The organism is Synechococcus sp. WH 7805, from assembly GCF_000153285.1.
Lineage (GTDB): Bacteria > Cyanobacteriota > Cyanobacteriia > PCC-6307 > Cyanobiaceae > Synechococcus_C.
In genome coordinates this window covers 974,832-1,082,907 of record NZ_CH724168.1, presented here as the reverse complement: position 1 = coordinate 1,082,907, position 108,076 = coordinate 974,832, and the positions used below count along the sequence as shown (strand labels likewise).

The window sequence follows — 108,076 nt, the reverse complement described above, 5'->3', positions numbered from 1 at the left end:
CAGAAGCAGCCAGTGGATCTTGCTGGCGCTGAAATAGGGGTCGAGCATCAGGCCTGTGCGGGTCCGCCAGTCCCCTTCCAGTCCTGCCCGTTTCCAGGCTGCGCAGACATCGGCTGTGCGCCCGTCCTGCCAGACCAGAGCTGGACCGCAGGGAGAGCCGTCGCTGCGGCGCCAGAGGATGGTGGTTTCGCGCTGATTGGTGATGCCGCAGGCCACCACCGCTTGGCGTTGCTCTGCGGTGATCGTCTGCTCCAGACGTGCCATGGCCTGGCGCTGACTGGCCCAAATCTCCATGGGCTCCTGTTCGACCCAGCCATCAGCGGGGTAGTGGATATTCAGGGGCGCAGAGGCGCTGGCCACCGCCTGCCCCTGCGCATCAAATAGAACAGCGCGTGAGCTGCTGGTGCCTTGATCCAGTGCCAGCAGCAGAGGCGGGCTAACCATGGCGCTCCTGTTTATTAAGTGCTAGCGGTGGTAGTGCCCGGCTGCAAAGACCATGCTTCGGGATGTCTCAACGGCAAGCACTCCCGCTTGGGTGTCTGAAGCCGTGGTGTACCAGATTTTTCCCGATCGATTCCGGCGCAGCGGAAGGGTGAAGGCGCAATCCAGCCTCGCCCTGCAGCCCTGGGGCAACAGCCCTCAGGAGCAGGGGTTCCAGGGGGGTGATCTGCTTGGCGTGCTCGATGCTCTCGATCACCTGCAGGAGCTGGGTGTCACCTGTCTGTATCTCACCCCTGTGTTCAGTTCAGCCGCCAATCACCGTTATCACGCCTACGACTATTTCCAGGTGGATCCTCTGCTGGGGGGGGATGCTGCTCTGGATGCTGTGATTGAAGCGCTGCATGGCCGCGGCATGCGCCTCATCCTCGATGGCGTGTTCAATCATTGCGGCCGCGGCTTCTGGGCTTTTCACCACCTGCTGGAGAACGGTCCGTCATCTCCATATGTGGACTGGTTCACGGTGCATCAGTGGCCCCTGATCCCCTACCCCCGTAAGGGTCAGTCGTGCGGATACAGCTGCTGGTGGAATGATCCTGCGCTACCTAAGTTCAACCACGCCAATCCAGCAGTCCAAGATCATCTGCTAGCGGCGGGTCGGCACTGGCTTGAACGCGGCATCGACGGATGGCGCTTGGATGTCCCGGATGAGGTTCCCCATGCGTTCTGGGTCGATTTTCACCGCATGGTGAAGGACGTGAATCCGAACGCATGGATTGTTGGGGAGATCTGGGGAGACGCCCGTCCCTGGTTGCAGGGCGATCAGTTTGATGGCGTGATGAATTACCGCCTGGGCTGGAGCAGCTTGTGCTGGGCTGCTGGTGCCAGGTTGAGGTCGGGCTACCGCAATCCGATGTACCCGCTCAACCGTCTGGATGGGGAGGATTGGATCACCTGCGTGGACCAGACCTTGGGTTGGTATTCCTCTGCGGTGAACCGCAGCCAGCTCAACCTGCTCGACAGTCACGACGTTCCCAGGGCTCTGCACACCCTGCGGGGGGACGCCAACGCGCTTCGACTGGCTTTGCTTTTGTTGTGCCTCCAACCTGGAGCTCCCTGCCTCTACTACGGCACGGAGATGGGTTTAAGCGGAGGACCAGAGCCAGGGTGCCGTGAGGCCTACCCCTGGTCGGGACCTGTTCCTCAGGACCTCCGGCGGATGGTGAGGGACCTGTTCGGGCTGAGGCGTTCGCTCGCTGGCCGCATCGCTGACGGTTGGAGCTGGCATGCGGTAGGTGAGGACGGTTTGCTGGGGCGGTCTCGCCGCAGTCCAACTGTGTCGGTGTTCATCAACCGAAGCCGCCGCCGCCGCCTCAATTGTCCAGAGAAATTCGCACATGTTGTCTGGAGTGCCGGCAGCATCGACGCCAGTGATCAGATGCTGGGACCTCAGTCAGCTGTTGTGTTCTCCTCGGTGCCCGGAGAGGAGATTGAAGCCCTTGTCGAGACTTGAACTCGAGACCTCTCCCTTACCAAGGGAGTGCTCTACCGCTGAGCTACAAGGGCATGTGGTGGATGGGCCGGGTTGGATTTGAACCAACGTAGGCAGAGCCAGCGGATTTACAGTCCGCCCCCATTAACCACTCGGGCACCGACCCGAACCACACCGGAAGAACTTACCAGCTCACATGACAGGGGTGGTCGATACGATCAGGGGCCATCGTTCCTGCGAGTGATGCGTCTGCTTCTGCTCAACGGCCCCAACATCAATCTGCTGGGCCAGCGGGAACCTGGCCTTTACGGGCACCAGACGCTTGCTGACATCGAAACGTGCTTGAGGGATCGGGCCAGAGCGGCTGAGGTGCAACTCGAAACGTTTCAAAGCAATTTTGAGGGTGCTCTAGTGGAACGGGTCCATGAGGCGATGGGCTCAGTGGACGGGATCCTGATCAATGCCGGTGCCTACACCCACACCTCCATTGCGCTGCGCGATGCTCTTCTGGGGGTGGCGATTCCTTTCGTGGAAGTGCATTTGAGCAATACCCATGCGCGCGAGACGTTTCGTCATCACTCCTATCTCGCCGACTGTGCTTTGGGCGTGGTGTGTGGGTTCGGCGCCTTCAGTTACACCATGGCTTTTGACGGCTTGGTGAACTACCTCAGAGGAGCAAAGGCATGAGCATCACCAGTTCAACGATGGACCGCTCAGGCCCATCGATTGCCTCGATCCGCTGGTTGGCGGCTCCAACGAGTGTGCGCTGGGTTGAACAAGCCAATGCCAGGCCCATGGAGGTGTTGATTGACCATGCCCACTGCGAGCGCAAGGCAGCTGGATCAGCGGTTCAGTTGATGTTCCGTTATCTCTGTGAACCTGGTCTGGGCGAAGTTCTTAGCCCTTTGGCGCGGGAAGAGCTGGAGCATTTTGAGCAGGTGCTGGCGCTGCTCAAATCAAGAGGTCGTTATCTGGAGCCGCTCCGTTCTCCTGCCTATGGAGCCCTTCTTGCCAAGCAGGTTCGACGGGGAGAGCCCGAGCGCATGCTGGATTCCTTCCTGATCGCAGGATTGATTGAGGCCCGAAGCCACGAACGCATGGCGTTGCTGGCCCAAAACAGTCCTGACCCTGGGTTGAGAGAGCTTTACGGCGGCCTTTTGAAGAGTGAAGCGCGTCACTTCGGTCTCTACTGGGTGCTGTGTGAGCAGCGCTATCCGCGTGATGTGATCATTCCACGGTTGGAGCAGCTAGCAGCGGCAGAGGTTGATGCGCTCAGAGGAGACCTGAGCTGCCCTGAGGACGTGAGGATGCATTCCGTTGGTGTGATCTTTTGATCGTCTCGGTGATCCTTGGTTGGAACATTCAATCTGTTTCTGGAACCATGGTGCAGAGCTGAGTGATCAGCGAAGCGCTAATTTTTCTGTTGTGGCTTAAAAAAATGTGCCGCCGGTGATCCATGCCTGGAACGGTGCCCTGGTTCCTTCCAGAATTGCCAAATAGCTCGTGCTGAAGATGCCTGCAAAGGTGATGCAAATGCCGATTGCAATCAGAGCTTCATAGAGATTTTTAGGATTTCCAGCCTCAGGGTTTGAGAAGGCGCGACGACGAGCCATGGATTCTCCTATGCCTCTTGGTTATGAACATCATTCCTCGGTTGCGCCGATGCAACGAGTGAACGTCAACAAGTCATCACCTTGTGAAGGCATGTGAATCATCGATGCTTTGACTTTGCGAGACATGAAGATTGTTGTTGATTGTTGCTGCAATTGTTAAGAGTTTTTGGTGTTGGTGATTACCAAGTCAATGAAGATCTAAGCGTTCTTCTTCCTTCAGGACTGCTTGAGCCAGGGTCCTGTCTTGAAAGGTTTCGCTACGCGAGTCCAAAAGAAGTCTGAAGAGATGCGCCAGTAAGCGCGTGTCAGTTCTAGAATTGACCCAATTGCCGTTCGGTTTCGATGCCTGACCCCGTAACAGCTGTTGCCGATTCCCTCCAGGCGCTACGGAATGGCACCACTGATGAGCAATGGGATGGATTGAAAGCCAACCCATTGGTGCGCGACCTGATCAGTCGCTGTGCCGACCTCGAAGCAGCCTGGCTCCTGAGTGATCAACCTCCCGCGGATGCGGCCTGCACCCGTCGAAGCAAAGCGCTGAGGTCTCCAGTGGATGCCCGATTGCTTCTTGCCGCCTGAGGCCGATAAAGACAAACCACGAAGCCTCGAGGTGGCGATGGTGCCTTGAGGCGATTTGCTTCAAGAGCCATGGGACCGCAATGGCTTCAGGGAATTAAAGCGTTGGAAACCGCCTGGCGATTGGTTCTCCAGTGAAGTTGGCAACCCAGCCGCTGGGGTTGTTGAACAAACGGATGGCGCAGAACGATGGATTCGCGCCCATGTCGAACCAGTGACGGGTTCCAGCCGGCACGCTGATCCAGTCATTGGCTTCGCATCTCACTTGAAGCACTTCGTTGTCGATATGCAGGCAAAACAGGCCGCGTCCTTCCACGAACAGACGCACCTCGTCTTCAGCGTGGGTGTGTTCGCTTAGGAATTTCTGGCGTAGGGCTTCTCGATCCGGATGATCTGGATGCATCCGGATGGCATCAACGGCGGAGTAACCACCGAGGGCCTGGATCTGCTGGATCTCCTCGGCGTAGGTCGAGAGAATTGCGTTTTGATCGGCATCATGTGCAAGTTCCGCCCTGTTCGCGCACCGATCAAAAGCGATGCCACGCAGGCGTAGCTCCTGTTGGATGCGAGCTGGATCGACCGTGTTCAAGACCGGCTCGCCGGCTTGCTCGGAATAGATGCTCAGCTCACTCATGGCTTAAAACCTGGCTGGGGTGCTGTCGTCGATGTTGTTTCAGCATGCTGGATCGGTTGCTGCCACCTTTTCAACGTTGCTCAAACCTTCAGGGCCATCGTCGAATTCCCTCACGCTTGTGGGTGTAGGCCCCGGAGATCCGGAGCTGCTCACGATTGCTGCAGTGCGGGCCTTGGAGCTGGCGGATGTGGTGGCTTATCCCGTGGGCCGGGAGGGAGGGACTGGGATGGCGCTCACCATTGCTGAGCGTTGGCTGAAGCCTGAACAGCAGCGGTTGCCGCTGTTGTTCCCGATGGTGGCGGAAGCGGGCCCCAGGATTGCTGCATGGCGCAGTGCTGCCGATCAACTGGCCCAGGTGGTCGGCAAAGGTTCCAAGGTCGTTCTTCTCTGTGAGGGGGATGTCTCCCTGTTCGCGACTGGAAGTTACGTGCAGCTGGCCCTGCGAGAGCGGCATCCCGATCTTCCTTTTAGGCTTGTTCCTGGCATTCCAGCGGTGTGTGCAGCTGCTGCTGCAGCACCAGCGCTGGGATTGGATCTTCCGTTGGCTTTACAACAGGAAGGTTTTCTCATGCGTCCTTGTCCTGACTCCATCAGTCCACTAGAGCGTCTTCTGCAGATGGCGGACGACAGTCACACGGTGCTCGGCCTGATCAAAGTGGGGCAGCGCTGGCCCTGGGTCCGCACCGTTCTTCAACGGCGGAACCTACTTGAACAGGCTGTGTTTGCCCAGCGGGTGGGTTGGCCTGACCAGTGGATTGCCCGCGCTGCCGAGGTCTCTGAGGACACGAAACCCTATTTTTCTCTTCTGCTCATCCGACAGTCCTGGCCCCAGGTGTTGCCCTGACCGAATCCCTCCTTTTGCTGACTCCTCTGCAGTGGCTGGCGCTGGCGCATCCAGTGCTGATCATCTTGTTCGTGTATCCCGTGATCGGTGCCACCATCCGCCTCGGCATCCTGGCCAGGGAGCGGCGGCTTCAGATCAATCCCATCGCTGCCACGGTTCCCGTTGAGCATGCGGATCACGGCCGTTGGGCCACCGGTGGATTGCTGGTGGCCGTCTTGCTGGCGTTCACCCATGCCTTGGCCTCGGGGCAGGCGAGTTTGGCCCTTTGGGGCACGTCAGCCGCCGCGGCTTCTGTTGCTGTTGGTTCGTTTGTGGTTCTGTTGCGCTCCAGGCGTCTGGTGCCAAGGCTGATCGGTTCCTGGGGCTGCTGGCTGATGCTTCTTCTGATTGTTTTGCAAGCCCTCCCTGGAGCTGGCAAGGCGTACGGGGGGACCCTGATCTGGCAATCCCATACCTGGGGTGGACTGCTGCTCCTGGCGCTGTTGCTGCTCACCATGGCCGTGCAGAGGGAAATTGCTGCACGGCTCTGGCTGCGACGGATTCACGTGCTGGTCAATCTGTTGGTGGCCCTGCTCTTGGCCACCCAGGCCATCAGCGGCACCCGCGACCTTCTGTTGCGGTAGGGCGAGCTTCAACCAATACGGCTTCCTGACCCGTTGACTTCAGTTTGCTGCATGAGGCATCGGTCAAAGGGGCGTCTCGATGGTGCCGAGAACAGCTTTGTGAGCAGGGCTCCAAGGGCTTTCCATTCCGGGGGGGCCATGCGATCGCGCCAGCAGTTCGGGCGGCAGAACAGCCAGCGGATCAGCTGCTTTCGCTGCATAGGGCTCAAGGGGCCCCAGCGGACTGCCAATTGCAGTCCCCGGGCCGTCTCCAGTTGCACCGGTAGGGGGGGCACCTCTTTGCACCAGCCAAGGGTGGAGCTGGCCACTAGGGGTGTTCTTTCAGCGTGCAGTTCCAGCTCTGCTCCACATTCACTGATGGCCTTGAGGGTGCAGGCATGGCGATGGCCTCCATCATCTTGAAACCATGCCGGGGTTTCGATGGCTTGCCAGGGTGAGGGGTCCTGGGACGGGGGGTCCCAGCAGGCGCGCAGAGCGATGAAGAGGCTCAGCAGGTTGAGCACAGCCCACACAAGGCCGAGAGGGCGACCGTCGAATGCGGCGGAATCCAAAGCTGCTTGCGGTTTGAGCAGACCGTGGAGATTGAACAGGTTGAGGGCCAGCAGTGCCAACAGGGGTAGCGAGAGTTGCAAGCTCCAGCTGCCCCGGTCGCGCCGCTGGTGTTTTGGAGTCACCCTGAATCCACCGATGCGGCCCATCAAATTCGCCAGCACGGTCACTGTGAGCGGAACGGTGAGAACCCAGCCCGTGAGTTCGCTCAAGACAGCAGTGCGCGACCCCCGGTTCAACCAGCCCACTCCCATCAGAAGCGTCGCCCAGAGGGGTAATAGCAGTCCGACGGCATCGTCAGCGGTGATCAGGATCGGCAAAGTCCCGAGGAGGCCGTAGCTCAAAGGCATGAGGATCAGCACCAATCGCGGCACGTTGTTGATCCAGTGCACAACGCCCTCGAGATACGCCACCCTTTGCCAGGGCGTGAGGCCGCCTCCGCGTAGAGGACCCTCCGGTAGCCGCAGGCTCTGGAGCGTGCCGCTTGCCCAGCGCTGCCGTTGGCGCACGAAGTCCGCCATGGTCTCCGCTGCCAGACCAGCGCTCAGCTTCTGTTGCAGATAAAGGAGTCTCCATCCCTTGCGTCGGAGGTTGATTCCGGTGACGAAATCTTCTGAGATCGCCCGTTCCACAAAACCACCCACGGAGTCGAGAGCAGATCGGCGAGCCAGGAATGCCGTGCCGGCGCAGACCACCGCTCCCCAACTGTCACGCACAGGTTCGATCCAGCGGTAAAAGCTTTCCTCATCGGAGAGCAGCCAGCGTTCCATTCTCAGATTCCGCATCACAGGATCGGCGTTGATGAAGGTTTGGGGTGTCTGTAGAAGCCCTACCTCGGGATCCAGAAGAAAGCCGATGCTGTTCTCGAGAAACGTGGTCTGTGGGATGAAATCGGCGTCGAAGACGGCCACTAGCTCCCCTCGGCAACGACGCAGACCATGGTTCAGGTTCCCCGCTTTGGCGGAGGAGCGGACCGGTCGATGCACATAGGTGCAGCCGTGGCGAGAGGCCAGGGCTTTCACCTCCCGGCGACCGCTGTCATCCAAGACCCACACGTGAGTGTGGGGGTAGGTCTGGCTGCAGCAGCCAATCAACGTTCTTTCCAGAACATTGATGGGTTCGCCGTAGGTGGGCACGAGGATGTCCACCGATGGGGCCCAGTGGCTTTGCCGCCATTGCTCCCGCAGCTGATGCATGGCTGGACGGCGGTCGGGGAAGCGACGCCAAGCCAGCACAAATGGCACCATCCCGCTGAGAAGCAACCAGCCTTCGGCGGCCAGCAATAGAAGGCTCAGGGTTGTGCTCAGTGGGGTGCTCAGATTCAGGCTTGCGCTGACCCGCCAGAGCAGATAGCGCAGGGTGAGGACACCGATCAGAACGATCAGGCTTCGTCTGCGCCAGATCGGGCTCGACTGCTCCGGTGTTCGACTCAGCCAGGCCGGCCAGATCAGGGCAAGCAGCGGCAGCCAGCTCATGCCAGTTGGTCGTGCTGCCGGCGCAACAAACTGAGGGCTTGATCTGGAGTGGGTGCTCGCATCAGTTGCTGGCGAAATTGGGACGCTCCGTTGAATCCTGTGCAGGTCCAGCTCATGTGTTTCCTGGCGATCAGCAGACCGTGATCGCCGCGAGCCGCCACGAGCGCTTGAAGCTGGTCCGCAGCGATCATGAGGCGTTCGCTTGCCCCGGGCGTGGGAGGCACCGGCAACCCTTTCAGAGCGGCGTCAATCTGACCCACAAGCCAAGGAGCACCCATGGTTCCCCGGCCAACCATCACACCATCAGCGCCGGTGACCCCAAGGCATTCCCGGGCATCCTCCGGACTGAACACATCACCGTTAGCAATCACAGGAATCCTTAGGGCGCGTTTCACAGCAGCGATCGCTTCCCAGTCGGCGCGACCGCTGAAGCGTTGTTCCCGGGTGCGGCCATGCAAGGTGAGCAGCTGGGCCCCGGCGGCTTCAAGCCTGCGGCACCAAGCCATGGCCGCTGCGTGGCTGTCTCCGCCCTGAGGAACACTGCACCATCCAAGACGGGTCTTCACGGTGACAGGGATGCCGACGGCGGCAACCACGGCCTCCACGATTGTGCAGGCCAGGTCTGGATCACGAATGAGGCCGCTGCCGCCGCCTTTCCGGGCGATCTTCCGCACCGGGCATCCCATATTGATATCGATCAGAAAAGCGCCGGCATCCTCAGCTCGCCGCGCCGCATCCGCCATCGACTCAGGCCTGTGATCAAACAGTTGAACACCGATGGGTCCTGCTTCCTGCCGGAGCTCCTCCACTTTTCCGCGGCCATGACCCAGCTCGAGGCTGGTGGCATTGACCATTTCGGTGAAGAGCAGTGCATCGCGGCTCCAACGCCGCACCAAGGCCCGGAAAATTTTGTCACTGACGCCAGCAAGCGGTGATTGCAGCACCCTGCTTTTCAGAACACGCGTCTGGCTGCTTCCGTTCAGATGCAGATCCGCATGCAGTACCGAGGGCATCGGACCTGGCCTGATTGTGTTCATTCTGGCTAACCGACCAAGCCGATTGGCTCAGGCAGCGTGCTCATGCTGCTCCAGACGTTGACGGCTGCGATGTACCTGGGTCTCGATCGCATTCCGCAACCAAGCTTGCGTCGACCAGTCTTCTTGAGTCGCCAGCCGTTCAACTTCCTGCATGAGATCGAGGGGAAGCTGGAGGCTCACAGTCTGGATGCTGTGAGGGCTTGCTGGTCCTCCTTTGGGAATGGCGTCCAGATCGAGCACCTGAACCTTGAGCACCTGCAGTCGGCTGCCAGGACGAGGATGACGCCGCCGAACCTGCCGGACGGAGAGCCTCACTCTGCTGCCCAAGCGAATGCGCTGGATGGCGCTGCGGCTGAGGGGGTGATCGCGGCGGTCGGAGAACACCGGCGTGCTGCTCCCGGTTTCGGCGCTGAAGCTGAAGGTGACGAGCCCTTCGTCGTTCCAGGGCATGCCGTTGGCTTGATCGGAGTCAGTCGAGGCCAGCAGGCGGACACGATCGCGTTTGGCCGCTTTCATCACCTCTCTCGGCAGATGGAAAGCCAGCCGCTGAAGATGCGCGTTCCCATGAAGGGTCGTGGAGTCCTCTAGGGAGGTGTCGAACACATACATCTCCTGAAAGTAATGGAATCCTTAAGGGGGTGAAAGGTCGTTCGACCCCAGTTTGTGGAGGAGTTTTAGGCTCGAGTCCATGGAGACCCTGTCCTGGCCTCTGAGCCGACCGCTTCTGGAGGCCGTGCTTGCAGATCGTCTCAGTGACCGATTGGTTGCTGAGTTGGTCTGGGAGCGGCTGGGATATCGCCAGCAGTCCGAAGGGGATGGTCCCTGGTTGGCCGGGCCTCAAACGCCGGAGTCCTGGCGCGATGCATTCCCCGAAGCTCCGGAGGTCGTGGCCACCAGGCCGGCGTCGGTGGCCTTGACTCGGTCGATTCCGCGGGAGCACAAGCAGCTGCTCAAGGAGCAGCTCCACTTCGCTGGCTATCGCATCGGTGAGCTGTACCCCCGTAGAACACGACGGGCGACAGTCGTGAGCTGGTTGCTCGCTTGGCTCGCCGATCAGGGAGGTGAGTTGCCTTCGGTCGGTCCTGTCCCTGAACTGTGCGATCCCCCGGCGAACCCGGTGCAGGGGCATCCCGGAGATGCCCCTGTTGGCTGAACCTGGCGTGAGTTGGCTCGTTTGAGACGGCTCAGCCTTGGATGATTACCTTCGTGCCTTTGCGGGTGTTCTCAAAAAGCCATCGAGCTTGAGCCGTGGGCATGCGCACGCAGCCGTTGCTGCGGGGCACGCCGAAGGACTGGCCCGCATCCTCCTGCCAGGGGGCACCGTGCATGCAGATCAGTTCGTTGGCGGTGATGCACATGGCGTAGGGAACGCCTGGCGCCACGTAATTGCGCCCGCGCATGGTGACGGAGCGGTATTTCGTGACCACTGAGGCGTGGCCAGTGGGCGTGGGTGTGGAGGCTTTCCCGGTACTCACAGGGATCACCCGCACGATGTTGTCCTGGGTGTCGAGGACGGTGAGCTTCTGGTCGGAGAGATCCACAACCAGGGTGGCGATGAGGTCCAACATGGTGATGTGACAGCGGCAGCACTGCACCATCGGTAGCTGTCTTGTTTGAGACTCATTAGTCTTCCTTGGAAAGAATTCCCTTTCGCCCGGCGTCTGCGGAGCTCGTCAGGGTGCCTCTGTACTGTCAAGACAGTGTTTGCATTGGTCTGACTTGGCGCGTCCCGTCGTCGCGATCATCGGGCGCCCCAACGTTGGCAAGTCCACGCTGGTGAACCGCCTCTGCCACAGCAGGGAGGCGATTGTGCACGATGAGCCAGGTGTCACTCGTGATCGCACTTATCAGGACGGTTACTGGAGCGACCGTGAATTCAAAGTTGTAGACACCGGCGGGCTGGTCTTCGATGACGACAGCGAGTTCCTGCCTGAGATCCGCGAGCAGGCTGCTCTTGCCCTGGAAGAGGCCAGTGTCGCACTGGTGATTGTGGATGGTCAGCAGGGCGTGACAGCCTCCGATGAAGCTATCGCCGAATTTCTGCGCGGTCAGCGTTGCCCCGCTCTGCTCGCCGTGAATAAATGCGAGTCGCCGGAGCAGGGACTGGCGATGGCCGCCGAGTTCTGGAGTCTTGGTCTCGGAGAGCCCTACCCCATCTCTGCGATTCACGGGGCTGGGACCGCCGAACTGCTGGATCAGGTGCTCACCTACCTGCCACCAAAGTCTCAGGAGGGTGACAGCGAAGAGCCAATTCAGCTCGCCATCATCGGTCGTCCGAATGTGGGCAAGTCGAGCTTGCTCAATGCCATCTGCGGTGAGCAACGGGCGATCGTCAGCCCGATCCGCGGGACGACCCGCGACACCATCGATACCAGTCTCGTGCGCGAGAACAGGCCTTGGCGTCTGGTTGACACGGCGGGCATTCGTCGCCGTCGCAGCGTCAGTTACGGCCCAGAATTCTTCGGGATTAACCGCAGTTTCAAAGCGATCGAGCGCAGTGATGTTTGCGTCCTTGTGATCGATGCTCTTGACGGTGTCACAGAGCAGGATCAACGGCTTGCCGGTCGCATCGAGGAAGACGGGCGTGCCTGTGTGGTGGTGGTGAATAAGTGGGATGCCGTGGAGAAGGACAGCCACACCATGCCGGCCATGGAGAAGGGGCTCAGAGCCAAGCTCTATTTCTTGGACTGGGCTCCCATGCTGTTCACTTCTGCGCTGACAGGTCAGCGGGTGGACAGCATCTTTGCGTTGGCTGCTCTGGCTGTGGAGCAGCACCGCCGAAGGGTCAGCACCTCTGTGGTGAATGAGGTGTTGAAAGAGGCCTTGAGCTGGCGGAGCCCTCCCACCACCCGAGGCGGGCGCCAGGGCCGCCTTTATTACGGCACCCAGGTCGCTAGCCGTCCCCCCAGCTTCACGTTGTTCGTGAACGATCCCAAATTGTTTGGTGATACTTATCGCCGCTACGTGGAACGACAAATCCGAGAGGGTCTGGGCTTTGATGGCACCCCGCTGAAGTTGTTCTGGCGGGGCAAGCAGCAGCGCGATGCCGAACGTGACCTCGCCCGTCAGCAGAACCGCCAGGGCTGAAGGGCATGGACTGGCTACGACAGATTCCGATTGGGCAATACGTGGATGGGCAGGAGGGATGGCTGCGCTGTCTTGATTCCAGGCTCAAATTTGCTTGGGTGCTGATGTTTTTGCTGACCCCTGTGCTCGCGGGGCCCATCTGGCGAGTCGGTCTTGTCATCGGGTTGCTTCTCGTGACTGGGTTAAGCGGTTTGCCCCCAAGGCTCTGGTGGCGTTCTCTGCTGTTTCTGTCTGCGCTCGGATGTGCAATCGGTCTGTTGGCCATGGTGCTGCCCACCGGAGACCCAGGGGCCTCATTGAGTTTGAGGTCGGCTCGTGAGGTGCCGGGACTCGTGCTGCAAGCGCCGTCCTGGGAACTGCTCCGCCTTGGTCCGCTTCAGCTGGGACCGCTTCAGCTCGGTCCATTGGTCGTAGACCGGCGTTCAGCTGAACTCGGCTTGAACAGCGCAACGCTGATTGTGACGGTGGTTCACAGCGTGAATCTGATGCTGCTCTCGACCCCGAGTGAGGATTTGATGTGGGCTCTGAGTTGGTGGTTGGCGCCACTGGCTCGGCTGGGGGTTCCGATGGACAGGCTCAGTTTTCAGCTTTTGCTTGCTCTGCGGTTTCTACCGCTGGTTCAGGAGGAATTGCAAAACTTGCTGCGCTCCCTCGCAAGTCGTGCCGTTAATCTCCGCCGCCTCGGTTTCAAGGCATCTTTTGGTCTCGTTCTTGCTGTTGGTGAACGGCTGTTAGCCAACATCTTGCTGAGAGCCGAACAGGGCGCGGAGGCGCTGCTTGCAAGGGGTGGGGTCTGGTTGCCAGCGGAGGCTTTTCGGCCTGTTCCAGTGCCCTCGGCCATAGGCCAGCATGCTCTTAATTGGTTTTCTGCTCTGATGTTGCTTCTGGTGATCGGTCTGCGTGGCAGGTACGGTGCCCTCTAACCAATGCACTTGAGTCCTGTGAGCGCTGAGGGTTATCTGAACCACCCCACGTTCGGGATGCTGTACAGGGTGGCCCCGGCCGGAGATGGCCGTGATGTCTATGCAACGCTTTATGCCCAGAGAATGTTTTTTCTGGTCACGTTGCAGCCGCGGGGTGCGCAGTTTGAGGTGATCCCTTATCTGGATGCCCGACATCATGCTGAATTGAATCTGGCAAGGCGTCGCCGGGAACGGGCCGCAGATCTTGAGAGTTGGAAGCAATTGTTCGATCAGACCTTCATCTGAATCGCTTGAGGGAGCCGCACTGGTGACGTCTATCCAGAGCCGCTGGCAACAGCTAACAACGGCGTTGCCAAGTGAGGTGAAGCTTCTCGCTGTGAGCAAGGGCCATCCCGCCGACGCGATTCGAGATCTTGTGGCATGCGGTCAGCTTGATTTCGGCGAAAGTCGAGTGCAGGAGGCTCTTCCGAAGCAAGACGCTTTGCGTGATCTTCCTCAGATTCGTTGGCACTTCATCGGTCGACTCCAGGCCAACAAAGTGCGAGCTGTGGTGAAAGCCTTCAGCTGGATCCACTCCATTGATTCGCTTGCCCTGGCCCAGCGCGCTTCGCGCATTGCTCTTGAAGAGCAACAGCTGCCCACTGCGCTTCTCCAGGTGAAGCTGAGGGACGATCCAGCCAAGGGAGGCTGGGAGATTGAGGCCTTGCAGGATGCCTGGCCTGAGCTTCAAACGCTGCAGGGCCTTCAGATCTCTGGCCTAATGACGATGGCGCCCATGGGCGTTGCGGCCGAAGACCGCAGTGAGCTGTTCAGGGAGTGCCGTGAGCTGGCTAATTCCCTTGGGCTTCAGCATTGCTCAATGGGAATGAGTGGAGATTGGCACGAGGCCGCGGCAGCAGGGGCGACCTGGGTGCGTCTTGGCTCTGTGCTGTTCGGTCCTCGCCAGTCCTCGGTTTGAGGCAACAATCGGTCCGTACACGCTTGCTCACAACTCAACGGAGCGCTATTCAGGGTCAAGGTTCTGCAGTATCCCGGTGTCGCTGATTTCTCGCCTTCGTGCTGTTGTCGCAGGAGATGACTATCTCGACGGCGATTACGATGATCTTGACTACGATGCTGGCGAGCAGGAGGACGTTCCTCAAACGATGACGTCTCCATCCAGTGCCCTAGCTCCTATCGACTCGTCCAACCCTTTCGAGATGGACCAGACATTCACTGGATCCAATGTGATCGGCATGCCTGGAATCAGTTCCACCGCTGCGGAGGTTTCAGTGATGGAGCCCAGGAGTTTTGACGAAATGCCAAGGGCAATTCAAGCTTTGCGCGAACGCAAGACCGTGATCCTGAACCTCACGATGATGGAGCCCGATCAGGCGCAGCGTGCTGTTGATTTTGTGGCAGGAGGCACATTCGCCATCGACGGTCATCAGGAGCGTGTCGGTGAAAGCATTTTCCTCTTTGCACCGAGCTGCGTCACCGTGACCAACACAAGCCACGAAGAAGCTTCAACTCCAACTGTTGTCAAAAATGATATGGAGTCAACTTCAGTTGAATCCACTGTCGCGCCTTCACCTGCCTGGTCTGCAACCGCTACAGCTCTTTGATCCTTTGCAGTGAGCTTCTCAGTCGGTGTGATCGGCCTGGGGCGTATGGCCCAGGCTTTGGTTCGTCCTTTAGTTGAAAGCGGTTCCCTTCGGGGTTCTGATTTGATCGCGGTGGTTGGTCAGGAGCCGTCAGTGGCTCGTCTGAAACCTGAACTGCCCTCTGAAATTACATTGATTTCAGCTAGCGATCCTCGTGTTCATGAGGCATGGGAGGCACCAGTTCAGCTCCTGGCGGTCAAGCCTCAGCAGCTTGATCGGGTTGCTGAATCTGCCAGCACTCCACCTGCAGGACATGCACCGCTTCTGATTTCCGTGTTGGCTGGAGTCACCTTGGAACGCTTGCAGAGCACCTTCCCCAGCAGGGTTTGCGTGCGCGCCGTTCCCAACACTCCTTGCCTGGTGGCTGAAGGATTGTGCGGGCTCGCATGGGGGCGTGACGTCTCACCAGAGCAGAAAGCATGGGTGCGCCGGATGTTCGAGCCTGTGAGTGAAGTGCTCGAATTGCCGGAATCGCAACTTGATGCCTTCCTCGCGCTCACCTCATCCGGACCGGCTTATGTGGCGTTGATGGCCGAGGCGATGGCTGATGGAGCCGTGGCTGCCGGTCTGCCCCGTGTTCTTGCCCATCATCTGGCCCATCGCACCCTGGCGGGCACGGCGGCCCTTCTGCAGGAGCAGGAACTCCATCCCGGTCAGCTCAAAGACATGGTTGCCTCGCCGGGGGGCACGACGATGGCGGCCCTTCGGCGTCTGGAGCAGGCCGGTGTGCGGTCCGCCCTGATCGAAGCGGTGGTTGCAGCAGCAGAGCATGGGCGCGCGCTTCGTTAAGCGGCCATTGGTTCATGCCGTATCACATCGGCGTAGAGGCGTTCAAGTGCATCAATATTTCGATTCATGGTGTATCGCTCGAGGACCCTCTCTCGAGCGCGGCGTCCCAACTCTCTGGTGAGCACGGGTTGATCCCGGAGTACGGGGAGCAATGTGCGTAGTTGTGTAGTCACCCCCTGGGTGCTCAGTACGATTCCTGCTCCGTGATCAAGCACTTCGCCGTCAGCACCGGCATCCGTGGCCACACAGGCGCAACCGCTTGCCATTGCCTCCAGAAGGGCCAGGGACAGGCCTTCCACGAGGGAGGGGAGCACGAACACCTCGGCTGATTGCAGCAGTGCCACCCGGTTTGCCAGATCTGATTCGTAGCCCCACCACAGCACGTCGTTGCCGCTGTATGCGTTCTGAAGGGTTGTGCGTAAAGGACCATCACCGACGATCACCAAACGGCATCCCTCCGGTTTCACAAGCCTCCAAGCTCGCAGCAAGGCTTCCACGTTCTTCTCCGTGGCCACCCGCCCCATGTAGAGGAACATTCGCTGGTCTCCGATGCGTGCCCGCACGGATCGGAGAGGGCTGCCGATCGTGGAGAGATTCGTATCGTCTGGACGCCAGCAGTCAGGGTCCACCCCATTGGGAATTACAGCGATGCGTTCCTCGCGGACGCCCAGACGGGCCAGCAGCTCAGCCTGAAGATCGGAAAACACGATGACCCGGTCGAAACGGGCCAGTGCTGGGGCGTAAAGCTGATAAGTGAGCTGTTGGGTCCCAGCGGTGAGATTGCGCAGTCCGGCATCAAACGGAGGGTGGAAGGTGGCCACCAGTGGTACTTCCAGTTGCTGACAGAGATCTGGAAGCCGGAAGTCGAGTGGTGACAGCGTGAGGCTGGCATGCACCAGGTCGGGCTGCAGGCGCTCCAAAGATTCCCTCAGCTCCCGTTGCGCCCCCGGCGATGGGATGGTGTAAACCTGCGATTTGACGAGATACGGCAGGCTCACATCCGGATCGTTGGCAAGCAGTGAGGTGTCGCTACCAGGTACGCCGGGATTGGCGAAATGGATGAAGCTGATTTGGTGACCACGTTCCCTTAGGGCGTTCGTAGTGCTGAGGCCATAAGTGACGTTCCCGCAGAACGGAGATTTTTTGCCAAGCCAGGCGATATGCCCCACCGCACCGTTCCAGCGCTGGTTCTGAAGTTAGCAGCGTTCCCACGGACGCTCGATCACAGCGGCGATGAAGGCCAAACCTGCAAGTACCCAAAGAACTGGGAGTAGTCCGATGCTGCTCACCAGGGCTCCTGCCAGAACCAGAGGGAGGCTGAGGGCAATGTTGATCAGGTTGTTTTGCAGCCCGAACACCCGTCCCCGCTGCGATTCAGGGGTGTCTTCCTGAATGGTGGTCTGCGCGGGAATGGCAACGAGGGCCGCACCGAGTCCGAGAAGACTGCAAAGTCCCAGGGTGTAGCCAAGGTTTCCACGAAGCTGGCCAAGAAGCACCAGGCTCCAGGTGATTGCTCCCAGCCCTGCGGCCGCAAGGCGTCGACGGCTGAAGCCGTGGCCGACCTGAGCAACCAAGACCGCTCCGATAGCCATCCCAAGACCGCTCATCGCCAATAGGGTCCCGAAACCTGTCGGGCCCAGCCCCTGGATTGCGGAGGCCAGGCTGATTGCGAGCACGTAAAGCGCTGCCAACAAGCTGTACAGAAGGACAAGATGAACCAAGGCGGCTCTGACGGAGGGCCGTTCGCGCAACACCTGCACACCCGCGACGATTTCCTTCCATACGGAATCAACAGCTTCGAACCGGGGTTGCTCATGCAGTCGGATCGTGCTGAGGCAGAGCGCAGCCATGCCGTAACAGAACGGCAGGAGCAGAAATTCGCCGCCACGCAGCCCCACCAACTGAAACAGACTGTTTAGGCCGCGAAGGATGGGGTCGCCAAGGGCGAATCCCACGATCGTGGCCCCCATGCTTGTGGCCTGATAAAGCGAGTTAGCTGCCAGGAGATGTTCCTTGGGCACAAGCAGGGGAATGGCTGCCTGTTCCGCTGGCGCGAAGAACTGAGTAAGCACGGATTCCAGGAAGGTCATCACCAGCAGGGCCCAGTAGCCCCAGCTGAGGCCAAGCCAGTGGGGGCCAGGAAGCAAAAAGAGCGGGGTGAAGAGCACGAGTAGAGCGCGCAGTCCGTTGGAGGCAACCATCACGCGCCGTTTTGGCCAGCGGTCCACCCACACACCTGCCACTGATCCCAGAACCATTGCTGGAATGGTGTTGGCTACATAAACGCCGGTGGCCAGGAGGGTAATGCGTTGGGCCCGTGTCTCGAAATCCATGCGGATGGCCGTGGCGATTTCCGCAAGGGCCCCATTCTCCTGAGGGGTGCTCGTCACCCAGTACTGGGCGATGAGGTACACCATCAGCACGATGTAGAACTTGTCGGCGAGCTGGGAGAAGATCTGGCCGATCCAGAGCTGACGGAATCCGTCCAAGCGCACCACGGTCTGCAGACCACGGGGACCTTTGGGATTTCCTCCGGTAGGAAGCGTCGGTTCCGGGTTGTTCAGGGAGGATCCGCTCAAGGGGCCTGATCAAGTCGGCTCATGTTCGCTCAAAGAGGCTGCGCTCACGCAGTCACGAACCATCGTCAGGGATCGCACCGGGTGGGGCAGGTGGACTCGGCACCAGCACTCCAGCACCGCAAGCAGCTTCAGCCAGACCGGTCGCGGCCCGAGGAGGTCGCCATTGCTGCGGCGGGGCAACTCTGCCCTTGGCAGACGTTGCAGGAGAGCTAGCTCCGATGGATTCAGCTGGATGGTTGCTCCAGCCAAGGCTCCGAGGGCCAGTCCTTCCTCCGGCAGGACGCTGCATCGCCACTCCCACTGACCAATCGGCGGTGTCAAGGTCGCCCCGCTGCGACAGCAGGCCTGAAGTGGCAGCCCATACCCCCCAAGCGCGAGCAGGTGAACTCCAGCCTGCACCACGTGTGCCAGGCAGTGATCAACCTTTTCACCGGGGGCTCGGCTGAGGTTGTCCAGTCGCTCGAGATGGATTAGCACCGCATCCAGGAGGCCGGGCACGGGATCATCTGAGCTCACCAGTGCGATCGCCAGCTCTGCGAGTGCCTGGGCAGCTGCAAGGGTGTCCAGGCGCTGCCCGAGGCCGCTGTAGCTGCGCTGCACCTGAAGCTGACGGACCCGGGCCAGGCCGCGGCGACCGACGACCTGAAGGTCCAGGCAGGTCAGTGGCACGGCAGCGGCCAGGCTGCTGCGGGGTCTTCTGGCGCCAGGAACAGCCAGTCGAATCACGCCGACGTCGTCGCTCAGCAGTGTGAGCAGCCGGTCGTGCTCACCAAGGGGGCCCACCTTGAGGGCCAACCCTTGCAATCGTCTGTCGCCGCTCATCCCGGATGCCGCAGAGCCTGAACCAGGGCAGGGCCATGGCCTGTTCCAAGGGCTGTGGCACCGGCCTCGACCAGATCGAGCGCATGCTCCAGGGTTTTGATGCCACCGGCTGCCTTGAGGCCGCAACGCCCCCCTGTCAGCTGACGCAACTGCTTCACCTGTTCTGCCGTGACCGCGCCGCCGAAACCATTGCCCGCCTGCAGTGCGGCCGCTCCAGCATCGAGGGCCGCTTCGGCTCCAAGCGCCAACTGCTCTCGGGTGAGCTGATTCACGTCCAGAACAACGGTCATGGGTAGATCGAGAGAGGCGATCGCGGCCAACTCTTCGGCGTAGACGTTGGGTTGTCCGTTCACCAGCGCTGCCAGGTTGGGGGTGACATCGAGGGCGTCGGCACCTTCCGCGGCAGCCCATTCAGCCTCGGCTTGCTTTAAGTCGGCCGGAAGGGCACCGAATGGGAAGGCCACAGTGGCAATCAGCCTCACCGGCCCGCTTCCACCCAGACGTTGGCGGATGGTCTGAAGGTGAATCAGGCTGGCTCCCACGCCACCGAAGCTGTATTGACGGGACGCGTCACAAAGGCTGAGCAGGTCCTCCTCACGCAGCAGGGGGTTGAGGAGAGCCTGATGAATCAGGGGGGGCAGGTCCGGAAGGTCCTGCCGGCGCGCTGGCGCGGTCATCACAAGGGACAGGCAAAGCAGTCAGTGGTTCGTTGTTCAGCCGCGCGCTTCGATCACGCCATAACCACCGTGGTTACGGTGGTAGATCACCTGCAGCTCGCCGCTATCGCTGTCGCGGAAAACATAAAAGTCGTGATCGATCAGATCAAGCTGCTGCCTGGCCTGTTCCAGGGTCATCGGTGGCATGGCGAAATATTTGCGGCGCACGCCTGGGCTGGGCAATTGCACCTCCTTCCCGTCGAGGAGTGACTCGACGACGGCTTCGTTGTCGAGCACAGCTTCCGTTGTGGGGGTTTCGCTGGCTTTGTGGCCGTGGCTGTGGTGATGGTCGCTGTGGCGATCTTTGTAACGTCTCAGCTGGCGAGCGAGTTTGCTGGCCACGAGGTCGATGCTGGCATAGAGGTTTTCACTCCGTTCCTGGGCTCGGATCACCGTTCCATTGGCGAACACGGTGACCTCCGCTGTTTGCTGCGGGACCCGTGGATTCCGGGCCACTGAGAGATGCACATCCGCCTCTTTCACGAGATCGCCGAAATTGTGAATCGCCCTGTCGAGCTTGGTTTCGGTGTAGTCGCGTAGAGCAGGTGTCACGTCCAGGTTGCGACCATGGATCAACAGCTTCATGGCATCCCTCCGGTGCCTTGTCCTATCGGCAACCTAGTGACGAAGCCCGGTTCCGGAACAGGGTCTGCGGCATTTCTTTTCCAGCCGGCTCACTTGGTACCGTTCGCGCAGGCCTGGGCCTGGCAGCGCCACTGGCAGGGTCGGCTGTTGGAAGAGGCTGATTTAGGGGGCGACCCGCCTGCAGAAGCGGTATGGCTGCTGCAGCATCCACCCTGTTACACCCTTGGGCGCGGCGCTTCGGAAGGTCATCTCCTCTTCGATCCGCAACAACCTCCAGCACCCCTCCATCGCATTGATCGCGGCGGGGAAGTGACCTATCACAGTCCAGGTCAGCTTGTGATCTATCCCGTGCTGGACCTTCATCGCCACTGCACGGATCTGCATTGGTACCTGCGTCAGCTGGAGCAGGTGGTGATTGATGTGATGGCTTCGCTGGGTCTCAGAGGTGAGCGACTCGCCGGTTTGACGGGGGTCTGGCTTGATCAGTGCAAAGTGGCGGCCATTGGCGTGGGGTGCAGGCGCTGGATTACTCAGCACGGGGTTGCCTTGAACGTGAGTTGCGCCATGGATGGGTTTGGGGCTGTTGTTCCCTGTGGCCTCACCGGGCGGGCCGTCGGCCGGCTCAGCGACTGGATTCCCGGGTTGAGCGTTTCGGACGTTCAACCGCTGGTTGGCGAGGCGATGGCCGCACGGTTTGGTCTGCGCTGGAAGGACACTCCGAGCACGGCGATTGCCGAAGGTCCAGGTTGGTGATAGGCCTGGGCGACTGCGATTCCGTCCTGTGACTGCCACCGCATACGCTTCCTGGCGTCCCACTCCACGCGAGCAGGCTTCCCTGGCTCGTCAGCACCACGTGGAGTCTTTGGGGCGTGTCGATCAGGTCTGGCCGTGGCTCGCCGACCACCACGGTGAGGTGCTCGCCGTGGATGCTCCCCATGCAACCCACCCCGAGCGCTTCAGCTACGCGGAGCTGGCCGACAGGATCAGCCTGGCAGCGGCTGCCTTCCGCAGGATCGGCGTCACGACGGGGGATGTGGTGAGCCTGTTTGCAGAGAACAGTCCCCGATGGCTGGTGGCTGATCAGGGGCTGATGCGAACGGGTGCCATCGATGCGGTAAGGGGAGCCGCAGCACCTGTTGAAGAGCTTCGCTACATCCTCAAGGATTCAGCTTCGGTTGCTTTGGTGGTGCAAAACGCCGAGCTGCTGCAACGGCTCGAATTGCCTGGGTCATGGCGAGAGCAACTGCGCTTTGTGTTGGTGCTGGAGGGAGAAGCTCCGGATGGTGCTTTCTCTTTTGATGCCTTCTTAGCCCGTGGCGAGTTGGCGTTGGCGCCGGACCCACTGCTCGCCAGGGAGCGCGCTTCCGCGACCAGCACTACCGCCACACTCCTTTACACAAGCGGCACCACCGGGCGCCCCAAGGGCGTGCCCCTCAGCCACGCCAACCTTCTCCATCAGATGCGCAGCCTGGCCTGTGTCGCTCGCCCCGAAGCAGGTGATCCGGTGTTGAGCGTTCTGCCGATTTGGCATGCCTACGAACGCAGCGCGGAGTACTACTTTTTTTCCTGCGCTTGCTCGCAGAGTTACACCACGATTAAGCAGCTCAAACGGGATCTACCCCGGGTTCGACCTGTGGTGATGGTCACGGTGCCTCGCCTCTGGGAGGCCGTTCAGGCCGGTTTCGATGATGTTCTGAAAACGTTTCCTCCCGCTCGCCAGCGGCTGTTGAAAGCAGCACTGGCCAACAGTGCTGCCTATGCCCTGGCACGTCGTCGCAGTCGCAATCTGATGCTGGACCCTGTTCGCAAACGGGATCGTGTCATCGCTGCTGCCGAGGCCTCCAGCCGCTGGCCGGCCCATGCGCTGGCCGCCCGTCTGATCTGGCCCCAGGTGCGACGTCAGCTCAGTGGTGGTTCCCTGCGCTTTCCGATCAACGGTGGCGGCGCCATCGCTCCCCACGTGGATTCCTTCTTTGAAGCGGTGGGTATTGAACTGCTCGTGGGGTATGGCCTGACGGAAACCAGCCCGGTGGTGAGTTGCCGGCGCCCTTGGCGCAATATTCGAGGCAGCTCGGGATTGCCCATGCCGGAAACCGAGTTTCGAATTCTCGATGCCGAAACTCGGTTGCCTCTCGGTTATCGCCAGCGGGGGGTCGTGCAGGTGCGGGGTCCCCAGGTGATGCGGGGCTATCTCGGCAAACCCGAAGCCACGGCCAAGGTGCTGGATGCTGAGGGTTGGTTTGACACTGGTGATCTGGGTCTGCTGCTCCCGGATGGGTCGGTGGTACTCACCGGCCGTGCCAAGGACACGATTGTCCTCAGCAGTGGCGAGAACATCGAGCCGGGCCCCCTGGAGGAAACCCTGGTGGCCAGTCCTCTGATCGAGCAGGTGATGCTGGTGGGACAGGACGAACGTCAGCTCGGGGCCCTTGTTGTGCCCCGTCTCGAGGCGATGCGGGCCTGGGCCAGTGATCAGATCGCTGATCCTGGTGAGGATCTGGGCGGGTCTCCAGGAGATCCGGGCTTGAGGCGACTGCTGCGCGGAGAGCTCAACCGTCTGCTGAGTGATCGGGTGGGGGCTCGGGGGGATGAGCGCCTCGTGGGTGTGGCTCTGGTGGAACCGTTCTCGATCGACAATGGGTTGTTAACGCAGACGCTGAAACAACGCCGCGATCGGATCACTGAGCGGGACTCGGAAGCGATTGAGGCGCTGTACGGGCGCTGAGTGCTGGCACGGGATCCTGGGTTGACCATTGGCCGTCGGGCTGAGACGCTTGGCGCTTCCTCTTGGCTCTCATGTCCGACGGCACCACCCTGTCGATCAAGCGCTCCATCACCGTCCGTGCTGTGGTGACTCCGGCCTGGAAGGAAGAAGCCGAGCGCGAATTGAGTACGGCGATCGCCACCACCGACCAGCAGCTGGCGCAATTGGAGCAGGAAGGCCAGCAGGTGGTTGACGATGTGCGCCGTCAGAGCGCCAACCCTCTTGATCCCCGGGTTCAGGAGCAGGTGGCTCAGGTGCAGCAGCAGGTGGCGGCCAAGCGGGCCGAGCTCGAGGAACAGAAGCGCAACCTGCTGCAGCAACAGGCTCAGGTGCGTGAGCTTGAAATGGAACAGATTGTGGAACAGGGTCAGCTGGAGAGCTTCTGCGATGTTCAGGTTGGTGACAACCTCGTCAGCAAGATGCAGGTGGCTGTTGTGGTGCGCGACGGGGTGATCGAGGCGATCGAGCAGGGTTGATCCAGTGAACGGGCCGCGGTCTGCCGGCCCGTAAAATCCCCTACTACTCAGTCCATCCGGAGACGGCTTTGGCAACCCACGACATTTTCATGCCTGCCCTCAGCTCCACCATGACGGAGGGCAAGATCGTGGAGTGGCTCAAGAAGCCTGGTGAAAAGGTTGCCCGGGGTGAGTCCGTTCTTGTCGTTGAGTCGGACAAGGCGGATATGGATGTGGAATCCTTCAACGAAGGGTTCCTGGCTGCAGTGCTGATGCCTGCTGGCAGTACGGCCCCGGTGGGTGAAACGATCGGACTGATTGTTGAGTCAGAAGCGGAGATCGCCGAGGCGCAGGCTAAAGCTCCCGCTGGTGCTCCAGCTGCTGCGTCAACCGGTGCCCCAACGGCCTCTGCTTCAGCATCTGTCCCTGCTCCAGCTGTTTCAGTTCCTTCCCCGCCGCCTGCTCCCACCACGCAGGCCCCGGCTGCCGTGCCAGCCCCTCCAGTCGCACCTGCGCCGACTAGCACCGGGCGTCTGATCGTCAGCCCTCGTGCCAAGAAACTCGCCGCCCAGATGGGTGTGGATCTCTCTTTGGTACGCGGCAGTGGTCCCAAAGGCCGCATTCAGGCTGAAGACGTTGAGCGGGCCGCTGGCCGGCCGGTGTCCGTTCCCCAAGTGGGTGAAGGAACGGCACCCGCCGCGTCTTCTGGCGGAGCCGTGCCCGCACCGCCCAGTGCTCCCGCCGGAAACAGCTTCGGACTGCCGGGTGAGACGGTGCCTTTCAACACCCTGCAGGCTGCGGTGAACCGCAATATGGAGGCCAGCTTGGCCGTGCCCAGCTTCCGGGTGGGCTACACCATCACCACCGACAAACTTGATGCTTTTTACAAGCAGGTGAAGCCCAAGGGGGTCACGATGACCGCCCTTCTGGCCAAGGCAGTCGCCGTCACGCTGGCGCGGCATCCCCAGGTGAATGCCGCCACGACTGCGGAAGGGATGGCCTATCCAGCCGATGTGAATGTGGCCGTGGCTGTGGCTATGGAAGATGGCGGTTTGATTACGCCGGTGCTGCGTCAGGCCGATCGCATCGACCTCTATGAACTCTCACGTCAGTGGGGTGATCTCGTGAAGCGCTCTCGCAGCAAGCAGCTGCAGCCCGAGGAATACAGCACGGGCACTTTCACTCTCTCCAACCTGGGGATGTTCGGTGTGGATCGCTTTGACGCGATTCTCCCTCCTGGAACCGGTGCGATCCTTGCTGTCGCCGCGTCTCGTCCAACGGTGGTGGCAGGGAAAGACGGTTCCATCGCTGTGAAACGGCAGATGCAGGTGAACCTCACGGCGGATCACCGGGTGATCTACGGCGCCGATGGCGCGGCCTTCCTCAAGGATCTGGCTGAGCTGATTGAAACCCGTCCGGAAAGCCTGGCCCTCTGATCCAGGCACAGGCGTTCCCTCAGCTTTTCTGTGGTCGGCGTGAAACCAAGACTTTTGCCACTCTTTGAGTGACTTCGATGGACCTGTGTCCGTTTCGATCTTCTCCCGTCTTCTCGGTCGTCCTCTGCCGCGCTCGAGTGGTGCAAGCGAACGCCTGCCCAGCATTCAGGCGTTACCGATCCTTTCATCAGACGCGTTGTCGTCGGTGGCTTATGCAACGGAGGCTGCACTCGGCATCCTGATCCTTGGCGGCAGTATGGCCCTGCGCCTGTCGGTGCCGATCACCATGGCGATCATCGCCTTGATCGCGATTGTGGTGCTGTCGTACCGCCAGGCCATTGCGGCCTATCCCAATGGTGGTGGCTCCTATGTGGTGGCGCGCGACAACCTTGGCCGCAATGTGGGATTGGTGGCCGCAGCAGCGCTGCTGATCGACTACACCCTCACAGCGGCCGTGAGTTTGATGGCCGGCACCCAGGCGCTGTCATCTCTCGATCCGAGTCTTCTGCCCTACGAAGTTCCGATTGCCCTGGTGCTGCTGGTGCTGGTGGGTTGGGCCAATCTGCGAGGTGTGAAGGAGGCTGGCCGCGTGTTTGCCGTACCCACCTACGCGTTTGTGGTGATGATCGCGCTGCTCAGCGTTGCAGGCCTGAAGGACCTCATGTTTCACCATGGCTGGACTCCTGATGCACCTCCTCTGACAGCAGGGATGGAGCCCATCGGTTTGTTTTTGATCCTGCGGGCCTTCAGTTCGGGATGTTCAGCGATGACCGGTATCGAAGCCATCGCCAACGGCGTGAAGGTGTTCCGGAAGCCAGCTGCCCAGAATGCGCGTCAGACGCTCCTGGTGATGGGCCTTCTGCTTTCCGCCATGTTTTTTGCGGTGAGTGGGATGGGTTTTATGTACGGGATTGCTCCCAATCCCGACATCACTGTTCTCGCCCAGATCGGCCAGCGAGTGTTTGGATCCGGCAGTGTCCTGTTCTGGGTGCTTCAGATCGCCACGCTCTTGATTCTTGTGCTGGCGGCCAACACGGCATTTGCAGGATTTCCCAGGCTGGCGGCCATGTTGGCGGAAGACCGGTGCCTGCCATTGCAGATGAGCTGGCAAGGCGACCGCCTGGTTTATCAGAACGGAATCGGTGTGCTGTTGGGCATCACCGCCGCGATCATCCTGGTGTGTCGCGGCGACACCACGGTTGCCGTGAATCTCTACGCCCTTGGGGTGTTCAGCGCATTCACGCTTTCGCAGCTGGGGCTTGTGCGGCGTTGGTGGCGGTTGCGCGGTGAGGGTTGGCAGGGACGCATGGCAATGAACGCCCTGGGTTCATTCACCACCTTTGTGGTGCTGTTGGTGATTGTGGTGAGCAAATTTGACGAGGGCGCCTGGACAGTGGTGATTGCCATCCCCTTGCTGGTGTGGGGGCTGGCCGGGATCCGACACCGTTATCGGGAGGTTTATGAGGCCATCGCACCGGATGAGGCCATGGGTCCGCTCCAGTTGCCCCCTAGGGATCCTCCCCTCGGCCACCATGCCATCGTCTGGATGGCTGCTCTGAGCCGCCCATCGTTTGAAGCCGTGCGCTACGCCTGCTCCTTTGCTGATTCCGTTACGGCTGTGATCGTGTTGGCGAACCCCGAACAGGCCGGTCCGATCAGTTCGGCCTGGGATCGCTACGCCGGTCTGGAGACCGGAGCCCTGGACCTGGTTCTCCTGGAGAGTCCGTTCAGTTCGACGATCGGTCCATTCTGCGACTTCGTGATGGAAACAGAGCGATTGCGATCGGATTGCATCACCACAGTGGTGATGCCGTTGGCCATCCCGCGCGATCGACTGGATGCCATGTTGCTGAACCAGCGGGCACTCAGCCTCCTTGCTGCACTCGCCAATGATCACAGTCGAGTGTTTTCGATCGTTCGCTATTTCATCCCGACGGAGCCGCCCGGGGCGTCGCCCCACCCCTCAGGCACGATGGAGTGATCATCGAATCAGAGTGTGGCTGATCCCAGGGATCTTCTGCTGAGCGCCTACGACTACCAGCTGCCTGCGGAGTGCATCGCTCAGAGGCCGGTTGAGCCGCGGCACGCCGCGAGATTGCTCATGGTTCCTGCCTTGGAGGAGTCTTCTTCGCAGGTTCGGCATGCAACGGTCTGGGACTGGCAGAGCGAACTGCAGCCCGGTGATCTGTTGGTGGTGAATGACACTCGGGTTCTTCAGGCCCGCTTGCGAGTGAGGCGCTCGGGAGGTGGACTTGGTGAACTGCTGGTTTTGGAACCGAGGGGAGAAGGACGTTGGTTGTGCCTGGCACGTCCTGCTAAGAAGTTGCGACCAGGAGATCAGGTTTGGCTAGAAGCCCTGGAACAGGATTCGCTGCCCCTTCAAGTTCTGGCGAGCGACAGTGCTAGTGGCGGACGCATCGTCCAGTTCCCTCCGACCTACAACGATGCCATCGCGATCGAAGCCTTGCTGCAGCGATATGGCGAGGTGCCCCTTCCTCCCTACATCACTCGTCATGACGACTCTGATCAGGAGCGCTATCAAACGCGTTATGCATCACGACCTGGAGCGGTTGCTGCACCAACGGCAGGTCTGCATCTCAGTGATGATCTGCTTCAGGCGATCCGTGCCCGTGGAGTGACGATCGCTTCAGTGACGCTCCACGTGGGGCTGGGCACCTTCCGTCCAGTGGAAACCGAAGATCTGCGAGACCTCAGCCTTCACAGCGAGTGGGTGGAGGTCTCGTCTGAGCTTGTGGCCGCCGTGGAGGCATGCCACAGGCGGGGGGGGCGGGTCATCGCCGTTGGCACCACGAGTGTTCGCGCACTGGAGGGGGCAGCACAAGCAGGAGGAGGCAAACTCCAGCCTCTGAAGGGACCTGTTGATCTGGTGATTCAGCCTGGTTATCGCTTTTCAGTGGTGCAGGGACTGCTAACGAACTTCCATTTGCCAAAGAGTTCACTTTTGCTGCTTGTCAGCGCTCTGATCGGACGGGAGAGGTTGTTGAGCCTGTATGCACAAGCTGTGGAGAATCATTATCGGTTTTATTCGTATGGCGATGCGATGTGGATTGCCCCCAAGGCGTGGTTGCAAGAATCTCGGCCTCTGATTGGGAAGATTTAACTCCCGAGCAAAGACTTGACCTGCTCTAGGGCTGTTTTTGGCTCATGATTTGATCGCCATTGGAGGATTTGGTAAGAGCGGTTGGACTTAAAGACTTACTATCTTGGCCCGGCATTATGAAGCGCTCTCGTTGAGCAAAGAGAGGATTTTTGTGGTGCGAAGGTGGGCGATGGGGGTTTTAAGCGCTATTTAAACGATTTTTAATCGCCTCTTCTTCTCCTCTGCTCTTCTCAAATACATACTGAAGCGGTTTGGAATGTTTCCTCTCTCATGGCACGGTTCTTTGTTTCCAACGAGGCTGAGCTTCAAGACGCTTTTGAAGCGGCCAACGCTGGTGGCTTCGATCGGAACAGGATTATCTTCGCGGCAGACAGCGAAATTGAATTGACCAGTGGCCTTGAGTACACCGGAACTGGTGATCTCGTTCTTGTGGGCAATGGCTCCGAGATCGTGGCCAGCGATACTTTCCAGACTTATGAGGGCGTCAGTGCAGCCGTTGATGGAAAGGGCGTTGCTCTGATCACATCTCGTAGTTCCGGAAATGTCAAGATCAAAGATCTTGAGCTCAACGGTAATGAAGGTCGCTCCCAGCATGGATTTGAGCTGGACGTTCCTGGCGATGCCGATGGAGTTATCTCGGCTACGTTCAAAGGTGTTGAGGTTGAGGGTTTCTGGGACCACGGCGTTCATATTGATGATCAGGCAGGTGCTACTGGCCAAGGCGGCGATACAGCGGGCGGTAAAGATGACTTGGCCGGCGCTAATTCCGATGCAAGCCTGCTCGTTAAAATCTTCGGTTCGGAGATTGCAGAGAACGGTATCTGGGAGGACAGCGTTAGCGACAGTGACGGCTTCCGCGTTGATGAAGGTCGTTTTGGTGACGCAACTGTTCTCATTAAAAACAGTGCGTTCGTTCTGAACGGCGCTGATGGTTTTGAGCTTGATGAAACTGGTAAAGGCTTTGCTGCTGCAGACGTTTTCAGATCGGCTTTTAACGACAACGGTCCCTTTGACCTGAATGACACTGACGACGGCCTAGATATCGATGAGGCTGGTGCCGGAAGGCTGGAGATCAGAGTTCGTCAAAGTGAAATCAACGGTAACTTTGATGAAGGTCTTGACCTTGATGAGGCAGGTAGAGGCAGTATTTTTATTGAGGTTCAAGATACATTCGCCAACAACAACGGTAATGCCAAACTCAATGGATTAGCAACTGATCCTGGTGGTACAGGTGTCAAGCTGAGTGAGGAAGATCAGGGGAATATTTTTGCTGAATTCATTAATTCTCAAGCCAATGGTAACGATGATTATGGATTCCGCCTTGAGCAATTTGGCGGTGGTGAGATTGATGCACTGTTTGAAGCCGTTTGGGCTCTTGACAACCGCAATGACATCCCCGATGAAGGTGGTAGAAACGGCATCCGACTGGAAAGTTTCGCATCCGATGATGGTGCGGAGCTAGAAATTCTGAATCCTGTTTTTGCCGAATTCAATACCGTCGTTGCCACTGGCAACGGCCGTGAAGGTCTGCGTGTCGATGCGGATGTTTTCACCGCCGAGTTCGACGGTGAGAACCTCTTCGATTTTGTGAACTTCAGCAACACGGTTGTATTTGGCTGATTGATGCTCTGATTTTTTCAGGCTAAGTGAATTAAAGCCCTCGGTGAATTCCGGGGGTTTTTTGTTGCTAATGACAATCGCCGTCAGTTCATCTTTGGTGGATACATTTCGATTGGCCTGCAGCACTGCTGTAGAAACAATCAATGAAAAAGCCCCGGATTCATTCGGGGCTTTTTTTGATGTTTTAAGGGCAGTCTTGAGTATCAATCAGGCAGGGACAGGTTGCTCGATGATTCCAGCGGGGACTTCAGCGAACATCACTGAAGACAGGTAACGCTCGGCTAGATCAGGCAGCACCACCACGATAGTTTTGCCGGCGTAGTCGTCTTGCTGAGCCAGACGAATGGCGGCGGCCGCCGCCGCGCCGCAGGAGATGCCGACAAGCAAGCCTTCTTCCTTGGCCAAGCGCAGAGCCATGGCGATCGATTCCTCGTTCGTGACCTGCTCCACCTTGTCGACGATGGAGAGATCGAGGTTTTTGGGGATGAAACCAGCGCCAATGCCCTGGATCTTGTGGGGACCTGGCTTCACTTCCTCACCGTTGAGGGTCTGGGTGATCACAGGGCTGTGACTGGGTTCCACAGCCACAGATTCGATGGCTTTGCCAGCCTCATTCTTGATGTAACGGGACACGCCGGTGATCGTGCCGCCGGTGCCGACCCCCGACACCAGTACATCAATGGCTCCGTCGCAGTCGTTCCAGATTTCAGGGCCAGTGGTTTTGAAATGGATATCCGGGTTAGCCGGATTATCGAACTGACCAGGCATGAAGTACTTGGCTGGATCGCTGTCAGCGATTTCCTTGGCCTTGGCGATGGCCCCGGGCATACCTTTGGCGGCTTCGGTGAGAACAATCTCAGCTCCGAGAACGGCCATCACACGCCGACGCTCGATCGACATCGACTCCGGCATGGTGAGTACGAGCTTGTAACCGCGGGCCGCTGCGGTGAACGCTAAGGCGATTCCGGTATTCCCTGAGGTGGGCTCAACAATTACCTTGCCATCTGTTAGCTCCCCACGCTTTTCAGCGTCCCAGATCATGTTGGCGCCAATGCGGCACTTCACGCTGTAGGCGGGGTTGCGCCCTTCTACCTTGGCGAGCACGGTGGCTTTGCAGCCTTTGGTCACGTGATTCAGACGCACCAGGGGTGTGTTGCCGATGGCCTGGCTGTTGTCGGCGTAAACGCGGGACATGGTGGAAACGCAAAAAGCCCTAGTTGACCAACTTAGGAATGGCTAAGAAGGGATGCTCCGTCGCTTAATGACTTATTCAGACTTTGAAGTGCCTGAACGGCTTAAATCACCAGTGCGACATGGCTGAAGATTGAAGCGTGTATCTGACTCTTGCCTTGCCCCGTTGCATTGCCCCTGCCATTGGCTGTGCGCTGGGCTGTTCAACCTTGGCATTGATTCCGACTCCGGTGTCCGCATCGGAAAATGATGCTGATCGTGGCCTGTATCTGAGGCTCGGAGCTGGGGTGCAGTGGCCGCAGACGGAGCGCCTTCGCGATCAGGACTGTGCATCGACAACGCCACCGGCTTTATTTGGATGTGGATCCGGTGAGGATGGCCAACCACTCGGAGCCTTGGGATCTTTCCGGCAAAGTCCCACCCTCGACGCTGCCCTGGGGTACCGCTGGACCTCCTGGTTGCGGACTGAGGCACTGGTCAACTGGTCCCCACAACTGGATTGGCAGGGGCAGGCCAACTTTCTTGGCGCGGGTTCGAATCAGCCTGTGACGGCGTCCGGCCGCAGCCTGGCGGGTTTTGGCGTGGTTCTCGTCGACGCGCCGGAAGTGATTGGTGTCCGTCCTTATCTAGGGGCAGGTGTGGGCGCTGCATCCATCACGATTGCGGACATCACCTTTGGTTTCCCTGCTAAAGGTCCCAGTGCCGAAACTGTGGTCAAGGGGGGCACAAGTCAGTCGTTGGCCACGCTGCTCACGGCTGGTGTGGCGATCCCATTGAGTGATCGTATTGCGCTGGATCTGTCCTACCGCTGGATGGATCTGGGCCAGCTCAGAACTCCCAAGGCCACCGCCACCATCACGCGTTCCCAGCGCCGCGCTCGGCTTGGCATTGGGGGAACTCAGGTGGATCTCAAGACTCAAGCGGTGATCGGGATTCTTCGGTTTCGTTTCTAGGCAGCCAGCGCCAGGGCAAACCGCTCCCAGAGTTCATTGGGATCTTCAAGTCCCACTGAAACGCGCAGGAGGTGAGGGGGGACTCCACAGGATTCGGCCCAGTCCAGCTCCCTGTAGTGGGCCAGCAGCATGTAAGGACAGCACAGGCTGAAGGAGGTGCCCAGGCTGGGCCCTTTGCTAATGGAGAGGGAGTCATACACCCGTTTGGCGGCCTCAAGGCCTCCATGAAGTTCAAACGACAAGAGGCAACCGTGGCCCGATCCCGGCCGCTGCAGCGCCTCGAACGTGCGGCACTGGCTGGGATGTAGGACTCTCTTGATGGCGGCGTGATGGCTGAGCCGCTGAGCCAGAGCGGTGCAGTTGGCATTCAAGCGGGGAATGCGTTCGCGCACGTCACGGCTGGCCTCCTCCAGGCAAAGGGCATCGGCATCCCCCAGGACTGCTGGTGCCTGATGAATGGCGGCGCTAAAGGATTGATGCCAGCGGGAACGAGGACTCACAACCAGGGCTCCGGCCAGAACATCGCCTCGACCTGCGAAGCTTTTCGTCAGGGAGCTAAACACCAGATCGGCATAAGGCAGTGCGTCGATGTTCAGGCACGATCCGATCGTGTCATCGGCGATCACCGGGATTCCGCGCCCATGGGCAAGCTCTGCCACGGTGATCAGATCCACGCATTGCAACATCGGGTTGCTGGGCAGCTCCACCACTACCGCTGCAGGATTGAGGCGATCGAGACTCTCGCCGATGGCGGCAGGGGAGCTGTCGTTCAGCAGTTCGGCTCCGGCAAACACCACCTGTGGAAGTTTCAGCACATCCACATAAGGGAAGCCGACTTGCAGAGTCGGGCGGCCAGGATGAAGTGCCGATACAAGGCTGAGGGCGCCGTGAAGGGCAGCCATGCCCGAGGGACGCAGGCTGATGGACTCGGTCCCACAGCCATAGATATCGGCAAGCCGCTTGCGAATAGTGTCGCGAGCAGAGTGGCCTCGCGTGTTTGTGGGGCAGTGCTCTTTCCCTAAAGCAATGGCGGCTTGGCGAGAACTGGCACCCAGGCCGGCATGTTGCCAGAAGGCTTTGGCCGCAGGGGTTGCCGCCTGGTTGGCGATCAGGCAAGCCAGCCCCCGTACGTATTTGATTTGCGTCTCGGCATCACGAACACGCCGTCGGCAATGGGCGGCGGCGGCCTGAGCAGCAGCTTCTGTGGAGTAGGGCCAGGTGCTGCAACCCTCCGATGCATCGGTTTGCGCTTGGGCTAGGCGCGCCAGTTCCCTGACCAGTGGATGCAGTCCGAAGCGTGGGTAAACCGTGCGAAGTACTGCGCGGCAGGCTGGATCGTTCTCCTCGTAGGCGACCACGTCGCTCCAGCGAGGCAACGCGACCGAGACCGCATGCGTGGAGTCCGGCAAGGGGTGACCGAGATCGTGCCCCTGCCAACAAGGATCATGGATTAGATCGCGGGGACTCATGACAACGTCGTCAGAGCCTGATCGAGATCGGCAATCAGATCGGCGACGTCTTCACAGCCGACTGACAGGCGGATCAGGCCATCGCTGATGCCCAGCTTGCGTTTCACTTCAGGAGACACAGCGGCGTGAGTCATGGTGGCGGGATGGCAGATCAGGCTCTCCACGCCCCCCAGACTTTCTGCCATGGTGAACCAGCGCAGTGCTTTGCATACCGCGTAGGCCTGTTCTCGGCTGGTATCCAGGCCGATCGTCACGATGGCTCCACCGCCTTGCATCTGCCTGAGGGCGACAGCCTGTTGGGGATGGTCCGACCGGTGGGGATAACGCGTCCATTCCACCTGGGGATGGTCGGCAAGATGGTCGGCCAGCACAGCTGCGTTCGCGATCTGCTGGCGCAGCCGCAGAGGCAGGGTTTTGACGCCGCGGGTGATCAGCCAGCAATCGAAGGGCGATGGCATCAGTCCCAGGGCTTTCTGAGCAAACACCATGCGCTCGTGCCATTCGGGGGAATCCGTGCAAACGGCACCGCCGAGGGCGTCGGAGTGACCGTTGATGTATTTGGTGGTGCTGGTGAGCGAGAGCGTGGCACCGAGCTGCAAAGGGCGCTGCACCAGGGCGGTGGCGAAGGTGTTGTCGACCACAACAGGCACGTTTGCTCCATGGGCTGCGCTGCAGACCGCTTCAAGATCAATCACTTTCAGCAGCGGGTTGGTGGGACTTTCCAGCCAGACCATGGCGGGCTGACGTTCTGCGATCGCTGATAGCGCCGAGGGATTTGTGAAATCGATCCATTCGGTGCGCACACCGAATTTGGCAAACACCTGTTCGAACAGACGCACGGTGCAGCCATAAAGGTTTTCCTCGCACAGCACGAGATCTTCCTGTTGGAGAGTGGAGGCGATGGCCGTAATCGCACTCACGCCTGAGGCGAACACCGTGGCGTGGTCACACCGTTCCAAAGAAGCCAACACGCCTTCAAGAATGCAGAAGTTGGGGTTGCCTGAACGGGTGTAGTCAAATCCACCAACATTGCCGTGGGCAAAGGTGGAGGTGGCGTAAATCGGTGGCATCACCGTGCCGGTGTCATCCGCGAAGCTTTCACCGTGATGGATTGCACGGGTGGCATCAGCCGGTGCGGTCGCGGGATGCTGCACGGGGTGGTTGCACTCTGTTCGAAGGTTAGGAAACCGCTGATCAGGAACCCACTAGGGTCAAGACCGTATCAAGACATCATTGTGGCTGAGAATCTGCTGCAGTCCCAGAAAGATGAGTGGAGAGATCATGTTCTCAGTGAAATTGTCAATTTTCTGAGTGAAAACAAAGACTTGATTCATGCTCGCTATTTCGAACAAGGTGAGGGCAAAGTCTCGCGAGAAGTCATCGAAGAAGTGGGGTTAATGGATTTTGAACTAGCTATCACGTTCCTGGAAGACAAACCCAAGGGATTTGGCTTGGGGCTTGGTTTTTTCAAGGCCAATCTCATTCGATGATGAGTTCGGTCTCATGCTAAAAATAATGCTGGATTAGTTTTGCAATTTCACTGTCGAAAAGTATCTTGTCTTTAGCGTTTAGTTGAAACAAGCTTGAAGGATTCATTGTCCCAAAGGATTAATGAGAAGCATTCCCAAAATTGGTTAAGTTGAAGTCGCTTGACGCCATCGAATTTACTTTTATTGTCTTCGTGGCACATGCGTAAGCTGTAGTTCGGTATTCTTTCTGATAAGTGATGGACATGATGATAAGCGATATCAGCGGTGAACCAATTGAGAATCGGAGGCAAGATCAAGAATGAGGAGCCGTCGACAGCTCCTCTGAAATAACTCCAATTGTCTTCGCCGCTCGCATAAGAACCAGGAAAGTTGTGTTGAATAAAGAAAACGGCGATCATGATTGCTGCGCTAACGCTCATGACAAGGGTGTACAAAATCCAAAAATGCCAGTAGCCGATTGCGCTCCCGATCAACCACCATGCTATCGAGACGCAAATTGTATTGGCAACGGTGTCATAAACTTCTTCTTTCGTGTAAAAGAAGCTTGAATTGTGATTGGCAATGAAAACTTTTGGTCTGAAAGTTCTCCCTGCCACAAGATTGCTCCACCCATCCGCAAGTGCCTTGGCGATCAGCTCAAAAAGTCCTAGAAGTAGCGCAACTCTTGGCTTGATGACTAAATAATAGAAGCCTCCTGGTAACAGGGTTAACGGATGACGTAAGATTCGATAAATTAATTTTGAATTTTTGCTTTTCTTGTCGTATTCGCGAAGCGTTGTAAGTGCTGATGGACCTCTGTATCGATTCCAGTTGCCATTATGTTTGTGATGAAAAGCATGACCTCTCGACCAGGGATGATGTGGCATTGCGTGGACAATGCTTAAAAGGAAGGCAGCAATACGATTGGACGTTTTGGACCTGAATAAGCTGTGATGGCCACAGTCATGCATCAATGAAAAACTTCTGCTTAAAAATAGTATGATGAAAATGAATACTATCGGAGTTAATATTATCGAGGCAAGCGTTAGCTCTTCTGTAAGTTTCGCAATCGCAACACAGAATGCAATTAAGGGTAAAATTGTATTAGCAAGCTGCCATGCGGCAATTCCGTCATTGCTCTGAACAAAGGGCTTGATATTTAAGTCAATGCGCCTCAGCGTCGATGTTGACAGGTTTTTGGTTACGGGGCTGGTCAAGAAAAAAGCCTTCGTTGGTGTATGGCCTGGAAGTGATGGATTCGACGCGAATTTTGTGAGTGGATTGTGTCGAATGCTAGATCTGATGATAAAAATAAACTTAACTTGGCGGCATCTGGTTGAAATTTCACCTATCGGTGTCTAATGCTAGTGGATTCTGCGAATGAGCGACATTACCCCTCCTCTGCCCCCGGAAAAACCGAGAGCTCTCACCTACTCAGAGATGATGAATGGCGGTAGAGCGCAGATGGATGAGAGGGCTTACGAGCGCGAGCTCGAATTAAAGCGAAGAGAATCGACCTTGGAGAAACATGTGAGCCATTTGGAGCAGTCTTTCAAGATTGCCGAGTGACTGACTGCTTTGAATCGTCAAGAATCTGAATAAAAAAACTCTTGTCCGCCATCGTCGATTGACGGGGGACAAGAGTCTCGTGGAGTTTAAAAAACGAGGCAGTGGCTGAAATTTAGACTTTTCTGGAGTAGTACTCCACCACCAGCAGTTCGTTGATTTCGAGTGCCACCCACTCGCGCTCGCAGCGTCCCACCACCTTGGCGTTGAGCTTGGGTTTGTCGAGTTCCAGGTGCGGGGGCACGTTGGCAAGGCCTGGGAATTGCAGGTTGCCTTCGGCGAGTAGCTTGCTGCACTTGCGCTCGCGGATGGCAATGACATCGCCTGGCTTGCATTGGTAGCTGGCGATATCGGTGACGCGGCCGTTCACGGTCACGTGGCCGTGGTTCACCAGCTGACGGGCGCCGGGCACGGTGGGACCGAAGCCGAGGCGGAAACAGACATTGTCGAGACGGTTCTCGAGCAGCTTGAGCAGGTTGGTTCCGGTGGAACCCTCCTGGGCGCGCGCTTTCTTCACGTAACGCACGAGCTGACGCTCGGAGACGCCGTAGTTGAAGCGAAGCTTCTGCTTCTCTTCGAGACGGATCGCGTATTCAGAGCGCTTGCGACGGGCTTGGCCGTGCTGACCGGGGGGATAGGACCGCTTTGCGGCCTTCCGGGTGAGACCGGGGAGGTCTCCCAAGCGCCGCGTGATCCTCAGACGAGGGCCGCGGTAACGAGACATAGGGAAGGTTGTTTGGGTGTGTGCCGCGCATGAGCGCGAACCAGCCACTCTAGACCTTCGTTAGCATCGCGAATCAAAATTCGGGTCACGTCTTGACTAGCCCGCCTACCCGATCCGTTGCCACCGACTTTCTCTTGAGGTTTGTGGGTGTCCAGCTCATCGCCTTGATCCTTGCCGTGGTGTTGGTGCTTGCGGGCTACTCGGCTGTCGCAAGGCAATACGTGAAATCCCAGGCCACCCAATTCATGGATGTGATGCTGTCAGTTCGCGAATACACCTCGCGAAAGGTCAATCCGATCATTGCTCCCATCAACGCTGTCTCTGATGAAGCCTTTCTTCCTGCGGCTGTTCCCAGCTACTCGGCAACGAAGGTTTTTGAATATTTGAAGTTAAATCATGCCTATGAGGATTTCCAGTATCGGGAGGCATCCCTCAATCCCACAAGTCCGGCCGATTTGGCGGACGATGAGGAAGCAGTTTTAATTCGTCGTTTCATGGATGATCCATCGCTCAAGGAGTTAAGTGGATCTCTGAAAACCAGTAGTGATCATCATCAATACTTCGTTGCAAAACCAATTCGTTTGAGCAAGGAAAGTTGCCTTGTCTGTCATTCAACTCCTGAGCGTGCCCCCCGCAGCCAACTCAGGGTGTATGGCAGAAAGGGAGGTTTTGGCTGGAAAGTGGGTGATGTGGTTGGTGCTCAGATTGTGATGCTGCCGGAAGATGCAGGCCTCCCAGCGCCGAGCCGGTTCGCTTTACTTTTGGTTGCCGCAATCGGTGGGTTGTCAGTGGCCGTGATTTTGTTGGTCAACAAGGTTTTTTCAAGAGTGATCCTTAGGCCCCTGTTCGGAGTCATGCGCATGTTGAATGGTGAGAACATGAATGATGCGCTTGGAAAGCGTCCTGATGAATTTGGCTTTATTGCTCGTCGAATTAAAGATCTTCGTGATCAGCATTTAGAGTAACCCTTTTCTGATGTTGTGACTAATTCAGAGCAAGCCAGATGAAAAGAGCCTGGGATGTGATGAAGATGATCGGAAGAAAGATTTCCATCACTCTCTCAATTGCTGGAACACGCTCGCTCCCATTTTTTCTCAGATTTTGTGAGATGTGGTAAGCAATAAAAACTTCTGAGATCATGAATGTAAATAGAAAGATCGTGTAGGTATCGCCAAGTGTGAGGTATGGAACTCGGGGAACAGAGCTTGCGATAATGATTTGGTAGGCCAGCGTTGTGAAGAGTAGCCCCGAAATAAATGCCATCCTGTCTGCGAAGGCATCAATTGGAATGGCCAGGAAAAATATGCTCGTAAAGGTGAGGATTCCTAGGGGTAAGAATATTTTGTAGATGTAGTAGCCGGAGCGGCGACTGATGGTGATGGTGGATGACAATCGCGAAAATTCTTTACTGCCTTTTTCAGGATCATCGTGGTTTTTGATTACGTATCGAAGGTCTTTGATTTTCCATTCGGGTAGCCTCGCGTTTCTGCTCAGGCTGACCACATCTCCAAGGCTCACCAATTTCACAATGCTCTGTTCCCAGGAGAAGGACTGGACAAAGAGTTTGAGAAGCTGCTGGTCAAATGGGAATTTTTCGAGTTTGAATTCGGATCCAAGCTGCTCTTCAAAGCGAGCAGTTCGCTCGACGGATCCATTGCTTCTCAGTGCAATTGTTTGAGTCTGGTAAAAGGCTTCACTCACTCGGTTGGTGAATTCAAGTTGTGGCGACCAATGTTCGCTCAGCCAGTTTTCAGCTGCATTATTGAACAAAATAAGCTCAGCTTCGCCCTGAGGGATTTCGCTGATAATCCGGCTATCGCACCAAGTGGAAGTCAGCAGGCCATCCACTTGAAAGCGATTGTAAGTGTCTGATATTTGCGGTATTTCATTCACATGAATATTGACACCAACGGGGATTGGTTTTGGCTCCTTCCGCTCCTGAGGCGGGATAAAGGCGTTGGATGGGAGCGTGTCAGCTGGTACGCAGGGATAGCGCGACGCGTTCAGTTTCCAGAGCTCGCCAATGCGGTTGGCCTGGCCAGGTAGGCGTTCATTCGCCTGCGCGATGGGAAGGAGGTGGAGCCAGATGCTGATCCCGATCGACAGCAGAGCTAGCAAGAGCTGGATCCAGCGTCTGCGCGGCAAAACGGTTTCTGTGCTGTCACTAAATTATGAAGGTCCATTCACTTCGATCGATATGCAATGGCTGCGCTAGGGCATCGGATTTCGATGGCGATGGCTGCGTTGTTCGTCGCTTTGATTGGCTTTTACCGCCGCTTTGTTTCGCCGTTGATCGGACCCCGCTGCCGGTTCATTCCAAGCTGCAGTGCCTATGGATTGGAGGCCATTGAGAAGCATGGTCCCTGGAAAGGTGGCTGGCTCACCCTGCGCAGGATCAGTCGCTGCCACCCCTTCACCCCCTGCGGGTGTGATCCTGTTCCCGACTGATCGCTCATGACCCTTGACCCGACGCCCCGCGTACTGACGCTTTACAGCCGCCAGGGCTGCTGCCTGTGCGAGGGGCTCGAACAGCGCCTGAAAGCGCTGGACCTCATGGCTGTGCTCCCCCCTCTGGTGCTGAGGGTGGAGGATATTGATGCCCCTGGGTTTGACCCCAGATTGAAGGCTCTCTACGAACTCGAGGTGCCTGTCCTGGCTTTGGACAGCAGTCCATTACCGAGGGTCTCTCCACGCCTTCGTGGTGAGGGACTGTTTAGTTGGTTGCAACGGGTCTGCGCCAGTGCTCTGGGATCGGACTAGAACAATCTCTTAATTGCAGGGGTTGGTGATGACGCAGATGCTCCATGCTCTGCTCAAGGCCGCGGGTTTGCCTGTTCCTTCTGGTCTGGCGAATGCAACGGTGACGTCGCTCACCTGTGATTCCCGCTGCGTTGGAAAGGGGAGTTTGTTCATCGGCCTGCCAGGAGAGAGGGTGGATGGAGGCAGCTTCTGGCCGCAGGCGCTGGCGGCCGGCGCAGCTGCCGTTCTGATCGGAGAACAGGCTGCCGCGTCCCATCCACCGGCCTTTGGAGACGCGGTTCTCGTGTTGCCAGATCCCGTGTCCGTCTGGGCCGGGGAGCTGGCGTCGGCGTTCTGGCAGCAGCCCTCCACACGCTTGGGGTTGATCGGTGTCACGGGCACCAATGGAAAAACCACCACCACCCATCTGATCGAACATCTCAGCCAGGCGTGTGGCCAGCCTGCTGCTTTGTTTGGAACACTGGTGAACCGTTGGCCTGGCCATAGCCTCACCGCCACGCACACGACATCGGTAGCGGATCGATTGCAAGCACAGCTGGCGGAAGCCCTCGAGGCCGGCACCCAGATGGCCGCCATGGAGGTGAGCTCCCATGCTCTCGATCAGCATCGTGTGGCTGGTTGTCGCTTCTCAGGAGCCGTCTTTACCAATCTCACTCAGGACCATCTCGACTACCACCCGTCCATGGAGGCCTATTTCGAGGCCAAGTCACGGTTGTTCGCGTCGCCCTACTTGGTTGGTGAGGGGCCGAGAGCGGTCGTGAACACGGACGACCCCTGGGGCCGGCAGTTGGCGGATCGACTGGGGGAACGTTGCTGGAGCTCCAGTCTTGAAACCCATGCTGATTTGACCATGGGCGATCTGCGGATGACGTCCGCGGGCGTGGATGGACTGTTGGTGACACCTCTCGGTGAAGGCCGGTTTCACTCTCCGTTGGTGGGTCGCTTCAATTTGATGAATCTCATGCAGGCCGTGGGTGCCCTGCTTCAGCAGGGACTGCCACTGGGTCTGCTGCTGGCTTCGATTCCCTCCTTCAGGGGTGTGCCAGGACGGATGGAACGGGTCGTTGTTAAGGGCTCAGCCATGATCGATGAACATCCTTCTGTGATTGTTGACTACGCCCATACCCCTGATGGTTTGCGCAATGCACTTCTTGCAAGCCGACCTTTTACTAAAGGCCGGCTTGTCTGCCTTTTTGGTTGTGGCGGTGATCGGGATCGCGGAAAGAGACCTCAGATGGCATCCATAGCAGCGTCGTTGGCTGATCGGGTTGTCATCACCTCCGACAATCCCCGTACTGAAAATCCAAACCAGATCCTTGAAGATATTGTCGTTGGCCTACCCACTGGTACGGAGTTTTCAGTAGATGTGAACCGCTCAACTGCAATCGCTAATGCGATTCGTGAAGCCCGTCCAGATGATCTTCTTCTGATCGCTGGAAAGGGGCATGAAGATTATCAAATCTTGGACATTGGAAAGATTCATTTTGACGATCGAGAAGAGGCGGAAAAAGCACTGCGTCTCTATGGACTGTCTTGAAATTCAAGAGGGATAATAATAAAAAGCCGCTCCAAAAATAGTGTAAGTGCCAAGAAGGAGTACACCTTCAAGCCAATTTGACTTCGCATCCATTCCCACTAAATTAACAATAAAAACGCTGAATCCAAGGGCGATTACTTCGAAAGATGCAAAGTCTAGATCCATCGGTTGTCCGATGAAATTGGCGATGATGACAAGCACTGGGGCCATGAATAATGCAACAAGAAGGCTTGATCCCATGGCCAGGGAAAGCGAAAGGTCCATTCGATTGTTCAAGGCGCCTCTCGCCGCTGGAAGATACTCGGAAAAGCCACCAATGATCGGAATGATGATGACACCAGTGAATAATGCACTAAGACCTAGTTGTTCAGTTGCAGGCTCCAATGCAACAACAAATTGTTCAGATTGGTATGCGAGAGCTACAGTGCTGACTACCAATTGAATTAACCAGGGTCTTAATGTTTTCCAGCTGCTTGTTTCGGCTTCAACGTTCTCATTGTCTTTGTCAATGATAATTGGCGGATCGAATAAATGATTGTGGGTGGCCAGTGAGAAGACAAGCGTTAGTAAATAAATGGCGATGAGAATTGCTGCAACTGTGATCGAGAGGCCGTGAATATCCTGTGGATTGTCGATTCCTGACGTACTGATTAATGATGCAGGCAGTGCTAACGCGATCACTGCGAGAGTCATGGCAGCACCATTTGTGCGCATCATTGTGGGCTGGAAGCTTTGTTCGCTGTAGCGCAAACCGCCGATCAGCATGGCCAATCCGGTGACGAGTAAGAGGTCGGAGAGAATCGCTCCAGTGATGCTTGCTTTGACAACATCAACGAGGCCCTTCCGGAGTGCCGTTAGGGCGATGATGAATTCGGCACAATTTCCGAACAGTGCGGTGAGGATCGCACCAATGGTTGAACCACTATGCTCTGCAATTTCTTCCGTGGATTCTGACAAAAGCAGTGCAATCGGAATGATTCCTAGACCAGCAATCAAAAAACTTACCAACGGTAGCCAGCCCTGGCTGAGTGCAAATTGCGTTAACAGCAATAAGAACAAGGCCGGTATTGCTTTCCAGCGCCCAAGCTTCAGGAAAGTGTTAGATGTTAAGCCTGGGTTAGCAGAATTCAATTGTCTCTTGAGTGATTTAAGTTTCGATGAGCAAAGTCTAGTCCTTAGTTCTTAAGGATGGTGAATGATTGTTGTGCCCAGGCTCAGGGCTCCCATTGCTGTGCGCCGAGAAAAGTTAATTCGACATAATCACTTCCTTGGTGATCATCACTTGCAAAGTCAATCGTGTAACCACCGAGGTCGAGATTTTGGATCGATTCTAAGGACTTTGCCAGTTTTGCCCTGGAAGGATTTTTGCCTGCTCTTTCAAGAGCTATTGTAAGCATTTGCGCGGCAATAAATCCCTCCAGACTTGTGAATCCATAAGCGGCGTTTGGATTGTATTTACGCATTAATTGTTGATACCTTGAAACAACTGGGATCCATCGATTCCAGGGAAAGGGCACCACCTGGCTGATGCCAATTCCGTTCGCTTGTCCTGGTGGCAATGCCTCTTCTAGGGCACCGGTTCCTACAAATGAAACATTCATAATCTGAACGTTCATTCTTCTATCGCGAAGAGCTTTGCTGACGGCAGCGGAGCTTACATAAGCTGAAATAATAATGACAGCATTGGGGTTTGCATCTGCAATTGTGTTGACAGCTCGTCTGACATTCGCAGAGTTGCGCTCCACCGTTGCGGTTGTCAGAGGCTTGAGATCATGTGTTTTCAGGGCGGCAAGAGTCGATTGCAGCCCGTCTTCTCCGAATGCATCATTTTGATATATGACGGCAATTCTTTGTTGTGCATTTCTTACCAAGCTGTTGACAATCGCTTGGATCTCTCGTGCATAGCTTGCACGCATGTTGAAAACCATTTTAAGGTCATCATCTCGTAGCAGCGAAGCACCTGTGAGTGGAGCCACGAAGGGAATACGCTCGCGTTCGACAATTGGCAATACGACTTTGCTTGTCGGTGTACCGATAAAACCAAATAAAGCGATTAGGTCTGGTTGTTGAATTAGTTTTTGTGTATTGACAATTGTCTGTTGAGGCTCATATTGGTCGTCTAGGCTTAATAATTTGATTTTTTGCCCGTGAATTCCCCCCTGTTTGTTGATGTGTGTGAGCCATGCCATGGCTCCAGCGTGATACTTCTTGCCGAGTTCGGCGGAAGGTCCTGTCAGTGGTATTGACTGTCCGATAATCAATGCATCATCTTGAGACTCGGTTTGCTGATTCGTTTTGAGTTGGGCAGGAGTGATCGTCGTGGATAGACTTAGGCCAAGAGTTAGTGCAGAAATCAGCCAAGGCCACATCTTTTTGCTTTGGACCAAGAGATTTTGACTGTTCACGATTAATTTCTTTTTCATGACTCGACTACGACGCTTTAAGTGGAACATCCTTGCCATGGCTGCCGTGGTGATGGCCGCTGGATTGGCGATGTTTGCAGTTACCAATCTAAACGTCGATCACATCAGTGGAAGGGATTCATTGCGATTGTCTTCAGCATCAAGGGCGCTCACGACATCTCCCAATCGTTTGCCAAGTGATGGTTGGACGTCTCAACGGGGTGAATCTCTCGGCCCTTTGGAGTCGGCTGAGGATATGGAGGCTCTCGAGCAGGCACGCTTTCATGTCAAGCTTGGTATTTATGCGAACAGCACATACGACCTTGATTTAAGCGTTCCAAGCTTTTCGTCGAACGGATATGTGTGGATGCGTTGGGATCAATCTTTGCAGGACTATCTTGATGCTGAAGATGTTCAATTGCACGAACAGGTTCAGTTGATTAATGCCCTGCTGTCTGATGCTGATCCAGTACTAACACCCGTCCGTCAAGATCCAGTGCAATTGGACAATGGTGATTATTACCAGCTCTATACCTATATCGGTCGTTTCTACATTGATCGAACGAGCTTCCGTCATTTCCCGTTTCTTACAATTAGTCTTCCAATTGCGATTGAGGTTGATGACGTGGATGGTCTATTTGGCTATAAAAACTTTCGAATAGAGCCGGATATTCAAAATAGTGGGATGGGATTGTATGCGGGAACGGGGATTATTGGCTGGCTCAGTCGTGGTTGGTCTATCGCGGAATATCGGCATAATTACGCCACCAATTTTGGGCTGGGTGGTGTTGAAGGGGATTACAGTCTTGTTGTCTATGACATCACTTTTGGTACATCGGCTTGGTCGGCTTTTTGGAGGTTGATGTTGCCTTTGGTGGTTGTGATGGTGATGGTTTTGCTTGTTTTTAAAGTGCGTCCTGATGAACAGGATGCGAGAGCTGGGATTCCCGTTACCGTTTTGCTTACTCTGGTCTTTCTTCAGCAGGTTTATCGTGATGAGTTGCCAGATCTGCCATTTTTGACATTCCTCGATCAGGTGTATGTCATCGCTTATCTGGTGACACTGGTTGCCTTTATCTTGTTGATTTGGATTGGTCGTCGTTATGCTGAGTTAGATGTGATGGCGCCAGGTGAGTCTAAAAATAAGCTCTCGCATCGTTTGGAAGTTCTTGATGAAATATGGCCCTTGTTGATGGTCGTGTTTTGCACGATTGCGGTGACTATCGCTTGGATTTCCATTCCCCAGGGTGCTTGAGTTCTTTATTGCTTGCGTCAATCTGTCAAGGCGTTCCTCTCGCTCATGTCTCTCTGAAGGTTTCGATCACAAGGCTCAGAGAATCCAGGCAGGTGCGCCGACCGATCAGCAGTCCCAGGCTTGTCAGGGGAATCAGCTTCAGCATGTTCTGCACCAGCATGTGGCTCAGTTGGGCAGGCACGGTGATTCCTTGGTTCAGCCCGTGGCGCAGGACGTAGAGCGTTTTAGTGAGCTGCCGGTGTTGCTCGCCGTTTGATTGATGCCCGCCGCCGATCCCATCAGCACGAGGCCGAGGTGCGTCAGTCTCTCGCTGAGGACTAACAGCAGGCCATGCACCAGACAGAGCATGGCCACGAGGATCAGGCCGCCGATGGCGAACTCCATCAGAAATGCGGAAAGGATCGCAAGAGACAGTGAGCCAGGGAATGGGCTGGCTGACAAAGGTTTCCGGCAATGGATCAGCACATGCAAGTTGAAGTTAATCAAGAACAATTGCGTCTCTAAAGCGTTACGCGTGCGTAACTAGTGCGTGTTGAATAGCGGCGACGAGTTGTCGCAGGTCGTTGTCATTGCTGCACACATGGGTGCAGGCTCTCAGGCAGCTTGGATCGGCGAGGTCGCGGATCCAGATGCGTTGATCTCCCAGTCGTTTCACCATCTGAGACGGTTTCAGTGTGGTGCTGGTCGTATCGAGTTGAAAGCTCACCAGGCCTGCAACGGGAGGGCCATCGAGCAGGGGGATCACCCCTGGAACATCCGAGAGCTGTTGCCAGAGCTGCTCGCTGAGAAGGCGAATCCGTTCCAGACGCTGGCCTGGTCTTCCTTCCTGCTCCAGCAGATTCAGCGAACAACGCAGTCCTGCCATCAAAGGCACGCAACTGGTGGCCACCTCGAAACGACGGCTGTCGGCGTGGAAAGGATGGGGATCGTCGAGGGACGCGCGGGTTTCATCGCGGAGGCTGCGCCATCCGATCAAGGTTGGATTGGACTCCTCGAGAACGCGCTCCGACAGAGCGACGCCCCCAAGTCCTTCGGGCCCACAGGCCCACTTGTGTCCTGTAAAGGCATAGATGTCTGCGGCAGCGGCGGCCTCATCCACTGGAATCTGGCCCATGCTCTGGGCCGCATCCACCAGCAGAAACGCCTGGCCTGGGTGTTGCTGGAGCTGGTCGGCGACCGCGGCAATCGGCATCCGCTGTCCGGTATTCCACAGCAGATGGGAGAGCACCACCAAGCGGGTTTGCGGCGTGAGGTGCTGCTCGAGAGCCTCCAGCACGGCGGCATCGGTCTCAGCCTGATCGTTACGCCCTCCCCGCAGTTGACGCACCGGCAGACAATTCACGGTGAGGCGCTGCCGGCGCGCCAGTTCCAGGCATGCCGCCACCACGCCGGGATGTTCGCAGTCGCTGATGAGGATGTGATCTCCTTCATGGATGGGTAATCCCCAGAGCGGCAGCACGCAGCCACTGGTCACGTTCTCACTCAGGGCCAGGCGATGGGGCGGGACGCCGCAGATTCTCGCCAGCAGAGAACGGGTGCTGTTCACTTCTGCACTCACGTAGGGCCAGACGTCCGTTGTGAAAGGACCCAGCTCCTGAATGCGTTTCCAGCTGGTTGTGATGGCGTCCAGAGAAGGATCGGGTAAGGGCCCCTGCCCTCCGTAGTTGAAGTACGTCTTGCCGCTCAGGGCTGGGCAGAGATCTCTCAGCATGCGATCAGATGGGTGGGCTCGGTCGTTTCGTAAATGCAGGCTGGCACCGTGGCTACGTTGCAGGTGTGAAGAGATCGGTATGACGACCGTTGACTGGCTCGGCATTCTTCACCCCGTTTTGGCGGTGGTGATCGTCTACCCCTTGATCGGCATCGTCGTGCGATTGGCGATGCAGACCCGAGCGCGTCGTTTGAAGACGCTGAAGTGCCCCCCCACCGTGGGCCGCGAACACAGCGACCTTGGCCGTTGGTTGTCGGTAGGCGTGGTGCTGGTCGTGCTCGTGGCCCTCACCGTGGCGATTGCGACTGACAAGCCCTTGATGGCATTTCACGGCGGAGCCGCCAGGGCTGCGCAGTTGTTGCTTGTGCTGACAGGAACACTTGTGAGTTTGGCAGCGCTCTGGGTGTCGAAGGCGCCTGTGCTTCGTCTTGCATTTGTACTGATCACCTGGGCCGGCGTGCTCGGTCTCGGGGCGCAGCCAGAGGTCTGGCGACTCTCTGACGATCCACTCTCTCCAGCCTTCTGGCAGTCCCATTACTGGTCCGGTGTGGCTGTGGTGGGCCTGATGCTGTTTTCTCTCGGCGCCCAGCCTGAGATCCTGCGTGACCTGCGCCTGCGGCGTCTGCACGTCACCGCCAATGTGCTGGCGGCAGTGCTGTTCCTGGTGCAGGGCATCACCGGGACCCGCGATCTGCTCGAAATCCCCTTGAGTTGGCAGGCCTCAACGATCTATGCCTGCAATTTCAAGACGCGCACCTGTCCGCCTCCTGCTTCAAGTCAGCCACCTGGGATCACTCCTTGATCAGGGGGGCATCCCGGTGATCGCAGGTCGCCCCCGCTGATTCTGGAAGAGCAGGATTCCAGGGCTTGGGTTCGATCACTCCGAAATCCTCCAGCACCCTGAATCCCCCCTTGGGGTCTGCCTTGGCCAACAGAGACCGTTTCTTCAGATGAAGGCTGGAACTCACCTGAAGATCACCCTGGGGCGCTGTAAAACGGCTGCCGATGAGCGCCTGGCGTACAGCGTCGGTTTCGACACTGCCGGAGGTCTCCACCGCCTGAGCCCACAGGTGAACCAAGCTGTATCCGGCTTCCGCCGGGTCGTTGATCACGCGGTGGAAGCCATAGCGTTGCCGGAAACGTTGCGCGAAAGCGGCGGATTCCGGCGTTTGCAGGCTCTGGAAATAACTCCAGCTTGCGTAGGTGCCGGCGATATTGCGTCGTCCGATCGCGACCGCCTCTTCCTCCGACACGGAAAGGCTGAGCACCTTGAGTGCGGAACGCTGATTCAATCCCTGCCTTTGCAGGGCCTGAAAGAAAGCGATATTGCTATCGCCGTTGAGGGTATTCACCACGGCAACTGGCCCAGCGTTGAGAGCGGCTTGAATGTCCGCGATCAACGGTTGAACAGCTTCACTCCCCAGCGGGAGGTAGTGCTCTTTGAGTACACGTGCTTGTTCGCGCTCAGCCTGTGCGCGGATGATGCGATTGGCTGTTCTCGGGTAGACGTAATCCGAGCCGATCAGCAACAACCGTTTGCTGTGGTTGTTCAGCATCCAGCCTAAGGCTGGTTCGGATTGCTGGTTGGGCACCGATCCTCCGTACACCACGGCAGGAGAGCACTCCTGTCCCTCGTATTGCACCGGATAGAACAGAAGTCTGTTACTCGCCTCCATCACCGGAACCATGGCTTTGCGGCTGGCGGAGGTCCATCCACCGAAGATTGCCACCGCCTTGTCGTCGTTCAGCATCCGTTGTGCTTTGCGAGCGAAGACGGCGGGGTCAGACATGCCGTCCTCTTCGATGGGCTCAACCAGCACGAGCCGACCGTTGAGCTTGAGGCCGCCAGCAGCATTGATCTCTTCGATCGCCAGACGCTCCGCCTCAGCCACCGTGGCTTCGGAGAGCGCCATGGTGCCAGTCCGAGAGTGCAGGATGCCCACGCGGATCGTCGCCGTTTGCTGCGGCCCATTTCGTTGTCCGCAGCTGAGGAGCAACAGCGAGCTCAGCAGGCTGACCAGGCCGGGTAGGCCTCTCCGCGTCGCAGTCGCGATGCATTGGTTCATCGTCTCCCCCAGCTGATGACAGCAGTCAGCACCAGCAGGCATAAGGAGAGGTACTGGAAGCGCATGTCGGCTTGATTGATCCGCCGCATGGTGCTGGCCTTCTGCTCATCCGGTGCAGCGATGTAGGCGTTGTATCCCCATGTGAACAATGCGAACAGAGCCATGGCGATCAGATAGCTCGTTGTGAAGAGATCATCAAGGAAGGTGGTGTATGGAAGCTTTGGCAGGGATGCGTGGTACGACTGCTGCAGAAAAATAAGAGTGAGCAGGGCCGTTGAAGGGATCGCAAGTCGCACATCTGAGAGGGTTCCCTCGACCGATGGCGCCATCAGCACGATCGAATTGATGATCATCAGGGGGATGATCCAATTCACAATCCCTGGCCACAGATTCGACTGGTATGTCAGTTCCAAGCGAACCTGGCTGAAATGAGGGCGATACCAGGTGCCCAGCTTGTTGGAGCTTCTTCGCAGAAATGGTGTGAAACTGGCGCCCTGAAGTTGGTAGCCGCTGAGGGAGCCCAGCTCTCCGACAAGATTGTCGTTGGATGGCAACGGCAGCAGACGTAGATCGGCGTATTTGTGGGAGGTCCAGAGAGGGTCGAGCTCGATGATGATCGGCACCTTCAGCACATCGAAGGGATCTCTACGGAAGTCCACCGCATCGTCGTAGAACCGACTTGAGAAGTGGAAGAGCAGCTGATGTCGTCCCCCTGAAAGCGCCCGCGGTCCTGCCGCGTCCGGCTCAAAGGTGGAGTCCCATGTCTCAATGCGATTGGTCAGCGTGATCAGATCGGCGGGGTCAGTGTCGTAACGCTGAAGCAGCTCCTCTACCTCGGGAAGCCACTCCAACCAGATCTCACCGTCTGCTGTGAAGGTGCGCGAGTTGAAATTGAGCTCGTAGATCTTGTCGAGATGAATGCCCGCATAGATGAACGGGTGTTTGGCGACAAGCTCCTCGGAGGGCTCGACGGCCTCCAGGCCTGTGGCGCCTTCCATCACCTCCTGAACCGCGTCAGAGTGAATCGTTTCTGCACTGGGGCCGCGATGCACGATCGCGCGTGTGCCCAACAACAGAGCGATTGCCAGAACCGAGGCAATGAGCAGGAACTTGAAGCGTTTTGAGATGGTCCGGCGCATGCGGTCACCGACTTACACCAAAGATGGCCATGCCAACCGCTTGCGTCAGTGTCCTGGTTGCACGTCAGCGCATGTACGGAGTGAACCTGGCTTCTTTGATTTGATAGCCGCTCAGGGAACCAATGCTGCCCTTCAAATTGTTGTTGCCGGGTTCGGGCAGCAGCCGGAGGTCTGTGTCCTGCTTTGAGGCCCATGGGTTGTTGGTTCTAAGGGCGAATTCCAGGTTTCAATCCGATTGGCGACTGTCATCAAGTTTGCAGAATTTGTTTCATTGCCCCGCAGGAGTGTGTCCACATCAGGAAGCCACTTCAGCCAAGAGTTGTGTCAACTTCTTTACCGCATCGTCTCGAACTTCGGGGTCTCCAACGAGCCTAATCTCTCCGGTCGATGGCCACCAATTGAGTTTTAGGTTGCTCACCTCATCTTCGAAAATGGCAATTTCATAGGCTCCTTTGTGGACCCAGCGACAAGGTCGATCGAGCTTGTTGACAATATCTTTTAGGGAGATCAGAGTGCCGTTGAATTTCATTAAGCTAAGAAGGCCTGTAACATTGAATTTTAGATTTAGCCCGCTTCTTTGTCTGGACTGCTTTACAGAGGTTGTCATTCCTTTCTTAAATAAAAAGAAAAATGTAGCAGCAAGTACTAGTTTTTTTATTCCTCTAGGTGTAAATCTTGTTTAGGCGTGTATCGACGAACGTGGTGGTCAATTCAAAAGAACTGTCATCCCTTTTCTCGCTCTTTGATGTTAATGGTGACGGTTTTATTACGTCAAAAGAGCTTGAGCAAGTGTTTGCGTCAATGACAGATATTTTAGCTAATGATGAGATGTTGTTGCTCAATAATCTGATGCAAAATAATGGCTTAGTCAGTCGAGATGAGTTTTTAGAGTGGGCCCAAAAGCAACCAGAGTTAGGGCCTTATCAACTCCTCAGAGATATCTTTAAACTGATTGATACGGATGGCAGTGGCTCTCTAAGTTCCGCAGAGTTCTCAACGTTGATGTCATTGTTTGATGCGGACAAAATGACGGATGCTTTTCAGGCTTTGTTTGACTCTTTAGACGTCGATAAAAATGGTGAGATCAATACTGCTGAATTTCTTGCCCTGCTTCAACAGGCAAGTTCGCTTGACATTTCCCTTTTAGACTTAAAGTTATTGAAAAAGAAATTAGTCCAGATTAGTTCGTCATTAACATTGGATAAAATTTCATTGTTGGAAGTCGATTGTGATCTTGGAGCTGGAAAACCTGGCGCTGGTGCCGGGATCGAGATGCTGAAGGAAGCTATTAAAAAGCAGCATGATTTACGCTCCACATGTGAGCAAATAATGGTTGATATTAACGATACTTCTTCTCTAGCACGAGCCTCGAAAATACAAGCAGACATTGTTACTCCATATGCGCGTCATATTGAGGTCATTACTCAAGTAATGAAGGATGCAGCGATGTTGGTCTGCAATAGTTTGGAGAATGATACTTTTCCACTTGTACTCGCTGGAGATCATTCAACTGCGGCATCAACGATTGCTGGCATTCGACGGGCTCACCCAGAGAAGAATCTTGGAGTGATTTGGATTGATGCTCACGCAGATATTCATTCACCTTTTACGACACCTTCAGGTAATATGCATGGGATGCCACTTGCTATAGCATCTGGTCATGATAATCAATCTGAGGCTATTAACGACATTGATTCGCTGACCAGACAATTATGGGATGAATTGAAAGGGCTCCATGGATTGAGTTCTCCAGCCATAAATCTTGATAACCTTATCTATGTTGGCGTTAGAGACACCGAGCCTGCAGAGAATATTACACTTTCTCGATACGATATCCCAATCGTGACTACTAATGATGTAAGACAAGAGGGACCAGTTGCGGCTGCTAATCGTTGTCTTTCCTATCTTTCAGATGTTGATTTGATTTATGTTAGTTTTGATGTTGACTGCCTGGATTCAACGATCTGTAAAGGAACAGGCACCCCTGTACCTGGTGGTCTTTGGGCGCATGAGGCTATTCTTTTGCTAAGAACCCTTTTATCTGATCAGCGTGTTTGCTGCTGGGAAATTTGTGAAATTAATCCTCATCTTGACGAGTTAAATACTTTGGCGGAAGTCTCTTTGGGAATTTTTCGAGCAGGAATTGATGTTTTGTCTGATCGGTACTCTAATTGCTGATTTAATGATGAATTCTGATTCTCAATTTATTTATGAAAAGTTTAATGCTTTGCTTCCCGCTCCGTCGCTCACCCGAAATTTAAATTTTTTCGAAAAAATTCTTTCCAGTCGTGGCTTTTCCGCGATCTGTTTTCGCAGCTTTTCTCAGGTTATTTTCATTAATAACCCGGTAAGTGGTTTTTTCATTTTTTTGGCATTTTGGATTAATTCACCATCAACGGTTTTTTTTGTGTTGGCTGCCATGTTGTCGGCCAACTTAACTGCTTACTTCCTCGGTTTGAGTCCAAACCTGCGCGATCAGGGGATTTATGGCTTTAACGGCACTCTGGTTGGCTGTGCAGCTGCTGCATTGATCAACGTTGATTCGAGTTTCAATCGATTTGGTGTCATCGCTCTTGTCCTCTTGGCGGCTGGCCTTTCAACTGTGCTCGTTGAACTATGGAGAAAAAGGTTTTCTCATAGAAACGATCCCCCAGCACTTACGTTGCCCTTTTGTTTGGTTGTGTGGCTCTTCTTTACTCCTGCTATCAATACATCGCCCGAGCTAATGGAGATTATGACTGGCAGGGGCTTTTCACTTGACATTGCGCAGTCTATTTTCGTGGGTATCTTCAAAAGCTTTGGACAAGTCTTTTTGAATGGAGAATTGCTTAGTGGTTGTTTGATTTTTCTCGCTGTTTTGATTGCTAGCCCTATCGCTGCTGGTTTAGGGGCTTGGGGATCACTCCTGGGAATGATGACAGCTCTAAGTCAAGGTGTTGAATTGGTCTCTATTTCAGATGGCCTTTGGGGATACAATAGTTTGCTAGTGGCAATCGCAATCGGGGGGATTTTTCACACACCCACGATCCGAAGCCTGATTCTTGCGTCGATCGGTGCCATTGTTGCTGTCTATTTGCAATTGATGCAAGAACTATTGATTGGAAGCTTGCCGACTCTGACACTAAGTTTTGTTCTTACGACGTGGTTGGTGATGCGTTTAGCTGGCAAAGCTTTGCCAGCATTAATCCCGATTCCTCTGCATTCTATTGTCACACCGGAAGAGCATCTTCGTCGATTTAAAGTTGCATTCAGGGTTTTCAAAGACTTCCGTTTTAATATGAGGTGTCGCATAGCGGGTGATCATCACTTGCTCAAAAGGTATCCATTAGACCAACCTTGTCTGGATCAAGCCCGCGATCTTTTCTCATTCATTGACGTTAATCATGATGATGTACTGAGTGTAAGCGAGTTTTCGCGTGCTTTGACCAAGAGTCAATCTTCGGCAAAGTTTTCGGGTCGGCGATTGTCGCCTCATTTGGTGGCTCAGCTTGATGCCACGATGGCGAGTATGGATCTTGACCGCAATGGCTTCGTTGATTTTGAAGAGTTTTGTTTGTTGATTCAAAAATTGCAATACCTTAGGCGAGATGAAGAGCGTTTGCTCGCTTACCTGATGCCTATTGATCGTAATGATGATCGTTCTTTTGATGTCAATGAGTTGTCTATGTTGCTGCATTCTCTTGGTTTAGAGCCCCTTTCGTCGGACGAAGTAGCATATATTTTTGAGTCTCAATCAGCCATAGAGTGGTCTCAATTTGTCGACCGGCTTCTTTTGACATGATTCCTTGTTGGCTTGATTCTGTTTCAGTTGCTTCAGTCTCTATGGTCTTGGGTTTTTGAATTGATCCGAACTCTTTTATGAGTCCTGGCAGGGGAGGCTCAGGCGGCTGATGATTTCCTTGGTTGGTAACAGCCACCTACGATTGCTTTTAGAAAGAAAAGGCCAAGAGATAACTCTTGCCCCATCGTGAGGTCTGTTAACCAACCCACATCAGGCGATCAACTTCAGCTCGCCGGTTGACTCGGGTGTCGATCTCTCCACCTCAACTCCTTCCCACTCATCCAGGTCATGACAGTGAGTCGGTGGAATGCTTTACACCTCACCTCTCACACTGTTTTTACCTTGCTTGAGAGGTGGACTGCAGGCGTGCTCAATGACATCAATGCATGGGCGACGTCTGCCCGTCGCACGCTTCGGAGTTCAGAGAACCTGCACCACTTCGCTCACCTCAGGGATGGTTTCACGCATTTTGCGCTCGATGCCCATTTTCAGGGTCATCGTGCTGCTGGGGCAGCTTCCGCAGGCACCCTGCAGGCGCACTTTCACCACGGGACCATCGATTTCCACCACTTCCACGTTGCCGCCGTCGGCCATTAGGAATGGACGCAGCTCATCAAGCACCTTTTCAACGTTCTCACTGGTGAGTGGCAGCGTTTCTGAGCTCATGGATCAATCAAGCTATGAAACCCAGCGTAATCGCAGCACAGGGCTGACCGATTCATACCCTTGGGTTCAGACGCCGTCATCCCTTTGGATCAATACGACGCTGTGCTCGTAGGCGCAGGAATTATGAGTGCCACCCTGGCCTCACTCCTGCACGCTCTCGATCCCGACCTGCGCTTGCTGCTGGTGGAGCGACTCGAGGGGCCGGCTCTCGAAAGCAGCGCGGCGGCGAATAATGCGGGCACGGGACATGCGGCGAACTGTGAGCTGAACTACACCCCCCAGCGCCCTGACGGCCGGATCGAAACCAGCAAGGCGTTGGCCATCAATGCGGCTTTTGAATGCAGCCTCGCCTTCTGGGCATCGCTGGCAGAACGGGGGCTCCTCAAGCCAGACACGTTTCTGCATCAGGTTCCTCATTTGAGTCTGGTCTGGGGTCAGGAAGATGTGGCTTTTCTGGAGCAGCGATACCGGCAGCTGAAGGCGCTGCCCGCCTTCAGCGCCATGGAGTGGACCACGGATCCTGCAGAGATGACGGACTGGTTGCCCTTGGTGATGGAGGGGCGATCAGGCGATCAGGCGCTTGCGGCCACGCGGATCAAGCGAGGGCTCGACGTGGATTTCGGCAGCCTCACCCGTGCACTGCTGGCCCCGCTGCAAGGCTCTGGGGCCCTCAAGATCTGCTACGGCACGGTTGTGAAGGGTCTGAAGCGCCAACGCACCGAGGCGATGACCTCAGGCGATTGGGGGATCCAGCTCCAGGGGCCATCCGGCAGCTGGCAGGTTCAAACCCCGTTTGTGTTTCTGGGCGCCGGTGGGGGGGCGCTGCCGCTGTTGCAGAACAGCGGCATCCCGGAAGCTGCCGATTTCGCTGGCTTTCCTGTGAGTGGCCAATGGTTGGTCTGCCAGCGCGCCGACCTTGTGGATCGGCATTTCGCCAAGGTGTATGGAAAAGCCGCGGTGGGAGCGCCTCCCATGTCGGTTCCGCATCTCGACAGCCGTTGGATTGACGGCAAGCGTTCACTTCTGTTTGGCCCCTATGCCGGATTCAGCAGCAAGTTTCTTAAAACAGGCTCCCTGTTTGATCTTCCAAGATCCGTTCGCAGCACCAATCTGGTGCCGATGCTGCAGGTGGGCTTGAACAATCTTCCACTTGTTAAATACCTGATTGCTCAGCTTCGCCAGAGTGAGACGGATCGCATCGACGCACTTAGGCGATTCCTTCCATCGGCAAAGAGTGATGACTGGAGCCTCTCGGTGGCTGGTCAACGGGTGCAAATCATTAAACGCACGCCTGAAGGAAGCCGCTTGCAGATGGGCACCGAGGTTGTGAGCTCGGCTGATGGATCTCTCGCTGCACTGCTGGGGGCCTCTCCGGGAGCCAGCACGTCAGTTCCGATCATGCTTGATGTTCTGAACCGATGTTTTTCGCAGCAACTCGCCACCCAGGCCTGGCAGGAGCGATTGCGCAGCTTGCTGCCTTTCTATGGACAGGACCTCAACGCTGATGCTGACCTCCTCGATCAGGTTCGCCGCCGCAGTGATGCACTGCTTGGGATTCAATCCAGTTGAGTGCTTGTGGAAGGGTGCATCGCCTGATTGTGTTGTGTTCTGCGTTTCACCAGACCAGCCACTACAGCAAGAGCAAACATTCCCAAAAGGGCCAGACCCAGGATCAAGCGACCACCATCAAACAGTCCTGCACCCAGGGCCACGATCGGTGCATCGCTGAGCAGCACACTCACCACTAAGGGAACGACAAAGGCTCGCCAGGTTGTGCCGCTGAGGCCAGCGGCGTAGCTCACGAAATCGAACAGGCCAGTCATCAACAATCCAGTAAGCAGAAAGGGATTGCCCTGGAATTGATTACGGCCGAAGCCTTCGATTCTGGCCATCGCGCCACTGCCGACGAGTCGGCCGATGAGTCCGCGTCCGTAGCGTCTGGCCAGCAGGAAGGCCGCCTGGCAGAACAGCAGATCGGCGATCACGATCGTGATGAACCCCGTCTCGAAACCCAACAGCGTTCCAGCCAGCAGTGAGTAGGCCGTGCTTGGCAGGGCGGGCAGGAGGATGCTCACTCCTCGCAGCAGGAGGATGGCGATCGGCGCCCAGACGCCGAGGCGTTCCACCTGATTGCGAATCGGCTCCAGCCCATGCACTTGCGCAAGGTGAAAAAAAACCGCCAGCCCAGCAATCGTGGCGGTGATCAGGAGAAAGCGTCGCCAGCGTTGCATCAGTGCGATCAGCTCGGTTTCAGATGATCTCGAGAATGACTCATCCGTTTGATGTTGCTGGCGACAGATTCACCAACACCACGCCAGCTGTAATCAGCGCCATTCCTATCAACTGCCCGGCACTGGGCGTTTGTTGATAAAGCAGCATGCCGATCAGCACGATGGCCACGATGCCCAGGCCGCTCCAGAGGGCATAGGTGAGGCCCATGGGCAACACCTGCACCACCCGTGACATCAAGGTCATGGACACTGCATAGGCGGTGAGCACCACCAGGGAGGGACCGGGTCTGCTGAATCCCTCGGAGAGCTTGAGACAGGAGGTGCCGATGACCTCGGCGCCGATTGCGAGCAGCAGAAGAACCCATGGCGACACAGACGGCACAAGCACACGATGAGAGTGAGCTTGGAGGAAGACCCAGCCCGATCACCCCGTTTCGTGGTGGGCCTGGGCAGCTCCTTAGGATTGCATCAACGAACGAATTAGCCCGGGCCGGGATTTCGCCAACCGCATGACCGACGCTCCCGTCTCACGCATCCGCAATTTCTGCATCATTGCCCACATCGACCACGGCAAGTCGACCCTGGCCGATCGGTTGCTGCAGGACACGGGCACGGTGGCCAACCGGGACATGCAGGAGCAGTTCCTGGACAACATGGATCTGGAGCGGGAGCGGGGCATCACCATCAAGCTCCAAGCGGCGCGGATGAATTACACGGCAGCCGATGGAGAGGAGTACGTCCTCAACCTGATCGACACCCCCGGCCACGTGGACTTCTCCTATGAGGTGAGCCGCAGCCTTCTGGCCTGTGAGGGAGCGCTACTGGTGGTGGATGCCAGCCAGGGGGTGGAGGCTCAGACCCTGGCCAATGTGTACCTGGCGCTGGAGAACGACCTCGAGATCATTCCAGTGCTCAACAAGATCGATTTGCCCGGTGCCGATCCCGATCGCATCAAGGAGGAAGTGGAGGCGATCATCGGCCTCGACTGCAGCAAGGCCATTCCCTGTTCGGCCAAAACTGGTTTGGGTGTTCCCGAGATTCTGCAGGCGGTGGTGGACCGGGTGCCGCCGCCAGCGGACACGGTGGAGGAGCCCACCAAGGCCCTGATCTTTGATTCCTATTACGACCCCTACCGGGGGGTGATTGTGTATTTCCGGGTGATGAGCGGCCGGATCAGCTGCAAAGACAAGGTGCTGTTGATGGCCAGCAAGAAAACCTACGAGCTTGATGAGATCGGGGTGATGGCACCGGATCAGCGCAAGGTGGATGAGCTCCACGCCGGTGAGGTGGGTTACCTGGCGGCCTCGATCAAGGCCGTGGCCGATGCCCGCGTGGGCGACACGATCACCCTGCTCAATGCCCCGGCGGATGAGGCTTTACCGGGTTACACCGAAGCCAAGCCGATGGTGTTCTGCGGCCTGTTCCCCACCGAGGCGGATCAGTATCCGGATCTGCGCGAAGCGCTCAACAAGCTGCAGCTCTCCGATGCGGCACTGCAGTTCGAACCGGAAACCAGCAGTGCGATGGGCTTCGGGTTCCGTTGCGGCTTCCTGGGGTTGCTGCACATGGAGATCGTGCAGGAGCGCCTGGAGCGGGAGTACGACCTCGATCTGATCGTCACCGCACCGTCGGTGATCTACAAGGTGAACATGATCGACGGAACGGAGGTGATGGTGGATAACCCCGCCACCCTTCCCGACCCGCAGAAGCGCGAATCGATTGAAGAGCCCTACGTGAAGATGGAGATTTATGCGCCGAATGAGTACAACGGCGCGCTAATGGGGCTGTGCCAGGAACGGCGCGGTGAGTATCTCGATATGAAATACATCACCACCGATCGGGTGACGTTGATTTATGAACTGCCGCTGGCGGAAGTGGTAACCGACTTCTTCGATCAGATGAAGACGCGTACGCAAGGCTATGCGTCGATGGAATACCACCTGATCGGCTATCGCAAGAACGAACTGGTGCGCCTGGATGTGTTGATCAATGGCGAGCGGGCTGATCCCCTCACCACGATCGTGCACAGGGATAAGGCTTACAACGTGGGCAAGGCTTTGGTGGAGAAACTGAAAGAACTGATTCCCCGCCAGCAGTTCAAAATCCCCCTGCAGGCCTCCATTGGCAGCCGCATCATTGCCTCCACCAGCATCAGTGCCATCCGCAAGGATGTGCTGGCGAAGTGTTACGGCGGCGATATTTCACGGAAGAAGAAACTGCTGAAGAAACAGGCCAAGGGCAAGAAGCGGATGAAGGCCATGGGCAAGGTGGATGTGCCGCAGGAGGCCTTCATGGCGGTGCTCAAGCTCAATGATGCTGGGGGGAGTTGAAGTCTCCGTCAGCTGGTGATGTCGTAGCGGCCATCTCGGAAAATAATCACCTCAATTTCGGTTGCCGATATTTGTGACGAGAGTCCATCCACGCTGTAAGTAACTAGGCAGCTAGATCGTGAGCAGTTCGCCAATCCACTCACATCAGCTTTGCTCTGGTCCAAAAACACAACATCCAGGCCGGTTCCGCCAATAACAAAGTTTTTGCCCGCACCCGCCAGGTATTGATTGTCTCCCGATCCACCATTCAGGATGTCGTTGCCTGCTCCGCTGATCAACACATCATCCCCATCACCTCCATCTAGCTGGTCGTTTCCAGGGCCTCCAACCAAACGGTCGCTGCCGCTGTAGGCGTAGATGGTGGCTCCATTTTCGTTGCTGCTTCCGCTGTCGCCGGCTTCCAGTACATCATTGGCTGTCGATCCTTTGATGGTGTCGCCACCGCCATAGCCGCAGATGAGGATGTCGTCGTATTGCGATAAACCGGTGGATGGAAGTTCCAGCAAGTCAGCGCTGGTGGTACCTCCTTCCAATTTGTAGAAACCCTCGATCGTGAGAAACTCATCACTGCAGAGACTGTTGGTGTTGGGGTAGGAGAAAACAGGGCTGATTCTTGAGTAAGTATTGACGGATTGGGCGTATTTGTATTTTGTTAACCCGCTCATGCACAATTCATATTTCAACGACTTACTCACACCATCTTGGGATGGGGTGACTGACAGGGTGCACTCTTCAGAAACTGGAACATTGACTTTCAGGCCATCAACCAGTCGCTGTGCCGTTAACAGCGATGTGCTGCTTCCCCTAATTACGTTGGTGTATTCACCGTTTTCATTGATGCTGGGGCCGCATCGCCACAAGCTGCTGTCGCCGGTCCATTCCAGGCTGTTGGCGGCATTGCTCTTCACGAAATAAATCGCTGGGGGCAGGTCGCGGCGCACTTCCAGGCCAAATTTGAATTCCGCCGCCGAAATGGTTGTTGTGCATTGCGCCAAGTTGAGGAGGGAAGCGTCGGTGATCACGCGTTCGCTCAGGGCGACTTCTGATTCGATGAAGTGACTGGTGCGGCTCCAGTCGGTGCGCAGGCGCTGGGTGGCTTCCAGAGCTGCTCCTGAGCGCATGTTGCTCAGCATGAGATCCCCTGCTGCAGCTGCCACAACGGTCCCCACCGCTGCGGCAACAAGAAGTTCCACCAGCGTGAAGCCTTGGCTTGGCCTGGGTTGGTGCTTCAGTAGCGAGTGGTGTAGTCGCATTGACCTGCTGATGTTCGTTTTGCGGCCCGGATCAGTCCGAGGGGAGCGGAGAGCCTGAGGCAACGACCTGGATCACTGTTGCTTCCTGTGAGTGTGAGGGTGGCTTGAGCATCGGTGGTGGATGTGCCCCGTGGTGTGAAGATCCAAACGGTTGGGTCGCCTGCGCGCAGGTTCACCGCCAGGTTGTCGCTGTTGCTGATTTCCGCTCTGAGATTGAGGGTGCTGCTTGTGGATGTTTCGTGATCGCATTGCGCGCTGAGTGTGGTGTTTGCTAAATCCCATGTGGCGCGGCAGGGAACACTGTTCTGGATCGCTTTGCGCCGAAGATCATCCAGCCAGGCAACTGCAATTTTTGTGATTGCATTCAGGCGCTCGTCTTCCCAATTGGATAGAAAATTAGGAAGAGCAATTCCACTCAAAAGCCCGATAATGGAAACAACCAGAATCAACTCCACCAGAGTGAATCCTTGCGACTGGGACTGCATTGGTTTCATCGGCACCATCCCTGGGCATGGGGCACAATGGATGTGCTGACACTCTGGCCTGTGTCGCCAGCGCTGAGTGTCACATTTATCTGATTCCTTGTAGGTATGATTATTGGGGTGATAGTAACTGATGTCACGGAACTAGTGGACCCAGCGGTCTCAAGTTTGTTTTTTATATTGAATGGGATTGTTAGATCTTCGTTGTATCTCGTGGTGTCTTGGAGGCCTGTAACTAAAGATGATCCTAGCGAATTTGTTTCACAAAGTGGTTTTAATTTAGACAGGTCGTATTTTAGCTGCTGGGTTAACTGGCTATCATCGCAGCCCTGAATGCAGAGATGTTCGAAGGCTCTATCTCGAATTTTTTCCATGTGGGCCGCCATGGCGCTGTCAACCCTGGCGCGCTGATCCATCCGTTGCATGCCGTTGACGGTGGAATTGGAGAGTTGGACTGACATGGTGACTGCGCTGGCAAGAATTACCGAGCTGATCATCACTTCAGGGAGTGAATAGCCGCTGCTGCTTTTCTTAAAAGCCAGTAGTCTGTTTTTTGCCTTTGGTGATAAGGGCAAATGCATTGCTCTGCCCTCCTTTAAGGCCTTCTTTATTTTATGTCGTCAGCATGCTGCTGGGTGGGTTGGGGCTGAGTATTGTTTTTGAAAATCTCTGGTTTCTTCACCGAGTTTTCATGGAATTCTCATTCGAGTGGTGAACGAATTTGATGGCTGATGATTGTTACTGATTGTCAATGATGAAGCTGCTCCATTTTGAAACGCCTATGGCTACGTAATCCTTCATGCCGATGCCGTAGGCGGTACCGAAGTTGTTGTAAAGCTGTTGTCCCATGTCAGCTGGAACCGCGATCTGAGCACCAGTGCCGTTGGATAAACCCCAGTTCTTGCCCCAGACCGCACCGTAGATATCCCCGCCTGTGCATTCACCAGTGCTATCACAATTAACATCGTCACCAGCGCCACCTTTGATGCCCAAGCTTGCATCGGGGAAAAAGGCCCACATGTTGTTGGTGCTGGCTCGTCCGCGCAGAATGACTTCTTGATCGGTCTTTTGATTCGTGGGATCAATGGGTCTGCCGAAGAAACCGAAATTGGAGGAGGGCGCTGAGGGGGGAATGTGTTTCATGCCGCTTTTGCCTCCGAAGTCAACACTGTTTCCGTCCACATAGATCCGGATGGGACCACCGTTGGTGTCCACGGTGAGGGTGTCTTGACCCTTCAAGTCGATGTCGTTGACAACACAGTGAGTGATGCCATCGGGCCCCACTCTGCAGGCTCCATTCAGCAGTTCACTGCTGTTGCTGCTGGCAGCAACAATCGTTGTATTACTGGTAATGTCCGGAGGGTTGTTGTATAGATCATTCATAGACTTGGGCGGTACCGGTACAGGTGGCAGGTCGATTGCACTGAGATAAATTTCTCCATCCACTTCGGTTTGGTTCTGATTGCCACCAACCACGCAGATCTTGTCGGATTCGCTGTAGCTATCGAGTGGTGTGCTGCTGCTAACCGAACACTTGTTGGGAATATTATCGACGCATTGCAAGCAAAGCAGATTGCCACTCAGGCGGCCTTTGAGGTCGTTGCCTCCCATGTCTACATTTTGTGCGAGTAGGCCTGGGAAGCCGCTGGTGGTGGTGGGTTCGTCGAAGGACGTGTTGCAGCTTTTGGCTTTGATCTCCACCGTTTGTTCGACGATCGCTGCTGCTGCTGTTGAGTTGTCGCTTTTGAGAATTTCCCCACGCATGCGCAGATCGGCTTTGCCGCCATAGAAGGGGCTGCCGTTGAAGTTGTAATTCTCCAGGGTGTACTTGCCGTTGCTGCCAATCGTTCCTGTGGTTGCGGGAACTCCTGTTGAAGCATTGGCGCAGATGGCTGAAAATAATGGAGGATTGCTCCAGTTTTCAACATCGACCACGAGGAGATGGGCGTGGTTTCGGTTGAGCGTTTCGATTAATTGAGAAAGACCCGCTTCCGCCACTTCACGAGCGGAACGGGCCTGACTCTGACGTACTGCCCCAGTCAACCCGAGCCAGGCTCGGGTTGTGCTTGCCATCAACCCTGCTCCAAGGATCAGGGTGACAATGAGAACGAGGGGGAGGATAAAGCCATTCTCGTCAGTAGCAAGAGGATATTGTTTCATTTCCTGGTGAAAATATTTTGAGGTTTCTTTTTATTCAGCTTCTGTTACGGTAACTGTTCCATCTGCTGGAGTAAATACCCAGCTGCCTTGAGTTGTTGTCGCGCCGGTTGTTACTGCGCTACAGGCGGTAGCCGAAACAGTTGGTGTCCATGTAATTTTCCCAAATGTTTTTGCAGATTGAAGAGCTGCATCGGTATTAGTATAATCAGGAGCATTTTCTAGGCCTTCTACTTGGCATGCTGTCATAAGTTGCTTGCCCTGTGAGTTTGCTGCTGAGACATTTGCTTTGTCTCTTTGCCCAAGAAGTGATGGCAGTGCAATTCCAGAGAGAACTCCGAGAATCACGACTACGATTAATAACTCCACCAAGGTGAAGCCCTTCTCGAGCAGATTGCGTGATTTCTTGCGGTTGAGCAGTGCCAGCTGCAGCCGGCTGTTGAGAGATGTCATGGCTGGTTCGATGGTGAAAGTTGAACTGGCACGTGGTGTGCTCACAGATCAACCATCTCCCTTTCTCATGGTTCGTACAGGAATGAACGGCTAAAGCTTTCTAAGAAGGCTCTTAGAGGTGCTCTCAGCTGTTGAAGCGTTCTGTCTTGCCATCGCTGAGAGGTTGGCTGCAGTCCACTGCTGTGTTGTCGGTGATTGCTGGCTACGTGATCCTGCTGGGCGTGAATGCCGCCCTCGGTGATCTGCAGCGCAGACAGCAGCACCTGAAGTTGGCGGCATCACTGCGCCAGGAGGCTTCGGCTGGGGTGCTGGCTGCAGGTCCTCTGCGTTCGCTTGGTCTGGAGGTCAGGGTGTTGTCCGAGGGGGAAGAGCTCCGCCCCAGTCTTCGCAAGGGGCCGTCCGGCCAGCAATGGCTGGTGAGCCGCTCCACCCTTGAGCTTGCCAATGGCGAGCGTCGCTTTTTTGAGCTGCGTCAGGACGTGAGCCTGGACCTCGAGCAGCAGCACCTGGCGCAGCTGCTGCTGGTGGCTGCTGCTGGTGTTTCGATCCTGTTCACGTCGCTGCTGCTGCGGCCGGTGTTGAGGAGGGGTCTGGTGGTTCCCCTCAACGACCTTGATCAGGAGCTGCAGGCCCTGGAGGCCGACACGCTTGGGGATCATCTTCTGGATCCGATGCTGCAGCCCCAGGAGTTGCGCTCCATCGCCCACGCCTTCAACAACCTTCAACAACGCCTGGCAGAGGCCTGGAAACGGGAGCGATCGTTTGTGGATGGTGTTGCCCACGAGTTACGCACGCCGATCACGGTGATCTCCGGCCACAGCCAGCGCTTGAAGCGTCAGGTGCTTCCCGATCTCGCGCTGAAGTCGGTGGAGTCGATTGATGCGGAAGCCAGGCGGATGGGCAGTTTGCTCACGGCTTTGCGCGAACTGGCGCGCTGCGATGCCGGCCGATTGCAGCTGCAACTGCAGCACCTCGATGCCGATGAACAACTGCTGCTGGCCCATGAGCAGGCCTGGCCGCGGCCGGCCGACCGGTTCCCGTTGCCGCTTCCATCCACCAATCGCTTGCCCTTGTTTTCAGCGGATCCCAGCCGTGTTCAACAGTGCCTCCAGTTGTTGATCACCAATGCGCTCAATTTCAGCACCGGTTCGGTGCGCCTGTTCGCTGAAGTGACTGACCAGCAGCTTGTGCTGCATGTGCAGGACTCTGGCCCGGGGATCGCTGAATCCGAGCGTGCGCTGGTATTGCAGCGCTTCCAGCGCGGATCGAGTGCGGCTGGGCAACGGGGCCCTGGTGTCGGTCTGGCCCTTGTGGACGAGCTGATGCGAGCGATGAACGCTGCGGTGGTGATCGCTGATGCACCTGGCGGTGGCGCTGATCTGCAGCTGCGTTTCAAGCTTGCTCCAGACGCGCCATGAAGCCCACACCGCGCACGGTGTGCAGCAGTTTTGGCAGTTCGGCCCCCTCCAGCTTGCGGCGGAGATAGCCCATGTACACATCGAGAGTGTTGGGGTCGCCGACAAAGGGTGCTCCCCAAACGCTGTCCAGAATCTGCTCGCGCGGCTGCACTGTGCCTTGGTGTTTCACCAGAAAGGCGAGCAAATCAAACTCTCGTTGGGTGAGGGAGACGTCGCGTTCGCCGCGACGCACCGTTCGGGTCATCAGATTGATCCGTAGATCGCCGAGCGTGAGTTGTTCACTGGGGCGTTCAACACTCGGGTAGCGGCTGCGCCGCAGCTGGGCGCGCACCCGCGCATGCAGTTCCGGCAGCTCGAACGGTTTGGTGATGTAGTCATCCGCTCCCAGATCGAGTGCCTGAACCCGATCCTCCAGATCGTGATGGGCTGTGAGCATCAGCACCGGTGTGGTGTCGCCGCTGCTGCGCAGGCGCCTGCAGATCTCGATGCCATTGAAATCAGGCAGGTTCCAGTCGAGCACCACCAGGTCAAAGCGCTGTTGGCGTAACAGCAGCAATGCCTCGGCTCCGCAGTTGGCCCCCTGGCACACAATGCTGTCTTGGCTGAGTTCCTCCAGCAGAAACTGCAGTAGCTCCGGGTCGTCGTCGACGATCAACAGTTGGCCGCTGGGCTCCTCGGCCATCGCGAACAGATCAATGTCGTCACCTTATGGGTGAAGGCCGGGGAATGCTTCAGCCAGTTGTGCTGCTCCCGTTCTCATGCTCTGTTGTGAACCGCTTCGGCATCAGCCCAGGCCGCAGGCCCAAGGCTTTGTGATGCCCCTGGCCCTGGGGGCGTCATCCCTGCTCCTGCTGGGCAGTGCCTCCATTCACACCCTCAGCCTCCAGGGGCGCTTGCGGGTGGCGGCCCATCAGCAACGCGCCGTCGGGGCGGATCAGCTGCGTTCGGTGGCGCAGGCGTTTGTTGCAGCTTCCCAAGGCCCCCAGGCCTGTTTGCTGCCTTCGCCGTCCGTGGCCTGGGAGGCTGCGCGATCTGCTTGCCCAGAGGCCGACCCTCATCTTTTGAAAAGCGGCGTCGTGGATGGGGAGCCCTGGCGCCTGATCCGTTGGCAGCCCGCTGCCAGCCGCGGAACGCTGCTGCTGGCTCTGGACGATGGCCGACAAGCCCGGGTTCTGGTTCGTTTAACGGATGATTTTGCGGTGATTTCCCTCGGAGAGCCCCAGCTGCTTGGCCGCTCGGTCCAGGAGGACGTCTGATGAACCTGATCGAAGTTCTCATCTCCAGCCTGCTGCTGGCAGGAAGCAGTGCTGCGGCTTTGGGGGTGTGGGGTCAGGCGGCAAGCGAAGTGGCGGCGTCCACTCGGCTGGAACAGCAGGCGGATCAGTTGGAACAGCTTCGTCTTGCGAGCCATCGCTGGCTGATCGCCGAAGCCGGGGCCCATACCCTCACCAACGGCTCCTGCCGCTTTGATGCGAGCAGCCTCAGCGCAGCCATGGATCAGGCTCTGCCGGTGCCGGAGGGGATCCGCCGGCAGTGGACACCCGATCCCGATGGCATTGGAGTTTGGCAGGAGCTCGAGGCGCACGCACCCCAGGGCCCTGCTGGTCCGCAGCGGCGTCAACTGATCACTCCAGCGGCCTATGGCCTGTGCCAGCCATGACCCCCACCCGCAATGGCTTCACGCTGGTGGAGCTGATGGTGCTGGTCGCCATCGTGGGCATCATCTGCAGCATCGGCCTGGTGCATGCCGGTGCCGACCGGGATCGTCTGCAGCTCGATGCGGCAGCTCGTCGCTTGCGGTTGGGTCTTGAACGGGCTCGGCTTTCGGCCCGCAGGCACCAGCAGGCCTGTGCTGTGGCCTTGGTTGCGGGCGGCTGGGTGGCGGCCGATCACGCCAGCTTGCCCCCCTGCAGCGGTGCGGCCCTGTCGCTCCATGAGGGTGTTGGTCAGGCCGCGATCAAAGTGCACACCAACCTGCCCTCGGTGCTGCGGGTGTCAGCCAACGGCTTGCTCCTCGATGGTGGCACCACGGTGTTGAGCCATCCGCGGGTGACGGGCAGACGCTGTCTGGTGGTGAGCCTGCCCTTGGGGATCAGCCGTGTCGGCAGGTATGCGGCCTCTCCCTCTGCTGATGGAGAGGCGTTGCGCAGCAGCCAGTGTCTGCCGTTGCTTCAGGAGGGCTGAGCCTGTGATTCCACGCCAAGGGTCCAGGGGCTTCACCCTGTTGGAGCTGCTGTTGGCCTTGAGTCTGGGCACCGCGTTGTTTGTGCTGTTGCTGCGCCTGATCGGAGCCGACCTGCGGCTGGGCACGGCCATGGCCAGGCATCTGCAGGCTTCAGGGCTGCAGCGCCGCACCCTGGAGCTGATTCGCGATGAAGTGGCGATTGGCCATGGCTGGATGGTGGATCCACCACTTTCGTCCACCTGGCCCTGTCGCCTCAGCGGACGGCGACCGGTGCTCGCCATCGCCATGGACCCCGGCGACCCCGATGCCCGCGGAGACGCTGTGATCGTCTATTCCGTAGGCCAGGCACCGTCTGCGATCTGGCATGGCCAGGTGCTGATGCGCTGCGGTCCGTCCTACGGGCTCGATGGAGTGCTGAATCTCCAGGGTGCGTTTCAGAACCGGGTGCTCTTGGATGCGCTGCCGGCAGCGCCCGATGCAGGATTTGAGGCTGTTCCCGACTCAAACCTGCCTGTGCTGCAGCTGCAGATCGAGCAGGTGTTGCCGGCTGCCTCTGGGGGTGAGCGGCGGCTGCGCACCAGGCGCGCTGCCTGAGTTGCGCCTGCACTCTCCCCCGATTGAGGGATGGCAGCCTCGAACACTCGTGCTCAACTGAAGAGGTTGTTGCGCCCGTGCAGGATGCCCTCGTCGGGAATTCAGCGCCGTCTGGAGCGCACAAGTGCGAGTGCTGTGCTTCTGGGGTATGGCCTGCTGCTGTTGGTGAACCTTCAGGTGTTCAGCCGCAACCGTGATCAGCGCCAACTGGACACGATGGCCATGGCGGAGCGTCTGCTTGTGCGCAGCAAGGCGGATCAGGCTGATGGCGGAGCGTTGCAGCGCTGCTTCAACCATTTCTCAACCTTTGATCGCGCCATCTGGGGGCAACCGACCGGCTCTGCTGCCGGCATGGTGATGCCGCAACTCAGCAGTAACGATTTCATCGCTTCCAATCCCGAGTTGCGTGCACGGGCGCAGGACTTAGCCCGCAGCGCCTCCAGTCCTCAGACCTTTGCGCACGAGGCACGCACTTACACGGTGAGTACCGCCGCGGTCAATCTCAGCGATGAGCCCTGGCGGTTGTACCTGCTCACTGATGTCAGTCAGGACGTTGCAATGGAGCGACAGCTCAATTTGATCCTTACTGCGGCGGCCTTGCTGGCGTCGTTGGTCACCTTGATGCTTAATCGCCGCGGGATTCAGCGCAGCCTGCTCCCCCTGCGTCGCTTCGGTGACACCCTCAGCGCTGTGCGTTCAAGTTCTCTGCAACAGAAACGGTTTGAGCCGGATCAGGAACCAGAAGAACTCCAGCCTCTCGCCCATGCGTTCAACGCGCTGCTGGATCGCCTGACCGAGGCCTTTGAGCGCCAGCGCCAGTTCGCCAGCACCGTGAGCCATGAGCTGCGCAATCCGATCACGCTGATTGGCGGCTACAGCCGCCGCTTGCTGCGGCGTTCCGACAACCTCTCCGACGACCAGCGCCATCAGTTGGGGATCGTGGAGGAAGAGAGCCGTCGTCTGGGGCGGTTGGTGACCGATTTGTTGGCTCTCACTCGAGCGGAAACCGGCAGCTTGCAGCTTGATCTCAAGCCTCTGAGCGTCTGCGACGCCGTGCAGCAGGCGATTGACCTGGCCGGTGGGGCGGGTGAGCGCCGATTCCTTTTACGTCCTGACGATGGCATTGACCCTCACACACTTCAGGCCTGGGCCGACCGGGACCGCGTGGTGCAGTGTCTTGTGAATCTGATCGAGAACGCCTGCAAGTACAGCCCCCAGCAGTCACCAGTGGAGATCGGCTGCTCTACCACGCCGTCTGTGGTGGAGCTGCGCGTTCGCGACCATGGTCCCGGAATACCGCCGGAGGAGAGGAGCTTGATCTTCGAGCGCTTCCGCCGCGGGCAACACAACACCGGCATTCCTGGCAGCGGCATTGGCCTGGCGGTGGTGTCCACCCTCGTCTCCCAGATGGAAGGAGAAGTGTCGGTGGAGGATGGCGAGGGCGGGGGTGCCGTGTTCGTGATCAGCCTCAGGCGATGCCCCCGTCCCTCGGATCCACGCCCTCGGCATCACCGCCATTAAGGAGATAAAACGCGATCACGGCAAGGCAGGCGATGGTGAGAAACAAATGATCGATCCAGCCAAAGCGCACGCCCATGCCCCTCAGCGCGATGTGGGTGTTCACCACCATCAGCACGATCGAGAAGGGAGCGAACAGCAAGGCGGGCAGCGGCTGGACGCTGCGGCGCTGATGCCACAGGCTCACCAGGGGCGGAATCAGCACGGCGGTTGAAAGCGCATGCAGCAGGCGCATGCTCAACTCGCTGTGAAGGTGGGGGGTGATCGTGGCCCATAGGTTGGCCGGAACCAACAATGTGCAGAGAATGAGGTAAGCGATCATCAAGCTGATTGCAGAAGGATGCGGAAGCGGCTGCCCATCCCGGGTTCACTGGCCACAGTGATCGATCCCCCCATCGCCTCAACAAGTAATTTCACTACGGAGAGACCGAGGCCGCTGCCGCTGTAGCCCCCGATGTTCGACCCTCGATGGAAGCGTTTAAAGATGTGGGGTTGGTCGGTGCTGGGAATGCCGATGCCATGGTCGATTACCTCCACTTGGAGCCCCTCGGCAACGCGCGCCACGGTCAACTGGATCGGTTGATCAGGAGGAGAGTATTTGTGAGCGTTTTCCACCAGGTTGACCAGCACCTGATGCAGGCGGGATGCGTCGCCAAGGGCAACGAGGGAGCACTCATCGTCTGGTCGGGTGAGCTCTAGAAAGCGCCCGTAGGCGGGTCCCTGCACGCGCACGATGGTGTCCAGCAGTGGTTGCAAGGGCACCGCTTCTTCCTTCACCTGCAACCGGCCGGAATCGCTCTTGGAGAGATCCAGCAGATCATTGAGCAGCTGCTGCATCTCGGCGGTTTCGTCCTGGGCATCCTGGAGGCATTGCTTCAACGCCGGATCCAGATCCGGTGCCTTGCGCATCACCCGTTTCAGCGAACCTGACACGAGAATCAGCGGCGACTGCAACTCGTGGCTCACCGCGCTCACGAATTGTCGCTGCTGACTCCACGACCACGCCAGCCTTTCGATCAGGTCGTTGTAGGTGCGCGTGAGGCGGGCGAGTTCGATGGGCCCCCTCGGTACGGGCAGGGCCGCCGTTTTCAGCCCCTCGGCTGTGAGTTCTGCGCTGCGGTCGCTCAGATCCTGCAGGGGCTTGGTGATCCGTCGCACCAGCAGGGTGACCAGCATCAGGGAGCCTGCGAGGCAGCAACCCCAGATCACGATCATCCAGCCCAGGAATTCGGTCTGCGATTGGCCCAGCTCGGTGATCTCCATGCTGCTCCAGAGCCAATCGCCGGAGTCAATCGTTCGGTCCACAATGGTGAGGTGATCGCGTCCCCTCACCTCGATCATGTTCGCCTTCCCCGGAGTTCGTGGCCGATTGGTAGCCATGGAGGACTGCACGAGTCCACGCAATGAAGGCCGCCGGAGACTCTTGGGGACGACCAGCGTTCCATCAGCCTTCTCTAGCCAGTGTTGAATGAGCGAATTCGAGTGGTAGCTCAACTCCCTGAGGACTTCGTCAGCATCTTCAGTCTCAATATCCATCAGGTGTTTGGCCGCTAAATCAGAAACAGCTCGCAGCTCCGCCTCTCCCATCTGCAGGCGTGTGCGTTCGCTTAACCAGAGGCCTGCACTGGTTGCCGCCGTGAATCCCAGCAGCACGGCGGCATAAGTGGCCAGCTGCAACTGGCCCAGCATGCTGCCTGTGAGGCGGTGTTTCCAGAATCGCGAACGGTGCATGCGTTAATCCTGATCGTTGCGGTTCAGGCAGGCAAGAATGACTGGCACAACACACCTGCAATGACGTGAGCTTTGCGTCTTCTCCTCTGGGCTCCGCCCGCCCGAGCCTCTCGGGCCGGATGGCGCGTTGGGGATTGGTGATTGTGGCGATGTACCTGTTGGTCGCCTTGGTCACTCCCCTGCTGCTGGCTGCGGGAGTGCTCCCCGATCCCAATGCAGGGCTTGAGAATCCCATCTATGCGCCGCCGTCGCTCCAGCACTGGTGCGGAACTGACCGCCTCGGGCGGGATGTGTGTGTGCGCACGCTGCAAGGCAGTGGGGTGGCGTTGCAGGTGGTCCTTCTGGCTGTGGCGCTCGCCCTTGTGATCGGAGTGCCCTTGGGCATGGTGAGCGGATATCTCGGCGGCGGTGTTGACCGGATTCTGGTGTTGCTGATGGACACCCTTTACACCCTGCCGGTGCTGCTTCTGTCAGTGGTATTGGCCTTTCTGCTGGGTCGGGGCATCCCCAACGCTGCCGCAGCTCTCTGCGTGGTGTACGTGCCTCAGTATTTCCGGGTGGTGCGTAATCAAACCGCCCAGGTCAAGGCTGAGTTGTTCGTGGAAGCCGCCCGCACCCTGGGGGCTGGTCCGGTCTGGATTCTTCGCCGCTACTTGCTGCGCAATGTGATCACCTCCGTTCCGGTGCTGCTCACCCTCAACGCAGCTGATGCGGTGCTGGTTCTGGGAGGCCTGGGATTTCTCGGCCTCGGCTTGCCGGAAACGATTCCGGAATGGGGTAGTGATCTGAACCTGGCTTTGGCCGCTGTCCCTACTGGAATCTGGTGGACAGCCCTGTATCCGGGGTTGGCCATGTTCATTCTGGTTCTCGGTCTCTCCTTTCTGGGTGAAGGTCTGGAGGCCTGGGTGAGCAGCACCGGTCGCGACGCGGCACACTGAAACAAGCGCTTGATCCCACCATGCCGTTTTGGGCCACGCTCGTTTTGTTGTCGTTAATGGTGATTCTCTGGGTGTCTGGCCGCAGCAATCCAGACGATGTGATCGGCCTTCTGGAGCAGATGCTGGCGATCACCCTGGGGCTGGTGGTCCTTTTTATCGGCCGCAGTTTGATGCTGGAACTGTTGGCCTTGGTGTTTGCGCTACGTCTGCCCGCAGCCCGTCGCAATCATCCCGTGCAGGAACGAACTCAGGGCAGCAAAGATGTATTGATGCCGTTCTGATCGAACCTGCTGGGGAGTCTTAAAACGCCAGCTGGAATGCCACAAGCACGCCCATCACGGTGAGGATGGCGTACTCCATGAAACTGATAACCCCCAGAGGGGTTTTGGTGTTGCCGCCCACGCAGGCGCAGTTGAGGGCGAGCTTGTCGATGTAGACCGCCTTGATGATCGACGCCATGCCCGGCACCCCCACGACTAGTGCAGCCCAACCGGCCAGAGGCAAGGGAGGACTGAGCAGAAAGCCAAGGCCGATCAGCAGCTCCACTCCGGGATAGAGCTTGCCCCACGGCCGCCAGCGCTGGGTGATGAGGTCGTACTTCAAGAAGCTGGCTGCGAACGACTCCACATCCATCAGTTTGAGCATCGCCAGAGCGCAGATCGAGATGCCCATGAAGTGCTGGATGATGCTGTCTCCCAGCACCAGGGCCATCAACAGGGCCGTGCCAAACACGGCGATCACAGGGGTATACGAGTACTCGGCGCTCTCAGCCTTCTCGCCAAGCACCTCAGCCAGTTCGCTGTAGCCCCCGATGCGCCTGTCGCCAGAGAAAATCTGCGGCGTGGTGGGCACGTTGTGACGCTGCTTGAAGGCGTTCACCTGCTCCTGGCTGCTGAGACGGTGATCCTGAAAGGCGATACCTCGGCGTTGCAGCAGCGCGATGGCCTTCAGCCCCCAGGGACATTCATGCTCAGGCATCGACATGCGGTAGAGATGCACATCACCCAGCTCGTATGCCATCGCGGGGCGGTCGCATTCACTTATTCGGACCGTAGCCGCCGGCTCGAAGGTCAGCAGCGCAATTTGGCGGTGCGCGGAAGGTCTTCGAGGATTTCTCCTTGTTCGTTCAGCTCCGGATAGGAACGTCCCTGCTCGCGGCACCAGGCGGCCACTTGGGGATAGGCCCATTCGAACAGCAGATCGCTGTAGTGCTCCGCTGGAACTCCTTCACCGTTCAGAGGAGCCAGGCCTGCTGCCTGGCGTTGACGCAGTGCCTCATACAGCAGGGTGGCCGTGGCCACCGAGACATTGAGGGACTGCACCATTCCTCGCATCGGAATAAAGATGGCCTGGTCCATCAAGGCCGTGGCCTCTTCCGTTAAACCCCACTTCTCAGCGCCGAGCACGAAGGCGCAGGGACCGGTGAAATCGCAGTCGCGGTAATCACGGGCATCGACGCCCAGGTTGGTGCCGTAGAGACGGAAACTCCGCTCCTTGAGGTGATGCACAGCGGTGCTGATATCGGCATGGTCGCGAAGAGACACCCAGCGTTGACTGCCCTGGGCGGTGCTGTTGAAGGTTCGCGGCCTGCCGCTGAAGCTCACCGCATGGGCTTCGAGCACACCCACGGCATCGCAGCTGCGCAGGATGGCCGAGAGGTTGTGGGGTTTCTCGACATGCTCCACCAAGACGGTCAGATCGGACATGCGTTGGTTCAAGACCGTCTTTAGGCGCTCGAATCGACGGGGAAGCAATGGCATGGGCTGACTGGGGCTGCGTGCCGGATTGCGTGCACACAGAAGTCGCCACGAATCCTCACCTCAGAGTTGCATGCACCATGGCCTGATCAGCGGGCTTGCGATTGCTCAAAGCACTGATAGGGCTTGAACCAGCCCTTGAATCTGTTCTTGTGGCAGGGCGTGGTGTTGCAAGCAGGACGCGATGGCCTGCGCATTCGGACGTCTTGGGCTGGACGATCGTTGAACAATGAGTGATGCCATTTGCTTGCCGAGAGCGAGCAAACTGGGTCGTATCTTGTTCTAGAGACGGTCGCGAGCTTGTTGAGGTTGAAGTGCTTAGGCGGCTTCGATTTGTGCCGAATAAAAAATTTGAAATCGTTTGTTGACTTCGGGCAGATCGAGAATCCACTTGCTCTGGGCCACTGCTGGCATCCAGGCGAGACGAGCATTCATGAGATCCAGCAAAGAGTTGGCTGACCTGGGGTTGTTGAACCGACCGTCAGTTCAAGCTGCCGAGGACGCGTGTGACGAAAGCCAGGGTCGTGACGACGACACCAGCAGAAAGGCATTTGGGTGGTCGTGAACGAGGAGTCACAACTGGTTGCAATCGGATGGAGGTCTGGTCATCAATGATGAGCCAATGGCCTCAAGAATGGGGGTGATTCCTACCGATCACATTGTGAAAAGGATCTTGCTGGCTGGTTTCTGTGTTTCTGGATTGGTGATTTCACCATTGCAGGGAATCGCAGGAGACTCTATGCATCGAGTGGAAGGCGATTATATCTATCATGATGATCCTTATGGTCGGGATGATCGACTTCGGCGGACGTCACGAGATAACCCAGATGTTGATACAAACAGTTGTATCGAAGGCAGTGTGATTGGAGGTTTGTTGGGTGCTGGTCTCGGTGCTGCCCTCTCGCGGGGGAGTGGTCGATGGGTTGGAGTGCCAGTGGGTGGTGCTGCCGGCGCGCTGATCGGCTGTCAGGTGGATGGTGGTTGAAATGTGATGCCAAGCATCGCACCATTGAAATGAATAGAAGGAGTCAGATGCTGACTTTCACCATTCGCATTCATCGCCGGAGTTGCAGGGATAGATCTTGTAACCCTCTCCAACACGCGTTGGTGTGTTGCTGTTGTTAATCATCCATTTGTCGAATCGTAAAACATATTTATTAGGGCTTTCTTGAAAGAGTCCGGCGAAGTAGATCTCTACAAAAGGAGGCCAGCCTTTCCCGCTGACCCCAGGCTCGTTATCTGCATAGCATTTCCAGCCGGATTTCACCCCATAGGAATCCATGCTTGGCGATGTGAAATTCGCGTTCGGCATGCTGGAGTCTTGTTCGCAGACCCATGGGTAGAGGGCGAAGCTGAAGGTATGGATTTTGCCTTTGACGTTGTCGTATGGATTGCCAGACTTGTGAATGGCCATGATCTTGTCGCAGACAGGTTTGTACCAGGGGCGAGCCTTGCCTGCGCCAGCGCCGCAAATAGCCCCATTGCGTACGTCGTCACCAGATCCATACCAGCCAGCCCAGTAACGCATCTGTCCAAAGGTTGTCTTGGAGTTGGGGTGGGTAAAGGTGCAGTGATTGCGACCATGGGGGCCTTTTGTGCAGCTTGGTTGAGTATTGCCTCCGTCAAATCGCTCAATATATTTAATATCTCCAAGGCAATCGGGTTGAATGCCCGCACCGTCGCAGTTGTGGAAGACCCAATAGTCTTTTCGATTGCTTTTCGGAAAACTAGCCCACGTTCGAGCACCCATATTCCATTGAGCTCCAGCCACGATGTTTTCATAGGGACCGCCTCCGCACACTGATTGCAGGACTGGATTTTGATCGAGATTGAACTGGAATGGCCGATAAAAGAATGGAGAACAGCTGGTATCACCCGCGCCTTCTCCACCGCCGCCGCAGAAGTTGGTGAGTTTGGTCACCGGTCCATTGGGTGCAGGAATATGAGCCCAGCAAAAACCTTGCCCTAGTCCGCTGATTAATATCGAGGATGGTGATGATTTCGATGGTTCAAGGATCTTGTTGTTCTCAGATGGAATGGCAGGGGTCAGTAAGGTGAGGCTTGAACCAAGTCCGGCCAATAATGTGTTCAGCATGCCATTCATGAACTCACTCTCTAATACTGGTCCCTTTCAAAGAATGATCTGTGAATGCTTGGATTCCGAAACCGCTTCGGAACCAAGAGGAGTGTGATGACGGCAACGTTTGACTCTCGTGTTCATGCCGTTGTGGCTTTAATTCCTTATGGACGTCTGGCGACCTATGGGCAGGTGGCTGACTGGATCGGTGCCTATGGCTGTGCCCGTCAGGTGGGCTGGGCCTTGCGCCGGCTCACCCTTCCATCGACGATTCCCTGGCAAAGGGTTGTGAATGCCCAGGGTCGGATTTCGATGAGCCTGAGCCGTGAGGGATCTGACTGGATGCAGCGGGAGCTGCTGATCAGCGAAGGCATTCCCGTGGATGACGAGGGGCGGCTTCCGCTACGTCGTTTCCTCTGGGAGCCTCAATCTGAGCTTCTCGAACAGGCCCTGTCGCGCTGTGATCGTTCAGAAGCGAAAGCCCGTCTTGATCAAGCCGCCCAGATTATTGATTGATGTACCGAGTCCCTGTGGAGATAAAACGCCTACCTCTCCACTGTCCAGGCTTCCCAGGCCAGTCGTTAGAAACCATATCTGAGAACTGCTTGATGCTGGTGATTGATTAAAGGTTGCTTTTTGAGGCCTAACGACCGTGCGAGTTGTCTTCAGAGATGTTCTGGGCGGTTGCCTCTGCAACGACAGGAGTGATCAGCCCCAAGGAGCTCACGACCAGGGGCATTTTCAGCGCTTGTATTGAACCGCTCAGTGAATCACTAGCCTTCGATACTCTGTCGCGATTGTGAGATCGTTTTTGACTGAGTTTTTAATCGATGCTTCTAGTAGGCAACGGTTAAACCCAGGCCGACGTGATGCTGAAATCCTTTGCCCCATCCGCCTGCTTCACGTTCGTCAGTGCTGTACACAGGTTCCCAGTGAGCAAAGAGCGTTAATTTCTCGTTCAAGGGATACTCGAGTTCGATCTCACCACCCCAGTCAGTTCTCTGATCGAGACCTGAATAGCTACCGGGAATGTAGAAGCGAGGACCTCCAGAAATGGTGACATTCAATTGGTCGTAATTGAAGCCAAAGCCAACCCAGGTGTCGGTGTAATTGCCCAGATAGGTTCCGTCGCTTTCCCATCCGGTACGATTTTCTGCTGAGACGAACAGTCCATCGACAACGCTCTCAAGTCCATCTCCCAGCGCAAAATTGACATCTCCATCGCCAAAGGCGTAAACAACTTCGGTGCCGATTTCATGCTTGAAGCCACGAACATCTTCGGCTTGTGTTGCGCTGACCCAATAGGGTTTCCAGTCTGCGGCGATCGACAGCTTGTCGTTAGGTTGATAGCGAGCTGCTAAGTAACCTTTCGCATCGACGCGGCGGTAAGGGCTTCCTTCTCCTTCTTCTTCTTCTTCTCCTTCTTCTTCAATCTCGACACGCCCGTAGAAGTGTTCGGCCTCACCGTAAACAACGGCCGGGCCGAGTTGCCCTTCGATGGTGAAGTTTGAGTTTTCGCCAAGCCCCCACTCGAAAACGCCGCCGAATTGGAGATCAATGGCTGAGTGGTAAGGCTGTCCTTCCAGGTTGTTTTCAAATCCCGTATGGCCTTCGATGGTCAGCACGGGAATTGCTCGAAATTCACCGGCTTCCAGCTCTTCCGCTTGTGTTGCTCCGCCATGAGCGCCGTGGGCGTGCCCTTTTGAGTAAGCGATCTCGCTAATGCCGAGCGTTGCGCCTACCAAGGCGATAACGGCAAGACGCCGAACGACGGGATTCATGGAGGACAAAATTTGTTGTTGTGAGAACGATAATCATTCTCGAAATCCGTGCAAGAGGCGCGTTGCATTTGGTTGTGTTGAGCTCGCGGCGCTAGCTCTGGAGGGTGTGTTGCCTGTCACGCGTGAGTGAGTCGCCGTCTCGATCCGACAAGCCTGGGCTGGCGTCTCGCCGGGTGGCGTTGGAGGTGCTTGAAGCGGTGGCGGCGGGGGCTTACGCCGATGTGGCCCTTGAGCGGGCGCTGCGGCAGCACCCCTTGCAAGCCGCTGACCGTGGCCTGGCCACCGAATTGGCCTATGGCACCATCCGTTGGCGGCAGTGGCTAGACGCCTGGCTCGACAAGCTCGGAAAAGTGCCTGCCCGCAAACAGCCTCCACGTCTGCGCTGGCTGCTTCATCTCGGGTTGTACCAGGTTCTGCGTATGGAACGGATCCCTCCAGCCGCGGCAGTGAATACCTCTGTGGAACTGGCCAAAGGCGGCCCGTTGGCACGCTTGGCACCTGTGGTGAATGGTTTGCTACGCGCAGCCCTGCGGGCCCGTGATGCTGGCGACGGTTTGGTGCGACCTTCTGAACCGGAGATGGAGCTGGCGCAGGACCAGTCGCTGCCGCTCTGGTTCACCCGCGATCTCCTGCGCTGGTGCGGTCCAGTGCAGGCCGCTCAGGTGGCGCAGGCCTGCAATCAGGTGCCGCCTTTGGATTTGCGCATCAATCGTCTGCGCGCATCGCCAGCAGAGATGGCTTCACGCTTTGCCGAACACTGCATGCCCACGGCTCCGATCCCCGGCTGCCCGGATGGGTTGCAGGTGTTGGATCCGGCTGGGGATCTTCGGCAGTGGCCGGGTTTTGACGAAGGTTACTGGTGTGTGCAGGATCGCGCGGCGCAGTGGGTGGCTCCGTTGCTGGCGGTTGAGGCAGGACAGCGAGTGTTGGATGCCTGTGCAGCGCCCGGCGGTAAAGCCACCCATCTGGCCGAACTGATGGGTGATCAAGGTGAGGTGTGGGCTGTGGATCGTTCACCCGGGCGCCTGCAACGCGTGGCAGCCAATGCCTCTCGGCTCGGCAGTCATTGCATTCATGCCTTGGCGGCGGATGCATCGCAATTGCTTCAGCAACGCCCGCAGTGGATGGCCTCCTTCGATCGGATCCTGTTGGATGCCCCTTGTTCAGGCCTGGGTACCTTGGCCCGTCATCCTGATGCGCGCTGGCGCATCAGTGAATCTTCGATTGCCGATTTGGTGCAGCTTCAGGCTGGTCTTCTTGATGCACTCTTGCCGTTGCTCAAGCCTGGCGGCCGCATCGTGTATGCCACCTGCACAGTGCACCCTGCCGAGAACACCGATCAAATTCATGGCTGGTTGCAGCGTCATCCCCAACTTGTGCTGGTGTCTGAACAGCAGCGCTGGCCTGACCCCCAGGGGGGAGATGGGTTTTATGCAGCTGTGATCACTGCACCGGCAGCGGCCTGAAATTTTCATCCACCGGAGGTCCCCCCGGTGGCGCTACATAACGGGGAGGCGCAGGAGCAGGTGTAGCGGGTGGTTCAGTCCCACCAAGAAACGGTTCTTCGCCGGGGGCCCAGAGGTCGGAGTCAGGAGAGTCTTCGTCTCCCCGGAAAGGAGCTTCTTTCTTTTTGTTTAAACCTTTGGCTTTGCCAGGGGGCTGGAATGTGCGGGTGAGCACGGGCTTAGGAGGAAAGTTCTGCACCTGGTAGGTGTCCTTCACATCCTCCATGAACTGCTTCCAGGCCCAGGCTGCCTCTCCGCTGTTGCTGTTGGTTTCCTTGTTGTTGTCGTAGCCGAACCACACCGCTGTGGTGAGTTGTGGGATTGATCCGATGAACCACAGATCACGTGCTCCTTCCGAAGTTCCGGTTTTACCGGCTACGGGACGATCATCCAGGCGGGCTGCTGCGCCGGTTCCGCCACTCACCACCCGCTGGAACATCCAGTTCATGGCGTCGGCTACATCGCTGTCGAGGGCCCTCCGTCCTTTGTCTCCGTCTACACGTCGGCTCCAGAGCACATTGCCATCGGGGCCACGGATCTCTTCGAAAGCTGAGGGTTTGACATAAATACCGCGATTGGCAACAGCGGCATAGGCGGCTGTCATGTCAAGAATGGTTTGCTCGTAGGCCCCGATCGCCATGGGGTAGTACTTACCCAACGGGCGCTGGTTGCCAATGCCCAACTTGTTGGCAGTACTGATGATTGCGTCAAACCCAACCTTGTCCTGCAGCTGGACCGCCACGGTGTTCAGTGAGTTCTTCAGGGCGTCAGCCAGAGAAATCGTGCCGAAGTATTTATTGCCGAAATTCTTGGGGCAGTAGCCCGCCCAGCAGCGGGGAGCGTCCACAAATTTACTTTCCGGTTTCACACCGGCATTGATCGCTGCGGCGTAGGGGAAGAGCTTGAAGGTGGAACCTGGTGACCTCAGGGCCTGGGTGGCGCGGTTGAATTGACTGCTGCTGAAGTCCTTCCCTCCCACCATCACGCGCACCAGGCCTGTGCCGGGTTCCATCGAGACGATCGAGCCTTCGGTGTCGAACGGGGCGAATTCACGCACCACGGCCTGTGCTTTTTTTTGCCATTTCAGATTGAGGCTGGTGCGGATTTTCAGGCCGCCAACTTCCAGCTGTTCAGGGGTCAAAAGACGGGGTAGCTGTTGGGCAACCCAGCTGGTGAAGAAGGGCGCAGCGCTGTTGAAATATTTGGGAATGGCGGGTGTGAGCGCCAGGGGGCTGTTGCGGGCTTGCTCGGCTTCGCTCTCTGTGATGAACCCAGCCTGAAGCATGCGGCTGAGCACCAGACTGCGCCGTTCCAATGCCAGTTTTGGGTTCACCAGGGGCGAATACACCGAGGGTGCCGGAGGCAGACCGGCGATCAATGCGGCCTCAGGAAGGTTGAGCTGATTGGGTGTCTTGGAGAAATAGACCCAGGCGGCATCCGCAAGTCCGTAGGCGCTGGAGCCGAGATACACGTAGTTGAGGTACTGCTCGAGGATCTGCTCCTTGCTGAGCTGACGTTCGAGTTTGTAGGCCAGGGCCGCTTCTTTGAGCTTTCGGGTGAGCGTGCGGTCCTGGCTCAGAAACACTGTGCGGGCCAGCTGCTGGGTGATCGTGCTGGCTCCTTCTCGAACAGCACCTTGGCGAACGTTGCGCACCAAGGCCCGGCCGATGCCCCAGAGATCGACTCCGTCATGGTTGTAGAAGCGACGGTCTTCAGCGGCGATGAAGGCCTGCTTCACAAGCAGGGGCATCTGTCCAGGTTCGATCTTCTCCCGGGTGGCAGGGCCAAGCTTCTGGATCACAGCTCCGCTGCTGGAGAGCAGTGTGATCGTGCCTGGACGGTTGAAGCGACTGATGCCCCGGGCATCAGGAAGGGTGGCGTCAAAGGCACGAGTGATAGCGGCCTGGGCAAGGGCCACACCACCTCCCACCACAGCGGCGCATCCACCGATCAGAAACCAGTGAAGACGAGTGCGAATCACATCCCCGGGGTCAGGGGGCTATGGCCAATCGCCAGGGCCGTCACCAGCATGCCGAGAACCAGGAATGGCTGTGCGCTGGCTTGGTATTTCACGTCGTAGGCCACGGGATCTCGCAGCAGCCAGATGTCCTGGAAAGTGATCTGAGGCACGATCAGCAGTACAAGAAGCACAGCAGCAAAATGCTGCCCGATGGCGATCAGTACGGCAACCATCAACAGCTGAAAGATGTCGATCATCCCAGCGCTGATCCAGCTTGCTGGCCGAATTCCGAATGCAACTGGAAGTGACTGGAGCCCGAGTGCACGATCGCCCTCCACGCTTTTGAAATCGTTGACAACAGCGATGCCGAGTCCGGCAAGGCTGTAAGCCAGTGTGAGAAGTGCTGTCGCCCAGGTGAGCTGACCGAACAGCGCTTGACCAGCCCACCAGGGAAGTGCGATGTAGCTCGCTCCAAGGGCATAGTTGCCAAGCCAGCCGTTCTGCTTGAGCTTCAAAGGGGGAGCGGAATAGATGAAGCTCACGAAGGAACCACCCAGTGCAAGCAGCAACAGCACTGGGGTGGAATGTCCTGCCCAGACATCAAGGGAGTAGGCCACGGCGAGGCCTGAGACCAGTAGAACCCAGATCTGCAGTTTTACCTGGCTCAGGGGGATGGCTCCTGAGGGAATTGGCCTGTAAGGCTCGTTGATCGCGTCGATCTCGCGGTCGTAGTAGTCGTTGATGGTTTGGGTGTAGCCAGCCAGTAGCGGTCCACTCATCACCATGCAGGCAAGGGCCGCTGCGAAGTGATCCAGGCGCCATTCGTAATGACCGCTGGCCGCTGCACCACAGACAACACCCCAGATCAGTGGGATCCAGGTCACGGGTTTCATCAGCTGCAGGCGCAGCTTCCAAATGTTGGTGGTGCCGCTGGCACCTTTCATGCCGAGCAGCTGACGGGCGTCACTCACGCGTTGGGTCCTCAGGCGGGAGCAATTTCATCGTCGAAGAACCAGTTGGTGGACCCATCACTGAGCTCAACAACAACGCCGATGCCTTTGCCATCCACGGTCCGGAAATCAGTCACGGTGCCATTGGAGTCGGACTTCAGCAGCTCAACAAGAGCCTTGGGGATTCGATCACGAACGCGGGTGACACGCACCTTGGAGCCGATGTCGATGGTGACTGCCTGCTGTGACATGGCCTGCGAGGCTTGGAAAGTGGCCGCAACCTTAACAGCCGCAACTCAAACGCAATGGTCGCTCTCCGCCTGATTCCCTGCCTCGATGTCGCCGCTGGCCGGGTGGTGAAGGGCATCAATTTTGTAGGACTGCGCGATGCTGGGGATCCCGTTGAGCTTGCATGTCGGTACAGCCAGGCTGGAGCCGACGAGCTGGTGTTTCTGGATATTGCGGCCAGTCATGAGGGGCGTGCCACCCTCGTTGACCTGGTAAGGCGCACGTCCGAGCAGGTCACGATTCCATTCACCGTGGGTGGAGGGATCAGCTCTGTGGAGGGGATCACAGAGCTGTTGCGTGCCGGAGCCGACAAGGTCAGCCTCAATTCTTCAGCTGTCCGGCGTCCGGAGCTGGTGACAGAGGGGGCAGAGCGATTCGGTTGCCAGTGCATCGTTGTGGCGATCGATGCCCGTCGCCGTGATGGTGGCGGATGGGATGTGTTCGTGAAGGGTGGTCGCGAGAACACCGGTCTTGACGCTGTTGATTGGGCGTGTGAAGTGGCGAGGTTCGGAGCCGGAGAAATCCTGCTCACATCCATGGATGGTGATGGCACCCAGGCGGGGTACGACCTCGACCTCACCCGTGCTGTCGCGCAAGCGGTTCCGGTTCCAGTGATCGCCTCTGGCGGAGCCGGGACGCTCGATCACATTGCTGCGGCCCTCGACCAGGGCCCGAACGGTGGACACGCATCTGCGGCATTGCTGGCGTCCCTGCTTCACGACGGACTGCTGTCTGTTCAAGAGATCAAGCAAGACTTGCTGCGTCGTGGTTTGGCGATTCGACCCCTTGAGGGCTAGCTGGATTATTAAAATTTTGAAACATAGTGCGAATTGGCAGGCTTAGTGCTGGTCTCAGGATCCAAACCTTTGTCCCTGAGCGCACTGTTGCTGCCCATGGATGTTGCATGGTCGCCAGCTCCCTGGATTGGCCTTGCCCTGACGAGCGTCGTGATTGCTCTCGTTGCATGGGGGCTACAGCTCATGCAATCGGCTGTTGATCAGCAGGAGTTTTCGTTGATGCTCGCAGGGTGTTTGGTGTGTTCAGCAGCTGTTGGATTGGCCACGGTGATGGTGATGACCCTGAATGACTTTTTGCTTTGAGACCAGGAGATCCTGAAGCTGTTGAGAGGCTGTTCAATGACGCAGCCCCCACCTACGACCGGCTGAACGACCTGCTCAGTCTCGGCTTGCATCGCCAATGGAAACGCCAGCTTCTCCTCACCTTGGCTCCGCAACGGGGAGAGGTCTGGCTTGATCTGTGCTGCGGCACCGGAGATCTGGCCCTCGCGTTGGCCCGTCGTGTTCGTCCTGGAGGACAGGTGGTCGGGGTGGATGCGGCTGAGGCGCCGCTTGACGTTGCGCGTCGACGTGCAGCGCGCGAGCCCTGGTTGCCTCTTGATTTCCAGCAGGGCGATGCCCTGGCCCTGGACTGCGACACCGCTTCAGTTGATGGGGTGGTGATGGCCTATGGGCTTCGTAACCTTGCCGATCCGGCGGCTGGCCTCAGGGAGGTCAAAAGGGTGCTGCGGCCTGGAGGACGGGCAGGCCTACTTGATTTCAATCGCTTGCCTGCTGCGTCAGGGGCGGCGCGCTTCCAGCGTGCGTACTTGCGCCGTGTGGTGGTGCCTGTGGCTAAGGGGCTTGGCCTCAAAGACCACTACACGTACCTCGAAGCCAGTTTGCTGCGCTTTCCCGATGGCACAGCCCAAGAAGAGCTGGCGAAAGGCGCAGGGTTCGCTCGTGCCCGTCATCGCGCCATGGCCGGAGGGCTGATGGGGCTTCTGACCCTGCGTTGTTGAAGAGCTATAACTCCTCATCCTGTATCGGTTGCGACAAGTGAGACCAATGGCTTATGAAAGAAATGATTAAGAAACGGGGGTATTCACGTTGGCTTTTCCGCTGCCGTCGCTTCTGCCGTCGATCGAAGACCTCTTGGAAGAAGTCCAGTGGCTGGACGGGATGATCCTGGTGACCAACTCTCAGAAAGCCACGTTTGTGTCCTTTTCGCAGGTGGATCCTGTGTTACGCCGACTGCGTTCCCGTCCAAGGGGAGCGGAGGTCGCTGAACAGCTCTGTATGTCTCTGCTTGAGACCCATGGGAAGGGGGCGTCCAAGCCGGTGCTCGTGTTCCAGGGAGATGGCAGTTTCTGGCTGGGCATGATGGGGCCTGGCAAAGGTCATCCCCATCGTCACCATGCCATTGCCCATCTCCACCGGTGCCTCTCGTTGAGTTGAGCTCGGGGGCTTTAAGAGAAGACAGTTCTAGGAACTGATCCGTCTTCTCCGCTGATCGAAGTGATGGGTTTGATAACAAGTTGATCCCATTGTGGAGAATTTGATAACCATTGATTCAGATTCTTTCTCCAGTTAGTTCTTGATAATTTCAAGAGTGGCTTTGGTGGCAAGCTGCGAATCGATGGTGTTGTTGATATTTTGATCGAGGTCAAAATATGGCTGCTGATAAAGATTTAACAGCCTGTTGCTTGATTAGCGGTGATGGCGCTGTGAGTGGGAGAGAATATGATTCAAAATGGACCCTGCGTAAGCGCTGGAATAGGGGCAGTGAATGAAACTTCCATCGGTATATCCACTTGGGTGTAGATCTTTCTTTGCAAACTTTGTGTTTTTATTGTCGCATTGAAAAACTATCTGGAGAAGGTCTTGTCCGAGATCGTTGATCGTTGGCTTCTCGTGGCTGCCATTGCCCAAGAAAACAAATGACAGTATTTTGCTTCTGCTTGGAAGGACGTCTAGGAGATCGACAAGATCCCTGTGCCTCTCTTCTAGTCGGACATTGAAATACACAATGTCTGAATTGAAGGTCGAGACTAGTTTTTTGAATCGTTCAATTCTTCTTAAAAATGCTGATCTGTCCGGCTCTCGCGATGGGTCATGATGATTAAAGAAGTTTGTATTTCCGTAGAGCGTGTGGCCACACTGCCTTCGTGGGTATTGAGATTGCAGATTCTCTGGATTGATGAAGTTTTGAAAGTCATCCTTGATGATTCTTTTGATTTGCTTTGGTTCGATAAAAAGCCAGTCAAATGGAAGTGCGAACTTTCTGCCTCCTGAGTCACTAATAAATTGAGCGCCCAAACAGCAATCGCCTATGGGGATAAAGATTTCTCTGCCTTCTGAAAACTCTTGTAATTTCCTGGGTAGGCAGCTTTCGTCAAGATCTTTAAGTGCGCGCTGGCCCAGATTCGCGGTGAAAATCCAATCGTTGATAGACTCTAAGAAAGTTTCTTTGATTGGTTTCGCTTTCAGCCACTCGCCGAATCGTTCAAGATCTTCGAACTGCTTCAGTGCAATTAGATCTTTGGCGGTGTGCTCATAGCCATCCCAGATGCCTGGATGATGAGTGATTAGAAGTTTGGCGTACTCCAGCGCCTTCTCGCGATTGCCTGATGCAAGGAAGACAGCATTCGCAATGTTGAGGAGAGTGGGATGATTGGGAAGTTTTTTTAGGCCTGCTTGAATGTGTTGCTGTGCTTCTTCAAAGCGCTTGAGTGCAACGAGGTCTTGTGCTGAGCGTCCATATCCCTCCCAGTTTGTTGGATGATGCGTGATCAAAAGTTCCGCGAATTCTAGAGACTCTTGGCGCTTGTCTGATGCACGGAAAGCTTGGATCGCAATGCAGAGGAGGTTGGCTTGATTGGGATGCTTTTCTAAGCCTGCTCTAACTTTTTTCTGTGCTTTGGCAATATTATTCGATTTGAGAAGTGCTTCCGATTTCGATGCGAATGATCGCCAGCTTCCCATGTCTGTTGGGTAAACTGAGTTATTATTGCATGATTCTTCTTTTGGTCATTCTGGGTTGTCCAAGTGATAATGAAGGACCACTAGGTAAGGGGCGTCATAACAGTTGAACTGCTCGTGCCAGTGAGATTGGTCAGGCATGTCATCGCTGAATATGGTCCTTGGCGAAGTGAGTAAGCCCTGCGTATGGGGCACAGTGCACTTTTTGAAAATTGTTTATTCATTGTGCTTCTGGCACTTCTTGGCAGTGCCAATCACTTTTCTGATTGCTTAAGCGAATCGGCCACCTCGCAAGAACATAGTGCTGGACTACGCTGCCCGTTGGTCAGGTGGTTGTTGATTGGCTTTGTCATCACAAAGTTATTGCAGCAGTCTCTTCCTTGACCATTTCCCGACTTCCCTTGCGAGGGCTAGTCATACCAGCAGTTCTAGGTTCATTCTTCGATGGCAGGCAAGCCGGGCATGTTCTTCCAGGACATCATCTCCACCCTTAACCGTTTCTGGTCTGAGCAGGGATGTCTGTTGCTCCAGCCCTATGACACCGAGAAGGGGGCTGGAACCATGAGTCCCCATACGGTGCTGCGTGCCATTGGACCCGAGCCCTGGGCTGTGGCCTATCCAGAGCCCTGTCGCCGGCCCACCGATGGACGCTACGGCGATAACCCCAATCGAGCCCAGCACTATTTCCAATACCAGGTGCTGATCAAGCCATCCCCTGACGGCATTCAGGAGATCTACCTTGCCTCCCTCGACGCTCTCGGCATCAAGGCGGCTGATCACGACATCCGCTTTGTGGAGGACAATTGGGAGTCCCCCACCCTCGGTGCCTGGGGTGTGGGCTGGGAAGTGTGGCTGGATGGCATGGAGGTGACGCAGTTCACCTATTTCCAACAGTGCGGTGGGCTGGATTGCAAGCCTGTTTCGATTGAAATCACTTATGGACTGGAGCGTCTGGCGATGTATCTCCAGGATGTGGAGAGCATCTGGGATCTGCGCTGGAATGAATCGCGCAGTTACGGCGACATCTGGCTTCCTTTCGAGAAGGGTCAGTGTCATTTCAACTTTGAGGCTTCCAATTCAGAGCGCCTGAAGCAGCTGTTCGCGATCTATGAAGCCGAGGCCACGGATTTGATCGCCCAGAACCTGCCCGCTCCGGCCTTGGATTTTGTGCTCAAGTGCTCGCACACCTTCAATCTTCTGGAGGCCCGTGGCGTGATCTCAGTGACCGAGCGCACGGCCACCATCGGCCGGATCCGCACGCTGGCCCGCAAGGTGGCAGAAGCCTGGCTGGCTGAGCGAGAGGCGCTCGGATTTCCCTTGCTGGAGTCCAGTGCGGCAGCTGCAGCGGTCTGATCCGCTTGCGTCCAACCGTGGAATCCTCGGTGCATCTCTGATACGGGTGCGCCATGAATTCGGCCCTGGCCACGGCGTTGCTTTTGCTGCTGGGAGCTTTGGGAGCCGCGCTGTCCCAGACCTGGCACCACTGGTGCACGTTGCTGGTGGTGCTGGGTCTCGGTCTTGCCGTTCTGCGTCGATGGCTGCGGCTTTCTGGGCAATCGCTGGGCCTGATTACCCTTTTGCTGACGCTCGTGATCGCCCGCTGCGGTCTGGCCGCTGAGCCGCGCCCCCATCCCCTGGATCCCAGTCACCGGATTCCGATGAGGGGCCCGGCTGAGGTGGTGACCCTGCAGGGGCGGCTGCTGAGCGATGGTCAGGTCCGCAATGGGCGTTGCCGGGCTCTTGTGGAGGTGAACCATCTCGATGGTGAGCGGCGCAGGGGGCGCATGGAACTCACTGTCGATCCTTGTCAGGAGCCTTTGCGTCTGGGCGATTGGATTGAAGCGTCCGGGCCGCTGCGCCGGCCTCGGCCTGCCGCCCACCCTTTGCTTCGTGGCGGAGCGGAGCGGTTGGTCGCCCGAGGCAGTTGGAGTCAGATCCGCACTGAATCCATCCGGGTTTTGCGCCATTCCTGGACGCCGTTGGCCGATGGCCGCCGGCGCATTGCGGAGACCTTCACTGAGGCAGCCGGACCATCGTGCGGTGGTTTACTGGCTGCCCTCGTGCTCGGCAGTGCACAGGTGAATTTATTGGCGGATCTGCGTGAGGCCTTCCGGGTGGCGGGCTTATCCCATGCGCTGGCTGCATCGGGTTTTCATCTTTCCGTGCTGCTTGGCACCACCCTGGCCGGCACCCGTTCACTTCCGTCTGCGCTGCGCCTCGTGGCTGCAGGAAGCGCCATGGCGTTGTTTCTTGCGCTGACTGGCGCCCAGCCTTCGGTGGTGCGGGCCGTGCTGATGGGAGCAGCGGCTCTGTTGATTCGCGAAAGGGGCCAGCGCAGTCGCCCTCTCGGCGTGCTGGTGTTCACCCTGCTGCTGATGCTTCTCCTCCATCCATCCTGGGCCCGTTCAGTCGGATTTCAACTCAGCGCTGCAGCAACCGCTGGTTTGGTGTTGTCGGCCGCCCCCCTGGAACAGTGGCTCTGCACCCATGGCCTGAGGTGGCTACGCCCTCTCGCCCCTGCCCTGTCCGTTCCCCTGGCTGCCCTGGCCTGGACCCTGCCGTTGCAGTTGCTCCACTTCGGCTCGGCCCCCCTTTACGCCCTTGTCAGCAATCTGCTTGCGGCTCCGTTGCTCGCTCCGCTCACCCTGTCGGCGATGGCGTTGGCCCTGCTTGTGCTGGTGCTGCCGGGAACTTTCACCACCTTCGTTCTGCCCTGGTTGATCTGGCCCATTCAGCAGCTGGCAGGTCTGCTGATCGCCCTTGTGTACTGGATCAGTGGCTGGCCTTGGGCCCAGCTGCTCACCGGCCGTCCCCAACCGCTGGTAGTGCTCTTGCTTGCCCTCGCCTTGATCCCCTGGTGGTTACCCACGCTTCGCCGTTGGCGTTGCCATGCCGCTCCCCTGGCCTTGTTGGCCGTGGTGGTGCAGGGGTGGGTGCAGTTCAGTGATGACCTGATCAGGGTTGAACAGTGGGGACGCCATTGGCTGGTGCTGCGGCATCGCGGTCGTGCGGCTCTGTTGAGCAGCCATGGTGATGGCCTGAGTTGCCATGTGGCCAGGCAACTGGGAGAGGGGCTTGGCCATGCCCGTTTCGATTGGGTGGCGGTGATGGATCCTGTGGCCATGGACCAGTCCGGGTGTTGGAGTTCCCTGGCTCATACCGTTGTGGCGGAACACCAGGGGCAGTTGCCCCTGCGTTCTGGGCAGACGTTGAGGAGTGCAGGCCTCGGTCTGCGCGTGGCCGGTGTCAGAGGTCGTCACTTGCAGGTGCAGGTGGGACAGCGGTTGTTTCCCTTGCGTCGCAGGGATTTGTCACATCACGCGGGGAGGTTGCCTCGGTGGGGCGTAGGGCATAGCACTAAAGTGACCGAGCGCACGACTGCGCAGGGAGAGGTGGCAGAGTCCGGTTGATTGCGCACGACTCGAAATCGTGTAGGGGTCACACCCTCGTGGGTTCGAATCCCACCCTCTCCGTTCGGAGTAAGTTCTGAAAGGTCTTAGATCGTCCCAAACCCACTGCGGTGAGGGACTTTTTTAGTGCTTGGTCGTCTTGCTTCGTCCCATGAGAAACCAGGGTGTCCTGAAAAAGTGTTGGGGGAAATGTTGGGGAAAAAAGGGGGTGTGTTGGGGGAAAATATCTGTGTTGGGGGAATCCTGAAATGTCTCTCTCTGACTCACAGGTCCGTGCTCTAAAGGCAGGAGATAAGAGACAGAAGCAAAGGTGTGGCAGTTCGTCTGGGTTGTATGTGGTGGTCGAACCCACCAGTAAGGGGGGTGGCAAGTCCTTCATCGGCATCAGTCGGTTCCCACCACGCAGTCCCAAGAACGGGGGGAAGTGGATTGAGTTCCGCATCGGTCCTTATGGCAAAGGTCCTGGCAAGTGGTCTCTGAAGGAAGCATCTGACGAGTGGGACCTGATCAAGACCTGGAGCAAGGAGAACGGCAAGGACCCCAGGGAGAAGAAGAAGAAGGAGCAGGCAGAACTGGTCCAGAAGACGACCTCTCCGACCTTGGAGCAGGCATGTCAGTCCTATTTGGACGAATGGACCTCAGTCAGAGAGGAGGGCAAAACCGAATACAGGAACCTCATCTGGAATCAGATCCTTCCTCAGTTCGGAGCAGACACACCTGTTGAGCACTTGTCCTGGGACTACGAACACCCAGGTGGAAGAACCTCACGGGAACTCATCACGGACTATCTGGGCAGAGTCAGGAGAAGAGCACCCTCATCAGCAAGGAAGCAGACCTTCATCCTCAAGGGGGTCTTTGAGAATGCGATCCGTAAGGGGTGGGTCAAGAGGGACCAGAACCCTGCGGTCTCCATCACCAGTCCCAAGGACAAGAAGGCAGAGAGCAAGGTCAAGCACCACCCCTATCTCTTCATTGAGCAACTTCCTGGGTTCTGGGAGGTCTTTGACCGCAATGAACCCAATGGGCAGATCTCGACCCGTGGTGCGTGTCTTCTCACCTTCATGTGTGGTCTGAGGGTCGGTGCGATCTCAGGCATGAAGTGGGAGGAGGTCGATTTGGAGGAGGACATGTGGAGGGTTCCTGCGACTCGCATGAAGACCTGGGACGAGGGGGAGAAGAACCACCTGGTCCCACTGACCGCACCCATGAAGGACCTCCTCAAGGAAATGGAGAAGGTGAATGGGGACACCGAGTTCGTCTTTGCGTCTCCACGCACTCAGTCCAGGCACATCAACCCCTCCTCCATCAACAACCACTTCATCGACCTCGGATACAAGGGGGACTTTGTGGGTCATGGAGTGCGGACGACGATCCTTACTTATGGGCAGAAGAAACTGGGGTTCTCATCGGACATCATCCAACTCCAGATCGGTCATAAGGTTAAAGACAAGATTCGGGGGATATATGACAGGCATGACTTCATTGAGGAGAGAAAATCTTTTCTTATTCAGTGGTGCGACCTCATGCTGTCCCTCGGCATGAAGGTCTGACGATTTAGAGGGTGATTTGAGTTAGTCGGATTCCCTGAGACCAACTGGGACAACTGGAAGGTCAAGGGTCAAAGTGGCACAAGGAGAACGGTCGGGTCGGGTTCCCGGGATTATACTATTTGTATCGAAACAAAGGGAGCACTTCCCCTCCTCGATACAAATCAAATAAACACCTACCCGAAAGGGTCTTTATTGCCAGACATCCCCACCCTGGTTCCTCTGTCTAACAAGACAAAAAGCAAATAACCCGACTTCTTTGTCCTTTGCTTTTTGCCCTAATGCTCACTTCTACTCAGTTTATTCGTCTCCCTCAAGTTAAAGAGATTACTTCTCTTTCTAAATCTTCCATTTATCGACTTATGGAAGTCGGAGATTTCCCGAAGCAAGTTGCTTTGGGTGCTCGATCTGTTGTCTGGGTTAAGTCCCAGATCGAAGATTGGTGTGCTGAAAAGGTTGCTACTGCTCTCGGTTGAGCATTTACCTCCTAGACGAATCCCGACCGTCTTTAAACCCAACGTGAAAACGCACGGGATAACTCCATATCTACTTTTTTTCATTATGACTACTCTTGCAAAACCGACCCTTAAGACTCTGCGCCAACCTCAACTTTTGTCGGACTTCGGACCAACAATTTGGGAGACCCATTCATTGGTTGATAGCGACGGAGATTTCTTGGACGATATGGATTATGATCGAGAGGACGTAATTAAAGATATCCAAGACATGTTGGGTTATTCAGACGACCAGATTAAACGCATGAGAAATTTGGACTTTATCCAACTTGTTAAAGGTTGCGCGGGCGTCCAAATTATTTTTTATCGCGGTCATACTTTAGAGGACGAACGTCTTATCGAGGAGATTGAACCTGCCCTTGAATCGGCAGCAGCATTGCATTGCTGGGACTATTGAACTTGATTGCCTGTCCCCCTGGGATCCCAAAAATCCCAGGGGATTTTTTTGAGAAAATAGATTCTTTATTTCTCTTGGATTTGGTTGCCTCTGAAGGTTAAAGGGACCCAGGCAGAATATTCCTATCCTCTTTTCTTTTTGTTGGAATAGGTCTCTTGAATCAGTTCTGCTACTAAGTCCTCAGGAGACATTCTCCATTTCTTGCCAATGTCCTTGAGCATTGAGTAATGGACATCATCAATTTTTATTTGCTTCATTTTCAACCCTTGTATTTGTATGTACCTTCATGGATAAACCTCTTAGTGCTCAGAACATTCGTAGTTGTCTGTATGCGTCTCTAACCAGACTCTTATGAAGTTGTGATCGGTTAAAACCAAAGTGCTCCATTAACTCATATTCCATTCCTATCACCTTCTTTGCTTCTTGTCTTTGATAGGAGATAGTAAAAGTATCTTGCTTAGTTGGTGTTTTAATGGTCATGGTTTAGGTAGTAGATTCAGTATGGACAATAATGAGGAAAAGTGTTATTCTTATAGAAGGGTCTCTTAGGTATACAAGACACCTATATTTTAAATAACATTCTTTCTTATATTTATACCTTTTGGACTATTGGAAGTGCTTTGTTTTGACCCTTGTGGGTCTCTAAGTTCTCTAAGAGTCCAAAATCTCATACCCACTCTATCTATAAGAGTTTGGGTATTAAGTACAGATAAATGTAAGCAATTGGTAACAATAGGAGTAATTTTTATGGGATACAAGTTTAGAACAGATCTACACATCGAGTATCCATTCTTTGTGGAAATGTCTCGCAAACTGAATGGAGTAAAACGAAGAGACAACTTTAACGGGAAGGAGACATTCAGGTGTGTCTGCCCCAGGTGCGGGAAGCACAAAGCAGTTATGGGATATGCCAGATCAGGTGACACCTTCATCCTTGCTTGTCCCGTTGATGGTTGTGACTTGGGGGGTATGACACTCCACGACCTCATCAAGAGGTATGGGGGAGAGTCCATGTTTAATAGGTGGAGGAAAGCAAGGTGGAAGACCACTTACACAGAGGACTGGTTGCCCATCAAGTACCGCAAGGGGGATTGAGGCGTTGATTCAGGGATAGAGAAGATCCACCAGGTTCCCGTCCTCATCAATGATTCGGTGCTGCTTCCCCGTCTGCTCTGCTCTCTTCTGGGCACTTCTAGAGGCAGAGGGGAGGTGATGAACCGTCTGATACTGCTGCCATCCACCGAATTGGTTTCTGACTTGTACGCGGTACTTAGGTGCTGCCATGGCGGGAACGGAAAGAAGGAGCAGGGTCAGAAGGAGGAGTTGTTTCATTGCTTGTTCTCAAGTGCTTCGCGTAATCCATGGAACATGTCTCGTATCTGCTGCTGTCCTTCGACTGCTTCGGCAGGACATAACTTCGCCCATCGCATAAAGGGATTCCCAGCAACGGTCTGGAACTTTGGTTCTCCTGCTGATGGTCCCTCCCGATAGAACACGTCCTGTTCCCACGAATTGGTGCGGTTAGGGTTCTTGCTGGTGGCAAACCTCTCCCCAGAGCAGTTGGCAAACAACCAAAGGTCCTGGACTGGGGGACCTGCTCTTCCCGAAGCGGGTTCATCAACGCAGGTGACTGGCGTGGATTTCCAGTCGCATTTCTGAACCCAGGTGCGTTGTCTGACCTTGACCCTTAACCACCCATCAGGCATTCGCTGTGGAAGCGACAACTGCTCTGTCTCTACGCGGCACCCAGTGCCACACCCAAAGACAGGAAGGACATGGTCCTGAGGTACTGAGATGACGTGAGGGTTGCTTAGGACCAGGGAGAGCAGGAGCGGATTCATCTGCCCAAACCCTTGAGTTCTTCCAATAGAACTCGGTTCAGTCGGTCATCGCATCCAACGACCATCTGGGGATAAATCGTTCCCTGTCGGTATGGGGCATAAGCAGCAGCACAGACCTCCTGTGTTGCTGCTTTCCACTTCTCCAAGGTCGCTTGGGGCAGTTGTTCCTTGAGTGCCTGGTTGGACTCCTCCCAATTTTGGGAGGCACAGAACCTCATTTCAATGGTGTTCTCTCCAGGGCATTGGATCTCAGGTTCCCTTGCTTGCACCTGCACCAGTGGGAAGAACAGCAGGAGGAGCAGTGCTCTCATTGCTCTTCCATAACTTTCTTCACCACGGCATCCTTCACCCTGTCCTGAAAGGTCTTGCCGTCTTGCTCAGGAGCAATCGCATTTGCAGTTGATCTCAGCAGGTCTGCGGTGATTTGTCTTGCTTCTGGGTTGGTGAAGAGTAGGAACCCCAGTCCAACTCCGACAAGGATTTTCAGCACGACACCGCCTCCTGTTCAGCAATGATCCGACGGATCGTTGAAAGCGCCAGTCCTGTCTGCTCGCGAATGGAGCGATAGGAGCACCCTTCGTCCCTGAGTCGCAGCACCAGGCGTTCCTTTGCCTGATTGGTCTTCGGGCGACCTCCCAAGTTCCCGCCTGTTGATCTGCGGTGCTGAATGCTCTCCAGGGTTCGCTCTTGGATCAGTGAGCGTTCCACTTCCGCCAAACCAGAAAGCAGACCAATAAGGACGGGGGCGAACTTCCCTAGTCCTTTGGTGTTGACCAATCCATCCAGCGTTCGGACATGGATCCCTTGCTCCTGCAGTTGGTGCAGACGGGAAACCACTTCCACTTGAGTTCTGCCGAGGCGATCCAACTTCGCCACCACCAGTTCATCGCCTTTAACTACGGCATTCAGTGCTGCCTGTAGTTGAGGTCGGTCTTTCTCTTTGACCCTCGTGCTGATGGTCTCCTCAAAGACGACCGCACAACCTGCTTCCTTCAACGCTGCAACTTGAGCGTCTGTCTTCTGGGATGCCGTGGAACAGCGGGCATATCCAACGCTGCGGGCAGTCATCGTTCCAAAAAGGGCGTTAGCGAAACTATAGCAACCGAACACCCTTATTGGAACGCCCTGATTCCAGTGCCTATTGATTTTGTTGGTGTTATCGCAACCGTTCGGTTGTTGGAACACCTTCCAGTCCATGCGTCTTCGGCAATGACTGCTGAGATCCCTCAACTGGGGGAGGCGTACTTGCCTAGATGGATCCAAAATCGGGGGAGGTAGAAGACCTCCGTGACGGACTCGGCGAATAACCCTCTTGCCCAAGGTGCAGATCAGGCACCTGCTGGTTTGGATGACCTGCTGGCATCTGTCATCTCAGGCGAAGACGAGCAACCCAAAAAGCGAGGGCGCAAGAAGAAGGTCGCTGCTGCTGAACCCGAACCAACCTTCCAGATCGGTCAGAAACTGACTCTCTCCCAACTGGAGTCGTTCCTCTGGAAGAGCGCAGACATCCTGCGGGGAAGCATGGATGCCTCGGAATTCAAGGACTACATCTTCGGGATGCTGTTCCTGAAGCGTCTGTCCGATGCCTTTGAGGAAGCAAGAGAAGGGGTGATCGCCTACTACCTGGGCAAGGGAAAATCCCAGTCAGAGGCGGAAGACCTGGCAGATGACCAGGACGAATATGACAAGACCTTCTATGTGCCTGAGAAGGCGAGGTGGCAGAACCTCAAGGACCTCAAACACGACATCGGTGCCGAACTGAACAAGGCGACCGAAGCGATTGAAGAGCACAACAGAACTCTGGAAGGGGTGCTGGTGTCCATTGACTTCAACATCAAGAACAAACTCAACGACCGCAAACTCAGGGACCTGCTCTCCCACTACTCCACCTTCAGGTTGAGGAACGAGGACTTTGAGCGGGACGACCTGCTGGGTGCTGCCTACGAGTACCTGATCAAGATGTTTGCCGACTCAGCAGGCAAAAAGGGCGGGGAGTTCTACACGCCCAATGAGGTAGTCAAACTCCTGGTGGCACTGCTGAAACCTCATGCAGGGATGAGGGTTTATGACCCCACCTGCGGATCAGGCGGCATGTTGATCCAGACCAGGAACTACCTGGCAAGTCACGGCGAGAACCCAGCGAACCTGCAGTTGTTCGGGCAGGAGATGAACCTGAGCACCTGGGCGATCTGCAAGTTGAACATGTTCCTGCACGGCGTCATCAGTGCCGACATCAGGAAGGGCGACACCCTTGGTGACCCGCAGCATGTGGAGAACGGAGAGATCAATCGTTTTGATCGGGTGATCGCTAACCCTCCGTTCTCACTGAAGAACTGGGGGCGGGACCTCGCTGAGAACGACGGGTATGGGCGCTACCGCTATGGGGTGCCTCCTAAGGATGCTGGCGACCTGGCATTCGTTCAGCACATGATCTCGTCGCTGAACCAAGAGGGAGTCATGGGTGTCGTCGTGCCCCATGGCGTCCTGTTCCGAGGCGGACAAGAAGGCGAGATCAGGAAGGGGATCTTGGAAGACGACCTGATTGAGGCAGTGATCGGTCTGCCATCAGGGTTGTTCTACGGAACGGGTATCCCCGCAGCACTCCTGATCCTCAACAAGACCAAGAGCGTTGAGCGAAAGGGCAAGGTGCTCTTCATCAATGCCGAACTGGACTACCAGGAGGGAAAGAACCAGAACATCCTTAGGGATGAGGACATTGAGAAGGTCGTTGGATGCTTTGACTCGTACAACGACATCAAGCGGTTCTCAAGGGTGGTGCCGATTGAGGAGATCCGAGAGAACGATCACAACCTCAATATCCGCCGCTATGCAGATACCTCACCACCACCAGAACCTTTTGATGTGAGAGGGATCCTTCATGGAGGAATTCCGATCAAGGAAACCCAGGACGAGTACATCCAGGAAATCCTTGCTGGGTTTGATGTCAGTGCCGTTCTGGTTCAGAAAGACGCCGAGTACCTGAGGTTCAAGGATGAAATCAAGGAGAAGTCCCAGATTCGCCAGCATCTTGGCAATGCATCTGATGCCGTGATTCAGCAGGTTGAGCGGTGGTGGGAGAAGTACGGCGTCTCACTCGCTCAGATTGATGCTGAGGTCAAAGAAGCAGAAGAGGTGATGCATGGATTCCTGAAGGAGTTGGGATATGAGTGAGTCCTGGTCCAAATTGAGAGTTGGTGATTTTTGCAATCTCTCTGCTGGTGGAACACCAGACACCAATAACCCCGATTACTGGGAGGGGGGAGATATCCCTTGGATGTCATCTGGAGAAGTACACGATCAACGCATAAGGCGTACTAGATCGCACATTACCGAGAGGGGTTTACAAGATTCAAGCGCAAAATTCTTCCCAATAGGTTCCGTACTGGTCGCCCTTGCAGGACAAGGCAAAACGAGAGGCAAAGTTGCCATAAGCGAAATTGAATTGACTACAAATCAGTCAATAGCGGCAATCATTGCAGATAAAGGAGTTTGCGAACCGGATTTTCTTTTTTACAATCTTGACTCTAGATATGAAGAACTTAGGACCTTGTCGGGAGGCAGCGGAAGGGCAGGTCTGAATTTATCCATTCTTTCCGATGTGGAGATTTCACTCCCCCCACTCCCCGAGCAGAAGAAAATCGCCGAGATACTCTCAGGTGTTGACAAACAGATCTATGCCTTAGAAAACAAGATCTCTAAACTTATTTCTACTAAGACGGAGATCTTCAGAGATCTATTTTCCTGCTTTGACGAATTAGGCGGGAATGGAGTTTGCAAGAAGGAAAGTGATACAAAAATCATGCCTCTGGAATCTGTATGTGAAGCAGTTATTGACTGCAAAAACCGAACTCCTCCTTACACGGAAAGCGGGCATCCTGTTGTTAGAACTCCCAATGTAAGAAACGGGAAATTAGTTAGGAATGATCTGAAATATACAGATATCTCCTCTTACGAGATATGGACAGCACGATCGGTACCAAGACCCATGGATGTGCTCTTTACCCGTGAAGCACCACTAGGCGAAGTATGTCTTGTCCCAGAAAACTTCAAGTGTTGCTTGGGTCAAAGAATGATGCTTTTTAGGGCAGACAAGTCATTGATAGATCCTCGGTATCTCCTTTTCTCGCTCATGTCACCCTTTGTTCAAGACCAACTCCTAAAAAGCAAGGGCGGGACCACGGTTGGGCATGCAAGGGTTGCGGATGTAAGAGATCTCCTCATTCCTATTGTCCCTAAAGAAAAACAACTGCGCATCGCATCTGTCTTTTCTTCCATAGAGACATTCCTTGAAGGGGTGACGAGGAAGAAAGAGAAACTAGAGATTCAGAAAAGTGCCCTCGCATCTGATCTGCTCTCAGGTCGCAAGAGGGTGAGCGTCTAATGGCAGGAGATGAGCGCCAACTCGTAGAAGCACCTGCCCTTGAGCAACTCAAGGGTCTTGGGTGGCAACACCTTGATGGCACAACGCTTCATCCAGAGCAGACAGATAAACGCTCATCTCCCAAGGATGTGCTCCTCACGCCCAACCTTGAGCAAGCGATCCAACGCATCAACCCATGGATTAGCGAAGACAACCTTCGCAAGGTCGTTCGTGAAGTCACCCTGATCCAGACCTCCACCCTGATGGAGGCAAACCAATGGTTCTGGGAACGCCTCACCCAATACTTCAGCGTTGATCAGGACCTGGGCAGTGGTCGTCGGGGTCAGACGCTGAAACTCATTGACTTTGACCATCCAGAGAACAACGAGTTCCTCTGCGTTGATCAGTTCAAGGTCCAGGGTCCAAACCAGAACATCATTCCCGACATCACGCTCTTCGTGAATGGGATGCCGTTGGGCGTCATTGAGTGCAAGTCGCCCTTCGTGACTGATCCCATGGCAGAGGGGATCAACCAACTCCGTCGCTACGCCAACCTCCGCAACCCAGGTGATTCAGAGGGGTGCGAAAAACTCTTCCACTACAACCAAGTGATGATCTCCACCCATCGGGATGGAGCACGGGTCGGAACGATCTCCTCGCCTGTTGAGTATTACCTGGAGTGGAAGGATCCCTACCCACTTGAGAGCAAAGACCTTGGCGAGTCACCAACTGCTCAGCAACTGCTGATCCAGGGACTGCTTACACCCAAGAACTTCCTGGACATCGTTCAGAACTTCACCATCTACGAACCCGACAGCGGTCGCCTGATCAAGAAGATCGCCCGCTACCAGCAGTTCAGGGCAGTTCAGAAAACGATTGAGCGCCTCAAAGCACCAGGCGATCGCAAGCGCAAAGGTGGCGTCATCTGGCACACCCAGGGTTCAGGCAAGTCCCTGACGATGGTCTTCCTCACTCAGAAGATCCGTCGGGATCCTCTGCTGAGGGACTACAAACTCGTCTTCCTCACGGACCGCACCCAGTTAGACGAGCAACTGACGGCGACCTTCCGCAGGGCACAGGGCGAGTCAGTGCTCAATGCCAAGTCAGTCGGTCATCTCAAGGAACTGCTGGCAAAGGACGCCTCTGATCTAGTTACCGCCACCATCCAGAAACTTCAGGAGGACGAGGACTTCGGGTTTGCCTGCCTCAACGACTCAGATCGCATCATCGTTTTGGCAGATGAGGCACACCGCACTCAGTACGGAACCCTTGGCAGTGGCATCAACGCTGCACTGCCCAATGCCCCGAAGATCGCCTTCACAGGCACCCCGCTGATCGCCAACCAGAAGACCGCTGGCGAGTTTGGTTCCTACATAGACACCTACACGATTGAGCAGGCGGTGGCAGATGGTGCCACCACGCAGATCCTTTACGAGGGCAGAGAGGCAGAGACCAAGGTCACGGGCGACTCCTTGGACGCTCTCTTTGATCGCTATTTCCAGGACAAGTCCCCCGAGGAAAAAGAGGCGATCAAGAAGAAGTACGGCACCGAGCGAGCAGTCCTTGAGGCACCCCAACGCATTGAGTGGGTCGCACTGGATCTGGTGGAGCACTACCGCAAGACGATCCTCCCCAATGGGTTCAAGGCAATGGTTGTCACTGCCAGCAGAGAAGCAGCAGTCACCTACAAGGAAAAACTGGATGCCATCCCAAACGCTCCTGAATCAGCGGTGATCATCTCGGGAGACCACAACGACAAGCAGCGCATCGCCAAATGGACCAACCCTGCAGACCACAAGGCAGCAGTTGAGAACTTCAAAAAACCAATCAGCGAACATCCCCTCTCAATCCTGATCGTCAAAGACATGCTCCTGACGGGGTTTGATGCCCCCATCTGTCAGGTCATGTACCTGGACCGCAAACTCACCGACCACACCCTGCTGCAGGCAATCGCCAGGGTGAATCGGACAAAAGCGAACAAATTCAGCGGGTACATCGTTGATTACTTCGGATTGACCGACTATCTCGCTGAGGCGTTGGAGGTCTTCTCCAACACCGATGTCCAAGGTGCCCTCAAGAACCTCAAGGACGAGATCCCCAAACTTCAAGCAGCACACACCAGGGTCAAACAGCACCTCAAGGGAGTTGACCTTCAGGACATTGATGCCTGCATCGCCGCCCTGGCAGACGAACTCAAGCGTCAGCAGTTTGAGGCGGACTTCAGGACCTTTGCCAAACAGGTCGAGATCGTCCTGCCTGACGCTGCTGCCAACCCCTTCCTTGCTGATCTCAAGTCACTGGGCAAGGTCGTCATCGGATGCCGCAATCGCTATCGGGACGAGCAGTTGGACATCGTTGGGTGCGGTGAAAAGGTCCGGGACCTGATTGAGGAGCATGTCCGTGCCACGGGAGTTGATCCCCGTGTTCCTCCCACCAAACTTTTTGACGTGGAGTTTGAGCAGGTCCTTGCTGCTCAAACCAATGACAGGGCAAAAGCGTCAGAGGTGGAGAACGCCATCAAGGCGCACATCAAGGTCAAGTTGGACGAAGACCCCGAGTATTACCAGTCCCTCTCGCTGCGCCTCCAGGAGATCATCCAGAAGTGTGAGAACCGCTGGGAAGAGTTGGTTCAGCAACTGCTGCTGTTCCGTGACGGCATGGAGCAGGAGAAGACCCAGCAGGACACAGACCTTGGTCTCTCAGATGAGGAGGGTGCCTTCTATCGGGTGCTGATGAAGGAGGTCACAGAGGCAGTCGGCGATGGAGCGATGGATGAGGAAACCCATCAGCAAGTACTGGACCTAACGAAGGAGTTGGTCGCCGAGTTCCAGGAAGCAACGCAGATCGTGGGGTTCTTCCAGAAGGACGACGAGATGAGAACCATCAAGCGCCAGATCAAGCGCTCCATCCTTGATCGCCCCTTTGGGACCAGAGAACTCGTTGCTGAGGTCACTGATCGCTTTATGGACCTCGCCAAGGTCAGGTTCAAATGAACGCCATCCCTGAGGAGGTGCTGGGTCTGAAGGTTGAGGTGGTTCGTTCCCCGAGACGAACTGCTGCTCTCCATATCGTTGGCAGCGACCTCCAGGTGCGTGTCCCTGAGGATCTTGGCGATGAGCGGGTGGCAGCAATCCTTCAGCAGAAGCGCCCTTGGATCGTCAGCAAGGTCGCTGAACTCAAGCGAATGCCACCCCAGAAGACCAAGGAACTGGTCAGTGGCGAGTCATTCCCGTACCTGGGTCGTAATTACCGCTTGAAGGTGCAGGACGGGCATCAGGTTGGCGTATGCCTTACGGGGGGATACCTCCAGGCAACTGTTCGCCCCACTGAGCAGGGAGAGCAGCGCCAGCAGCGAATCCAGCAGTATCTGGACTCTTGGTACAAGTCCCGAGCACTGGAGCGACTCACAGACAAGACAAACCGCTATGCCGAGCAGATCGGCGTGTCGCCTTCAGGGATCAGCGTTCGCAACTTCAAGTCCCGCTGGGGGTCGTGCGATTCCCGAGGTCAGTTGCTCTTCAACTGGAACATCATCAAGGCACCTCATGCCGTCGCTGACTATGTGGTGGTCCATGAGTTGTGCCATCTGGTCCATCCCAATCACTCCAGGGACTTTTGGGCGTTGGTAGGGCGGTTTGATGCGGAGTTTCAGGAGCACAGAGATTGGTTGAAACGCATGGGAAGGTCTTTGCTCTGATGTTTCTGTTGAAAGAACCCGCTTGGGGCGCTTCTGCGGAGGTTTGAAGCAGTAGTTCCGCTCATGCCCTGGTCTTCTGACCCGCCTTAGAACAGGGATGAGGTCAGAGACCGCTGAAGCAGTAAAACCAGGTCTCAACGACCTTTAGGGGGGGCATCCCGCGCCCCCCTTCTTATTGCTTACGGGCAACCGAACCAGGAGCGGTCCTCACGACTTCTCCTGACGGTTCTCCCACTCCTCATCGCCAGAGACCAGGAGGAAGGTGATGGGGCGTCAGAACGAGAGGACGGGACCTCTGAGGTGTGGGCACCTCGGGGGTCTTTTTTTGAGGTCCCATCAGTTGTGTGGGGTCCTGACGCAGAACCCTGAAATCGTCCCGACCCGAAATCGTTTCGGTCCTGATCCGTCGTGGGAAGGGTTGTACTGGGTCGTTCTGAGTGGTTCCAGGAGGTCCCATCAGAAGTGTTGGGGGAAATGTTGGGGGAATCTCTGTCTCAGGTGGAGAGTTCGTCCCATGTGGTCTCCAGTAGTCCTATTTAGACCTCAACTGAAAGAACACCCTCTCCGTTCTGAATAAGTCCTAGCAGGTCTTCAAAAGCGTAACTTTCCTTGTGGCAGTGGCGCTATCAGCGTTTTTGGGGTCTTAAGTCGTCCCAGAAAATCTCACTAGATGCTGCTTTTGTGTTGTGAGGAGTGTTGTGAGGTAATAGGGTCGTGTTGTGAGGAAAAATGCGTGTTGTGAGGAGCGGTAAGAAAGCACTGACAGACAGCGAAGTCAGAGCACTCACGCCAGGTCCTAGACGGGTTGTTCATTCCCTTGGGAACTCTCTGTTTCTAGTCGTGGAAGGCGTCAAAAAAGGGGGCAGCAAGCGATTCGTTGGTCGATATCGCTTCCCACCAGGACGAGACGGAAAGCAAAAGGAACTGGCGCTAGGCACCTATGGCAAAGGTGCTCGGAACCTCACCCTCAAACAAGCGAAGGACCTCTGGGAGAAAGAGCGTGTCTGGATGTTGGAGAACCCAGGCGAGGACCCCAATGACCGAAAGAAGAAGGAGCGCCTGGTGCTGCGCTTAAGAGAAGAGGGTTGCTCCTATCGCTCCATTAGGGAACAGACAGGGTTGGCGCTCTCAACGATTCGTCGGATCATTGCCGAACAGGAGGCAGTGTCGTGCTGAAAATCCTCATTGGAGTTGGACTGGGGTTCCTCCTCTTCAGTAACCAAGAAGCAAGGCAGATCACCGCAGACCTCCTGAGGGCGACTGCCAATGCAATTGCTCCAGAACAAGACGGCAAGACCTTTCAGAACAGGTTGAAGGATGTCGTGGTGGAGAAAGTCATGGAGGGCGATTAAGAGATGGCAGGAGACCAGTTCCGCGTCCAAGAACTGAATCCCTTTATGGAATGGCACCTCCCAACCAACCTCTTCCAAGTGTTCCGCTGTCAGGAACAGGAGAACCGTCGGGAGAGGTAGTGGGCACCTATCAGGGTTCGGTTGCCCGTAAGCAATAAAAAAGGCGGCAGGGAATGCCGCCACTGAAGGGGACTAATGCGTCGAAAGTGCTGGCGGCACTGCCGATCTCAGCAGTTCAGGGTCATGCCCCAGCGCCACCCGCAAGCAGACCCAACGGACCAAAGGCAAGCAACCCACCGATGGCAAGGAAGGCAACTGCTGCCGCCTTGCTGACCGATGTGGGCAGTTTCTTCTGCAGCAGGTAGGTGCCACCACACACCAGCACTGAACTCAGCAGAGCACCGCTCCACCAGATCAGGGTGCTGCTGTCCTTGGGTGCCTCCAGTCCATGGAGCATGGCGTGAATAGCGATCCCTCCTGCGACCACCACCCCGCTGATGGTGGTGAGGTTGGAGGTCTTGGCGACTTTGCCCGCTACCAGGATCAACGCACCTACCGCTGAGATCGCCAGTGCTGCCAGCACTTCCGCAGAGGTGACGGTGAATCCTGTGAATCCCAAAACAGCACCGATTACTGCCCCGCCCAGTGCCCACAGCAGCAGTTGGGAGGAGATGAAGGACGCAGCAGTGCCAACTGCCATCAGCATTAGCAGGTGATCTAACCCCAGCAGTGGGTGGGTCAGACCGCTAAGAGCACCACCACCAGCAGTGCCATGAGCAAGAGCGGGATGGGTGCCAAGGACCACAGTGGATCCAGCGGTCAGGGCAACCAGGGGGAAAAGGGAACGTTTCATGGAATACCTCGGTCCTCGCCGAGAACGAATGGGATTGGACGGCGAGTGTTCTGACTGAGGGGCGAACCCCATCACAGTTGCGGGACAGCGGCGGACTTGGGGACTCCCTCACCGCACTTTCCTCGTTTTGCCAACCTCTTAGGAGGTGGATCCGTCATACCCACGTATAACTTTTCTACCGCCCCTTGCCGACTGCCAATGCGATTGCCCCTGAGCAAGACGGCAAGACCTTTCAGGACAGGGTGAAGGACGCAGTGGTGGAGACAGTTGTGGAGGGCGACTAAGGGATGGCAGGAGACCAGTTCCGCGTCCAAGAACTGAATCCCTTCATGGAATGGCACCTCCACGCCTCAGCGCCGTCGTTAGAGGTCGCCTCAAAAGAAGCGAACAGGATCGCCAGGATGATTGGTAGGAAGACCCGAGTCCTGGGCGAGGACGGAGAAGTCCTCCATGAGGTGGATCCACCAAAATCAAGTCCTTGACGGACGACTGATGAGGTTTCTGCTTCTACCTCTATTGCTCTTGCCCCTTACCGCTCCAGCACTCGCTCAGATGAAGTTCGTCCTCCAATACCAGGATCAGTCGGCAAATGGCATCGCTACCAGGAGAAGCACAACGAGGGCGATGCTACAGGACTGCCAAGGCGCGAGCAAAGCGACAGGGAAGCGTTTCAGGATCGTTGATGGGGATGGTCGCTTGATCGACTTGTGACCCTGTAGGTCTGGTCGTCCCACAAGGTTCCAGGCAGTCCCGAACTTGTGTTGTGAGGGGTGTTGTGAGGAGCGCCTCGACGAGTCCGTTGTTAGGTCTCAAGGGCAGTGGTGACAGGGGTCTGAGACCTCTAATCAACAAGCACCCTCTCCGTTTCAATGCTCAACAAGGTTCGCAAATGTGCCGGATTGACTCCGATGCTTTGATTGAGCAGGGCTGTGACATTAACTACGCCTGAATAATTTCGATCATTTATTGATTTAGTTGGGTTTTCTGCTCTTGTTCAGAAGCACTTGTTCTCCATTGCCAGGGTCAGATAAGTTGGTTGCATCAGGGGTTAAGGCATAGAGACGTTGTGTCGACGTCATTTCCTGCAATCAATCAGCTCGTTCTTTTGACAACTAACCGACGCGAGGTTGACGCTGTAGTCATGAATTCAAGACGATCATTTCAGGGCTAGGAGCCATTGCACCCTTCGTCGTCTTGACTAAGTTCATCATTTTTTCGCTAGATACTGAAGACAAAGTAGATTCCCGAATGTTTCACCTCTGGCTAAGGTGCTGACATTCGTGCAAAACAAAATGCAAAATCTTTGGTTGCAAGGATGTCAACAAAAGCTTACGATTAGGTGAATATCGCGGTTCTGCGTATGGCTGTCGAAAAGTCCTATTACGATCACGCTAATCCAGATCTTCTTAGCCGAATCCCGACAAATTCTTTGACTGTCTTAGAGGTTGGCTGTGGTGGCGGGGCACTTGGTCATGCTTATAAGATGATTAATCCATCAGCTCAATATCTTGGAATTGAGCTGATGGAAACACCGGCAAAACTTGCGAAAGAGAGACTCGATCAAGTGTGGTGTATTGATATTGAAGATATGAAAATTCAGTTTGAGCTTCCAGAGAAGTATCCTTCAATCGATGCTCTTATTTATGGAGATGTTCTAGAGCGTCTGAAAGATCCACAAAAAATACTTCGAGAGCACGTGTCCTGGCTGAGTCCTGATGGTGTCGTGGTTGCATCTATTCCCAACGTGCAGCATTGGAGTGTGATCTACAATCTGATACAAGGAAATTGGCCACAAGATGACACAGGGATTTTCAACAAAACTCATTTGCGCTGGTTCACACGAAACAGCATTGTTGAACTGTTTGCTAGTTTAGAGCTGAAGATAACTTCACTTCAGCCGAGATTTTTAAATCTAGAGCAGGCAAAAAATTTCGCGAAAATTTTGGAGCCATGTCTAGAAAAGATGGGCCAGACTCCCCAAAAGTTTTTAGAAGGTTCAGCTCCTCTGCAGTATATTGTTACGGCAACAAAAAAGTTGATCAAGCCAGTATACATAAGTGGATTAATGTTAAAACCTCAAGCAGGAATGAACGAGGTGAGAATGATTCAACCATTAAAAAGTGTCGCTAGCTTTCCCGGGGTAAACATAGAATTAAGCAGTACGGGTCTTCAGTTAAGATCACTGGATCCTAGCGTGCCAAAAATAATGATTTGGCAAAGGCAGACATTAACCTATGAGAGCTCTTTGACGCAGCTTAAAAAAATAATCAAAGCTGGTTATATCTTGATTAGTGAGTTTGACGATGATCCGGATCATTTTCAGAGCATAATTGACAACAAGTATTTAAGTTTCCGGGCAGTGCATGCTGTTCAGGTGAGTACAGATAGTCTTTCATCCTCGATGAAAAAGTATAACCCTGAAGTGAAAATATTTAAGAATTGCCTGGACTTTTTGCCAGCATCAAAGCTTGATAAATGGATAGTTAAGTCTTCAAATTCAAGGCTAAGGGTATTCTTTGGTGCTTTAAATCGTGAGGCTGACTGGGAGGCATGGCTGCCCTGCATCAATGACTTGCTGCTTGAACATGAAGATCTTTTTGAATTCGAAGTTGTACATGATAAAAAGTTCTTTCATTCTCTTATGACCAACAATAAACGCTTTACGCCAATCTGTGACTATGCGAAATACAGACAACTCTTAAGTGATAGTCACGTTGCACTTATGCCTCTTAGGGATACTAAGTTCAATAAAATGAAATCAGATCTGAAGTTTGTCGAGGCCTCAGGGTACGAAGTTGCATCCATTGCGAGTCCAACAGTCTATGCCGAAGTGATCGAGCCAGGTTTTAACGGTGAAATAGCAGTGGATGGTAAACGAGTTGCCGAGATCTTGAAGTTGTGGGGAGAGTGTCCAGATTTGGCAAAAGCATGTGCAAGCAATGCAAGAAACTGGATTCGTTCTAATCGTCTTCAATCTCAGCAGTCTGTCGCTAGGCTTGATTGGTATAAGGATTTATACCAGAGAAGAGATGAGTTGACAAAAGCACTTCTTCAACGTGTCCCAGAACTAAGCCTAGAGTGAAGGATTACAGCAATTTCATTGTTAATTAAACTCGTTTATTCGTGATTGGTTTTCTCTCTCCTTGAAGGCGTCTCTTGGTCGCAAGCTTATTGCTTCTGTGAGTGATGATTTCTTTCCATTTTTGAATGTGTATTGATTATGTCGCAGACTCGCGCGATTGCGTAGATGCATTCAGATCAGTGATCCAAAATATTTCCTGTGCAGCTAATGTGAATGGAAATGTCTTCGACAAGAGTGCTGAAGAGAATTGATAATGCTTGAGCATGATAGTATCGCAATTAGTGCTGTAATTTTTCATGAGGGGTCAATCAAAAGTTCTTGCATGGTTTCAAAAGCTTATTTCTAAACTTTTCAAGTCTGCTCTAGGGGGTGCCGTGAACTCGGGCCGAAAAATCGGTGGCTTGGTTAAATATTTTCCGACAGCGATGGAAGTAGTGAACGATAATCAGCAGCATTTTTGTGATTTTAAGTCGTTTTGTTTGATTATCGGCAATTCTCGAAGTGGTTCGACAATCCTTGGCTCAATTGTGGATGCGCATCCGAATGCCATTATCGCCAATGAAACCATGGCGTCTCAAGTCTTCTGGAGAGGACTTAGTAAGAGTGACATTCTTGGGGAGATCATTGAGAATTCTTCTGCTAACTTTCAGTCTGGGCGTCAGTCTGAAGAGTATCAATATCAAATTGGTGCGGCACCTGGTTCAAAGTCTGCTGTCAGTGTTTATGGTGACAAGATATGGAATCCAGCAACATTGCTGCTGCATGGAGACTATGACCTGATTTCTGGTTTGGAGAGAACATTAGAAGCGAAAGTTGTTTTAATTGCCTCAATCCGTAATCCTTTTGATACGATTGCCACGATGCATAAACGCAGCAAAGCACCAATTGAAGATCGCATTCGATGGTTTTTCATGCACTGTGATGCCTTGGCTGCTATAGAAGCAAAAAAGACGAAATCGAGCTTTTTAATCAGTTACCATGAGCAATTAATTGATTGCCCAGATGAGGAGATCTCGCGGATTTTGCGCGCTCTGATGCTTCCCTTGGACCATCAGCATCTTAAAAATGTTGATCGGCTTCTTTACAGACGGCCGAGTAACAGTAGGTCGTCGATTGAGTGGACCATGGCTGAAGTTGATGAAATCT

Annotated in this window: 108 protein-coding genes, 3 tRNA genes and 1 riboswitch (1 of these 112 running past the window's edge); of the genes, 61 read left to right on the top strand and 50 right to left on the bottom strand. The window is 56.1% G+C overall.

Translation table 11 applies throughout. From position 1 onward, the window contains the following. The coding region (locus WH7805_RS13835; protein WP_006042088.1) for an FGGY family carbohydrate kinase at positions 1–444 on the bottom strand (444 nt) is incomplete at its 3' end. Between the two features lie 52 nt (positions 445–496). Here WH7805_RS13835 and WH7805_RS13830 point away from each other — a divergent pair. Then, positions 497–1,951: a glycoside hydrolase family 13 protein gene (locus WH7805_RS13830; RefSeq protein WP_006042087.1), complete on the top strand. Its 1,455-nt coding sequence runs from the start codon at positions 497–499 to the stop codon at positions 1,949–1,951. On the opposite strand, the gene WH7805_RS05825 is transcribed toward WH7805_RS13830, so the two are convergent. Next, a tRNA-Thr gene (locus WH7805_RS05825) sits at positions 1,933–2,004 on the bottom strand. The genes WH7805_RS13830 and WH7805_RS05825 overlap by 19 nt on opposite strands. A 10-nt stretch (positions 2,005–2,014) precedes the next feature. Beyond that, positions 2,015–2,096: transfer RNA gene (locus WH7805_RS05820), tRNA-Tyr, on the bottom strand. A gap of 77 nt (positions 2,097–2,173) precedes the next feature. Between WH7805_RS05820 and aroQ the strand changes: the two genes are divergently transcribed. Together aroQ and WH7805_RS05810 are read left to right on the top strand one after the other, a co-directional pair. Then, positions 2,174–2,617, top strand: a complete 444-nt coding sequence (gene aroQ / locus WH7805_RS05815) for a type II 3-dehydroquinate dehydratase (RefSeq protein WP_006042086.1) — start codon at positions 2,174–2,176, stop codon at positions 2,615–2,617. Next, positions 2,614–3,264, top strand: a complete 651-nt coding sequence (locus tag WH7805_RS05810) for a tRNA-(ms[2]io[6]A)-hydroxylase (protein WP_006042085.1) — start codon at positions 2,614–2,616, stop codon at positions 3,262–3,264. Before aroQ ends, WH7805_RS05810 begins: the two co-directional genes overlap by 4 nt. Before the next feature lie 96 nt (positions 3,265–3,360). Here WH7805_RS05810 and WH7805_RS05805 read toward each other — a convergent pair whose 3' ends face one another. Then, complete coding sequence (locus WH7805_RS05805) at positions 3,361–3,543, bottom strand: hypothetical protein (RefSeq protein ID WP_006042084.1); 183 nt, start codon at positions 3,541–3,543, stop codon at positions 3,361–3,363. A gap of 342 nt (positions 3,544–3,885) precedes the next feature. Here WH7805_RS05805 and WH7805_RS05800 point away from each other — a divergent pair, with 342 nt between their 5' ends. Continuing rightward, entirely contained in the window at positions 3,886–4,122 is a 237-nt protein-coding gene (locus WH7805_RS05800) for a hypothetical protein (RefSeq protein ID WP_006042083.1), read from the top strand. 94 nt (positions 4,123–4,216) lie between these two features. Here WH7805_RS05800 and WH7805_RS05795 read toward each other — a convergent pair whose 3' ends face one another. Further along, on the bottom strand, positions 4,217–4,753 hold the full coding sequence (locus tag WH7805_RS05795) for an acireductone dioxygenase (protein WP_006042082.1): 537 nt from the start codon (positions 4,751–4,753) through the stop codon (positions 4,217–4,219). Positions 4,754–4,784: 31 nt separating this feature from the next. Here WH7805_RS05795 and cobI point away from each other — a divergent pair, with 31 nt between their 5' ends. Together cobI and WH7805_RS05785 are read left to right on the top strand one after the other, a co-directional pair. Beyond that, entirely contained in the window at positions 4,785–5,597 is an 813-nt protein-coding gene (gene cobI, locus WH7805_RS05790; protein WP_006042081.1) for a precorrin-2 C(20)-methyltransferase, read from the top strand. 14 nt (positions 5,598–5,611) lie between these two features. Beyond that, on the top strand, positions 5,612–6,220 hold the full coding sequence (locus tag WH7805_RS05785; protein ID WP_006042080.1) for a DUF4079 family protein: 609 nt from the start codon (positions 5,612–5,614) through the stop codon (positions 6,218–6,220). Positions 6,221–6,228: 8 nt separating this feature from the next. On the opposite strand, the gene WH7805_RS05780 is transcribed toward WH7805_RS05785, so the two are convergent. From WH7805_RS05780 to WH7805_RS05770, 3 genes are read right to left on the bottom strand one after another with little or no spacing between them, the layout of a single operon-like run. Beyond that, complete coding sequence (locus WH7805_RS05780; protein WP_006042079.1) at positions 6,229–8,244, bottom strand: glycosyltransferase; 2,016 nt, start codon at positions 8,242–8,244, stop codon at positions 6,229–6,231. After that, on the bottom strand, positions 8,241–9,257 hold the full coding sequence (gene dusB / locus WH7805_RS05775; RefSeq protein WP_006042078.1) for a tRNA dihydrouridine synthase DusB: 1,017 nt from the start codon (positions 9,255–9,257) through the stop codon (positions 8,241–8,243). The genes WH7805_RS05780 and dusB overlap by 4 nt, the downstream gene beginning before the upstream one ends. A gap of 51 nt (positions 9,258–9,308) precedes the next feature. Continuing rightward, the gene (locus WH7805_RS05770; protein WP_232198966.1) at positions 9,309–9,797 is read right to left on the bottom strand and encodes a hypothetical protein; all 489 of its coding nucleotides are present in this window, start codon (positions 9,795–9,797) and stop codon (positions 9,309–9,311) included. Between the two features lie 172 nt (positions 9,798–9,969). Here WH7805_RS05770 and WH7805_RS05765 point away from each other — a divergent pair, with 172 nt between their 5' ends. Next, on the top strand, positions 9,970–10,434 hold the full coding sequence (locus WH7805_RS05765; RefSeq protein ID WP_006042076.1) for a DUF1823 family protein: 465 nt from the start codon (positions 9,970–9,972) through the stop codon (positions 10,432–10,434). Positions 10,435–10,465: 31 nt separating this feature from the next. Here the strand turns inward: WH7805_RS05765 and WH7805_RS05760 are convergent, their stop codons facing one another. After that, a complete protein-coding gene (locus WH7805_RS05760; RefSeq protein ID WP_038005116.1) occupies positions 10,466–10,849 on the bottom strand; it encodes a L,D-transpeptidase in 384 nt (127 codons plus the stop codon). Between the two features lie 151 nt (positions 10,850–11,000). On the opposite strand from WH7805_RS05760, the gene der reads away from it, so the two are divergent. From der to proC, 6 genes are all read left to right on the top strand, one after another. Then, complete coding sequence (gene der / locus WH7805_RS05755; RefSeq protein ID WP_006042074.1) at positions 11,001–12,368, top strand: ribosome biogenesis GTPase Der; 1,368 nt, start codon at positions 11,001–11,003, stop codon at positions 12,366–12,368. Positions 12,369–12,373: 5 nt separating this feature from the next. Further along, complete coding sequence (locus WH7805_RS05750; RefSeq protein WP_006042073.1) at positions 12,374–13,291, top strand: energy-coupling factor transporter transmembrane protein EcfT; 918 nt, start codon at positions 12,374–12,376, stop codon at positions 13,289–13,291. An 18-nt stretch (positions 13,292–13,309) separates the two neighbouring features. After that, on the top strand, positions 13,310–13,576 hold the full coding sequence (locus tag WH7805_RS05745; protein ID WP_038005114.1) for a PipX family protein: 267 nt from the start codon (positions 13,310–13,312) through the stop codon (positions 13,574–13,576). 22 nt (positions 13,577–13,598) lie between these two features. Then, complete coding sequence (locus WH7805_RS05740; RefSeq protein WP_006042071.1) at positions 13,599–14,249, top strand: YggS family pyridoxal phosphate-dependent enzyme; 651 nt, start codon at positions 13,599–13,601, stop codon at positions 14,247–14,249. A gap of 76 nt (positions 14,250–14,325) precedes the next feature. After that, entirely contained in the window at positions 14,326–14,895 is a 570-nt protein-coding gene (locus tag WH7805_RS05735; protein ID WP_006042070.1) for a cell division protein SepF, read from the top strand. 9 nt (positions 14,896–14,904) lie between these two features. After that, positions 14,905–15,723: a pyrroline-5-carboxylate reductase gene (gene proC, locus WH7805_RS05730; RefSeq protein ID WP_038004472.1), complete on the top strand. Its 819-nt coding sequence runs from the start codon at positions 14,905–14,907 to the stop codon at positions 15,721–15,723. On the opposite strand, the gene WH7805_RS05725 is transcribed toward proC, so the two are convergent. Genes WH7805_RS05725 through hpf form a run of 5 tightly spaced genes read right to left on the bottom strand, consistent with a single transcriptional unit; the run spans position 15,720 to position 20,425 of the window. Then, on the bottom strand, positions 15,720–16,892 hold the full coding sequence (locus WH7805_RS05725) for a glycosyltransferase family 4 protein (protein WP_006042068.1): 1,173 nt from the start codon (positions 16,890–16,892) through the stop codon (positions 15,720–15,722). The genes proC and WH7805_RS05725 overlap by 4 nt on opposite strands. A 27-nt stretch (positions 16,893–16,919) precedes the next feature. Then, a complete protein-coding gene (locus WH7805_RS05720; protein WP_006042067.1) occupies positions 16,920–18,302 on the bottom strand; it encodes an MFS transporter in 1,383 nt (460 codons plus the stop codon). 9 nt (positions 18,303–18,311) lie between these two features. Next, positions 18,312–19,124 carry a DNA repair protein RecO gene (locus tag WH7805_RS05715; protein ID WP_006042066.1) on the bottom strand — a complete coding sequence of 271 codons (813 nt, stop codon included), beginning with the start codon at positions 19,122–19,124 and terminating at the stop codon, positions 18,312–18,314. Further along, complete coding sequence (locus WH7805_RS05710) at positions 19,121–19,801, bottom strand: deoxyribose-phosphate aldolase (RefSeq protein WP_006042065.1); 681 nt, start codon at positions 19,799–19,801, stop codon at positions 19,121–19,123. Before WH7805_RS05710 ends, WH7805_RS05715 begins: the two co-directional genes overlap by 4 nt. A gap of 36 nt (positions 19,802–19,837) precedes the next feature. Then, positions 19,838–20,425: a ribosome hibernation-promoting factor, HPF/YfiA family gene (gene hpf / locus WH7805_RS05705; RefSeq protein ID WP_006042064.1), complete on the bottom strand. Its 588-nt coding sequence runs from the start codon at positions 20,423–20,425 to the stop codon at positions 19,838–19,840. 12 nt (positions 20,426–20,437) lie between these two features. On the opposite strand from hpf, the gene lipB reads away from it, so the two are divergent. The 7 genes from lipB to WH7805_RS05670 all read left to right on the top strand — a co-directional run bounded on the left by lipB (position 20,438) and on the right by WH7805_RS05670 (position 29,821). Then, a complete protein-coding gene (gene lipB, locus WH7805_RS05700; RefSeq protein WP_050752015.1) occupies positions 20,438–21,178 on the top strand; it encodes a lipoyl(octanoyl) transferase LipB in 741 nt (246 codons plus the stop codon). A gap of 28 nt (positions 21,179–21,206) precedes the next feature. Next, positions 21,207–23,150 (top strand): AMP-binding protein, encoded by a 1,944-nt coding sequence (locus WH7805_RS05695; protein WP_006042062.1) that lies wholly within the window; start codon positions 21,207–21,209, stop codon positions 23,148–23,150. 71 nt (positions 23,151–23,221) lie between these two features. Next, positions 23,222–23,665, top strand: a complete 444-nt coding sequence (locus tag WH7805_RS05690; protein ID WP_006042060.1) for a YlqD family protein — start codon at positions 23,222–23,224, stop codon at positions 23,663–23,665. 89 nt (positions 23,666–23,754) lie between these two features. Continuing rightward, a complete protein-coding gene (locus tag WH7805_RS05685) occupies positions 23,755–25,080 on the top strand; it encodes a dihydrolipoamide acetyltransferase family protein (protein ID WP_006042059.1) in 1,326 nt (441 codons plus the stop codon). An 85-nt stretch (positions 25,081–25,165) separates the two neighbouring features. Next, positions 25,166–27,061, top strand: a complete 1,896-nt coding sequence (locus WH7805_RS05680) for an APC family permease (protein ID WP_038005112.1) — start codon at positions 25,166–25,168, stop codon at positions 27,059–27,061. Between the two features lie 15 nt (positions 27,062–27,076). Then, entirely contained in the window at positions 27,077–28,201 is a 1,125-nt protein-coding gene (gene queA, locus WH7805_RS05675) for a tRNA preQ1(34) S-adenosylmethionine ribosyltransferase-isomerase QueA (RefSeq protein ID WP_006042057.1), read from the top strand. Positions 28,202–28,471: 270 nt separating this feature from the next. Continuing rightward, the gene (locus WH7805_RS05670; protein ID WP_006042056.1) at positions 28,472–29,821 is read left to right on the top strand and encodes a hypothetical protein; all 1,350 of its coding nucleotides are present in this window, start codon (positions 28,472–28,474) and stop codon (positions 29,819–29,821) included. 207 nt (positions 29,822–30,028) lie between these two features. Here the strand turns inward: WH7805_RS05670 and cysK are convergent, their stop codons facing one another. Then, on the bottom strand, positions 30,029–31,015 hold the full coding sequence (cysK, locus tag WH7805_RS05665; protein ID WP_006042055.1) for a cysteine synthase A: 987 nt from the start codon (positions 31,013–31,015) through the stop codon (positions 30,029–30,031). A gap of 155 nt (positions 31,016–31,170) precedes the next feature. On the opposite strand from cysK, the gene WH7805_RS05660 reads away from it, so the two are divergent. Continuing rightward, positions 31,171–31,965, top strand: coding sequence for an outer membrane protein (locus tag WH7805_RS05660; protein WP_156783756.1), 795 nt, complete (start codon positions 31,171–31,173; stop codon positions 31,963–31,965). Here the strand turns inward: WH7805_RS05660 and WH7805_RS05655 are convergent. Continuing rightward, positions 31,962–33,434 (bottom strand): PLP-dependent transferase, encoded by a 1,473-nt coding sequence (locus tag WH7805_RS05655; protein ID WP_006042053.1) that lies wholly within the window; start codon positions 33,432–33,434, stop codon positions 31,962–31,964. The two genes, WH7805_RS05660 and WH7805_RS05655, sit on opposite strands and share 4 nt — an antisense overlap. Then, positions 33,431–34,588 (bottom strand): PLP-dependent aspartate aminotransferase family protein, encoded by a 1,158-nt coding sequence (locus tag WH7805_RS05650; RefSeq protein WP_006042052.1) that lies wholly within the window; start codon positions 34,586–34,588, stop codon positions 33,431–33,433. Before WH7805_RS05650 ends, WH7805_RS05655 begins: the two co-directional genes overlap by 4 nt. An 81-nt stretch (positions 34,589–34,669) precedes the next feature. On the opposite strand from WH7805_RS05650, the gene WH7805_RS05645 reads away from it, so the two are divergent. Continuing rightward, positions 34,670–34,924 (top strand): hypothetical protein, encoded by a 255-nt coding sequence (locus WH7805_RS05645; RefSeq protein WP_006042051.1) that lies wholly within the window; start codon positions 34,670–34,672, stop codon positions 34,922–34,924. Between the two features lie 71 nt (positions 34,925–34,995). On the opposite strand, the gene WH7805_RS05640 is transcribed toward WH7805_RS05645, so the two are convergent. Further along, a complete protein-coding gene (locus WH7805_RS05640) occupies positions 34,996–36,120 on the bottom strand; it encodes a fatty acid desaturase (RefSeq protein WP_083773564.1) in 1,125 nt (374 codons plus the stop codon). A gap of 464 nt (positions 36,121–36,584) precedes the next feature. Then, complete coding sequence (rpsD, locus tag WH7805_RS05630) at positions 36,585–37,193, bottom strand: 30S ribosomal protein S4 (protein WP_006042047.1); 609 nt, start codon at positions 37,191–37,193, stop codon at positions 36,585–36,587. Positions 37,194–37,336: 143 nt separating this feature from the next. On the opposite strand from rpsD, the gene WH7805_RS05625 reads away from it, so the two are divergent. Continuing rightward, positions 37,337–38,158, top strand: coding sequence for a DUF3365 domain-containing protein (locus WH7805_RS05625; RefSeq protein WP_006042046.1), 822 nt, complete (start codon positions 37,337–37,339; stop codon positions 38,156–38,158). A gap of 19 nt (positions 38,159–38,177) precedes the next feature. On the opposite strand, the gene WH7805_RS05620 is transcribed toward WH7805_RS05625, so the two are convergent. After that, a complete protein-coding gene (locus tag WH7805_RS05620) occupies positions 38,178–39,311 on the bottom strand; it encodes a hypothetical protein (protein ID WP_232198965.1) in 1,134 nt (377 codons plus the stop codon). Positions 39,312–39,395: 84 nt separating this feature from the next. Here WH7805_RS05620 and yidD point away from each other — a divergent pair, with 84 nt between their 5' ends. The 3 genes from yidD to WH7805_RS05605 are packed head-to-tail and all read left to right on the top strand — an operon-like array spanning position 39,396 to position 41,490. Next, a complete protein-coding gene (yidD, locus tag WH7805_RS05615; protein ID WP_038004470.1) occupies positions 39,396–39,641 on the top strand; it encodes a membrane protein insertion efficiency factor YidD in 246 nt (81 codons plus the stop codon). A gap of 6 nt (positions 39,642–39,647) precedes the next feature. Next, positions 39,648–39,953 (top strand): glutaredoxin family protein, encoded by a 306-nt coding sequence (locus WH7805_RS05610; RefSeq protein ID WP_006042043.1) that lies wholly within the window; start codon positions 39,648–39,650, stop codon positions 39,951–39,953. A 28-nt stretch (positions 39,954–39,981) separates the two neighbouring features. After that, positions 39,982–41,490, top strand: a complete 1,509-nt coding sequence (locus WH7805_RS05605; RefSeq protein ID WP_038004468.1) for a UDP-N-acetylmuramoyl-L-alanyl-D-glutamate--2,6-diaminopimelate ligase — start codon at positions 39,982–39,984, stop codon at positions 41,488–41,490. A 3-nt stretch (positions 41,491–41,493) separates the two neighbouring features. On the opposite strand, the gene cax is transcribed toward WH7805_RS05605, so the two are convergent. After that, a complete protein-coding gene (cax, locus tag WH7805_RS05600) occupies positions 41,494–42,621 on the bottom strand; it encodes a calcium/proton exchanger (RefSeq protein WP_156783628.1) in 1,128 nt (375 codons plus the stop codon). 83 nt (positions 42,622–42,704) lie between these two features. Further along, the gene (locus WH7805_RS05595; RefSeq protein WP_232198964.1) at positions 42,705–43,952 is read right to left on the bottom strand and encodes an ABC transporter substrate-binding protein; all 1,248 of its coding nucleotides are present in this window, start codon (positions 43,950–43,952) and stop codon (positions 42,705–42,707) included. Between WH7805_RS05595 and WH7805_RS05590 the strand changes: the two genes are divergently transcribed. Next, a complete protein-coding gene (locus WH7805_RS05590) occupies positions 43,951–45,147 on the top strand; it encodes a hypothetical protein (protein WP_232198963.1) in 1,197 nt (398 codons plus the stop codon). The genes WH7805_RS05595 and WH7805_RS05590 overlap by 2 nt on opposite strands. Before the next feature lie 43 nt (positions 45,148–45,190). On the opposite strand, the gene WH7805_RS14385 is transcribed toward WH7805_RS05590, so the two are convergent. The 3 genes from WH7805_RS14385 to WH7805_RS05580 form a co-directional block, all read right to left on the bottom strand. After that, positions 45,191–45,328 (bottom strand): hypothetical protein, encoded by a 138-nt coding sequence (locus tag WH7805_RS14385; protein WP_156783627.1) that lies wholly within the window; start codon positions 45,326–45,328, stop codon positions 45,191–45,193. A gap of 14 nt (positions 45,329–45,342) precedes the next feature. Beyond that, entirely contained in the window at positions 45,343–45,588 is a 246-nt protein-coding gene (locus tag WH7805_RS05585; RefSeq protein WP_232198962.1) for a hypothetical protein, read from the bottom strand. 67 nt (positions 45,589–45,655) lie between these two features. Beyond that, positions 45,656–46,858 (bottom strand): aminotransferase class V-fold PLP-dependent enzyme, encoded by a 1,203-nt coding sequence (locus WH7805_RS05580; protein WP_006042036.1) that lies wholly within the window; start codon positions 46,856–46,858, stop codon positions 45,656–45,658. A gap of 79 nt (positions 46,859–46,937) precedes the next feature. Between WH7805_RS05580 and WH7805_RS05575 the strand changes: the two genes are divergently transcribed. Next, entirely contained in the window at positions 46,938–47,660 is a 723-nt protein-coding gene (locus WH7805_RS05575) for a DUF4079 domain-containing protein (protein WP_006042035.1), read from the top strand. Here the strand turns inward: WH7805_RS05575 and WH7805_RS05570 are convergent. Both WH7805_RS05570 and WH7805_RS05565 read right to left on the bottom strand, forming a co-directional pair. Beyond that, a complete protein-coding gene (locus WH7805_RS05570; RefSeq protein WP_006042034.1) occupies positions 47,650–48,924 on the bottom strand; it encodes an urea ABC transporter substrate-binding protein in 1,275 nt (424 codons plus the stop codon). The two genes, WH7805_RS05575 and WH7805_RS05570, sit on opposite strands and share 11 nt — an antisense overlap. Then, positions 48,921–50,063, bottom strand: coding sequence for a hypothetical protein (locus WH7805_RS05565; protein ID WP_006042033.1), 1,143 nt, complete (start codon positions 50,061–50,063; stop codon positions 48,921–48,923). Before WH7805_RS05565 ends, WH7805_RS05570 begins: the two co-directional genes overlap by 4 nt. 699 nt (positions 50,064–50,762) lie before the next feature. Between WH7805_RS05565 and WH7805_RS05550 the strand changes: the two genes are divergently transcribed. Beyond that, on the top strand, positions 50,763–52,241 hold the full coding sequence (locus WH7805_RS05550) for an arginase family protein (protein WP_006042030.1): 1,479 nt from the start codon (positions 50,763–50,765) through the stop codon (positions 52,239–52,241). After that, complete coding sequence (locus WH7805_RS05545; protein ID WP_083773562.1) at positions 52,210–53,844, top strand: urea transporter; 1,635 nt, start codon at positions 52,210–52,212, stop codon at positions 53,842–53,844. The genes WH7805_RS05550 and WH7805_RS05545 overlap by 32 nt, the downstream gene beginning before the upstream one ends. A gap of 420 nt (positions 53,845–54,264) precedes the next feature. Here the strand turns inward: WH7805_RS05545 and WH7805_RS05540 are convergent, their stop codons facing one another. Continuing rightward, positions 54,265–54,510: a NifU family protein gene (locus WH7805_RS05540; protein ID WP_006042028.1), complete on the bottom strand. Its 246-nt coding sequence runs from the start codon at positions 54,508–54,510 to the stop codon at positions 54,265–54,267. Between the two features lie 84 nt (positions 54,511–54,594). On the opposite strand from WH7805_RS05540, the gene WH7805_RS05535 reads away from it, so the two are divergent. After that, complete coding sequence (locus WH7805_RS05535) at positions 54,595–56,079, top strand: malate:quinone oxidoreductase (protein ID WP_050752014.1); 1,485 nt, start codon at positions 54,595–54,597, stop codon at positions 56,077–56,079. Here WH7805_RS05535 and WH7805_RS05530 read toward each other — a convergent pair. Together WH7805_RS05530 and WH7805_RS05525 are read right to left on the bottom strand one after the other, a co-directional pair. Next, entirely contained in the window at positions 56,067–56,741 is a 675-nt protein-coding gene (locus WH7805_RS05530) for a TVP38/TMEM64 family protein (RefSeq protein WP_006042026.1), read from the bottom strand. The two genes, WH7805_RS05535 and WH7805_RS05530, sit on opposite strands and share 13 nt — an antisense overlap. 40 nt (positions 56,742–56,781) lie before the next feature. Next, positions 56,782–57,123, bottom strand: a complete 342-nt coding sequence (locus WH7805_RS05525) for a multidrug efflux SMR transporter (RefSeq protein ID WP_038005098.1) — start codon at positions 57,121–57,123, stop codon at positions 56,782–56,784. Between the two features lie 127 nt (positions 57,124–57,250). On the opposite strand from WH7805_RS05525, the gene lepA reads away from it, so the two are divergent. Next, positions 57,251–59,071 carry a translation elongation factor 4 gene (gene lepA, locus WH7805_RS05520; RefSeq protein ID WP_006042024.1) on the top strand — a complete coding sequence of 607 codons (1,821 nt, stop codon included), beginning with the start codon at positions 57,251–57,253 and terminating at the stop codon, positions 59,069–59,071. Positions 59,072–59,079: 8 nt separating this feature from the next. On the opposite strand, the gene WH7805_RS13520 is transcribed toward lepA, so the two are convergent. The 4 genes from WH7805_RS13520 to WH7805_RS13825 form a co-directional block, all read right to left on the bottom strand. Beyond that, entirely contained in the window at positions 59,080–60,324 is a 1,245-nt protein-coding gene (locus tag WH7805_RS13520) for a calcium-binding protein (RefSeq protein WP_071933686.1), read from the bottom strand. Then, positions 60,300–60,818, bottom strand: coding sequence for a prepilin-type N-terminal cleavage/methylation domain-containing protein (locus WH7805_RS05510; protein WP_156783624.1), 519 nt, complete (start codon positions 60,816–60,818; stop codon positions 60,300–60,302). Before WH7805_RS05510 ends, WH7805_RS13520 begins: the two co-directional genes overlap by 25 nt. A 726-nt stretch (positions 60,819–61,544) precedes the next feature. Then, positions 61,545–62,879, bottom strand: coding sequence for a hypothetical protein (locus WH7805_RS05500; protein WP_156783623.1), 1,335 nt, complete (start codon positions 62,877–62,879; stop codon positions 61,545–61,547). A 117-nt stretch (positions 62,880–62,996) separates the two neighbouring features. Continuing rightward, positions 62,997–63,461: a type IV pilin protein gene (locus tag WH7805_RS13825; protein WP_232198960.1), complete on the bottom strand. Its 465-nt coding sequence runs from the start codon at positions 63,459–63,461 to the stop codon at positions 62,997–62,999. A gap of 86 nt (positions 63,462–63,547) precedes the next feature. Here WH7805_RS13825 and WH7805_RS05490 point away from each other — a divergent pair, with 86 nt between their 5' ends. Continuing rightward, on the top strand, positions 63,548–64,834 hold the full coding sequence (locus WH7805_RS05490; protein ID WP_156783622.1) for a sensor histidine kinase KdpD: 1,287 nt from the start codon (positions 63,548–63,550) through the stop codon (positions 64,832–64,834). Here WH7805_RS05490 and WH7805_RS05485 read toward each other — a convergent pair. Then, positions 64,809–65,516 carry a response regulator transcription factor gene (locus tag WH7805_RS05485; RefSeq protein ID WP_006042017.1) on the bottom strand — a complete coding sequence of 236 codons (708 nt, stop codon included), beginning with the start codon at positions 65,514–65,516 and terminating at the stop codon, positions 64,809–64,811. The two genes, WH7805_RS05490 and WH7805_RS05485, sit on opposite strands and share 26 nt — an antisense overlap. A gap of 133 nt (positions 65,517–65,649) precedes the next feature. Here WH7805_RS05485 and WH7805_RS05480 point away from each other — a divergent pair, with 133 nt between their 5' ends. From WH7805_RS05480 to WH7805_RS05460, 5 genes are all read left to right on the top strand, one after another. Further along, positions 65,650–66,090, top strand: a complete 441-nt coding sequence (locus WH7805_RS05480) for a hypothetical protein (protein WP_232198959.1) — start codon at positions 65,650–65,652, stop codon at positions 66,088–66,090. Further along, positions 66,090–66,494 (top strand): hypothetical protein, encoded by a 405-nt coding sequence (locus WH7805_RS05475; protein WP_006042015.1) that lies wholly within the window; start codon positions 66,090–66,092, stop codon positions 66,492–66,494. The genes WH7805_RS05480 and WH7805_RS05475 overlap by 1 nt, the downstream gene beginning before the upstream one ends. Then, the gene (locus tag WH7805_RS05470; protein WP_006042014.1) at positions 66,491–67,018 is read left to right on the top strand and encodes a GspH/FimT family pseudopilin; all 528 of its coding nucleotides are present in this window, start codon (positions 66,491–66,493) and stop codon (positions 67,016–67,018) included. The genes WH7805_RS05475 and WH7805_RS05470 overlap by 4 nt, the downstream gene beginning before the upstream one ends. 4 nt (positions 67,019–67,022) lie before the next feature. Further along, complete coding sequence (locus tag WH7805_RS05465; protein WP_006042013.1) at positions 67,023–67,613, top strand: prepilin-type N-terminal cleavage/methylation domain-containing protein; 591 nt, start codon at positions 67,023–67,025, stop codon at positions 67,611–67,613. A gap of 84 nt (positions 67,614–67,697) precedes the next feature. Beyond that, positions 67,698–69,134, top strand: a complete 1,437-nt coding sequence (locus WH7805_RS05460; RefSeq protein WP_006042012.1) for a sensor histidine kinase KdpD — start codon at positions 67,698–67,700, stop codon at positions 69,132–69,134. Here WH7805_RS05460 and WH7805_RS05455 read toward each other — a convergent pair. Both WH7805_RS05455 and WH7805_RS05450 read right to left on the bottom strand, forming a co-directional pair. Continuing rightward, a complete protein-coding gene (locus WH7805_RS05455; RefSeq protein WP_006042011.1) occupies positions 69,082–69,453 on the bottom strand; it encodes a hypothetical protein in 372 nt (123 codons plus the stop codon). The two genes, WH7805_RS05460 and WH7805_RS05455, sit on opposite strands and share 53 nt — an antisense overlap. Continuing rightward, positions 69,453–70,862 (bottom strand): HAMP domain-containing sensor histidine kinase, encoded by a 1,410-nt coding sequence (locus WH7805_RS05450; RefSeq protein WP_006042010.1) that lies wholly within the window; start codon positions 70,860–70,862, stop codon positions 69,453–69,455. Before WH7805_RS05450 ends, WH7805_RS05455 begins: the two co-directional genes overlap by 1 nt. Positions 70,863–70,981: 119 nt before the next feature. On the opposite strand from WH7805_RS05450, the gene WH7805_RS05445 reads away from it, so the two are divergent. Together WH7805_RS05445 and WH7805_RS05440 are read left to right on the top strand one after the other, a co-directional pair. Beyond that, on the top strand, positions 70,982–71,800 hold the full coding sequence (locus WH7805_RS05445) for an ABC transporter permease (RefSeq protein ID WP_006042009.1): 819 nt from the start codon (positions 70,982–70,984) through the stop codon (positions 71,798–71,800). A 20-nt stretch (positions 71,801–71,820) separates the two neighbouring features. After that, entirely contained in the window at positions 71,821–72,081 is a 261-nt protein-coding gene (locus tag WH7805_RS05440) for a hypothetical protein (protein WP_038004457.1), read from the top strand. A gap of 19 nt (positions 72,082–72,100) precedes the next feature. Here WH7805_RS05440 and WH7805_RS05435 read toward each other — a convergent pair whose 3' ends face one another. Both WH7805_RS05435 and trmH read right to left on the bottom strand, forming a co-directional pair. After that, positions 72,101–72,820, bottom strand: a complete 720-nt coding sequence (locus tag WH7805_RS05435; protein WP_006042007.1) for a MauE/DoxX family redox-associated membrane protein — start codon at positions 72,818–72,820, stop codon at positions 72,101–72,103. A gap of 50 nt (positions 72,821–72,870) precedes the next feature. Further along, complete coding sequence (gene trmH, locus WH7805_RS05430; protein ID WP_006042006.1) at positions 72,871–73,560, bottom strand: tRNA (guanosine(18)-2'-O)-methyltransferase TrmH; 690 nt, start codon at positions 73,558–73,560, stop codon at positions 72,871–72,873. A gap of 580 nt (positions 73,561–74,140) precedes the next feature. On the opposite strand from trmH, the gene WH7805_RS05425 reads away from it, so the two are divergent. Next, entirely contained in the window at positions 74,141–74,542 is a 402-nt protein-coding gene (locus WH7805_RS05425; RefSeq protein WP_006042003.1) for a glycine zipper 2TM domain-containing protein, read from the top strand. A gap of 57 nt (positions 74,543–74,599) precedes the next feature. On the opposite strand, the gene WH7805_RS05420 is transcribed toward WH7805_RS05425, so the two are convergent. After that, positions 74,600–75,661, bottom strand: coding sequence for a hypothetical protein (locus WH7805_RS05420; RefSeq protein WP_006042002.1), 1,062 nt, complete (start codon positions 75,659–75,661; stop codon positions 74,600–74,602). Between the two features lie 87 nt (positions 75,662–75,748). Here WH7805_RS05420 and WH7805_RS05415 point away from each other — a divergent pair, with 87 nt between their 5' ends. Beyond that, positions 75,749–76,150: an MGMT family protein gene (locus WH7805_RS05415; protein ID WP_038005091.1), complete on the top strand. Its 402-nt coding sequence runs from the start codon at positions 75,749–75,751 to the stop codon at positions 76,148–76,150. Positions 76,151–76,470: 320 nt separating this feature from the next. Here WH7805_RS05415 and WH7805_RS05410 read toward each other — a convergent pair whose 3' ends face one another. Continuing rightward, positions 76,471–77,415 (bottom strand): hypothetical protein, encoded by a 945-nt coding sequence (locus tag WH7805_RS05410; protein ID WP_006042000.1) that lies wholly within the window; start codon positions 77,413–77,415, stop codon positions 76,471–76,473. 122 nt (positions 77,416–77,537) lie between these two features. Here WH7805_RS05410 and WH7805_RS05405 point away from each other — a divergent pair, with 122 nt between their 5' ends. Continuing rightward, positions 77,538–78,881, top strand: coding sequence for a 16S rRNA (cytosine(967)-C(5))-methyltransferase (locus WH7805_RS05405; protein WP_038005089.1), 1,344 nt, complete (start codon positions 77,538–77,540; stop codon positions 78,879–78,881). Here the strand turns inward: WH7805_RS05405 and WH7805_RS05400 are convergent. Genes WH7805_RS05400 through WH7805_RS05390 form a run of 3 tightly spaced genes read right to left on the bottom strand, consistent with a single transcriptional unit; the run spans position 78,859 to position 82,081 of the window. Next, the gene (locus WH7805_RS05400) at positions 78,859–80,901 is read right to left on the bottom strand and encodes a transglycosylase domain-containing protein (protein ID WP_006041998.1); all 2,043 of its coding nucleotides are present in this window, start codon (positions 80,899–80,901) and stop codon (positions 78,859–78,861) included. The genes WH7805_RS05405 and WH7805_RS05400 overlap by 23 nt on opposite strands. Then, on the bottom strand, positions 80,898–81,851 hold the full coding sequence (chlG, locus tag WH7805_RS05395; protein WP_006041997.1) for a chlorophyll synthase ChlG: 954 nt from the start codon (positions 81,849–81,851) through the stop codon (positions 80,898–80,900). The genes WH7805_RS05400 and chlG overlap by 4 nt, the downstream gene beginning before the upstream one ends. Before the next feature lie 11 nt (positions 81,852–81,862). Further along, positions 81,863–82,081, bottom strand: coding sequence for a DUF2862 domain-containing protein (locus tag WH7805_RS05390; protein WP_006041996.1), 219 nt, complete (start codon positions 82,079–82,081; stop codon positions 81,863–81,865). 54 nt (positions 82,082–82,135) lie between these two features. Here WH7805_RS05390 and hisF point away from each other — a divergent pair, with 54 nt between their 5' ends. From hisF to WH7805_RS05370, 4 genes are all read left to right on the top strand, one after another. Then, positions 82,136–82,915, top strand: a complete 780-nt coding sequence (gene hisF / locus WH7805_RS05385) for an imidazole glycerol phosphate synthase subunit HisF (protein WP_006041995.1) — start codon at positions 82,136–82,138, stop codon at positions 82,913–82,915. A gap of 69 nt (positions 82,916–82,984) precedes the next feature. Beyond that, positions 82,985–83,218, top strand: a complete 234-nt coding sequence (locus tag WH7805_RS05380; RefSeq protein WP_232198958.1) for a hypothetical protein — start codon at positions 82,985–82,987, stop codon at positions 83,216–83,218. Then, positions 83,215–83,916 carry a bifunctional demethylmenaquinone methyltransferase/2-methoxy-6-polyprenyl-1,4-benzoquinol methylase UbiE gene (gene ubiE / locus WH7805_RS05375; RefSeq protein ID WP_006041993.1) on the top strand — a complete coding sequence of 234 codons (702 nt, stop codon included), beginning with the start codon at positions 83,215–83,217 and terminating at the stop codon, positions 83,914–83,916. Before WH7805_RS05380 ends, ubiE begins: the two co-directional genes overlap by 4 nt. A gap of 88 nt (positions 83,917–84,004) precedes the next feature. After that, positions 84,005–84,352 carry a hypothetical protein gene (locus tag WH7805_RS05370; RefSeq protein ID WP_006041992.1) on the top strand — a complete coding sequence of 116 codons (348 nt, stop codon included), beginning with the start codon at positions 84,005–84,007 and terminating at the stop codon, positions 84,350–84,352. 252 nt (positions 84,353–84,604) lie between these two features. Here the strand turns inward: WH7805_RS05370 and WH7805_RS05365 are convergent, their stop codons facing one another. Beyond that, positions 84,605–85,879: a DUF1796 family putative cysteine peptidase gene (locus WH7805_RS05365; protein ID WP_006041991.1), complete on the bottom strand. Its 1,275-nt coding sequence runs from the start codon at positions 85,877–85,879 to the stop codon at positions 84,605–84,607. A 459-nt stretch (positions 85,880–86,338) separates the two neighbouring features. Here WH7805_RS05365 and glyQ point away from each other — a divergent pair, with 459 nt between their 5' ends. The 6 genes from glyQ (at position 86,339) to WH7805_RS05320 (ending at position 91,745) form a co-directional block, all read left to right on the top strand. After that, entirely contained in the window at positions 86,339–87,229 is an 891-nt protein-coding gene (glyQ, locus tag WH7805_RS05360; protein WP_006041990.1) for a glycine--tRNA ligase subunit alpha, read from the top strand. Between the two features lie 53 nt (positions 87,230–87,282). Continuing rightward, on the top strand, positions 87,283–89,286 hold the full coding sequence (locus WH7805_RS13820) for a ComEC/Rec2 family competence protein (protein ID WP_006041989.1): 2,004 nt from the start codon (positions 87,283–87,285) through the stop codon (positions 89,284–89,286). Then, positions 89,263–89,349: transfer RNA gene (locus tag WH7805_RS05335), tRNA-Ser, on the top strand. The genes WH7805_RS13820 and WH7805_RS05335 overlap by 24 nt, the downstream gene beginning before the upstream one ends. 185 nt (positions 89,350–89,534) lie before the next feature. Next, positions 89,535–90,836, top strand: a complete 1,302-nt coding sequence (locus WH7805_RS05330; protein WP_006041988.1) for a site-specific integrase — start codon at positions 89,535–89,537, stop codon at positions 90,834–90,836. Between the two features lie 278 nt (positions 90,837–91,114). Further along, complete coding sequence (locus tag WH7805_RS13815) at positions 91,115–91,309, top strand: AlpA family transcriptional regulator (protein ID WP_006041987.1); 195 nt, start codon at positions 91,115–91,117, stop codon at positions 91,307–91,309. A gap of 85 nt (positions 91,310–91,394) precedes the next feature. Beyond that, on the top strand, positions 91,395–91,745 hold the full coding sequence (locus WH7805_RS05320) for a hypothetical protein (RefSeq protein WP_038004446.1): 351 nt from the start codon (positions 91,395–91,397) through the stop codon (positions 91,743–91,745). Positions 91,746–92,849: 1,104 nt separating this feature from the next. On the opposite strand, the gene WH7805_RS05310 is transcribed toward WH7805_RS05320, so the two are convergent. From WH7805_RS05310 to WH7805_RS05290, 4 genes are all read right to left on the bottom strand, one after another. After that, a complete protein-coding gene (locus tag WH7805_RS05310) occupies positions 92,850–93,077 on the bottom strand; it encodes a hypothetical protein (RefSeq protein WP_006041983.1) in 228 nt (75 codons plus the stop codon). A 505-nt stretch (positions 93,078–93,582) separates the two neighbouring features. Next, positions 93,583–93,897: a lysozyme inhibitor LprI family protein gene (locus tag WH7805_RS05300; RefSeq protein ID WP_006041981.1), complete on the bottom strand. Its 315-nt coding sequence runs from the start codon at positions 93,895–93,897 to the stop codon at positions 93,583–93,585. Next, positions 93,894–94,076 carry a hypothetical protein gene (locus WH7805_RS05295; protein ID WP_006041980.1) on the bottom strand — a complete coding sequence of 61 codons (183 nt, stop codon included), beginning with the start codon at positions 94,074–94,076 and terminating at the stop codon, positions 93,894–93,896. The genes WH7805_RS05300 and WH7805_RS05295 overlap by 4 nt, the downstream gene beginning before the upstream one ends. Continuing rightward, complete coding sequence (locus WH7805_RS05290; protein ID WP_006041979.1) at positions 94,070–94,654, bottom strand: recombinase family protein; 585 nt, start codon at positions 94,652–94,654, stop codon at positions 94,070–94,072. The genes WH7805_RS05295 and WH7805_RS05290 overlap by 7 nt, the downstream gene beginning before the upstream one ends. Before the next feature lie 219 nt (positions 94,655–94,873). Here WH7805_RS05290 and WH7805_RS05285 point away from each other — a divergent pair, with 219 nt between their 5' ends. The 6 genes from WH7805_RS05285 to WH7805_RS05260 all read left to right on the top strand — a co-directional run bounded on the left by WH7805_RS05285 (position 94,874) and on the right by WH7805_RS05260 (position 102,995). Further along, positions 94,874–96,757, top strand: a complete 1,884-nt coding sequence (locus tag WH7805_RS05285; protein ID WP_006041978.1) for a type I restriction-modification system subunit M — start codon at positions 94,874–94,876, stop codon at positions 96,755–96,757. Next, complete coding sequence (locus WH7805_RS13810) at positions 96,750–97,967, top strand: restriction endonuclease subunit S (RefSeq protein ID WP_006041977.1); 1,218 nt, start codon at positions 96,750–96,752, stop codon at positions 97,965–97,967. Before WH7805_RS05285 ends, WH7805_RS13810 begins: the two co-directional genes overlap by 8 nt. Further along, positions 97,967–100,939, top strand: a complete 2,973-nt coding sequence (locus WH7805_RS05275; RefSeq protein ID WP_006041976.1) for a type I restriction endonuclease subunit R — start codon at positions 97,967–97,969, stop codon at positions 100,937–100,939. The genes WH7805_RS13810 and WH7805_RS05275 overlap by 1 nt, the downstream gene beginning before the upstream one ends. Then, positions 100,936–101,643: a M48 family metallopeptidase gene (locus WH7805_RS05270; RefSeq protein ID WP_006041975.1), complete on the top strand. Its 708-nt coding sequence runs from the start codon at positions 100,936–100,938 to the stop codon at positions 101,641–101,643. The genes WH7805_RS05275 and WH7805_RS05270 overlap by 4 nt, the downstream gene beginning before the upstream one ends. A gap of 729 nt (positions 101,644–102,372) precedes the next feature. After that, entirely contained in the window at positions 102,373–102,819 is a 447-nt protein-coding gene (locus tag WH7805_RS14945; protein ID WP_071933684.1) for an Arm DNA-binding domain-containing protein, read from the top strand. After that, positions 102,813–102,995, top strand: coding sequence for a hypothetical protein (locus WH7805_RS05260; protein ID WP_006041973.1), 183 nt, complete (start codon positions 102,813–102,815; stop codon positions 102,993–102,995). The genes WH7805_RS14945 and WH7805_RS05260 overlap by 7 nt, the downstream gene beginning before the upstream one ends. Positions 102,996–103,236: 241 nt before the next feature. Here WH7805_RS05260 and WH7805_RS05255 read toward each other — a convergent pair whose 3' ends face one another. After that, entirely contained in the window at positions 103,237–103,848 is a 612-nt protein-coding gene (locus tag WH7805_RS05255) for a HupE/UreJ family protein (RefSeq protein ID WP_006041971.1), read from the bottom strand. Between the two features lie 22 nt (positions 103,849–103,870). Then, positions 103,871–104,019, bottom strand: a riboswitch (cobalamin riboswitch). Between the two features lie 1,189 nt (positions 104,020–105,208). Here WH7805_RS05255 and WH7805_RS05245 point away from each other — a divergent pair. Both WH7805_RS05245 and WH7805_RS05240 read left to right on the top strand, forming a co-directional pair. Next, positions 105,209–106,930 carry a methyltransferase domain-containing protein gene (locus WH7805_RS05245; protein WP_006041968.1) on the top strand — a complete coding sequence of 574 codons (1,722 nt, stop codon included), beginning with the start codon at positions 105,209–105,211 and terminating at the stop codon, positions 106,928–106,930. Positions 106,931–107,304: 374 nt separating this feature from the next. Further along, positions 107,305–108,076, top strand: the 5' portion of a protein-coding gene (locus WH7805_RS05240) for a sulfotransferase (RefSeq protein ID WP_232198957.1). 56 nt of this gene lie beyond the right edge of the window; only the first 772 of its 828 coding nucleotides appear in the window; its start codon is at positions 107,305–107,307; its stop codon lies beyond the right edge, outside the window.

Coding starts and splice junctions, on each gene's coding strand:
- WH7805_RS05320 (WP_038004446.1), top strand. CDS start 91,395: ATGACTACTCTTGCAAAACCGACCCTTAAGACTCTGCGCCAACCTCAA.
- WH7805_RS05480 (WP_232198959.1), top strand. CDS start 65,650: ATGCCCCTGGCCCTGGGGGCGTCATCCCTGCTCCTGCTGGGCAGTGCC.
- cysK (WP_006042055.1), bottom strand. CDS start 31,015: ATGTCCCGCGTTTACGCCGACAACAGCCAGGCCATCGGCAACACACCC.
- WH7805_RS05510 (WP_156783624.1), bottom strand. CDS start 60,818: ATGAAACCAATGCAGTCCCAGTCGCAAGGATTCACTCTGGTGGAGTTG.
- trmH (WP_006042006.1), bottom strand. CDS start 73,560: ATGCCATTGCTTCCCCGTCGATTCGAGCGCCTAAAGACGGTCTTGAAC.
- WH7805_RS05795 (WP_006042082.1), bottom strand. CDS start 4,753: ATGAGTGAGCTGAGCATCTATTCCGAGCAAGCCGGCGAGCCGGTCTTG.
- WH7805_RS05655 (WP_006042053.1), bottom strand. CDS start 33,434: ATGAGTCCCCGCGATCTAATCCATGATCCTTGTTGGCAGGGGCACGAT.
- WH7805_RS05590 (WP_232198963.1), top strand. CDS start 43,951: ATGGCTGCCGTGGTGATGGCCGCTGGATTGGCGATGTTTGCAGTTACC.
- aroQ (WP_006042086.1), top strand. CDS start 2,174: ATGCGTCTGCTTCTGCTCAACGGCCCCAACATCAATCTGCTGGGCCAG.
- WH7805_RS05275 (WP_006041976.1), top strand. CDS start 97,967: ATGGCAGGAGATGAGCGCCAACTCGTAGAAGCACCTGCCCTTGAGCAA.
- WH7805_RS05765 (WP_006042076.1), top strand. CDS start 9,970: ATGGAGACCCTGTCCTGGCCTCTGAGCCGACCGCTTCTGGAGGCCGTG.
- WH7805_RS05270 (WP_006041975.1), top strand. CDS start 100,936: ATGAACGCCATCCCTGAGGAGGTGCTGGGTCTGAAGGTTGAGGTGGTT.
- WH7805_RS05310 (WP_006041983.1), bottom strand. CDS start 93,077: ATGAAACAACTCCTCCTTCTGACCCTGCTCCTTCTTTCCGTTCCCGCC.
- WH7805_RS05770 (WP_232198966.1), bottom strand. CDS start 9,797: ATGAAAGCGGCCAAACGCGATCGTGTCCGCCTGCTGGCCTCGACTGAC.
- WH7805_RS13820 (WP_006041989.1), top strand. CDS start 87,283: ATGAATTCGGCCCTGGCCACGGCGTTGCTTTTGCTGCTGGGAGCTTTG.
- lepA (WP_006042024.1), top strand. CDS start 57,251: ATGACCGACGCTCCCGTCTCACGCATCCGCAATTTCTGCATCATTGCC.
- WH7805_RS05445 (WP_006042009.1), top strand. CDS start 70,982: ATGGCGCGTTGGGGATTGGTGATTGTGGCGATGTACCTGTTGGTCGCC.
- WH7805_RS05685 (WP_006042059.1), top strand. CDS start 23,755: ATGCCTGCCCTCAGCTCCACCATGACGGAGGGCAAGATCGTGGAGTGG.
- WH7805_RS05460 (WP_006042012.1), top strand. CDS start 67,698: ATGCCCTCGTCGGGAATTCAGCGCCGTCTGGAGCGCACAAGTGCGAGT.
- WH7805_RS05780 (WP_006042079.1), bottom strand. CDS start 8,244: ATGAGCTGGCTGCCGCTGCTTGCCCTGATCTGGCCGGCCTGGCTGAGT.
- WH7805_RS05545 (WP_083773562.1), top strand. CDS start 52,210: ATGTTTTGTCTGATCGGTACTCTAATTGCTGATTTAATGATGAATTCT.
- WH7805_RS05485 (WP_006042017.1), bottom strand. CDS start 65,516: ATGGCCGAGGAGCCCAGCGGCCAACTGTTGATCGTCGACGACGACCCG.
- WH7805_RS05255 (WP_006041971.1), bottom strand. CDS start 103,848: ATGAAACGTTCCCTTTTCCCCCTGGTTGCCCTGACCGCTGGATCCACT.
- WH7805_RS05540 (WP_006042028.1), bottom strand. CDS start 54,510: ATGAGCTCAGAAACGCTGCCACTCACCAGTGAGAACGTTGAAAAGGTG.
- WH7805_RS13520 (WP_071933686.1), bottom strand. CDS start 60,324: ATGCGACTACACCACTCGCTACTGAAGCACCAACCCAGGCCAAGCCAA.
- WH7805_RS05595 (WP_232198964.1), bottom strand. CDS start 43,952: ATGGCAAGGATGTTCCACTTAAAGCGTCGTAGTCGAGTCATGAAAAAG.
- WH7805_RS05365 (WP_006041991.1), bottom strand. CDS start 85,879: ATGGGAAGCTGGCGATCATTCGCATCGAAATCGGAAGCACTTCTCAAA.
- WH7805_RS13830 (WP_006042087.1), top strand. CDS start 497: ATGCTTCGGGATGTCTCAACGGCAAGCACTCCCGCTTGGGTGTCTGAA.
- WH7805_RS05760 (WP_038005116.1), bottom strand. CDS start 10,849: ATGTTGGACCTCATCGCCACCCTGGTTGTGGATCTCTCCGACCAGAAG.
- WH7805_RS05575 (WP_006042035.1), top strand. CDS start 46,938: ATGACGACCGTTGACTGGCTCGGCATTCTTCACCCCGTTTTGGCGGTG.
- WH7805_RS05670 (WP_006042056.1), top strand. CDS start 28,472: ATGGCACGGTTCTTTGTTTCCAACGAGGCTGAGCTTCAAGACGCTTTT.
- dusB (WP_006042078.1), bottom strand. CDS start 9,257: ATGCCCTCGGTACTGCATGCGGATCTGCATCTGAACGGAAGCAGCCAG.
- WH7805_RS05530 (WP_006042026.1), bottom strand. CDS start 56,741: ATGCAACGCTGGCGACGCTTTCTCCTGATCACCGCCACGATTGCTGGG.
- WH7805_RS05475 (WP_006042015.1), top strand. CDS start 66,090: ATGAACCTGATCGAAGTTCTCATCTCCAGCCTGCTGCTGGCAGGAAGC.
- WH7805_RS05390 (WP_006041996.1), bottom strand. CDS start 82,081: ATGTCACAGCAGGCAGTCACCATCGACATCGGCTCCAAGGTGCGTGTC.
- WH7805_RS14945 (WP_071933684.1), top strand. CDS start 102,373: ATGCGTGTTGTGAGGAGCGGTAAGAAAGCACTGACAGACAGCGAAGTC.
- WH7805_RS05610 (WP_006042043.1), top strand. CDS start 39,648: ATGACCCTTGACCCGACGCCCCGCGTACTGACGCTTTACAGCCGCCAG.
- WH7805_RS05450 (WP_006042010.1), bottom strand. CDS start 70,862: ATGCACCGTTCGCGATTCTGGAAACACCGCCTCACAGGCAGCATGCTG.
- yidD (WP_038004470.1), top strand. CDS start 39,396: ATGGCTGCGCTAGGGCATCGGATTTCGATGGCGATGGCTGCGTTGTTC.
- WH7805_RS05690 (WP_006042060.1), top strand. CDS start 23,222: ATGTCCGACGGCACCACCCTGTCGATCAAGCGCTCCATCACCGTCCGT.
- WH7805_RS05330 (WP_006041988.1), top strand. CDS start 89,535: ATGTCTCTCTCTGACTCACAGGTCCGTGCTCTAAAGGCAGGAGATAAG.
- WH7805_RS05565 (WP_006042033.1), bottom strand. CDS start 50,063: ATGCGCCGGACCATCTCAAAACGCTTCAAGTTCCTGCTCATTGCCTCG.
- WH7805_RS05715 (WP_006042066.1), bottom strand. CDS start 19,124: ATGAGCGGCGACAGACGATTGCAAGGGTTGGCCCTCAAGGTGGGCCCC.
- WH7805_RS05440 (WP_038004457.1), top strand. CDS start 71,821: ATGCCGTTTTGGGCCACGCTCGTTTTGTTGTCGTTAATGGTGATTCTC.
- WH7805_RS05580 (WP_006042036.1), bottom strand. CDS start 46,858: ATGCTGAGAGATCTCTGCCCAGCCCTGAGCGGCAAGACGTACTTCAAC.
- WH7805_RS05415 (WP_038005091.1), top strand. CDS start 75,749: ATGACGGCAACGTTTGACTCTCGTGTTCATGCCGTTGTGGCTTTAATT.
- WH7805_RS05245 (WP_006041968.1), top strand. CDS start 105,209: ATGGCTGTCGAAAAGTCCTATTACGATCACGCTAATCCAGATCTTCTT.
- WH7805_RS05750 (WP_006042073.1), top strand. CDS start 12,374: ATGGACTGGCTACGACAGATTCCGATTGGGCAATACGTGGATGGGCAG.
- WH7805_RS05710 (WP_006042065.1), bottom strand. CDS start 19,801: ATGACCGCGCCAGCGCGCCGGCAGGACCTTCCGGACCTGCCCCCCCTG.
- WH7805_RS05455 (WP_006042011.1), bottom strand. CDS start 69,453: ATGATCGCTTACCTCATTCTCTGCACATTGTTGGTTCCGGCCAACCTA.
- glyQ (WP_006041990.1), top strand. CDS start 86,339: ATGTTCTTCCAGGACATCATCTCCACCCTTAACCGTTTCTGGTCTGAG.
- WH7805_RS05410 (WP_006042000.1), bottom strand. CDS start 77,415: ATGAATCCCGTCGTTCGGCGTCTTGCCGTTATCGCCTTGGTAGGCGCA.
- WH7805_RS05290 (WP_006041979.1), bottom strand. CDS start 94,654: ATGACTGCCCGCAGCGTTGGATATGCCCGCTGTTCCACGGCATCCCAG.
- hpf (WP_006042064.1), bottom strand. CDS start 20,425: ATGAAGCTGTTGATCCATGGTCGCAACCTGGACGTGACACCTGCTCTA.
- WH7805_RS05500 (WP_156783623.1), bottom strand. CDS start 62,879: ATGGCAAGCACAACCCGAGCCTGGCTCGGGTTGACTGGGGCAGTACGT.
- WH7805_RS05605 (WP_038004468.1), top strand. CDS start 39,982: ATGACGCAGATGCTCCATGCTCTGCTCAAGGCCGCGGGTTTGCCTGTT.
- WH7805_RS05470 (WP_006042014.1), top strand. CDS start 66,491: ATGACCCCCACCCGCAATGGCTTCACGCTGGTGGAGCTGATGGTGCTG.
- WH7805_RS13810 (WP_006041977.1), top strand. CDS start 96,750: ATGAGTGAGTCCTGGTCCAAATTGAGAGTTGGTGATTTTTGCAATCTC.
- WH7805_RS05300 (WP_006041981.1), bottom strand. CDS start 93,897: ATGAGAGCACTGCTCCTCCTGCTGTTCTTCCCACTGGTGCAGGTGCAA.
- rpsD (WP_006042047.1), bottom strand. CDS start 37,193: ATGTCTCGTTACCGCGGCCCTCGTCTGAGGATCACGCGGCGCTTGGGA.
- WH7805_RS05800 (WP_006042083.1), top strand. CDS start 3,886: ATGCCTGACCCCGTAACAGCTGTTGCCGATTCCCTCCAGGCGCTACGG.
- WH7805_RS05570 (WP_006042034.1), bottom strand. CDS start 48,924: ATGAACCAATGCATCGCGACTGCGACGCGGAGAGGCCTACCCGGCCTG.
- WH7805_RS13815 (WP_006041987.1), top strand. CDS start 91,115: ATGCTCACTTCTACTCAGTTTATTCGTCTCCCTCAAGTTAAAGAGATT.
- cobI (WP_006042081.1), top strand. CDS start 4,785: ATGTTGTTTCAGCATGCTGGATCGGTTGCTGCCACCTTTTCAACGTTG.
- WH7805_RS05435 (WP_006042007.1), bottom strand. CDS start 72,820: ATGGCATACGAGCTGGGTGATGTGCATCTCTACCGCATGTCGATGCCT.
- hisF (WP_006041995.1), top strand. CDS start 82,136: ATGGTCGCTCTCCGCCTGATTCCCTGCCTCGATGTCGCCGCTGGCCGG.
- WH7805_RS05420 (WP_006042002.1), bottom strand. CDS start 75,661: ATGAATGGCATGCTGAACACATTATTGGCCGGACTTGGTTCAAGCCTC.
- WH7805_RS05810 (WP_006042085.1), top strand. CDS start 2,614: ATGAGCATCACCAGTTCAACGATGGACCGCTCAGGCCCATCGATTGCC.
- WH7805_RS05805 (WP_006042084.1), bottom strand. CDS start 3,543: ATGGCTCGTCGTCGCGCCTTCTCAAACCCTGAGGCTGGAAATCCTAAA.